We start from the raw sequence: 115,343 nt of genomic DNA, 5'->3' as shown, positions 1-115,343 counted from the left end.
CTGAAGAATTCTCAGGAAGAAACTCTCAAAGTATTACTGTCGTTTTCCCAAAAGAAGATTACAAAATTGGTGATTTTGTAAATGTAAAAATTACAAGTTGTACCAGCGGAACATTAAAAGGTGAGGCTGTAGGATATTCTAATATGAACTAAAATTGTTTAAAGTTTAAGGATTTGAATTATCGTAAGAACATCAAACCTTAAACAAGAAAAAACTTTAAACTAAAAATAATGGAGTCTATTCAAAATATAAAGCAGCGATTTGAGATTATTGGGAATGACCCAAAGCTAAATCGTGCCATCGAAAAAGCAATTCAGGTTGCTCCTACTGATATTTCTGTATTAGTTGTAGGAGAAAGTGGTGTAGGTAAAGAAAGTATTCCTAAAATTATACATTCTTTATCGCATAGAAAACACGGGAAATACATTGCCGTGAACTGTGGTGCGATTCCTGAAGGAACAATTGATAGTGAGCTATTTGGACACGAAAAAGGAGCTTTTACAGGAGCTACTAGTACACGTGAAGGCTATTTTGAAGTAGCTGATGGCGGAACTATATTTCTTGATGAAGTAGGTGAATTGCCATTGACAACTCAGGTTCGTTTACTACGTGTTCTAGAAAATGGTGAATTTATTAAAGTGGGTTCGTCGCAAGTTCAAAAAACAGATGTTCGTATTGTTGCCGCTACAAATGTGAATTTGTTTGATGCCATCGAAAAAGGAAAATTTCGTGAGGATTTATACTATCGCTTAAGCACTGTAGATATTTTGTTACCGCCCTTAAGAGATAGAAAAGAAGATATTCATTTGCTGTTTAGAAAATTTGCTGCCGATTTTGCTCATAAATACAAAATGCCACCTTTAAAACTAGATGATAACGCAGTTCAGGTTTTGCAAAAATTTCGCTGGAGCGGAAACATCCGTCAATTACGAAATGTAGCCGAACAATTATCTGTTTTAGAAACAAGCAGAGATATAACCGCAGCAGCTTTACAATCGTATTTACCAGCTGAAGGAAGCAATTTACCATCAGTTATAAAAAACAAAAAAGAAGAAAGCGACTTTAGCACAGAGCGTGATATTTTGTACAAAGTACTTTTTGACATGAAAAGCGATTTGAATGATCTAAAGAAATTAACACTAGAGTTAATGAAAAATGGATCCAGCAAAGCACAAGATATAAATCCGAATTTGATTCAGAAAATTTACGGTTCGAAAGACGAGGACACGGAATTTGATTTTGAAGATGAGCCACGAACACCTTTATTGTCTTCTGCTCAAAAAGAAGAAAATTACAATGAGAATGAGGAAAACTACCTCTTTGCTGAAACCATTGAAGAGGAAGAAGTGTTGCGCTTAGAGCAAAAAGAAATCGAAATGATTAAAAAATCATTAGAAAAAAATAAAGGAAAACGCAAAGCCGCAGCTGACGAATTGGGAATTTCTGAACGTACCCTTTACAGAAAGATTAAGCAATTTGATCTGTAAAATATGATCACCTCTTAACTATTTATTTTTTAAAAATATTCGAACATTACAACAAGATGAAAAAAATCTATTTATTAGTAACACTCGCATTAACCTTCACTTTTAGTAGCTGCAGTGTTTACAATTTTACTGGAACCGGTAAAATTGATGCTGACACTTTCCAAGTTAGTTTTTTCCAAAACAATGCACCGTTAGTCGAGCCAGGTATTGATCGTACATTCACACTAGCACTTCAAGATCTTATCCAGAATCAAACAAACCTGAATCTAGTAAAAAATGAAGGAGACTTAAGTTATGAAGGAGAAATTGTAGATTACAGGATAAGTCCTATGACAGCAACCGCTGATCAACAAGCATCTCAAAACAGACTAACTATTCGAATTAATGTTCGTTTTGCTAATCGAAAAAAAGAAGCTGATAATTTCGAAAAAACATTCGAATTCTTTTATGACTATCCCGCAGAAACGCAACTTACAGGATCAGTGTTAACAACAGCACTAGATGAGATTTTTGATAGAATCACACAAGATATTTTCAACGAGTCACTAGCTAAGTGGTAACATCTTAAAAAGAAGCAGCTTTATGAACGTTAACGATTATACTAGTTTATTAAACAAACCTGATACCATTACAGAGCAAGAAACCCTTGATTTGTCATTGCTATTGGATCGATTTCCTTATTTGCAAAGTGCACGCGCTTTGCAATTGAAAGGACTTTATAATCACAACAGTTTTAAGTATAATTTTGCGCTTAAAGTTACTGCAGCCCATACAACTGATAGAGCAGCATTATTCGAATTCATAACTGCTACTAGTTTCAACTCTTTTCAAAAAGTAGTGCTAACTAAAAGTGAGTTAGACATTATGAATATCAATGTTGTTGATAGTGAAGTTATCGAAGGAGAAAAACAATTACAGCTTAAAGAACAAAGTATTGAACAATCAATTTTGACCTCAATAGCTGTTGCCACAAGTAGTAATGTTGAGCCTGAAGAAGTTATAGAAAAACTACAAATAGGCGAACCATTAGATTTCACACCTAATGAAAAGCATTCGTTTCAAGAATGGTTGCAATTATCTAAAATCAACCCTATTGATAGAGACGACGAACCGGTTGTAGATAATGTCCCAGAGGAATATTCAGAAGAAGAACTAGAAGAAAAAAAGAAAAAAGCTTCCTTAATTGATCGCTTTATTAAAACGAGTCCAAAAATTTCGCCTGTTAAAAATGGAGCTGCTCCTGTTATTCAAATTGATATAAACAAGGACGAGCATTCATACCTAATGACAGAGACTTTAGCCAAAGTATATTTAGAACAAAAAAAATATCAGAAAGCGATTCAAGCATATGACATATTAATTTTGAAATATCCAGAAAAAAGTAGTTTCTTTGCAGACCGTATCTCGGATATTAAGATTTTACAACAAAATAATAATTAAACAATGAGCACATTTTCAATTTTTTTAGTTTTGATTACAATAGTTTGTTTTCTATTAATAGTAGTCATTATGGTTCAAAATCCTAAAGGTGGTGGATTATCATCTTCATTAGGTGGTTCAACTCAAATGGGAGGTGTACAAAAGACTTCTGATTTCTTAGACAAGAGTACTTGGACACTAGCTACTGTTTTAATAGCATTAATCTTATTATCTAGCTTAAGCTTTACGGGAAGTTTAAGTGATACAGATTCAAAAATTATCGAGAACACATCTACTGCAGCCCCTGCTACTCCAGCAGCAGCTCCAGTTCAAGCTGAGCAAGCTCCGGCTGCTCCTGCAGAATAACAATATATCACATTTATTTAAAAATGCCAGCTTGTCAAAGCTGGCATTTTTTTTAAGTAAATATGGCAGATTAACTAGCATGGCATAGTTTCTGAACCCTATAAACATCGTTACAATAAAACAATTAAAAATATATAATTATGGCTTTAAACATCAAACCACTTTCAGACAGAGTTCTTATTGAACCCGTTGCTGTAGAAACTAAAACTGCTTCAGGGATTTTTATTCCAGATACAGCCAAAGAGAAACCGCAAAAAGGAACTGTAGTTGCTGTAGGAAATGGATCAAAAGATCACACTATGACAGTAAAAATTGGTGATACTGTACTTTACGGTAAATATGCGGGTACTGAATTAAAATTAGAAGGTACTGACTACTTAATTATGCGTGAAGACGATATTCTTGCAATAATTTAAGCTTCGAGATAACTTGAAACTTTAAACATAATAAATTTTAAAAATACTACAGAAATGGCAAAAGATATAAAATTTGATATTGAAGCACGTGACGGATTAAAACGTGGTGTTGATGCATTAGCAAATGCAGTTAAAGTAACTCTAGGACCAAAAGGTCGTAATGTAATCATTGGAAAATCATTTGGTGGTCCAAACGTAACCAAAGATGGAGTTACTGTTGCTAAAGAAATTGAATTAAAAGACCCATTAGAAAACATGGGAGCTCAAATGGTTAAGGAAGTAGCTTCAAAAACTAATGACTTAGCTGGAGATGGAACAACAACTGCAACAGTTTTAGCTCAAGCTATCGTAAAAGAAGGTTTGAAAAACGTCGCCGCAGGTGCTAACCCAATGGACTTGAAACGCGGAATTGACAAAGCGGTAGAAGCAATTGTTGCTGACTTAGCAATCCAATCTAAAGTAGTAGGTTCTGACTCTGATAAAATCAAACAAATCGCATCTATCTCTGCTAATAATGACGAAGTTATTGGTGAGTTGATTGCTACGGCTTTCGCCAAAGTTGGAAAAGAAGGAGTAATCACAGTTGAAGAAGCAAAAGGTACAGATACTTATGTAGACGTAGTTGAAGGAATGCAATTTGACAGAGGATACCTTTCTCCATACTTTGTTACAAATTCAGAAAAAATGGAAGTAGAACTAGAGTCTCCTTACATTTTATTATATGACAAAAAAGTATCTTCTTTAAAAGAATTACTTCCAGTATTAGAGCCAGTTGCTCAATCAGGAAAACCATTATTGATTATTGCTGAAGATGTTGATGGTGAAGCACTATCTACATTAGTAGTAAACAAATTGCGTGGTGCCTTGAAAATCGCTGCTGTTAAAGCACCAGGTTTTGGAGACAGAAGAAAAGCGATGCTTGAAGATATCGCGATTTTAACTGGCGGAACTGTAATCTCTGAAGAAAGAGGATACACTCTTGAGAACACGACTTTAGAAATGTTAGGTACTGCTAAAAAAGTAACCATCGATAAAGACAACTCTACAATTGTAAGTGGTGCTGGTGAGGCTGACATGATTAAAAATCGTGTAAACCAAATTAAAGGTCAAATGGAAGCTACAACTTCTGATTATGACAAAGAAAAATTACAAGAGCGTTTAGCTAAATTAGCTGGTGGTGTTGCTGTACTTTATGTAGGAGCTGCATCTGAGGTTGAGATGAAAGAAAAGAAAGACCGTGTAGACGATGCACTTCACGCAACTCGTGCAGCTGTAGAAGAAGGTATTGTTGCTGGTGGTGGTGTTGCTTTATTAAGAGCAAAAGCTGCATTAGCAAACTTAGTCGCTGAAAATGCTGATGAGGCTACCGGAATCCAAATTATCTCTCGTGCTATAGAAGCTCCATTAAGAACTATTGTTGAAAATGCAGGTCTTGAAGGTTCTGTAGTAGTTTCAAAAGTTGCTGAAGGAACTGGAGATTTTGGTTACAATGCTAAAACTAACGAGTATGTAGACATGTTATCAGCAGGTATTATCGATCCTAAAAAAGTGACTCGTGTTGCATTAGAAAATGCAGCATCAGTATCAGGAATGATCTTAACTACTGAATGTGCTTTGATTGACATTAAAGAAGAAGGAGCTGCAGGCGGAATGCCAATGGGCGGTGGTATGCCAGGAATGATGTAATACCTAATTTCTTAAACATAAAAAAGGCGCTTCTTAATTGAAGCGCCTTTTTCTATATATACTGAGTTTAAATCTTATAATTAATTTGAAGTTTTGTTAGTGAAAATAACCCCAAATTCATCAAGCTATTATTGCTCTATTTTAGGTGATTTTTTAGCAAATTTAAAGATTACAGGAAGTAGTGTAATTGCAACAAGAGCTAAAACAATTAATTCGATATGCTCTTTTAAATTGATATTGTAATTGTCTAGTAAAAATCCGTACAAGTAATGTCCAGCAAAAATCAATGTAAAAGACCATAGAAACGAACTCACAATATTGTAAAACATGAATTTTTTCTTGTCCATAGTAACAATTCCAGCTACAATAGGCGCAAATGTTCTAAATATAGGTAGGAACCTTGCAAAAATAATAGCTCTACCTCCATGCTTCTCAAAGAAGTCTTTAGATTGAACTAGGTATTTCTTTTTGAACCAGAAAGAATCTTCTTTATTATAAAGATAATATCCGCTTTTTGAACCAAACCAGTATCCTACAATATTTCCTAGTATTCCTGATAAAGCAACTAGAGTTGAAAGAAGAACAACATTAACAAAATCGCTTTCGATAAAAAAGATATTTTCTATCAATTCGCGGCTATAAATACCCGCAAGGAAAAGCAAACTATCTCCTGGAAGGAAAAAGCCAGCAAAAAGTCCTGTCTCTGCAAATACTATAAAAAGTACGATATAAATACCCATCTTAACTCCATTCACATCAAAGTGAATATAGAATAAGGGGTCTATTAAATTCTTCCAATCAAAGCTGTTCATTCTTAGGTGTTTTTGTGCTAAAATATTTTGAGCGTGAAAGTAAGTATTATTTATCTCAAGTACAATTTATTGATTCACTTTAAATATAAATTAACGATTAAAAATAAGCTTTTTTCTACCTATTTGATTTATCATTTAGAACCATAGCTATTAGCAACACTAATTATAAATTTCTAAAAGAAGATATTAGATTGAATGCCCATAATATTTATTCGATAAGACAAAAGTAACTGCAGTTTCTCGATTCAATAGTATCATTGAAAAAGCGAACTTAACAAACTATCTATTTAACCCTTGCCAACCAGAGTTACAACCACTTTGTAAAAAATAATAAGACATTATATTTAACAAAAATATGCACCATATAAGTTACATATTAAATACTTTTGTATAAAAATACTATTATGACATTTCAGGAATTACAACCTAAAGTAACAGAGATTACTACGGCAAGTGCTCTTTCGAGAGATGAAAAGCTTTTAGCAATTTGCCAACTATTAAACGAGAATATCGAATACTATAATTGGGTTGGCTTTTATTTTGCCAATCACGAGACTCAAACATTACACCTAGGACCATATATAGGAGCAGAAACAGATCATACGGTAATTCCGTTTGGAAAAGGAATTTGCGGACAAGTTGCAGTATCGAATGATAATTTTGTTGTGCCTGATGTCGCTGCTCAAGACAATTACATCGCATGCAGCTTTACAGTAAAATCAGAAATAGTAGTTCCTTTATTTGTAGATGGAAAAAATATAGGACAAATTGATATTGACAGTCATGTAATCGATCCATTCACAGTAGAAGACGAGCGTTTTTTAGAGTTTGTTAATGCAGAGGTTGCGAAGTTATATTAAGTATAAAATAAATGATGATTAATAATTCAAATTTGAAATTTATTAATTACTTTTGCACCGTCTAACAATAGATGCTAGACATACATAAAAATCATTAAACAAATATTGGAATGTATTTAACTAAAGAGATTAAAGAAGACATCTTCGCACAACACGGAGAAAAAACAAACACTGGAAAAGCTGAAGCACAAATCGCTTTATTCACATTCAGAATTAGCCATTTGACTGAGCACTTGAAAAAAAATCGTCATGATTACAATACAGAGCGTTCACTAGTATTACTAGTAGGTAAAAGAAGATCTTTGTTAGACTACTTGAAAAAGAAAGAAATTAACAGATATCGTGAGATTATCAAAGTATTGAATATCAGAAAATAATCAATATAAAAAAGAGGTGCGCAAGTGCCTCTTTTTGTTTTTATAGTTCATAATCTTTACTAGATAAGTAAGTCCTTTATAAAAAAGGCATTACAGAGAGTAAATTAAGATAGAGTCATTATACGATATAATGACAAATAAAAAAAGTTTGGTTTTTCATTGGGTTTTAGGCATTAACTACGCAAACAACAACTACAACACAACTAGAACCCATGTTTAACTAATAAATTAAATTTATGATTCCACAATTATTTGTAGAAAGTATCGATTTAGGTGATGGAAGAAACATCACAATCGAGACAGGTCGCTTAGCTAAACAAGCTGATGGATCTGTAGTAATAAGAATTGGTAAAACTGTAATCTTAGGAACAGTTGTATCATCAAGAAAAGCAAGTCCTGGTATTGACTTTTTACCATTAACGGTAGATTACCGTGAGAAATTTGCTGCAGCAGGACGTTTCCCTGGAGGTTTCTTCAAGAGAGAAGCTAGACCAAGTGATAGCGAAGTATTAACAATGCGTTTAGTAGACCGTGTTTTACGTCCGCTTTTCCCGGATGATTACCATGCTGAAGTTCAGGTAATGATTCAATTAATGTCTCATGATGATGATGTTATGCCAGATGCACTTGCAGGTCTTGCAGCATCAGCAGCACTAGCTTTGTCTGACATTCCTTTTGAAACATTAATCTCTGAGGCTAGAGTTGGTAGAGTTGATGGAAAATTCATTATTAACCCAAGCCGTGCTCAATTAGAATTATCTGACATCGATATGATGATTGGAGCTTCTATGGATTCTATCGCAATGGTAGAGGGTGAAATGAAAGAAATTTCAGAAGCAGAAATGCTTGAAGCTATTAAATTTGCTCACGAACATATCAAAAACCAAATTTCGGCTCAACTACGTTTGCAAGCTGCTTTTGGTAAAAAAGAAGTTCGTACATATGAAGGAGAAAGAGAAGACGAAGCTATTTACGCTAAAGTAAAGGCAGCATCTTACGATAAAATTTATGCTATTGCTAGCAAAGGTTCTTCTAAACAAGAACGTACAGCTGCATTTGAAGAAGTAAAAGACGAAGTAAAAGCGTTGTTCACTGAAGAAGAATTAGCAGAAAACGGAGATTTAGTTTCTAAATACTTCAAGAAAACAAATAAAGAAGCTGTTCGTAACGTAACCCTAGATTTAGGAACTCGTTTAGACGGAAGAAAAACTACAGAAATTAGAGATATCTGGTGTGAAGTAGATTACTTACCATCTGTGCACGGATCTGCATTGTTTACACGTGGAGAAACTCAAGCTTTGGCAACAGCAACTTTAGGAACATCTAGAGAAGCAAACCAAATCGATTCTCCATCACAACAAGGTGAAGAGAAATTCTACTTACACTACAACTTCCCTCCTTTCTCGACTGGTGAAGCACGTCCTTTAAGAGGAACTTCAAGAAGAGAAGTAGGTCACGGAAACTTAGCTCAAAGAGCTTTGAAAAACATGATTCCTGCAGATTGTCCTTACACAATTCGTGTAGTATCTGAAGTATTAGAATCTAACGGTTCATCTTCTATGGCAACAGTTTGCGCTGGAACATTATCATTAATGGATGCTGGTATTCAAATGATTCGTCCAGTTTCTGGAATTGCAATGGGATTGATTACTGATGGTGATCGTTACGCTGTATTGTCTGATATTCTTGGTGATGAAGATCACTTAGGAGATATGGACTTTAAAGTAACTGGAACTTCTGAAGGAATCACTGCTTGTCAAATGGACATCAAAATTGATGGATTGAAATACGAAATTATGGAAGCTGCACTTGCTCAAGCACGTGACGGTCGTTTGCATATCCTTGGTAAATTAATCGATACTTTAGCAGCTCCAAAAGAGGATGTTAAAGCATACGCTCCAAAAATTATTACAAGAAGAATTCCTAATGCTTTCATTGGTGCATTGATCGGACCTGGTGGAAAAGTAATTCAAGAATTACAAAAAACTACTGGAACTACAATTGTAATCAATGAAGATCCTACTACTGAAGAAGGAGTTATTGAAATTTTAGGAACTGATCCTGCTGGAATTGAAGCAGTATTGGCTAAGATCAAATCAATCACTTTCAAACCTCAAATGAACGAGGCTTATGAAGTAAAAGTAATTAAAATGTTAGATTTTGGTGCCGTTGTAGAATATACATCAGCTCCAGGAAACGAAGTTTTATTACACGTATCTGAGTTAGCATGGGAACGCACAGAAAATGTTTCTGATGTAGTGAACATGGGTGACGTTTTTGAAGTAAAATACTTAGGTATGGATCCAAAAACTAGAAAAGAAAAAGTGTCAAGAAAAGCACTTTTACCAAGACCTCCACGTGAGGAGAAAAAAGAGTAATCAGATCTTAAGTTTACTAAAGGTTTATTTATAAGAAGTCCCGTTTCATTTATTTGAAACGGGATTTTTGTTTTCATCTCGGGCATGCCGCCAGTAAAAATAAGGGCCTCACTTTTATGACCTGCTATAAGTCCCTTATCTTTGCTGCCGTCGGGCTTTACGCGCTACTTCGGTAGCATGCTTCTATCCCTCATGCAAATTAGTGGTTCATAAAACATATACTTCTCCAAATCTCATTTTCCTCAAAGTTTGTCTCGCTGAAAGCTTCTCACACAAACCAAGAACTTACGATTTACTACTACAAAAGAGTATAGCCAATCAACTTCCAATAATTATGATTTCTCTAAAGTCGTATTATTGACAGGTTACAATATCCTCAAAGTTTTCACGCTGAAAGCGTCTCACACAAACCAAGAACTTACTATTTACTACTCTAAGTGAGTGCCATTACTAGATATATTACAAATTGGAATTCCTCCGGGAATAACAATATGGGATTTGATTCCCAAAGCTCATCTAGAGACCTAATACCGCAAAGTTTGTCACTCTTATAGAGTCTAACTATCGCTGAGCAAGTTTAACGAGACGCTTTCAGCATGACAAACTGTTTAGAGTATGTGTCGCCAAAAAGCATGGATAGAAAAAATTACCATACACATCACAAAAAATGCAAAGTATGAAGCAATCGTGTTATCGTTCAAAACTGAAAATTAAATAGCATTATCTAAATCTTTTTTCGGCTCTTTAATCAATTACTAGGATTCATTTTTAAGAGCAGTAGCAATTTTTAACTTCAAAACCGCATTAGGGATAGCAGCGGCATCCTTTGATGTAATGCAATGGAATCAAAGATACAGCGTATAGCCCGCCCGGAGGGAATGCCCTGCTCCAACTCTACTGATAAATAAATTAAAATAAATTATTTTCAAATTTTTTGTAACATTATCTGCACTTCATACGTATAACTATTTGTACACTTAAAAGTAGGAGACAAACACATGAGACAACTAAAAATTACCAAGCAGGTAACGAATCGTGAAACTGCATCATTAGATAAATATTTACAAGAAATAGGTAAAGTTGACCTTATTACGGCCGATGAAGAAGTTGAATTAGCACAAAAGATTAAGGCTGGAGACCAAAGAGCCTTAGAGAAATTGACAAAAGCTAATTTACGTTTTGTGGTTTCGGTAGCAAAACAATATCAAAATCAAGGATTAACTCTTCCCGATTTAATTAACGAAGGTAACCTTGGACTTATAAAAGCAGCACAACGTTTCGATGAAACGCGTGGTTTTAAATTCATTTCGTATGCTGTATGGTGGATTCGTCAATCGATTCTTCAAGCACTTGCTGAACAATCTCGTATCGTACGTTTGCCATTAAACAAAATTGGTTCTATCAATAAAATCAACAAAATGTATGCCTTATTAGAGCAATCTAACGAGCGTCCGCCATCTGCTGAGGAAATTGCAAAAGAGCTAGACATGACGGTGAATGATGTAAAAGAGTCTATGAAAAACTCTGGACGTCACTTATCAATGGATGCCCCTCTAGTTGAAGGAGAAGATTCTAATCTATATGACGTATTGCGTTCAGGTGAGTCTCCAAATCCTGATAGAGAATTGATCCACGAATCATTGCGTACTGAAATCGAGCGTTCTCTTGAAACATTAACTCCCCGTGAGGCTGATGTGGTTCGTTTGTACTTTGGTCTTGGTGATCAACACCCAATGACTCTTGAGGAAATTGGTGAGACTTTTGACCTTACTCGTGAGCGTGTACGTCAAATCAAGGAAAAAGCAATTCGTAGATTGAAACATACTTCTAGAAGTAAAATTCTTAAAACATATTTGGGATAGTTTTTCCTAAAGTTTAAAAGTTTTGAAGTTTGTGAATTGCATATATAATTCAAAGATATTCGACTTTTAAATAAAAATAAACAACAGTTTGATTGACTGTTCGTTTTTTGATTGATGATTGAAACTCCGGCTGATTACCGGAGTTTTATTTTTTATTAATAAAACTCTCGGTCTGTTCGAGCACAGCTCTCGGGTTTCCGGAGTTTTATTTTTTATTAATAAAACTCTCGGTCTGTTTGAGCATAGCTCTCGGGTTTCCAGAGTTTTATTTTTTTAATCTGCACTCATTTCTAACTCTCATCACAGTTCCTCCACAGCAAATTACTGAACAGTATTAATTAGTCATTGATCATTATGTACTAATTACTTTTACCAATTATTACTTACTGTCATTGAGTATTACACACAAATTACAGCCCACCTTTTCCCACTCCCTAAATATTAATTACTATTTTCTTATCTTTAGTTTTTAAAACCAAAATCCTAGTTATGAAGAAATTAATTATTGCACTTTTACTATTTAGTGTAGTTGCTTGTAAAAATAAAGAAGTAGAGAAAGATAGTGAACCCGGTTTGATGGAATCTGTGCAAAAAGTAAACAAGCTTAACAAAGCAGCTGATTCATTGAAAGAATATGAGAAACAGATAGAAAAATTAAAAGCGATGAAGCCTGTTTCTAATGAAGTATTTAAAGAAATACTTATTGAGGAAATAGGAGGATTAAAAAGAAGCAGCTACAATGCAGGCACTGCCTCAATGGTAGGTTTAAGTTCTGCAGAAGCGAAGTATGATGGTCCAAATAGTGAGAATATTAAAATCAGCATTTTGGACGGGGCAGGAGAATCAGGAAGTGCTTTAATAGCACTAACTCACATGACTATAGCTATGGATATTGAGTCAATTGAAGGTACTAAGACTAAAAAAACAGAAATCTTTGACGGGATAAGATACTTAACTGAAAATGATTCTAGTCCTGATAGCCATACTAGTGCTACTATGACTTTTATCTACAATAATCGCTTCCAAATTTCATTAGAAGCTACTAAGATGTCATTAGAAGACTTAAAGGTTTTCGCAAAAAATTTAGATCTTTCAAAGCTGCATTAAAATGCTCTTTCCTTAATCAAAAAGAGTGTTCAAAACAGTAAGTTGTTATAAGTCTTCTTTTTAATTTAAAATATATTTTATCTCTAATTAATTTTATTTTAAAAAGTATCTTTGCAAAAACAACACTTACTTTAACTACTATGAAAAATACTTTAATCGCTCCATCTGTACTAGCAGCTGATTTTGCCAATCTACAACGCGATATCGAAATGATAAACAATAGTGAAGCCGACTGGTTCCATATTGATATTATGGACGGTGTTTTTGTACCTAATATTTCGTTTGGAATGCCAGTTCTTGAGGCTATAACTAGACATGCTACAAAAACAATTGATGTACACTTAATGATTGTTGATCCAGACCGCTACATTAAAACATTTGCTGATTTAGGAGCCAATATTTTATGTGTTCACTATGAAGCATGCACTCACCTACACAGAACATTGCAAGCGATTAAAAATGAAGGTATGAAAGCTGGAGTTGCTTTAAATCCGCATACTAGTGTTGATTTATTAGAAGATGTGATCAACGATATCGACTTGGTTTGCGTCATGAGTGTAAATCCAGGTTTTGGAGGACAGTCGTTTATCGAAAACACCTATGATAAAGTTAAGAAATTGAAAGCTTTGATTGACCGTAAAGGGGCTAGTACTATCATCGAAATCGACGGTGGGGTAACTAACAAAAATGCAAAACAACTTGTCGAAGCTGGTGCCGATGTACTAGTAGCTGGTAGTTACGTATTTAAGTCAGACAACCCAGCAAACACAATAGCTGATTTAAAAAAACTGACTAGTAATTAATTTTGCTTCATTTAAAAGAGAAGGGTTGGGTCATTACATAAAAGTAATTACCCAACCCTTCTTTTTTAACATTTTTCTATAACTTTTAGAATTGCATATTTAATTAAATTGTTAGACTTTTGCATATGTAATATTAAGATTACATCAATTAACTCTTATATAAGAAAATTCTAATTATTTACAATTAATACGCCCTACAATCAGAATGAAGAAAAGTCACATTATTATGTTGTTTTTAGGTTTAAGTTATTTTAATGCAACCGCACAAACTGCAGATGAGTATTACACTAAAGCCAAAAACTTAGAATTATTGCAAGAAGATAAGGCAGCAATAAAAGAGTATAGCAAAGCTATCCAGAAAGAGCCTAAATTCGAAAAAGCTTACATAGCTAGAGCTGCAGTCGAAAACAGACTTAAAAAATACAACGATGCACTTATTGATTTTAATAGCGCGATAGCTATAAACCCAAAATCATTTAAATCCTATTTTCTAAGAGCTAAAACCAAAACCATTGTCAAGGATTACGCCGGCGCAGTAAAAGATTTAGATCAAAGTATAGAACATAACGATAAATACAGTAGCGCTTATAATGAACGTGCTCAAGTTAAATTGTTATTATCTGACAGAGAAGGTGCTTGCGAAGACTTGAATAAAGCAGCTTCACTAGGTTTTCCTTATTCATTTGATTTTATCGAAAATAAGTGTGAATAATACACAACTACTTAGCATAATAATATAAACAAAGAAAGCCTCTAAAATTAATTTTAGAGGCTTTCTTTTTGTGGCCGCGACAGGGTTCGAACCTGCAACCCTCAGAGTCGAAATCTGATATTCTATCCAGTTGAACTACACAGCCAAAATAAGCTACATTAAGGCGTATTAATCATAGCCTTAATGCAAACTCATGTATTTTTAAACTAGTAACTTTTTAACTATAGCAGAAATAGTTTTACCCTCTGCTGCACCACCAAGTTGTGAAGATGCTATTCCCATTACCTTACCCATTGATGCGATACCAGATGCACCAGTTTCTGTGATGATTTTAGCAATCACCGCTTCAATTTCAGCTTCACTCAATTGTGCAGGTAAGAACTTCTCGATAACAGCTACTTGAGCTAATTCTGGCTCTGCTAAGTCAGGGCGGTTTTGTTCTGTATAGATCCTAGCACTTTCTTTACGTGTTTTTACCAAACGTTGTAATAATTTAACCTCTTCATCTTCTGAAATCTCTTCTTTAGATCCTGAAGCAGTTTGTGCTAAAAGTAACTCTGATTTAATCGCTCTTAATGCTTCTAAAGCTACAGTATCTTTTGCTCTCATGGCTGTTTTAATATCTTCCATGATATTTGATGATAAACTCATATGTATTGTTTTATTAAATAAATTAATCTGTTTCTATCCTCTAGTGATGGTTGCCCCGGATAGTAGTGGAAAGCATTTTAAAGATAAATGGATTTATTTCTTGGGCTTGAAAAGCGACCAGAGGAAGCTCTTGAAAGTCATTAGAAAAAACCATTTATTAAAAAAATCTTGCAGCAAATAGCCGGATTAAGGCACAGCAAAATTACAGCTATTTAGTGGTGCGAAGATAAAAAAAATAACCCGAAAATTACATTCAATTTTCGGGCTAATTTAAACTTATATAACAACTGATTAATCTACATTATCATGTAAATAAGAATTGTTTGAACGCAATTGTAAATCATTGTTACTATCTGTTCCCACTGATATTCTTGAGTTGGTATTATTAGGTTGATTGTTTGAGATATCGATACCTAAGCGCTTGTAAGCTGGCTCTTTCTCGTACTCATCAATTTTTGAAACATTGTTATGAAACTTATAGTTAAATTCTTTAAGTTTCTTTCTTCTCTCGTCAGCTCTTAACTTGAGTGTTTCTTCAATAGTCATTTCCATTGGAGAAATTTCTTCAAATTTAGTAGCGTCTTCTGTAGATTTATCTACCTGTTTCATTGTGATATTCAACTCAGCTGGAACTACTTCCTCAACTACTTTAGGAGTTGCTTTTGAACCTAAAAATTCATTTTCAATTTCCATGTATTCCTCTAACGAATACTTGATGATCCCTTTGTCAGATTGATCTGTAACAGGCACAAACTGCGTAGGTTGATTTACTTTTATATCACGCGTCTCTCTAGAAACTTCAAATACCTTCTCCTCTTCTATTTTTGCAATAGGCTCTGGTTTAGACAATGGTAAATCAAAAGAAAATGCCGTTTGCTCTTGTTGCTTTTCAGTAACTGTAGCCTGAGACTCCCTAGCTTGAGCTGCCGCTGAAGGAGTGATCGTAAAATCCATGTTATTGTTAGGCGATACGATTTCGAATGCTACATCTAAACTATTAATAAAAGCAGACATTGCCATTAACTCTTCGTTTCCTGCAACAGGAACGACAGGTTGTGGCGCTGCAACAGGAGCTACAACAGCTTCTGGAGTTTCTTCGTCTTCTAACAAATCAAAAACAATGCGTTGATCTGTAGTTTTTGGAGTTTCGCTTTCTAAATCAAATGCTGGAATTTCGTTTTTAGAAAGATTGTATACACTTTTTTGCCCTTCTTCAAGCGTGTGAATTATTTTTTGTGGCTCTGTATTTACAATGCCATTTTGTTGTTCAATATCAAAACCAGTTGCGATAATAGTTACTGCGATGGCATCACCTAAAGTCTCGTCTTCACCAACCCCCATAATAATATTGGCATTGTGACCCGCTTCATTTTGGATGTGATCATTGATCTCTCCAATTTCATCTAAGGTAATTTCATTTGAGCCAGAAACGATGAGCAACAATACGTTTTTAGCACCAGTAATTTTATTATCATTCAATAACGGAGAATCTAAAGCAGAAACAATCGCTTCTTTTGCTCTATTTTCACCTTCAGCATTAGCTGATCCCATTATCGCCGTTCCGCTGTTAGACAATACAGTCTTAGCGTCACGTAAATCGATATTTTGAGTATAGTGATGTGTAATTACTTCAGCAATACCTCTAGAGGCAGTAGCTAATACTTCATCAGCTTTAGAGAAACCAGCTTTAAAACCAAGATTCCCGTATACTTCTCTTAACTTGTTATTATTGATTACGATAAGTGAATCTACTTGCTTACGTAATTTTTCAATTCCGATTTTTGCTTGTTCTTGACGTACTTTCCCTTCGAATAAAAAAGGAAGTGTCACAATACCTACAGTAAGAATTTCTCTCTCTTTGGCCAATTGTGCAATTACTGGAGCAGCACCTGTACCAGTACCACCACCCATACCTGCAGTAATAAAAACCATTTTAGTATTGCGATCTAACATTTTTTCGATCTCAGAAATACTTTCAATCGCTGATTGCTGTCCTACATCAGGATTTGCACCTGCACCAAGACCTTCTGTTAAGTTTACCCCTAACTGAATTTTATTAGGAACTGAACTGCTTTGCAATGCCTGAGAATCAGTATTACATACAATAAAGTCTACTCCTTTAATTCCTTGTTTAAACATGTGGTTTATGGCGTTACTTCCACCTCCACCTACACCAATTACTTTTATGACATTTGATTGGTTTTTTGGTAAATCAAATGAAATACTTCCAAATTCTGAGTTGCTCATCTTTTATTTGGTTTTTAATATTAATTATTAATTGTTGTTTTATTTTTATGAGGCTTCAAAGCCCTATTCTGCATTGTCAAGAAAATCTTTGATCTTATCGACATAACGATCAAAAAATGAACGCTTGATCTTGTCTCCCGTAGACTCTTCTTTCTTTGCAAAATTATTATTTTCCTCTTCTTGTTCGCGCTCTTGAATTTCGCGTTCTTCAATAACCTCTTCTCTTCTCACTACTGGCGCTCTGTACACTGGTTTTGGTGGAGTAACTTCGTCCATCCTAACCGCACTTTGTGTTTTGTTTTCGATACTATTCATCACTAAACCAACAGCCGTTGCATACAACGGACTAGAAAATTCTTCATCAGAATCTCCAGCTAAATGCTCGTTAGGATAGCCAATTCTAGTATCCATTCCAGTAATATATTCTACCAATTGCTTGATATGCTTCAACTGTGCACCACCACCTGTAAGCACGATTCCTGCAATTAATTTCTTGCGTGGATCTTCATGACCATATGCTTTGATTTCAGTAAATACTTGCTCAACAATCTCTACTACACGAGCGTGGATTATTTTTGAAAGGTTTTTTAACGAAATCTCTTTTGGTTCTCTTCCTCTTAATCCTGGGATAGAAACAATCTCGTTGTCTTTATTTTCACCAGGCCAAGCAGAACCAAATTTCACTTTTAACAATTCAGCTTGCTTTTCTATAATTGAACAACCTTCCTTGATATCATCAGAAATTACATTTCCTCCAAAAGGAATTACCGCTGTATGACGGATAATACCATCTTTGAAAATGGCTAAATCTGTCGTTCCACCACCTATATCAATAAGCGCAACTCCAGCTTCTTTTTCTTCTTGACTTAAAACCGCATCAGACGAAGCCAATGGCTCTAGTGTTAAGCCTGACAATTCAATACCTGAACTTTGAATACAACGTCCTACATTGCGTATAGACGAGGCCTGACCTACAACAACATGAAAGCTAGATTCTAGCCTTCCACCGTACATTCCTATAGGTTCTTTTATTTCAGATTGTCCATCGATTTTAAATTCTTGTGGCAACACGTGAATGATTTCTTCACCTGGTAACATAGCCAGTTTGTTTACCTGATCGATTAACAATTGAATGTCTGCACCACCAATAACTTCTTCTGGATTATTTCTGCTAATGTAATCTGTATGTTGGATACTACGAATGTGCTGACCAGCAATTCCTACTACAACATCTTTTATTTTATAACCTGAATTATTCTCCGCTTCATGTATTGCTTGCTGGATAGACTGAATAGTTTGTGTAATATTATTTACAACACCTCTGGCAACACCTAAACTTTTAGATTTTCCAACACCTAAAATTTCAAGTTTCCCGTACTCATTCTTTTTACCTATCATGGCAACAATTTTTGTTGTCCCAATGTCTAGACCCACTGCAATGTTCTCTTTTTCCATTATCTATTATTTAGTGCAAACTACTTGTTTTGTAAATCTGAGATCTATTTTTTTATATTTATATAACGAACTATCAATAACTGCTTTCTGAAAAAAAGCTTTATAATCCTCAAATTTTCGTTCAACATTTCTTAAACTACCAAAATCAATGAAGTAATCAAAGTTTCTGTTGTACATTTTTAGACTTCCATTGGGCATAACTTCGATAGCAATGATGTTTTTTTTCAAAAAATCATCCTCATAAATAATGCGCAACAGCTGTGTTATCTCCTCGTTATTTTTTTTATTAATCACTCCTGAAACAAGCGGAACTCTTGCCGTAAAATTTGTAGACAATGGCATCACACCCCCTTCATAATCAATGTAAAAGGATTCATTTTCATTTAAAATCCTTGCTATTGGGGTCTTTTGTTTAACGACCGCCTTTAGCACTCCATCGATAGTCACATTTACATTCGACTGCTCAATTAAGTCGTTTGTATTTAAGAGATGCTCTAACTTATTCAAATCTAATTTAACTTTTTGAATAGTTGGGGCATTCTCGCTATTTTCTATCAACAATTTATTAACCGTTTCTTTCTTCATGAAAAGTGCATTATCACCTTCAAATTGAACCACAGTTTTATTAATTTTTCTACTCTCATTACGTGCCGATGTAAATGAAAATAGAAAAACCACTAACACGAACATTAGCACTAATCTAATATTTTGCCAGTTAATTTTTTTCATTCAAAGCTTCTTTTATCGTTCCTACCATCTCACCAATATCTCCTGCACCAATAGTTACAATTACTTCTGCATCGCTACTCAATATAGCTCCTATCAAATTTTCTTTGTTCGAAAGCTCTTTTTTATCATTCGTCATTTTTGATAATAACCATGTAGAATCTACACCCTCTATAGGCAATTCTCGAGCCGGATAGATATCTAGCAAAAGCACTTCATCAAACTTTGACAAACTACTTGCAAAATCCTCTATAAAGTCTCTTGTTCTACTGAACAAGTGTGGTTGAAAAACAGCCAACACCTTCTTACTTGGATACAATTCATTCACTGCCTGATATACAGCATCAATCTCTGTAGGATGGTGCGCATAATCATCTATGTATGTCAACGCTTCGCTTTTAATTTGGTACGAAAACCTTCTTCGTATTCCTTTAAAAGTTGCCAAACCATTTGCAATCGCAGTTGTTTCAAGACCATAAGTCTTTGCCATCGCGATTGCCATCATTGCGTTCATTAAATTATGTCTGCCCGGTAAAGCAAATTTTAAATCTTTAAGAATTTCTGTAGGAGTAATTACGTCAAAAACGTACACTCCATCTTCTATACGAACATTTACCGCCTGATAATCGGCTGCATCATTTACAGCTACAGTTAATCCCTCAAGAGGCAAATCTGTAGTTATAAACAGCTTCGATTTATCTTTAATTTTAGCTGCAAATTCAACAAACGACGCTTCAATTGCATCACTTGTACCATAAATATCTAGATGATCTGCATCCATCGATGTGACGCATGCAATATCGGGGTGCAAATGTAAGAAAGAGCGATCAAATTCATCGGCTTCAACGACAGTAATTTTAGCGCCAATACCAATTAAATTTGAATTATAGTTTTCAACGATACCACCAATGAACGCAGTTACGTCAGCACCAGATTCATACAAGATATGACCTAGTATTCCAGAGGTAGTAGTTTTGCCGTGAGTACCAGCTACAGCGAAGCAAAAAGAGTCTTTTGTGATCAAACCTAGGACTTCTGCACGCTTCTTTATTATGAAATTATTGGTTAAAAAATAATTCCACTCTTCATGTTTAGCGGGAACAGCTGGAGTTATGATTACTAAAGTGTTTTCGATCTTGAAATTTTCAGGTATTAAATCTACATTATCTTCAAAATGAATTTCGATTCCGCTCTTAATTAACTCAGTCGTCAAAGTAGTAGGTGTTTTATCGTAACCTGAAACCTGCTTGCCTATATTTTTAAAATAGCGCGCAAGATTGCTCATCCCAATACCACCTATACCTATTAAGTAAACGTTATCTATTTGATTTAAATTCATTTTTTTGCTATATATTCAAAAGTCATTCGATAGCAACTATCGTACTCCTTTTTTCTTTTCGATTAATTTTACAATTTCATTTACAATATCCTGAGTCGCTTTTGGTCTAGCTAATGCTTTACAGTTTGCGCTCAATTGTTTCTGTTTTTCGGTATCTAATAAAAGCTCTTTAAAAACAGTCTCAAATACGGTATCTAATTCATATTCCTTCAAAAGCAGTGCCCCACCTTGATCAACAATTGCTTTAGCATTTTTTGTTTGATGATCTTCGGCAACATTAGGAGATGGAATATAAATTACTGGCTTACCCACGATACATAATTCAGATACTGAAGACGCTCCTGCTCTAGAAATAATGATATCTGCAGCTGCATAAACTAAATCCATTTTTTCAATGAATGGCACGACTTGAATGTTGTGCGCTTCGTATTTTTTATATTCCTCGAAATATAGCTTACCACATTGCCAGATAATTTGCACTTCCTGAGAAATAATATTTGTTCTTGATTTCTCGATCAACTGATTGATACGTCGTGCACCTAAACTCCCTCCCAGAACTAATAAGGTTTTCTTATTTGGATCTAATTTGAAATATTCAATTGCCTGCTCTCGCTTACTATCAATATCAATTAAATCTTGTCTCACAGGGTTCCCTGTTAAGCACATTTTATTTTTCGAAAAAAAGCGTTCTAAATTTTCATAAGCAACACAAATTGAGTGTGCTTTTTTACCTAACAATTTATTAGTGATTCCGGGAAAAGAATTTTGCTCCTGAATCAGTGTTGGAATATTCATACTATTTGCCATTTGCAATAATGGGCCACTGGCAAAACCACCTGTACCTATTACAACATCAGGTTTAAATGCAGTAATTATTTTTCTAGATTTCCACAAACTATCCACTAATTTAAAGGGAAACATAGCATTCTGTAAATTTATTTTACGCTGTAATCCAGAAATCCAAAGTCCTTTTATAGCATATCCTGCCTGCGGTACTTTTTGCATTTCCATCTTATCTTGAGCGCCAACAAATAATATTTCAGCATCAGGAAAACGTAACATCAATTCATTTGCAATAGCAATTGCAGGATAGATATGTCCACCTGTTCCACCGCCACTTAATATGAATTTATACTTCGTCATTTTTACAATTTTAATTTTATCTACCAAATACTGCTTTCATTGGATTTTCGTTCTTTTCTTCGATCGAATAATCATCTTCTGAATTTTCTGCTTTTTCACCTGCTAGTTCGCGATCAATTATTTTTTGTAACGCTTCCTCCCTTTTAGCAGCATCTTGTTGTTCTTGTATTATTTCGTCTTCTTTTTTAGTCACACTTATAATGATTCCTAGGGCAAAACAAGTCATCCATATGGAACTACCTCCACTACTAATAAGGGGTAATGTTTGTCCCGTAACCGGAAGGAGCTCTACAGCAACAGCCATGTTAATCATCGCTTGAAAAATCATTGGAAAACCCAAACCAACTACTAGTAATTTACCAAATAGTGTTGTTGCTTTATGCGCAGCAATAACAAACCTAAATAGTAACAGCAAATACAATCCTAACACTAAAAACCCACCAACTAAACCATATTCTTCAACAATAATAGCAAAGATAAAATCAGAGGATGACTGTGGTAAAAAATTCTTTTGCACACTTTTACCTGGTCCAAGTCCGTATAATTTACCAGATGCGATTGCAATCTTGGCTTTCTCGATTTGGTAATCATCTTCATCAGGTTTATCTGTGGTATAGTTTTCAATACGACTGGACCATGTACCTACCCTACTAAAAAAGCGAGAATCAGGAAATGCCTTTCCAATTAGTACAAAAAGGGTTAGCGCCACAACTCCAGTTCCAATGATGACTCCAATATACTTCACAGGATACTTACCTATAAATACAAGCATAATTACCATAGCAAAAATCAAGGCCGTAGTCGAAAAATTGGCAGGTAAAATTAAAATCAGGGTCATAAAAACCGGAGCCCACAGTTCTTTCAACGATTCTTTAAAATCAACTGGCTCCTCACGTGTTTTAGAAAGATACCTTGCTACATAAATGAATAACATTAATGATGCCAATGTAGATGTTTGAAACGTGATTCCTACAAAAGGAATCTGGATCCATCTACTCGCATTAGCACCTGCAATTACAGTACCTTTTATCAATGTATACGCTAGTAGAACCCATACGACAGGCAATCCTATTTTTGATATAGCTCTAAAATAATGGTATGGAACACGATGCACTAAATAAATAATCAAAAATCCAATACAAATGTGTGCTAAATGCTTCAACAAATAACCCAATGTATTTCCAGTTCCATGTCCGAGATAAGCCAAATTGCTACTCGCACTAAAAACTGGCATAAAAGAAAACAGCGCTAATAAAGCCACAAATGACCATATTACCTTATCTCCTTTTAAATTTTTTATTAAGTCTTTCATCATTACTTTTATGCGCTACAACTATTATAAATTTTGTACTGCTTGCTTGAATTGGTTTCCTCTGTCTTCATAGTTCTCAAATAAATCAAAACTTGCACAAGCTGGCGATAGCAAAACAGTATCTCCTTTCTCTGTAAATCGTTGCGCCATTTTAACAGCGTCATTCATATTATTTACCTCAATCATATCATCAACTACATCTCCAAAGGCATCGATAATCTTTTTATTATCAACTCCAAGACAAACAATAGCCTTTACTTTTTCACGTACAAGTGACATTAACTCATTGTAATCATTTCCTTTGTCTACTCCACCTACAATCCAAACTGTGGGTGTATTCATACTATCTAAGGCAAAGAATGTAGCATTTACATTTGTAGCCTTTGAATCATTTATATACTGAACGTTTTGAATTTTTAATACACTCTCTAGACGATGTTCTACACCTTGAAAATTTGATAAGCTCTCACGAATAGTTGCTTTTCTAATTTGCATCAATTTTGCTACAGATGTTGCTGCCATTGCATTTTTCATATTATGTTTTCCTTCTAAGGCAATCGCTTCTGTTTCCATTTTAAAATCTTCTTGATTTATTGATACTTTCATTGTATTATCTTTTATAAAGGCCCCTTCTTCAAACATTTTCGTTAGAGAGAAAGGAATTAATTTTGCTCTTGTTTTGTTATTCTGTAACCAGTTTGTGATCGCTTCATCGTCTGCGTCATAAATCAAATAATCTTCTTCTGTTTGATTCATTGTTATTCTAAACTTCGAATCAATATAATTTTCATATTTATAATCGTAACGATCTAAATGATCCGGACTTATATTCGTAATTATGGCAATATGTGGTTTGTAATTTACAATGCCGTCAAGCTGAAAACTACTCAGTTCTAATACGTAGGAATCAAAACTATCTTCGACAACTTGCCATGCAAAACTCTTACCTATATTACCACCAAGTCCTACATTTAAACCAGCCGACTTAAGCAAATGATACGTAAGCATTGTTGTAGTCGTCTTACCATTACTACCCGTTATGCCTATCGTAATGGCTTTTGTGAAAGCTGCTGCAAATTCTATTTCAGATATGACTGGAATTCCTTTTTCAACCAACTTTTTTACAATGGCAACCTTTTCAGGAATACCAGGGCTTTTCATCACAACAGTCGCATTTAAAATTTTACTTTCGGTGTGCTGCTCTTCTTCGAATGCAATTTTGTTATCTGTAAGAACCTGTTTGTACTTGTCTTTTATTTTTCCAAAATCAGAAACAAAAACCTCGTATCCTTTTTCTTTACCTAAAATTGCTGTTCCTACACCACTTTCTCCTCCTCCTAATACAACTAATCTCATCTTATCTTAGTTTTAAAGTGATGATGGAAAGTATGGCTAACATGATAGCTACAATCCAAAAACGTGTTACAATTTTACTTTCGTGATATCCTTTCTTCTGATAATGGTGATGCAAAGGCGACATTAGAAAAATTCTTCGGCCTTCTCCAAAGCGTTTCTTGGTATATTTAAAATAGCTAACTTGAAGTACTACTGATAAATTTTCGACTAAGAAAACTCCACATAATAACGGAATCAACATCTCTTTACGAACAGCAATTGCAAGCACTGCGATGATTCCACCAATCGTTAGACTTCCTGTATCCCCCATAAATACTGATGCGGGATAAGAGTTGTACCATAGAAATCCTATGAGCGACCCAACAAAGGCTGCAATAAATACAGTCATCTCTCCTGAGTTAGGGATGTACATTATATTTAAGTAATTCGAAAATATAATATTACCGGAAACAAACGTAAATATCCCGAGCGCGAGCACTGAAATTGCCGATGTACCCGCAGCTAAGCCGTCGATCCCATCAGTTAGGTTGGCACCATTTGAAACTGCAGTGATAATGAAAATAACAATTGGAATGAAAACTATCCACGCCCATTTTTCATATCCTTCACCTGTCCAAGCTAGCAATTCAGCATAGTCAAACTCATTATTTTTAAAAAATGGAATTGTAGTTGCTGTAGATTTTTCCTCAACTGGCGGAGGAGTAACAACATAACCGGTAGTTTCTTTAAAAACATCTGTTTTACCAGTATCAGTTCTTACAGTTACTCCTTGATGAAAATACAAAACTACACCCACAATTAACCCTAAACCTACTTGCCCAAAAACTTTGAAAATACCTTTTAAGCCTTGCTTGTCTTTTTTAAAAATCTTTATGTAGTCATCAATAAACCCGATTGTCCCCATCCACAGCGTCGTTACAATTAACAAAACCACATAAATATTATGCAATTTTGCAAATAATATTACGGGAACTAATGTTGCAAAAATGATTATCAATCCACCCATAGTAGGCGTACCCGCTTTTTCATTTTGACCTGCTAATCCAAGCTCCCTAACTGTTTCTCCAACTTGCTGGTTGCGTAAAAAATTAATAATTCTTTTACCGTAAACAGTCGATAATAATAGTGACAGCAAAAATGCTAACGCCGATCTAAAAGTGATGTATTGAAAAACACCCGTTCCAGATATATTTAATACTTTGTCTAAATACTCAAATAAGTAATACAGCATATATTTACTATTTATCTAATTGTTCTAAAATTTCTTTCACGATTTTCATATCATCAAAATCGTTTCTTACTCCTTTTATTTCTTGATATGTTTCATGCCCTTTCCCCGCAATTAAAATAATATCATTAGGCAAGGCCAATTGACAGGCTGTTTTTATTGCTTGTTTGCGATCAGTGACAGCAACAATCTTCTTATAATTTTGCCCCGCTACACCCTTTTCCATCTCTTCTATTATTGTAGCCGGATCTTCATTTCTAGGATTATCAGATGTCAAAACTACTTTATCACTAAGTTCAGAAGCAATACTAGCCATGATAGGACGCTTGGTTTTATCTCTATTACCACCGCAACCTACTACTGTAAGTAATTGTTCATTTTTCGTTCGAATATCATTAATCGTTTTCAACACATTTTCAAGAGCATCCGGTGTATGAGCATAATCCACAATTGCTGTTACATTACTCTTTGAAACAATGTATTGAAACCTTCCTGAAACACTTTCTAGATTTGATAACAAACGTAGAACCTCCAGACTATCTAAGCCTAATGCTATTGAAGTACCATAAATTGCTAACACATTGTAGGCATTAAAAGTCCCAATTAGCTTTACCCATACTTCATTGCCATTTACTTTCAGTAATAAGCCTGACATTTGGTTCTCTAATATTTGAGCTCTATAATCAGCAAAAGATTTTAAAGCATACGTATATTTTGTAGCTACAGAGTTTTGTAACATAACAGCTCCATTCTTATCATCAATATTGGATAATGCAAAAGCCGTTCTTGGAAGATTGTCAAAAAACGATTTTTTCACATCTCTATATTCTGCAAACGTTGGGTGATAATCTAAATGGTCATGTGACAAATTAGTAAATACACCACCAGTAAAATGAAGTCCCTCTGTTCTTTTTTGATGAATTCCATGTGAACTTACCTCCATAAAACAATACTCCACCCCAGCAATAATCATTTCGTTCAAAAAATGATTAATTGTAAGCGAATCAGGTGTTGTATGCGTTGCTTTAAATTCAACCTGGTCTACCATTATTTTAACTGTCGACAGTAAACCTACTTTATAACCTGCGTTTATAAATAATTGATACAATAAGGAAGCAATAGTAGTTTTACCATTAGTTCCTGTAATTCCCACTAATTTTAACTTAGCTGAAGGATGTCCATAATAATTTGCTGCCATTAAGGCTAGCGCTTTATTAGTGTCCACAACCTTTATATAAGTAACATTGCTATTTAAAATTTCGGGCAGTTGGTCACATACAATCGCTTTCACACCAGCTTGGATAGCTGTATCTATAAAATCATGTCCATTAGAGACGGTGCCCCTAATAGCAACAAACACATCATTAGACTCTAATTTTCTAGAATCAAATTCGATTTTCTTGATCGCTACGTCATTTGCACCGTGAAGTGCATCAATAACAACATTATCTAGTATGTTTTTAAGTATAATCACAGTAATTGTAGCGTTATGGTTTCATTCTTTAATAATTCTTGACCTTCAAGAGTTGATTGACTTTTTACTTTTCCTATTCCTACCGTTTTCACATGGTAGCCCAAGTTTTCTAAGAGTGCAATGGCATCCATTCCTGGCATACCTTTTACATTAGGCACTCCTTTTTTAGTTTTTTGCAACTTAGCATAATAGCTGTCGTAATTCTTTTCTTGTTTAACAATCTTCTTATTTAGATTTTTGATTTCGTTTGTCGAAGGAACATCGGTAAATATTTTTTGAGCGATTCTTTTAAAAACAGGTCCTGCAACTCCAGCGCCATAAAAATCACCATTAGCCGTACTAGGTTTATGAACCACAACAATACAAGAATACTTAGGATGGTCTGCCGGAAAGTATCCTACAAAAGAAGAGGCATAGTACATTTTTGTACCGTCTCTTTTTCCATAATTTACCTGAGCTGTTCCTGTTTTACCAGCCATAGAAAAATCCTTTGAATACAACTTTGCTGCTGTTCCTTTTTTAACCACATTTTCAAGAACGGCTTTCAATTTTTTGATGGTTTCAGGTGAACAAACTCGAGGATTGATCACTTCTTTTTCGACTTTTAATATTGTTTTATTCCATTCTTTAATTTCCGAAATAAATTGTGGTTTGACCATTATTCCATTGTTAGCAACCGCATTGTAAAATGTCAAAGTTTGCATGGGAGTTACAGAGACTCCGTAACCAAAAGCCATCCATTGTAATGAGATATTACTCCAATGTTTGTCTGTAGGTTGCGGAATATGAGGTCTTCCTTCCCCTTCAAAATCCATATGTAACTTTTTATTAAAGCCCCACGAATTCACATGATTCACAAACTTAGAAGGTCGGTCTTTATAATTATCATATACAGACTGAACCATAACTGTGTTAGATGATAATTCAAATCCTCTTGCAAGAGATATTTTACCATACCCACCATGATGTGAATCTCTAACTGCCTTACCAGAATAGCGAATTTCACCGTTAAATGTGTTATAAACCGTACTAGTATCAGCAACTTTATCCTCTAGAATTGCCATCAAATCCACTAGCTTGAAAGTAGATCCGGGTTCGTGTGATTCAGCTACAGCATAGTTTGTCGTCTCATAATATGTACCGTCACTTGCTCTTCCCAAATTTGAAATCGCTTTTACTTGTCCTGTTTCTGTCTCCATTACAACGACACAGCCGTGATCTGCTTCGTAATCCTGCAACTGCTTCAATAAGGCATGGTGTGCAATATCTTGAATATATACATCAATCGTCGAAATCACATCGTATCCATCCTGTGGATCTATTTCATTAATATCTCGTATCGGCTTCCACTGCCCCTTTGCAATTTTTTGCTTAAGTATCTTACCGTCTTTACCGTTTAGGTATTTACGGTAAGCCCATTCGATACCCTTTCCGTCAGATTCACCATTTGCCGAAGTTCTCTCGTACCCTATTGTACGTTCTGCAATTTTTCCTATTGGATGCTCTCTAACCGTTTTCTGTTCGACGATTATCCCTCCTTTATAAGCACCAAGCTTAAACATTGGAAAATTCTTAATTTTGATATAATCAGTATAGCTCAAATTTCGAGAAATGAGATAGTATCTGTTATTATTTGCACGTGCTTTTCTTAATTCATTCTGATAAAAAGAACCAGATTTTCCTAAAACCGTCGAAAGAGAATCTGCTAGAGCACCTACATTTTGCTCAAAAACAGCAACAGTGGGAGCTTTAGCATCAAAACGAATTTCATAATTCGGAATCGAAGTAGCCAGTAAACTACCATCTGCTGAGTAGATATTCCCTTTGTTTGCAGGAATCACAAAATTTCTAACAGTACGCTCTTTTGCTAATTTGCGGTAATAGTCACCATCAACCCACTGTATATTAGTAAGTTTGACAGCGATTCCCACAGCCATTACAAAAATGAAAATAGCTACGACATAAATGCGATATGATATGTTTTTATCTTCTAATGCCATATTTTTTTCAGAAAAGATTTTTCTGCTTCTTTTTTAACTTTAATTTTTACTGGAGGAACGGTAGAGGGATAAATTTCTTTTGCAATCATTTTTTCCGAAACTGTTGACTCCATTCTTAGCTTCATTAACTGTGAGCGCCTATCTACAAACTCTGATCGCAATTCCTTTACCTCACTAGTAAGCTCAGCAATTTTAAATACTTTTTGCTCAAACCTTTGAGTGTTTGCAATCATTATAATCGCTAGTAGAATTACAAAAACTATAAAACGCCAATTTTTTATCGCATCATCATCGATTAAAAACCTTGCTTTTAATATACCATAGATACCCGTTTTCATAAATCAACTTTATATTTTTTGAGCAATTCTCAACTTAGCGCTACGCGCCCTATTATTCTCTTTAATTTCAACAGCATTTGGTATCACTAATTTTCCAACTGTTTTAAAAGGCACTGAGAAATTCCCAAAGAAATCTCTTTCAGGCTCCCCTTCAAACATTCCGTTTTTCATAAAACGCTTCACTAGTCTATCTTCAAGCGAATGATAAGAAATGACACTCAACCTACCTTCTGGTTTTAAGACTTCTAAAGACTGCTCTAGAAACTCCTTTAAAACATCCATTTCGTGATTTACTTCAATTCTTATTGCTTGATATATTTGAGCTAAGATCTTATTTCGAACCTTTTCGGGTAAAAATTTTGCCAAGATATCTTTTAATTCATCTGTTGTTTTAATAGGATGAACCTCTCTAGCTTCAACAATAGTTCTTGCTAATGCAGGTGCACTTTTTAATTCTCCATAATCTAAAAACACTCTTTTTAAATTAGCATCATCATATTCATTGACAACTTTATAAGCATTTAAATCATTTTTTTGACTCATTCTCATATCTAAATCAGCATCAAAACGAGTAGAGAAACCTCTTTCAGGAACATCAAATTGATGGGATGAAACACCCAAATCTCCTAATATTCCGTCAACACTTTTTACACCATTAAAACGAAGAAATCGCTTCAAGTGTCTGAAATTCTCATTGATTAAAACAAAACGGTCGTCCTGCAAAGCATTTGCTAAAGCATCTTCATCTTGATCAAATGCAAACAACCTTCCCTCTGGACCTAGTCTACTTAATATTTCTCTCGAGTGACCACCGCCACCAAAAGTCACGTCTACATATATACCGTCAGCTTTAATCGCTAAACCATCAACTGATTCCTTTAATAATACTGGATTATGATATTCCATTGTCATCTTCATTTAAATTTCCCATTACATCTTCTGCTAAGTCGGCAAAATCTACATCATCACCGCTTATTGATTTTTCATACAAATCTTTATCCCAAATCTCAACGATATTAACCGCTGAAGAAAAAACAACATCTTTAGCAATTGTTGCAAAAGAGACTAAATCCTTAGGAATCAATAAACGACCTAGCGAATCGATTTCAACCATTTTAACACCCGCGGTGAAGCGACGGATAAAATCATTGTTCTTTTTCACAAAGCGGTTTAGCTTATTGATTTTTTGCATCATTACATTCCACTCTTCCATTGGATACAATTCTAGACAAGGCTGAAAAACCGAGCGCTTCAAGACAAATCCGTCTTGAAGAGAAGCAGCCAATTGCTTTTTAAGGGGCGCAGGCATTAAGACCCTCCCTTTAGCATCGACTTTACACTCGTATGTACCTACAATTGAATTCAAATGAAATTGATAAAATGATTTAAGCAAAAATATAAAATATTTACCACTATTTACCACTATATCCCACTTTGTTAATAAGTTTACCCACTTCCCACTGTAACTAGCTAATTTTTAGTAAATCAAGCTATTAACTCCATAAAAGGATCACTGTAAGAATATTCACTGTGACTCGTTGATCGATAAATTAGCACTAATTTTTTAACAACATTTAAGGGTAAATTGGTAAAATTTTAAGTTGAAATTATTACTGTAAGTGCATTTTGAGCAATCATACTATTAAAATATTGCGGCACCTAAAATATTCTCTTCAAAAAGAGTTATCAAAAATTCATATTAATGTATTAAATCCTATATTTGTCAAAATTGAAAATTCGCATTTTAACACATGGACAAAAACTATAAAAAAGAAGGTAAATACAGCTATTATGAAGCTGGAGAAGGAACGCCTATTGTAATCTTGCATGGCCTAATGGGAGGGCTAAGTAATTTTGACGCTGTTGCTAGTTACTTTTCTGAAAAAGGATATAAAATAGTTATTCCAGACCTACCCATTTACACTCAAAATATCTTAAAAACTAACGTAAAGAGCTTTGCTAAATATGTAAAAGATTTTATCACTTTTAAAGGTTTTGAACGTGTGATTCTTTTAGGAAATTCTCTTGGTGGACATATCGCCTTATACCACACAAAAATGTATCCTGAAAAAGTTGCAGGTTTAGTAATTACTGGAAGTTCTGGTCTTTATGAAAGTGCAATGGGAGACAGTTACCCTAAGCGCGGGGACTATGAATATATAAAGAAAAAGGCTGAAGATGTATTTTATGACCCTAAAGTCGCTACACCAGAATTAATCGACGAAGTTTACGCATCTGTAAATGATCGGATAAAATTAATAAAAACATTGACTATTGCTAAGAGTGCTATTAGACACAATATGGCAAAAGATTTACCAAATATGAATGTAGAAACTTGCATCATCTGGGGAAAAAACGATAAAGTAACTCCACCTGATGTTGCAGAAGAATTCAATTCGCTATTACCTAAATCAAGTTTATATTGGATTGACAAATGCGGTCACGCTGCCATGATGGAGCAACCTGAAGAATTCAATCGCTTACTTGAAGAATGGTTAATCAAAACAAAATTATAAGCACTCTAAGTTAGAACTAGAGTGACTTTAAAAAAAAATAGTATGAAAATTAATACTGCCGAATTTATAATTAGCAATTCTGATGTGTCAAAATGTCCAAAAGACTTTTTACCAGAATACGCATTTATAGGTAGATCAAATGTTGGAAAGTCATCATTAATCAATATGATCACCAACCAAAAGAAATTAGCAAAAACTTCTGGCCGTCCTGGAAAAACCCAACTTATAAATCACTTTTTAATCAATAACAATTGGTTTTTAGTAGATTTACCCGGTTATGGCTATGCAAAAGTTTCGAAAAAAACAAAATCAGTTTTTCAGCAATTCATTACTGATTATTTTGAAACAAGACAACAACTTGTGTGTGCATTTGTATTAATTGACATTCGTCATGAAGCACAGGCCATCGATATCGAATTTATGTCATACATGGGAGAAAGCGAAATTCCATTTTGTATTATTTTCACAAAAGCCGACAAGATTAGTAAGGTCAAAATTGATTCGCACATTGCTGCATACAAGAAAAATATGTTTGCTAACAACTGGGCCGAGATGCCACATTACTTTGTAACATCTGCAACAGAATCTATAGGTAAAGAGGAATTACTAGGCTATATTGACGAAGTTAATCAGGAGGTTTTCAAGAACAATAATCAGTTCTAGCATAACATCAACAAATCAAAATTCATGAAGAAAACTATTATCACTACTATTAAACTATTAGTCATAATAGTTTTTTTTGTTTCATGCAAAAGCAGCAGTTACTTGCTAACTAATAATGACTATTCAACAGGGGTAGATTTCACCACTGGTAAATGGCTTTTAAACAACCTTGACTTTCCCGCAAACAATAATGAAAAACTTACTAATACGACCACTTCATTTTTTATCGAACAATTAAACGACCGTTACCATTATAGAGAGAATACTAGTGGATTATTAATTCCTCATCAAATAGCTTTTAATCCTAACAAACAAAAATTAAAAGAATTAAAAACAGGTACAGGATTCGACTACTTTATCAATATTACCAGTAAAAAAGTTAAAGATGATATAGGCAGTATTGGTTTATACGAGGATGATTATTCCGAAGGAAAAAACCAAAGCGAAGTAGCAATAGAGATATACGATTTAAACTTGTTAGAAATTATCTACAAGCAAAGAGTAATAGGTACTGTGCATGCCAACCAACAAAAATCAGTTTGGGAAGATCAAAAGTCAGATAAATTAATAGACAACATCACATTTCATAAAAGCGCTGATAAATTACTGCTTGGCTCATTAAAAAAAGTTCTCAAGGATTTAAAAAACAAATCTATTAAAAACTAAAAAAGACTGCCTCTTCAGACAGTCTCTTTACTCTTTCTTACTTCTTTGTAAGCTCTAATTTTTCAGCAAAATAATCACAAAAATCTTTCATGGTGTCTGCCATTTTCTCATCGCCTGTAGCTCTATGAAAAGTATCAGACATCGCAACTAACGTTTGATGAAAGAAAATCTTCATTTCATCAACAGGCATTTCTTTTGTCCATAAGTCAATACGCATGCTTTCTTTAGCTTTACTATCCCAAACAGATAACATAATTGCTTTTGCCTCTTCTAATTCTACTCCCCCATCTTTTGCTGACCACAACAACTTTTCTGGTACGCGGTTATCATCTAGTTCTACTAGAAACTTAATTTCTGATCTATTTTTATTTGACATTACTTCTTAGGTTTATATTTTGATTTTTCAAATAATTCTCTTGCATCCATATCTAAAAGCTGCTGCACTGGAATTTCATTATTATTCATATACGAGCGCACGATTTGCCACCCTATCCATGCTCCTACTTGACCAGGAGATTCGTTATCAATCTCGAGATAAAATTTTGAAAATGGTGCTGGATCAATAAATCGCGAACTCAATTTTGGTTCATCATTATATAGTAGCTCTTTTTCTATAAAATAACGCCACATATAACTTTCATTTTCTTGACACCACTTTAATTGCTCTTCTGTATATCCCATTTTATCTGCATCTGTATATTCTGGCAGCAGGATATCTTTTAAGTACAACTTTTTACCTTCGCGAACCATCTTATTTATGAAGTTCTTGCTGTTTTGAGGCTTTATTTTGCTATTTGCAAAACTATTTACCACATCAGGCATAATTTGTTTTGGTTCAAAATTAGCTTTTATATAATTTGGAAATTGATAAAAGCGATGGTCCTTCCCTAAATAGAGTTCAAGAGAAACAATTACTAAACTGTCTGCATAAATAGTTTTATTAGTATAATCCATCTCAGAGATAACCGTAATCAATTTTGGCGTTTTGGTCTCAGGAAAATAATATTTCATTCTTTTAACCAAGGCTGTTAAATCTGCAGTGACGGGGCTTAAGTCATTATATTTCTTTTGAACCTCACTATACAATTCTCTCCATTGAGGATCTGTCATTTTCTCAATCCAAACTTGATCATCATTTCCAGGAGGAAAAAAATAAGGGAACTGTTGCTTTACTTCCGGTAACTTTTCTGGGGCAGTTTCAAAAAATATTTTATCAAATCGCTCTACTTTAATAGTGACAGGAACCGCATTGATCTCTCTCTCAATCTTATCTTTCTTTCCACATGAGGCAAAAAAGACACACAGAACTAAACTATAAATATATATTTTCATTTTTTTTAATTAAATTTGCATCAGAAATACCACTCAAAAACAAAATCCTAATATTTGATCTTGCAAATATACATTGCTCGTAGTTAAAAGTTGAACTATTATGACTAAAAAAAGTACTATTCAAGTTGAAGAAGTAAATGATCATATCGTAAACTGGCTTAAAGATTATGCCAAAAATGCAAACGTAAACGGGTTTGTCATTGGCATATCAGGGGGAATTGATTCCGCAGTTACCTCCACTCTTTGTGCTCAAACGGGACTTAAAGTATTATGTGTAGAAATGCCAATACACCAACATGCTAGTCATGTGAGTAGAGGGAAAGAACATATCAAGCAATTGCAAGACAAATTCACGAATGTTTCAAGCGTAGAAGCAGACTTAACTGCTAGTTTTGAAACGTTTAAAAAAGCATTACCCACAGAACAGATTGAAGAGACCAAGCTTAATCTTACTCTAGCTAATACTAGAGCTAGACTACGCATGACCACTCTCTACTATTTTGCTGGGATACACGGGTTACTAGTTGCAGGTACAGGAAACAAAGTCGAAGATTTTGGCGTTGGTTTCTATACTAAGTACGGTGATGGCGGCGTAGATTTAAGTCCGATAGCAGATTTAATGAAATCAGAAGTTTTTGCTTTAGGCGCTTATTTAAAAGTACCACAATCTATATTAGTTGCACAGCCATCTGATGGTCTATTTGGAGACGACAAGTCTGACGAAGATCAATTAGGTGCAAGTTACGACGAATTAGAATGGGCTATGATAAGCGACGAAAAGGGAGTTAGTGTAGATGGTTTTTCTGAGAGAGAAAAAGTTGTGTTTTCGATCTATAAAAAATTGAATAAGGTAAATCAACATAAGATGAACCCTATTCCGGTATGTTTTATAAATAGAAATTAAAGCCTACAGGCTACATATTTTGGAATTATCCAATATTTTAACTATATTTAATAAAATATCCCACTAACAACTCTTAAAAAAAATTAAATTATGATAAAAGTTTGTTTAGCTGATAACTATCCCGTTGTACACTTTGGAGTTAAATCTTACTTTAAAGACCATTCAGACATCTCTATTACTGCCAATGTAGGTAGTTTTTTAATGATTCGCGACATCCTTCTAACAAAGGAGATAGACGTATTATTACTAGATTTAGAACTAGAAGGACTTGCAAGTATCTTTGAAGTAAAATCAATGTTAAAAAATTTCCCCAACACTAAGATTATAATTTATAGTGGTCTTTCTGAGCAAATTTATGCACCAAACGCTATTAAAGCAGGAGCTTCTGGGTATGTGCATAAAAAAGAAAAATTAGAAACATTAGGTCAATCGATTATCAAAGTCTACCAAGGTAAAATAATCATGAATGAAACCGTTAAGAAAAACTTAGCTCTTATCGCTAAGCAAAGTAAAAGCGAACGCCTATATCGTAAATTATCTAATCGTGAGGTTGAGGTATTGCGTTACTTAAGTGGTGGTAAAAAGAATCATGAAATTGCTGAAATTTTAGGTTTAAATGAAAAAACTATTAGTACGTACAAATTGCGTCTATTGACAAAATTGAATGTAACTAATCTAGTAGATTTAGTAAATAAAGCTAAAACATTAGAAATCGTCTAATTAAAATCGAGACATTACCCTCCCTAACTTTTTAGAAAACGCTAACGTTAGTCCATTATAATCTTGAATCATTGTCATTGACTCAATATTATCTGCACCTGGCGCAATAGTGGCTTTCAATTCTTCTATAATTCTACCTACAAGGTACCATCGCATAGTTAATATTGTTTCAGCAACATTCTGTGCAATGGTATCGTTTTTAGATTTCGGAAAAATATTTTGACCTTCCCAATTATGCATAATTAGTCGCTCGTCTTCCATGAGGATATCTGTGACTTCTTGTGCAAATTCTGGCTGCAAATGCATTAAATATTGTTCTAAACTAAAAGCTTCGTTTTGAAGATAATAGTTAATCAAATCATTAAAGATATCCTTGAACAAAGGATTTGCAAGTTCGACCTCATCTTCTTGTAAACTAAGATAGATCCTTTGAAAAACTTTATATTCTTTCTTTTCTGTAACCATTACGATTTCACCATCTTCATTGGTCCTCATAAAAGTATCTTCAAACTCTTCAGTTTTATCACCGTACAGCAGTAAAATTTCAATAATTTTTCGCTCTAAGCGATAGAGAATATCTACTTTCTGAGCCTCAACTTGCTCGTCATTTTTAACTACGTCAAAAGCTTTTTTTCCCTGATCTTGCTTGTGCTTTTTTTCAATCTCAGCAACATCTTTTTGAGATAATTGGGCTAGTGTGCTCACTAAAACCTGCTCAGAGATATCCATAATGCGTGAACACTCTTGAATATACACCTCACGTTGAATACGATCTGGAATTTTAGAAATACTTGTAACCATATCCCTAATCAAATCTGCTTTTTTGATAGGGTCATTCTTTGCTTCATCCATTAAAGTCGACGCCTTAAACTGTATAAAGTCTTTCGCATTTTCATCTAAATACGCTACTAGATCATCATGAGATCTTTTTTTAGCAAAACTATCTGGATCTTCACCATCAGGAAATGTACATACTTTTACATTCATCCCTTCTTCTAAAATCAAATCAATACCGCGAATGGCAGCACGCAGTCCAGCAGCATCCCCATCAAATAATACGGTGATATTTTTTGTCAATCTATTCACTAATCGAATTTGATCAGGAGTCAATGCAGTTCCTGACGATGACACAACATTTTCAATACCCGCTTGATTGAACTGGATGACATCTGTATATCCTTCGACCAAATAACAATTGTTTAATTTAGCAATCGATTGCTTGGCCTGAAAAATACCGTACAATACTTTACTTTTATGGTAAATATCACTTTCAGGTGAATTAAGGTATTTGGCCGCTTTTTTATCATTGGTTAAGATACGTCCTCCAAATCCTAAAATTCGTCCTGACATACTTTGAATAGGAAACATTACTCGTCCTTTAAAACGGTCAAAAGGCCTATCTTCTCTAGCAATTGTTAATCCTGTACTTTCTAGAAATTCTAATTTATATCCTTTGCCCAATGCTTCTTTTGTAAAAGCATCCCAAGCTTCTGGCGAATAACCCAAACTAAATTTTTCGATAGTTTCAGCAGTGAATCCCCTTTCTTTAAAGTACGAATAACCAATTGCTTTGCCTTCTTCTGACTTTAAAAGGGTTTTATGAAAATAATCTTTGGCAAATTCAGAAACTAAATACATGCTTTCGCGCACGTCAGTAATAGCTTTTTCTTCATCAGTTTGCTCTGTTTCTTCAATTTCGATATTGTATTTATTCGCTAAGTATCGAATGGCTTCTGGATATGTAAAATGGGAATGCTCCATCAAGAACGCAACCGAATTTCCGCCTTTTCCAGAACTAAAATCTTTCCAAATACCTTTTGCAGGTGACACCATAAAGGAAGGCGATCGCTCATCAGAGAACGGACTCAAACCTTTAAAATTACTACCGGCGCGCTTTAAATTAACAAAATCACCAATAACCTCCTCTACTCGAGCAGTTTCGAAAACAGTATCTATAGTTGCTTTTGCAATCAATTTATTTTGGGGTAAAAGTTATAAAAAGTCAAAGTTACAAAGTTTTTAAATAGCAAAACCCTTTCAAGATTTAATATCTGAAAGGGTTTATTAACTAACTCAAAAACGTTCTAATTAAAATCAAAACGAACACCAAGTGACGCGTTATTTTGCTTTATTGTATTATTTGTAAACAAAGGATTTAAATCATATTTAAGATACAAACTTGTGGCTTTATAACCTACGTAAGTACTTAAACCGTAAACAAAGCTGTTCACATTAAAATCTCCTTTTACTTTTTCGCGACTTTTATAGTTGTCATCATCGTAGGTGGTAATTTGTTTCGATTTAATATTGGTTCCAAAATACCCTCCTATACCTAAACGAAAACTATCGTGTGTTTTAAAATACTGCTTTCCATCTATCTCCTTTGCTTTAGAAAAATCGAACTCTAAATGCAAAGGAATAACCAATGAAACGGTTCTAAATCTAGAATCTTCATAATTAACGGGATTCACTTGCAAGTTAGTTTGATTTCCATTAACCACAAAGCTTCTATTATCTGTAGATCGAAGGTTATTGTACATTAAAGACAAACCACATTTAGCATGAAGAAAATTAGTCTCTTTAAAAATTCTTGAATTTAATGTCAATCCCCATTCATAAAAATGTGAACCTAAATACCTAAAATCAGAATTTTGAACGCGTTGATCTGTAACTAAGTTGTTCAATCCCGTTGCAAAAACTACTTGCGAAGTGGTCCTTTTATAATGTCGGTTAATTTTGTCTTCTTGCCCATTATACACTTTAAAGGAAGTTAGGTTAATTTCGGTCTTATTTTCACCAATAGCCTCGTTACTGCCTCCAATAATCAACATTGTGCCTCCTCTTTTTTTCCCTGTCTCTTCTTCTATTCTTCCATCAACTTGCTCTTTAACTAATTGATTTAATTTCCCTTCTTCAATTGCTACTCTCTTATCAATATTTCTAGCATGCTCCGTTGCTTTTTTGAGTTTTAAATCTTTACCCAATTCAGCTGTTAAAGCACCATTTTCAACTTGTGCATCTATAGAATCTACAGCCGTTTTTAGAGCGGTTTTTTCTTTATCGGTAATTTCTTTAATAGCACCTCCTATGGCCTTTGCTCTTTTTTCAAATGAAATTATTTTGTGATCTCTCCCTTTGATACTTCCCGTTTCTTGAACACTATCATCAACAATCTCCACTTTCACGTCTTTAAACCAAATTTGACCGGTACCACTCAATAATCCACCATAAGACATGGATGTAGCTTCTTGAGGTACAAACAAAACAACTTCATATTTGGCCCAATCAGTTGTCCTCTTAACCCCTCTATTTTGCATGTTATCGAATGCTAAAACATCAGCCCCATAATAATCTACGCGCATCCATAGTCCGGCCCATTTTTTTACATTATTACTTTTAATATAACCTGTCATTTTAACTGTTTTACCCTTATAATCGTTGGATTTAATAGTTTTCATTAGTGTCCCAAACTTATAAATCTTGCTTTGAACTGATTTTATACTGAAAACATTTTGATTGATTAATTCAGTATTAGTTTGAACAGTCATTTCATATTTAGCAGGTTCTGATTGCCAATAGGACCACTCTAAAAGGGATTTATAACTTCCTTTTTCCTGCGCGCTTAGTTTAGCAACTGCGACGACTAAAAACAATACGGTGATTAAGATAATTTTTTTCATGATTTTCGTTTTTTGATTGATGATTGATTATTTATTCTTGATAATTTCTATTCACAAAAGCCGTTTTAACAACATTTAACTTTTTATTGAACTTTTCTATTGCTGATTCTTTGTACGATTGATTTAATTCTTTCTCAACGCTTGACAATAAACTGTTTGGATCAACTGAACTACTTACTCTATTCACTGTCAAAGACTTTTCATTTGTATTTGCATTCCCATTTACATCACTTATAGCTGCTAACAGTTCTTCTGCACTCGTGTATTTGTTCTTACTAATTACTTCAGTAACTTTTGTTTCAGAAGAAACTGAAACTGCATTCACAATTTTGTCTTTAGTCGTAAAAACAACAACTTCTTTTTCTTTCAAATGATCAGGCTCTTTTTTACTTATTTCCTTTTCATTAAGAGGCTCACTGACTACAATAGCACTGTTTCCCTTTTGTGAAAGCGTTTGCTCTTCCTTATTTACTTTACTTTTCTCTAAATTAATATTTGTTTGAACCTGTTTTACCACAACTGGACTGTTTGTATCAATTTTGCTTGACGTAGTTTGATTAAAAAACAGAGAACTCATTAATAGTAAACCCACAAAACTAGCAGCGATATACAACCAAACATATTTGCGCTTTGGTCTATCGGCCATAGGCATCATAGCTTCTAATTTTCCCCAAGCATCAGCCGAAGGTTCAATAGTTCTTGCCTCCATTTTATCTTTTATACTTTTATCGAATTTATTTGGCTCCATAATCATACTTTTTTGTTGCATTAATTTGCTGTTGCAAAATCCTTCTGGCATGTGACAATTGCGATTTTGAAGTTCCTTCATTGATTCCTAGCATCACTGCTATTTCTTTGTGTTTGAATCCCTCAATTGCATAGAGATTGAAAACCATTTTATAGCCTTCTGACAAATTATCAATCATTAACTGAATCTCATCTGTTGCCAAATCACATTCGACGACATCAGTACTTTCTTCAATATAAAAGGTATCTTCAATAAAATTTACTTTTTTATGGACGCGCAAAAAAGAAATGCATTCATTAACTATAATCCGCCTAATCCATCCTTCGAAGCTTCCGTTGTGTTGAAAATTTTTCAAACTTATAAACGCTTTCATAAAAGAGGTAATCATAACATCCTCGGCTTGCTGAACATCTTTTACATACAAGCGGCAGATACTTAACATTTTTGGAGAAAATCGAGAATAGATTTGTTGCTGTGCTTGACGATTGTTATCGACAGCTAGCTGAATCATTTCTTTTTCCTGTTGATATAAATTGATTACTTTCAAAGTTGTTGTAAAGGGTTTCTATAACTATAGACGAATGTCAAGGCAAAAAGGTTGCATGAAATGTAATTAAATATAAAATTTATAAAGTCAAGACTTAGAAATCTCTCTATAATTGAATACTTTTAATTTTCTTTATATCGTTGCCATTTAGATAAAGAATCGTGCCAATACCTATACAGATTACAAGGGAGCATACACTTCCCCCTTCTGGACCAAATGCGCCACCCGTAATCCATTCCGGACCAATTTCTTTTAAATTCATGATCGTTGGACCAACATCCTGACCGCTTCCTTGAAAACCAAAAAAATTCCCTTGTAACCAATTCCACACACTATGTAATGCACATGCGCCCCACAAACTACCTTGACGTAAAGCAAAAAGAGAGAAGAACACACCCACTAGAATAATGTTTATAACGGCAAAAACAGTAACATTTTGATTGAATGCGTGCAACATACCAAAAAGTGAGGAGGATAAGAACACGCCAACCGAAAGATTATATCTCGCTGACAAAATTGGCATCAGCCAGCCTCTACATAGAATTTCTTCGGTTGCGCCTTGAATTACAAACCCACTCAATAACACAAGTGTTGGAAAAAGCACCTTTACACCTTGCAACATTGGATTACCATTTTCCCATGTAACTAATTGAAAGACTGCCATTACTGCTACTACTGTACTAAACATCAAAATTCCACAAAGGATTCCCTTCAAATATAGCTCAGCAAAATTCTTTTTTTTAAAACCGAGATAGGATAATGGTCTTTTTTCATATAGGTGTACCCATAAAAAAACACATCCTATTATAAAAATGTTAGCAAAAATAAGCCGTATAAACAGAGAAATAGTACTTTGCCACACTGGACTTATTACAGAATTAATAGCGCTTTCAAATGGCATTCTAGCAAAATAACCTATAATCTGACCAAGGATAAGAAAAGTATATGCAAGTAGTAGTGCTACTAACCAATGTGGTTTTTTATCATCAATCTTTGCAAATACTAATAATGGATTTTTTGATGAAATTAAGTAACTCATAACATACCGTCTTAAATAAGAGTATTTTTTGAAAACGCAATGTATGAATTAAAACTGTTACTTTTTTCTTTCAATAACGTAATTAACCATAAGGATCAGTGCATCTTTAAAATCAGATTCAGGGTAGTTGTTTAATAAAAGTAAAGCTTCTTGTTGGAATTCAGCCATCTTGTTTTCGGCGTAGAATAAACCGTTATTGTCTTTGACAAAAGCAATTACTTCTTTGACTCTTTTTTTGTCTTTGTTGTGGTTTTTAATCGAATTGATCAACCATGATTTTTCTTTTGAGGTACACGTATTTAATACATGAATTAAAGGAAGCGTCATTTTTTGCTCCTTAATATCGATTCCGGTTGGTTTCCCAATGGCTTCATCTGTGTAATCAAACAAGTCATCTTTGATTTGAAATGCCATCCCTATGAGTTCACCAAATTTTCGCATGTTCTCTACTTGTACAACATCTTCAATTACAGATTTAGCACCAAGAGCACAGCAAGCCGCAATAAGAGTCGCGGTCTTTTTTCGAATAATTTCGTAATAAATATCTTCGGTAATATCGAGTCTTCGAGCTTTTTCGATTTGAAGTAATTCTCCTTCACTCATTTCACGTACAGCGACAGAAATAATTTTAAGTAAGTCAAAGTCGTCGTTGTCTATTGATAACAACAGTCCTTTAGAGAGTAAATAATCCCCGACTAATACTGCAATTTTGTTTTTCCAAAGCGCATTGATTGAGAAAAAACCACGTCGTCGATTGCTATCATCCACTACATCATCATGTACTAAAGTAGCAGTGTGAATAAGTTCAATTACACAAGCACCACGATAAGTTCGCTCATTGATTGTTCCACCAGAAACCATCTTAGCAGTAAGAAAAACAAACATAGGACGCATTTGCTTCCCTTTGCGGTTTACTATATAATAGGTAATTCTATTAAGTAAAGCCACTTGTGAAGTCATCGATTCATAGAACTTTTTTTCGAAAAGTTCCATTTCTTTAAAGATGGGCTGTTTTATTTGTGAGGTAACATTCATTTCGTTTTCAAAGTTACAGCTTTTAGTAAAAATAAAGCCATTTTAGACAAATTTAAACATTGAATTCACAAAAACATCTAGTTAACATTGCTAACCTATTCTTAATTGCAACTGTTGTTTTGTTAAAGTTTTCTTAATCACATCCCATAAGTAGACCAATAGTTTTGCACGACAAACATAACTACTAAAAAATGAAAACTTTAAAACAGAATCTACTCTTATTCTTAATTGTACTTTGTGGGCAATTGCTGCATTCACAATCTATTATAATTCAAGGAAAAGTAACAGATTCAGCTGGCTTCCCGCTAACAGGTGCAACCATTCTCGTACAAGGGACCCAAAACAGTACAATCGCTGATGCAAATGGAAGCTACTCCATTGCAACTGAAAAAGGAAAAACCTTAATTTTTAGCTATGTGGGTTTTACAGCTAAAGAAGCAATAGCAACCAATCAAGAGAAATTAAATATCATTCTGCAAGACGATTCAGTAGCACTAGGTGAAGTAGTTGTCACTGCCCTAGGTATTAAAAGAGACAAACGTGCCCTAGGTTATGCATCCCAAGAATTAAAATCAGACGATATCAATAAGGTTAACTCGACCAATTTTGTTTCTAATCTTTCTGGAAAAATATCGGGAGTTCAAATTTCTGGCTCAGGAAACGGAATCACAAGTTCTTCTAGAATTACTATTAGAGGCGACAAATCATTGAACATTAACAATAACGGACCATTATTTATTGTGGATGGAATTCCGATTAACAATAACGTTTACGGTGTAGGAGGAGGTCCTACTACGCAAACTGATCTACCTACAGATTATGGTAATGGTGCAGCCGAAATCAATCAAGAAAATATAGAAAGTGTTAATGTATTGAAAGGTGCTGCAGCATCTGCGCTTTATGGGTCTAGAGCAGCAAATGGTGTGATTGTAATTACCACAAAATCTGGTCGCAAAGGCAAAGGTTTGGGTGTTTCTATCTCTTCTTCTTTTATGACAAGCGAGGCTTTGCGTTTGCCAGAGATTCAGGGTGTTTATGGTGCAGGCTCTAAACAAGTTTACGATCCGGGTACTGATACCAACTTAGGACCTCGTTTTGATTCAGGACTTTCAATCCTTCAAAATGGTAGTCCAGGGTATTCTGTAGGTGAAGGTCAAGTTCTACCTTTCGAATTTAGATACAACTTAAAAGACTTTTTCAGGAAGGGAAATTCGATTTCGAATACTGTTTCGATTTCTGGATCAGATGAAAAAACAAATTTCAGATTGAGCTACGGGAAAACCACTAGTGAAGATATTGTACCTAATTCTAATTTAAAAAGAGACAATATAAGTTTAAACCTTAACTACAACATTTCAGACAAATGGAAATTTGCCACGGTAGCTACTTACACAAAAAGCGCTAGTGACAACACGCCAGTTTCAGGTTACGGAAGTCAAGGAATCATGTACAATTTATTGTGGAATCATACTAATGTTGACCTTGACTGGCTAAAGGATTATTGGATAGTGAAAGATGTGAGACAAAACAGCATGTTTGGATGGGGAGATAATCCTTTTAAAATTGCGTACGAAAATATCAATGCCTTCAAGAAAGTAAGGATTTTTGGAAACATATCTTCAACTTACCAAATTAGTGATGATTTCTCTTTTATGGCTAGGATAGGAATGGATAATTCAAATGATTTTAGATGGTCACGCAGACCTATAGGTTCGTCTCGCTACACCAACGGAATGTACCGCGAACAAACAATAGGTTTTACAGAGTATAATGCTGATATGTTATTGAGTTACGATCACACTTTTGGTGACTTTAGTGTTAAAGTTTCTTACGGTGCCAATAGCATGAATCAGTATACCTCTGAAAGTAAAATTGAAGGACAAGGAATCAGTATTCCCGGAATTTACAATTTGCAAAACATCAATGTGATGCCAATTCAATCTAAAAATATTTATAAAAAACGTATCAATAGTATGTACAGTCTAGCCAATATAGGATACAAAGATTATTTGTATCTAGATGTTACAGCTAGAAACGATTGGTCTTCTACCCTACCGGCAAACAACAATTCGTACTTCTATCCTTCGGCTTCTTTGAGTTTTATACCTACTTCTTTTTTCGAAATGAATAAGAACATAGATTTCTTAAAAGTAAGAGTCAACGCCGCTTCTGTAGGAAATGATACTGATCCTTATCGATTAGTAAAAACCTATGACAATGGTTCATTACCTGGAACATTGACCAACCCCTCTTCAATTTTAAATAGCAATCTAAAACCTGAAATTGCCACTTCATATGAAGCCGGGATTGAAGCTCAATTTTTCAAGAAGAGAATCACACTAGATGCAAGTTATTATGTAACCAACTCTAAAAACCAAATTGTAGGTCTTGATATTTCGCAAGCAGCTGGATTTAATTCGAATGTAATCAATGCAGGTAAAATTCAAAATAAGGGAATCGAAATTGGATTAGGATTAACCCCTGTTCGCACAACTGATTTTGAATGGACGCTTAACGCGAATTTCACTCGTAACCGCGGAACAGTAAAAGAATTAACAGCCGGAATTGACAATTACATCATTGCTCAAGGTCCTAACGGTGGTACAATTGAAGCTCGTGTAGGAGAGCGAATGGGTGACATGTATGGACGCGGATACCTAAGAAGCCCAGACAACCAAATCGTTTATGACAATGCTGGTTCGCCAATATTAGATACAAAAATCAAGAAAATAGGAAACTACAATCCAGACTGGATGTTGGGACTTTCAACAAACATTAGATACAGAAACCTGAGTTTAAATGCGCTTGTTGATGTGCGTCGTGGTGGTAAAATTTATTCGATGACCAATGCAATTGGAATGGAAAGCGGTATCCTAGCCGTTTCCTTACCAGGAAGAGAGACAGGAATTATAGGTCAAGGAGTGGTTCAAAACACCGATGGTTCCTACAGCCCAAACACAACTTCGGTGACTGCTGAAAACTGGTATTATTCAAACGCTTTTAGAAGAGATAACATCGAAGTCAACTCATTTGATGCTTCTTATGTAAAATTAAGAGAAGTGAGTTTGAATTACAGGTTATCTTCAAAATATACTAAAGCTGTGCACATGCAAAACTTAAGCATAGGATTAGTGGGAAACAACTTGGCACTTTGGACGAAAGTTCCAAACATTGATCCCGAAACTCAAGCCATTAGCGGCGGTACTCTTTTACCTGGTTTTGAAGTATTGCAATTGCCATCTTCAAGAAATTACGGAATCAAATTAAATGCTTCATTCTAAAAAAAACATCATGAAAAAATTTATAACCTTATTATTCTTCTGCGGTCTAAGCATCTCCTGTACCGATGGATTTGAAGAAATCAACACCAACAAAAACCAACCTACAGTTTCTCAACCCAAACAGTTATTACCTAATGTGATTTTTAACCTAGCCAATAACAATGTAAACAACTCATTCAATTTTGGGGATATTGTGGCTCAATATGGTGGTAATTACGAGTACAATGAATTAGATGTTTACAATTGGGGCGCTGATGGTCGTTTTTGGGGAATGTACAAATGGCTCAATGATATTTATGACATTAAAAAACAAGCCTTGTTGCTACAAGATAAGAATTACGAAGCCATCAGTTTGATTCTAGAAACATATACCATGCAAGTGATCACAGATGCTTATGGAGATGCACCTTACTCTGAAGCGTCAAAAGGCGAAGAAGGAAATTTGAAACCAAAATACGATACACAAGAAGAAATATACACGCAATTACTTTTAAACCTTGATAATGCAAATGCGATCATCGATACCAAGCTAAAAGTAGAAGGTGATAATTTATTCAACGGTGACATGTTGAAATGGAAAAAATTTGCCAATTCGCTGCACATAAGGTTATTGATGCGTATTTCGAATAAAATAAATGTGAGTGCAAAATTGAACGAAATTATCTCTAAGCCTGCACAATACCCTTTATTTGCATCGAACGCTGATAATGCTGCTTATTTTTATTCGGGAAGTTTTCCTAATATTTCACCTATGAGTGATGGAATTAATAGACTATATGGTTATAATATTGTTATCCCAACAACAAATTTGGTAAACACTTTGATCGCTAACAATGACCCAAGACTTGCCGAGTGGATTGATCCTATTGCGGGATCTACCAACCAATTGGGATTGCAGCCAGGATTGACTTTAGACCAAATTGGCGAGCCAACAAACTACTCAAGAAGAGCCGAAGATTATTTTTATACCAAAACAAAAATCGCAGCACTTTTTATGACTTATAGTGAGTTAAACTTTTTACTAGCCGAAGCAAGTCAACGCAATTTAATTACTGCAGGATCAGCGCAAACCTATTACAACGCAGCAGTTGAAGGATCATTCAAACAGTGGAATATGGTTATGCCAGCTGATTACTTGACGACAACCGCACCATATAGCGCGACAACTGAAGTTTTGTACACTCAAAAATGGTTGGCATTGTATCATACTGGAACCGAATCTTGGTTTGATTGGAAAAGAACAGGCAAACCTAGTTTTATTCAAGCAGGTCCAGGGTCAAAAAACGGTAATAAAGTTCCAAGACGTATCATGTACCCTAGTTTAGAGCAATCTGTAAATGCACAAAACAACAGTGCTGCACTGCAAAAATTAGGAGGAACAGATGATATTAATGCTAAAGTATGGTGGGATAAATTTTAAATAAAATAAGAAAATGAAAAGAATAATTATAATACTATTACTTGCTTGCGGTACAATAGCTCAAGCTCAAAAAGCAGAAAACATCATTATAATTACCACTGACGGTTTTAGATGGCAAGAAGCTTTTAATGGGATGGATGAAACGCTCGCCAGAGACAAAAAATTCAATCAAAACGACAGCAGCTATATTTATAAAAAATATTGGGCCGAGACCCCAAAGGAACGCAGAGAAAAACTAATGCCTTTTATGTGGTCCGTTTTGGCAAAAAAAGGACAAATTTATGGCAACAGAAACTTAGGAAACAAAGTTAATAACGCCAATCCGTACTGGTTTAGCTATCCTGGGTATAACGAAATCATGACGGGTTATGCAGACACATTGATCAATTCAAATAAGTATCCTGTTAATCCCAATATTACTGTTTTAGAATTCCTGAACAAACAACCAAAGATAAAAGGAAAAGTTGCAGCTTATGGTGCTTGGGATGCTTTTGATAACATTTTGAATGAAAAAAGAGCTGGTTTCCCAGTGGTATCTGCCTTTGATAATGTGGGAGGTAAAACGCCAAATGAAAGACAAAAACTAATCAATTCCATGCGCACCGATTCTTTCAAACCTTTTCATGAAGAAGAATGTTTGGATGTGTTTACGCATTATGGCGCATTAGAAGAATTGAAAACCAACAAACCTCGCGTCCTATATATTTCCTACGGTGAAACAGATGAGTGGGCACATTATGGTTTTTACCGTTCGTACTTAGATGCTGCGCATCAAGTAGATGCTTGGATTAAGGAAATTTGGGATTTTGTAGAAAGTGATCCACAATACAAAGGAAAAACGGCATTAGTATTCACCACAGATCACGGACGTGGAGATATCATAAAAGCAGAATGGACAAGTCATGGTCCGCATATAAAAGATGCTAGCGAAATTTGGTTTGCTACTATGGGACCACAAATTGAAGCTAAGGGTGAAATGAAAAATGAAAATCAATTGTACCAAAATCAATTTGCGCAAACTATGTCCAAAATAATGGGGTACACTTTTGAAGCAAATCATCCTATTGCTAATGAAATACCGGGAGTGGCAAAATAGAACTATACTATACCAAAATCAAAAGGGTTTGACATTATTGTCAAACCCTTTTTCACAAAAAACAAAACCATAATTATTCTAAGCTAAACGCCTTATTGTAATAAAAAATCAACTTTTTGATCTCCTATTTGAATAGTATATGTTCCTTTTTCAGAAATCCATTTTAAATCATTATTTACAAATTTCAAATCTTGTGGAGTTAAAGTAAACGTAATTGTTTTAGTTTCGCTTGGCGCTAAATTCACTTTTTCAAAACGTTTTAGTGACTTAAACTCTGGTGTTATAGAAGCTACATTATCTGATAGATACAATAAAACACTTTCTTTTCCTTCTTTAGAACCAGAATTAGTTATATCAACAGAAACTGTAATTTCATCTGAACTGCTAATCTCTTTTTTATCAATTTTTATATTGCTGTATTTGAAAGTGGTATAGGATAATCCTGTACCAAATTCATATTGTGGCAAATAACTTTTTTCATATTTGGCATCGTCATTTTGCTCACCTTCTGATATACTTTCGGTATATTTTCTATTGTATTTTTCTAATGAATTTGGATATCTTGGGTAATTATAAGGCAATCTTCCGCTTGGATTTACATCTCCGTAAACTATATCTACTAAAGCCCTTGCTCCTTCGTTTCCGGGAAGGTAACATTGAATGACCGCATTCATTTTTGATTCAAAATCACTAATCAATCTTGGACGGCCTTCATTCAAAATTAAGATAATTGGCTTGTCTAATTTGGCTAAAGCCAAAGCTAATTTTATTTGCGAATCACTCATGTATATATTACTAATATCCCCGGGTGTTTCGGTATAATTTTTTTCCCCTAAACACAAAACAATTTTAGAGGCTTGTTTTGCAAGCACTACCGCCTTCGCAATTTCTTCATTGTTCTCGATTTCTAAGTCGGCGCCAGCTGTATAAAGTACATTCTCTTTGCCTATTTTGTTTTGAAAAGCTTCTAATATCGTAAATTTATCTGCTGCGTAAGTATCTGAATTCTCTCCTTGCCAAGTGTACGACCACCCACCATTTAAATACTTCATACTATTTGCAGTAGCGCCTGTAACTAAGATTTTCTCATTTTTGTTAAGTGGCAAAACTGATTCTTTATTTTTCAACAAAGTAATTGACTCTGCTGCTGTTTCATAGGCTTTTTGGATGTGTTTGTCACTACCAAAATCAGGATAATCTTTAGGGTTAGCTACAGTATTTTCGAATAAATTTAGCTCAAACTTCATTTTTAAAATTCGGGAAACTGCATCGTCTATGCGAGACATAGGCACTTCACCTTTATTTACTAAATCTAACAAATCAGTATAAAATGTAAAGTCCTCAGGGACCATACTCATATCAATACCTGCCATTACTGCAATTTTAACTGCATCTCTATTAGACTCCGCCACTTTGTGACGAGTGTACAAATAAATAATATCCTTCCAGTCAGTTACCACCACTCCTGCAAAACCTAGTTCGTTTTTTAAAACATCAGTGATTAAATACTTACTTGCGTGGACTGGAGTACCATTTATTTCACCCGAACTTACCATAACACTTTTTGCCCCTGCTTTGATTGCAGCTTCATAAATTGTTAAATCGTACTGACGCAAGATTCTCTCAGGAATTATACTAGGTGTGCGGTCTTTTCCTGTAGTGGTGCTTCCGTAACCGATATAATGCTTCATGCACGAGGCTACTTGATATTTAGATCCCACTCCATCACCTTCAAAACCTTGCACTAATGCTACAGCCATTTTTGAAGATAAATAAACATCCTCTCCAAAAGTCTCCCACATTCTTGACCATGCTGGATTTCTTGGAAAATCTAAATCAGGTGAAAAAACCCAAGGAAGTGAAGAAGCACGAGTTTCATAAGCTGAAATTTGAGCTCCTTCTTTGACCAACTCAGTATTAAAAGTTGCTGCCAACCCTATTTGTTGTGGAAACAAAGTTGCCCCTTGAGTATAACTTGCTCCATGAATAGCATCGATTCCATAAAGAACAGGAATTTTCAAGCGCGTTTTATTAGCTTCATCGCTAATCGTTGCAATCACCTCTCTCCATCTCTTTACAGTGGGAGCACCGGGATTTGGCACATTTAAAATGGACCCAATGTGGTATTTTTGAATTCCTTCTTTTAATTTAGCAGCATCAATAACTCCTTTCCTTCCCGTCACTTCAAAATTAGTGACTGTAATTTGAGTCATCTGCCCTACTTTCTCTTCATTACTCATTTTAGACAATAAAGCCTTTACCTTATTGTCTATTGTGGAGTTGCTCATTTTTATATCTTGGCTATTCACTGCCGCCGACAATGAAAAAAGAGCCATAATCATTACTATTTTTTTCATATTCAATTTTAAATATTATGCTTTCGCAAAAGCTAATCTTTCTTAATAAATGAGCGTTTGTATTGCATGGGCCGGAATAATAACCTCGGCTTTATCAGTTGCCACCATTAAACTATATGCCACATCTTGATCAGAATCATTCATTACAACAGTTACCAATGATCCATCTGTATTTAAAAACGAAGTACTTACTATATTACTTCTACTCACTGCAGAACTAATTCTCTTGGCATCAGCATGAATAAACTTTGAAAAATGACCTATGTAAAAATACGATGGCGTATAAATTAGTTTTCCTGAATTAGTGTCAGCGTGAATTGGTGCAAAACAAAAATTCCCTACGTGGTTAGGACCTCCGTTTTGATCAAGCAAAATATTCCAATCCGTCCAGCCTACAGTTCCGTTATTAAAATCATTAATCATTGCTTTTCCATATCTTTCAGCGTTAGGCCAAAACTGGTATTTATTTGCATCAAATTTTTCGACGCAACCTTCAGTAAATAATAATTTTTTATCAGGATAAGCTTCATAAACCTTGCGCACATTATCAAACATTTGCTCTCCCCCTGACCAATTTTCATACCAATGAAATCCTGTTCCCCATACATATTGTGCTGCATCTGGATCAGATAATATCGTGTTTGCCCTCTCATACATCAAATCTCTATTGTGATCCCAAATAACAATATTTTTATCTGCTAGCCCTTCCTTTTTCAACGTTGGTCCTAAATAATTTTTTAAAAAATCTCTTTCTTGACCGGCTGTATAAATATTAGATTCCCATGTTTGCTTTGCCATAGGTTCGTTTTGTATTGTCAAGCCCCAGATTGGCATGCCTTCCTTCTCGTAAGCTTTAATGAATTTTGCATAATAATTTGCCCAAGCTTGGTAAAACTCTGGTAAAAGACTGCCGCCTTGAAGCATATTATTTGTGTTTTTCATAAATGCTGGTGGACTCCATGGAGAAGCATAAGTTGTAAGCTTTCCTCCGGCCGTTTTTATGGCTTGCTTAATCAACGGAATTTTATATTTTTGATCGTGTGCAATTGAAAAACTTTTTAAATCTTTATCACCTTCTTTAATGTACGTATAGCTTTCTGAACTAAAATCAGAACTATGAATCGTCGTTCTTAATAATGAATATCCTATTCCGTTTTCTTTGCTATAGTAAGCGTTTAAAAATTCTTTCTGTTTGTCCTTAGGTAATTTTGCAAATACCTCAGCACTGGCATCTGTTATCGCACCTCCTATACCAAGAAAAGTCTGAAAAGTCTTTTTTGGCTCAACTACAATTGATGTTTCTATTTCAAGCGGTTGCTTTCCTTTCGAAAAAAACACATCGTCAGTTTGTGTCAATTTTAAGGTAGTATTCTCTGCAGTAGTGTATATCTTAATTTTTGCGGGTTTCTTTTCATTCTGAGATTGTGCAAAAGCGGTAACAGAAAATAGAAGTACGCCCAGAGTATATTTAATAATTTTCATCTATTTGTGTTTAAAATATTATCGTTTTCCTAATAGTTTGCTTTTTAAAATTTAGACATACTATATCGTACTCGATTGTAAAACAGCCCATATTATAGTCAATATGAACTGTTTTCAATCAATTGAATTATGCTGTTCTATCACCATTCAAATTAATAGCCAGGATTTTGAACCATTTTAGTGTTATTGAATTCACTATATGGTATGGGCATGATTTCATTTTTATTTGCAGTAAAACCTTTGAAAGCTAATTTAGCAGCAGCTTGACCTGTTCTCACTAAATCGTACCAGCGGTGCCCTTCTCCTGCTAACTCTAATCTTCTTTCATTCATTATCGCCGTCATAGAAACCGGTACTGATGGCAAGCCAACTCTAGCTCTTACAGCGTCAAGAAGTGCTTGAGCTCTAGCTCCGCTTCCATTTAATGCTTCTGCTTCCATCAAATAGGTATCTGCAAGACGGATAATGTAGGTATTAATAGAAAAATTCAAGAATGGATTTGCTGCTTTGATATCTTCATTAACTGCCGCGTACTTTATAAAGTGATAGCCCGTTTCATTATAACTATCTGTATAAGTAATTCGGCCAGCTGCTCTTTCTGCTTTTGCATCGAAAATTGTAGATGCAAAACGAGGATCTGTTTTTAGAACATTAGCTAAGTCAGTTGTAGCTGTAATAAATCCCCACCCATTAATATAATCAGGTAAACCCGCAGCGAGTCCAGTGCTTGTTCTAGAGTAATCTCTAATCCCCATTAATTGTGCTGCGACGTTTCCTTCATCATTTCCTAGTTCGAAATTTCCCCAGTCAGCATTAGACTTATCAGAATATGCAATTTCAAAAATTGATTCTGTATTGAACTTGTTTGCATGATTCCACAAATCAGCATATGCCGGCATCAATTTATAACCGTAGCTACTTGTAGATCCAGGTGTACCATTAATCTTAGCAAATTCTGTAGCAGCTTCTGCTTTTTTATTATTATACAAATATACTTTTCCTAAAAGTGCTATCGCAGCACCTTTAGAAAATCTACCAGATTCAGTTGTAGCAAGTGTAACAGGCAAGTCATTTATCGCTTCATTTAAATCCTTTTCCATTTGAACATATATTTCTTCTGGTTTAGCTTGCATAACATTAGGAACTTCTGCTTTACTCAATGGCACTACTATTAGGGGTACATTTTTGAACATTCGAACCAAATCAAAATAGTAATATGCTCTTAACGTTTTTACTTCTGCCATGAATCTAGCTTTTTTAGTTGTATCCATATCAACTTCAGGCAATTTTTGAATCATTACATTACATCTAAAAACACCTTGGTAATAATTTGCCCAAATCGCTGGCGGTATATTGAATTGGCTTACGGTATAATTTGAAGCTACTTGCAAACCTGGCTGATCTCCAGAGTTACCACCTCCTGCATAAAAATCATCTGAAGCAGAATTCAAAAATAATAAAGGCGCTGTTTCCATTGAACCTGCAAACTTCCCAACCTTATCATAGGCTGCAACTAAACCTGAGTAAGCTTCAGTCTCGTTTCTATAAAATGCTGTTTCTAGTACGACTCCGTCACCTTGTACTTCTAATTTCTCGTCAGTATCACACGACCCAAAAGTCAGTACCACTCCTAAAGCAACTATTGATTGTTTAAAACTTATCAGTTTCATAATATCTTATTTTTAAAATTAAAATTGCAGATTAACTCCCAGCATATACGATTTTGCTTGAGGGTAATATCCTCTGTCTACACCTTGCACATTGTCCATTCCAGCTGCTGATGGACCTCCTACTTCTGGGTCAAAACCAGTATACTTTGTAATTGTAAATAAGTTTTCACCCGTTACATAAAATCTAACTTTTTGCAAAGAAATACGATTGATAAAGTCAGATGGTAATGAATATCCTAATTGGATTGTCTTAAATCTAAAGAAATCTCCTTTTTGTAAATTAAAATCAGAAGGATTGCTAAAGTTTTTATTTGTATCATCAGTGGTGACTCTTGGGTAACTATTTGTTGATCCCTCACCCGTCCAACGTCCTAAAACTTCTGTTTGATAATTGGCATTGATAATATCTAATCTTCTTAAACCTTGATAGATTTTGTTTCCACCTGCTCCTTGACCAAAAACTAGTAAATCAATACCTTTATAATCTAAGTTTAAAGTAAGTCCGTATGTATATTTTGGTAAAGATGTCCCTAAGAACGTACGATCTTCTCCACCAATAAGTCCGTCTCCATTTAAATCTTGCCAGCGGAAATCACCTGGCTTCGCATTTGGTTGGATAACAACTCCAGCTGCACTTTTATACGAATCAATTTCGGCTTGATTTTGGAAGACACCATTCGTTTTAAAACCGTAAAATGAGTTGTAAGCTTGACCAACTTGTGTTCTATTAATTTCATAAGAACTCGACTGCACTGTTTCATCTCCCGAAATAAAGTTTACCCCTTTATCTAGGTAAGTGATTTCGTTTTTAATATAGGAAAAATTACCATTTAAAGATAAGTTCAAATCTCCAATTCTTTTTCTATATCCTAATTCTACGTCAATTCCTTTATTTTCCATACTAGCTAGATTAGCGTATGAATCCCCTGTCGCTCCTACAAATCCAGGGTTAGGAATAGGCATGATAATTCCTTCTGTTTTCTTATTGAACAGATCTACTGTTAAGTTAAAGTCACGAAGTAAATTCATTTCAAATCCAATATTTGCTTGTTTCGTTTCTTCCCATTTTAAATCAGGATTTGGAATTGCATTCGGACTTTGTCCTGGGATAGGAATTCCACCAATCGTATAATTTCTCTTAATACCAATTGTAGATATATATAGAAAATCGGGAGAAGAATCATTACCTGTAACCCCATAACCTCCTCTAATTTTTAAAGAACTTACAGCTCCATCAACATTCCAGAATCCTTCTTTTGAAGGAACCCACCCTAAAGAAACTGATGGAAATGTTCCGTACTTGTTGTTGGGTCCGAAACGAGTTGAACCATCGCGACGTATAATCCCTGTGAAAATGTATTTTTCTTTGTAATCATAGTTTAATCTTGCAAATACAGATTCAACTCTGTGTTCATAAGCTTGTGACGAATAAGCATTAGCAAATTTATCTGCTATAGGAATTTCAACATTGAAAGATGCTTCATCATGAGAAGTTGCCGGAACACCTTGATAGGTAACATCATTACCTGAAGAAATATTATCTACGTAAGTCCCTTTACCTAATAAGACGCTAAAATTGTGGTCATCGAACTTCTTAGTATAGTTCAATGTGTTTTCCCAATTCCAGCTAAATGATTTTTTATACGATCTAAAAAGCTCATTTTTATCTCTTTTTGTAGCACCATTCAAGAAGAATACGGGCGTAAAATTATCTGATCCAAAATAAGCCAATTTACCTCCAGCTGTAGATTTAAATTTCAATCCAGGAATAATTTCTGCTTCAATAAAAATGTTTCCTACAAAGTTATCTGAGAAATCATTATTACCTAATCTTGTTTGAGTATACGCTAGAGGGTTAGTGTTTTCTTGCGTTACAATTGTCGAAATACCATAGTAATTACCATTTGCATCCCTAATTGCATTAGGATTACTAGTATAAATTGGTTGATTAGGATTTGTTTCAATTATTGGAGTTAATGGATCCAAATTTATTGCTGATGACAAAGGTCCTCCAAATTCGTCATTAGTATTACCTATACCAATTGTTTTCTCATTAGAATATCCTAATGTTTGTCCAATTTTGATAAATTTCCCTAATTTATGATTCGAATTCAAACGGATGTTTTTTCTATTATAATTGGAAATATCTGTTGTAACAATACCTTCTTGATCTGTTAATCCAAAAGACATGTAGAAAGTAGATGCTTCGTTTCCTCCACTGAAACTTAATTCATGTGAGATACGTTGTGCACTATTATTAAAGATAGCATCTTGCCAATTGGTCCCTTTTCCATAATTAATATTACTGTCATATGGTGCAGCTTTGCCTCCATTGGTATAGGCTTCATTCATTATTGTAGTGTATTGCGAAGCATCTAATAAATTGATTTTCTTAGCGGCTTGAGACACACCTGAGAACCCCGTATAATTAACATTTATTTTTCCTGACTTCCCTTTTTTGGTTGTAACCAAAATAACTCCCGCTGCAGCTCTAGATCCATAAATTGCACCAGAGGCTCCATCTTTCAAGACTTCGATTGACTCGATATCAGATTGGTTCAAATAACCAATACCGCCATTGTCAATAATAACCCCATCAACGACCCATAATGGATCATTATTGTTCAAAGTTGTAAAACCACGAATACGAATTGTAGATGCTGAACCCGGCTGCCCTGCATTTGCAGCGATAGAGACTCCAGATACACGACCTTGTAAAGCTTGCTCTACTCTTGTAATAGGCAAACTTTCTAAATCTTTTGCTTTGACACTAGATATAGATCCGGTTACTACACTTTTCTTTTGCGTTCCATAACCTACTACAACTACCTCATCTAAATTTTGAGATTCTGATACTAATTTTACAGTAAGTGAACTACGTTTGTTTATGGGTTCTTGTAATGAACTATAACCAATAAAGCTTATAATAAGTGTTCCGTCTGCAGGGGCTACTATTTTAAACTTTCCGTCAAAATCAGATATAGTAGATGTACTACTTCCCTTTAATAATACGGATGCTCCAGGAATTGGCATCCCGTTTTCATCATTTACAACTCCAGTCACTGTCGCATCTTGCGCATGTGTTAATACTGAGAATAATAACGATGAAAAACAAAAAATAAGAGTTTTTATTAATTTCATTTTTCTAAAAATTATGGTTAATTATTTATTAATTCCTTGCTAAAGTATCTATATTTTTTCGTAATTTTTATTTAATTTTACTTACAAAAACACATCAAAATACATTTACACACCAAACAAAAACACATCAAATTATTATTAAAATACTTAATATCAGTAATTTAATTAACACAAAGGGTTGTTATAGAAAAGTTAATACAACTGAATAAACACTACATTTAACTTTTTAATTAAAACGACCTATATTTAGACTTTTTTATTACAGTAATCATAATAACACTACCAATAAGTACACTTAATGAATTTTATTAAAATCTATATAAAAATAACACTTCTACTCTTACTTACTACAAACATAGAGTTAGGGTATTCACAAGTGAAAAATATTGGATTACCTAATGCAATCAATTATAAGAGACTTGCTTATAAAGGGGGTACACAAAATTGGGATATAGATCAAGATAAAAATGGCAATATTTACTTTGCTAATAATGAAGGATTACTACAGTTTAATGGGACAACATGGAAAAAATATAGACTACCAAATATATCCACCATACGAAGCTTAAAGGTGGGTAACGACGGATGTATTTATGTAGGAGGAAATAATGAATTTGGATATTTTAAGGCAGATAATAAAGGCAAGCTCATTTATAACTCGCTTTATAAAAACTTAAAAGAACAAGACAAATCAAACATCAATCTTATTTGGCGCATCCATCTTTTTAATAACCAAGTAGTATTTCAGTCCTTTACCAAAACTTTTATTTTCGATCAAAATAAATACAAAATAATCACAGCGCCTTCTAAATTTCAGTTTTCTTTCCTTGTTAATGGCAGGTTGTTTATACAAGATGAAGAAAAAGGTATTTTAGAATACAAAAACAAAAATTTGCAAACTATTTCAGAGACAACATTCTTTAACGGTACTGAAATATGGGAAATGATCCCACTAAATAAAAATCGCACCTTGATAATGACTTTAGAAAAGGGATTGTTTTTAATGGAGAATGGAAAGATAAATACCTGGAAAACGGAGGCGAACGATTTTGTTATCAAAAACACCTCCCTGGGTGGTACACTAATTGACAACAAGTTTATTGTTTTAAATTCTGTATTGAATGGAATTGCCATATGTGATTTGAATGGAAAAATTGTTCAACGGCTTAATAATAGTAAAGGCGTACAAAACAACACAGTCTTAAGCTCATTTGTAGACAACCGAAAAAATTTGTGGTTAGGCCTTGACAATGGTATCAGTTTTATCAATATTAATTCCCCTTTTACATTCTTTGATTATAGCTACAATTTAAGCACAGTATACTCTTCTGTGACTTTCGAAAATAATCTATACGTAGCTACAAATCAAGGTTTATTCTACCACCCTTATAATAGCGATTTTAAAGACGAATCATTTCAACTGATTGTAGGAACAAATGCTCAAGCTTGGAGTATTGAAGTTTTTGGGAATACATTGTTATGTGCCAGCAACAGAGGAGCCTTAATGATTAAAAACAAGATAGTAACAAAGTTAGATGACATTGGGTATTTTGGTTTTAGGACTTTGCCGAGTAAACCGGATTATGTCTTAGGGCTCAACTACACCGGATTTAGCATATTTAAGAAAACAGCTGACGGCATTGTTTTAGTCAATCGTGTTAAGGGCTTTTATGAAATCATCAATACTTTTGAAATGGAGGTGGATGATGATTTTATTTGGCTTCGAATGGCTCCCTATGTGTATCAACTAAAATTAAGCGCTGATTTAACATCAGTTGCCGTAATAAAAAAACATGCTGCATTAAATACCTCTCTACCTACTATTAATAGTATTCAAAAAATTGACAATAAAGTGTACTTTCAAACCAATAATAAGTTTTACCGATTTTCAAGGGAACAGAACATATTTTTTAAAGATAATAATTACACTAAACTCTTTAAAAATATCCCACATATAGATGCTGTAAGAGAAGATTCGCAAGGTAACTTATGGTATAGCTTTAATGAGTCACTTGGCCTTTTGAAAAAGAATACTAGTTCTATATACATTAATATAATTGCCCCATTCTCCAACTTAAAAGGAAGCTTAGTCAAAAATTTTATTTCTGTAAATGTAGTAGATCCAGACAACATTTTTATTGGACTCATTGATGGATTAGCACACTACGATAGTAAAATCTCGGATGAATACATCCACAAACCAAAAGTATTCATAACAAATTTCTCCTACTTGGGTGAGAATATCAACATTAATCAATCGAGTAACACTGCGACTCCACACTACGAAATCCCATACCGATCAAATAATGTAAAGTTTGCTTTTTCTTCACCAACATACGAAAATCAGGAAAATGTGAGATATAGCTATCGATTAGTCCCTTTTGAAAACGATTGGCATCCTTGGAGCACGCTAACTATAAAAGAATATACTAATTTAAGAGAAGGTGATTACGCTATGCAAATCAGAGCTAAAAACGGATATGGAATTATTTCAGATGTAGCTACTTTGAATTTTGAGATTTTGCCACCGTGGTATCGTCACGTATTAGCATATTTAGTCTATTTACTATTAATAGCTGCCCTTTTTATAGCTATTTCGAAACAAATAAAATCAAAAATTAGAAAGAATAAATACTACGAGACTATAGAACAGCGTCGTCTTTACCTAGAAAAAGAAGCCAAAATCAAACACGAACAACATGAGCTTGAAAAAGAAATAGAAAAGCTAAAAAACGATAAGTTGCAAATTCAGATTTTATCTAAAGATAAAGAGCTTGTAAATAACTCCTTACAAGTGGCTAAAAAAAATAAAGTTTTAAATGGAATCATTCAGAAACTAAAAGAGATTGACAATAATCAATTGGATGAGGCTACAAAATTTCAAATCAGCAAACTTAATAAAAGTATCTCAAAGGAAGTAAATAATGATAAAAGTTGGAAAGATTTAGAGAAACACATTAAGAATGTACACTTCGATTTCTTAAAAAGATTAAAAGAAAAACACCCTACAATTTCACCGCGTGAATTAGATTTATCGACATATTTACTAATGAATATGTCAACTAAAGAACTAGTTGAGATAATGAATATTTCGTCTGGTGGGGTGGAACTAGCACGGTACAGGTTAAGGAAGAAACTAGATTTGAATAAAAAAGAAAATCTAACCGGATATTTAATGAGTATCTAAAGCTCAGTATATATAACAAAAAAGGATTTGGTAAATCATACCAAATCCTTTTCTCTATATTCTATATAAATTACGCTTCTTTATTAGCTAATTGTCCGCAGGCGGCATCAATATCTTTACCTCTACTTCTACGCACTTTAACAACAATTCCGCTTGCTTCTAGGGCTTTTATGTAAGCATTTGTAGCTTCTTCAGAGGCTTGTTGGAACTCACCATCATCAATTGGATTGTATTCGATCAAGTTTACTTTACAAGGAACATATTTACAAAATTTGACCAAGGCATCAACTGCTTCTTTATTATCATTGATTCCTTTCCAAACAACGTACTCATAGGATATTTTTGATTTGGTTTTTCGATACCAATATTCTAATGACTCTCTTAAATCGGCTAATGGGAAATTAGCACTAAAAGGCATAATTCTCGCTCTAACCTCATCAATTGCTGAGTGTAACGATACAGCAAGCTTGAATTTAACATCATCGTCTGCTAGTTTTTTAATCATTTTGGGCACTCCAGATGTAGAAACCATAATACGTTTAGGCGACATTCCCAATCCTTCCTCAGAAGTAATCATTTCAATCGCTTTTAAAACATTGTTATAATTCATTAATGGTTCTCCCATTCCCATGAAAACAATATTAGAAAGCGGATGGTTGTGATACAAACGACTTTCCTTATCAATTGCTATAACCTGATCGTAAATCTCCGCTGGTTCTAAGTTTCGCATTCTTTTTAATCGTGCTGTAGCACAAAAATTACAATCAAGACTACATCCTACTTGGCTAGACACGCAAGCTGTCGTTCTAGTATTGGTAGGAATTAAAACCGACTCTACCACTAAACCATCATGTAAGCGGACGGCGTTTTTTACGGTACCATCTTCTGAGCGCTGCATCGTATCTACTTTAATATGATTAATCACAAAATTTTGTTCCAACATTGCGCGTGTTTCCTTAGATATGTTGGTCATATCTTCAAAACTATGTGCTCCCTTACTCCATAGCCACTCATAAACTTGATTACCACGAAAGGCTTTGTCACCACTGGTTACAAAAAATTCGCGTAAATCTTCTTTTGATACTGCTCGTATGTCTTTTTTCTCCATTTGCATGCTGCAAATTTAATGACTATTTGTTGATTTGTTGTTTTGATAATTTAATAACTTTGGAAAAAATTAAAAAATGCATTTTATTTCACCTGAATTAGAAGACTACATTGAGCAACACTGTGAAAAAGAACCTGCTTTACTAGCTGCTTTAAATAAAGAAACCTACCAGAAAATATTATTACCACGCATGCTAAGTGGCCATTTTCAAGGTAGAGTTTTAAGTATGTTGGCAAAATTAATTCGTCCCATTAATATTCTAGAGATAGGTACTTATACCGGATATTCTGCTCTGTGCTTGTGCGAGGGAATGCAAGACAACGGCGTATTACACACGATTGATATCAAAGAGGAATTAATTGATTTTCAGCGTAAACATTTTGACAAATCGCCATGGGGAAAACAAATCGTACAGCATTTAGGTGAAGCAACGACTATTATTCCAACACTTGATATAAAATTTGATTTGGTTTTTATTGATGCTGATAAAGAGAATTACATCAATTATTTTGAACTTATCGTTCCAAGGATGAACAAGGGTGGAATTATTCTATCAGATAATGTATTGTGGAGTGGTAAAGTTCTCGAACCTTTGAATCCAAAAGATCTAAGCACTAAAATTCTTCTCGAATACAATGCCCTCTTAAAAAATGACCCTAGAGTCGAAACCGTTTTGTTACCTATACGAGATGGATTGACTGTAAGCAGAGTGTTGTAAAAACGCTCTTATGATAAACTGGCATTTTAGCCCTGATCGAAATGAAAACCCTTATACTTGAAAATGGATTTTTTCTAAACAAAAATGAGCGACCAACGGAAGCTCCTTTATTGTTATTGAAAAACTATTTTCAAGTATAAGATTGTAATGTAGTGCAGGAATAGCTTCTAAGCCTCAACTTCGACTGCCTCTACTGCTATAATGGGGAAATATTTATGTTGGTAAACTCTAAATATCCTATACGCCGCGTAGCCTGAAATCGCACCAAATGTGTATCCTGTTAAGATATCAATAGGATAGTGTAATCCTAAATAAATGCGACTATAAGCAAATATCAATGGCCACAAAAACAATAAGTAAACGTTTTTAAAATAGCGCTTTATATTGTGATAGATAAACATTGTTGAAGCCATACTAGTCGCGGCATGTCCCGAGAAAAAGCTATAAGAACTTCTAATTTGAACTAATCGAATGATTTCTTTAATCTCTGGATTATTACATGGTCTAAGACGCTGAAAATTATTTTTAAACAAATTTGTCACTTGGTCTGAAAACGCAATCAAAAGTCCTAATCCCAATAGAAAAAACAAGGTTTGTTTCGTTCCTATTTTTTTCATTATTACATACAATAGTAATAAAAAAAGTGGTGTCCAGTTCAATTGATTGGTAATCAACAACCACATTCCGTCGTATGTTTTTGAACCAAGTCCGTTTAAATAAATAAGTAAGTCAGTATCTAATGACAGTAGTTTATCTATCATTACATGCTACGTTTTATAGGGCCGGTTGCTTCTTCTATATCTTCTTTTACCTTATTTGCTTGTACAATAGAATCCCCTAGAAGATCTTGTTTTACCTTACTAACTTCGCTGTTAAAATTCCCAGTCATATCAGATAGTGACTTGGCATCTAAACCATTTGCTTCAACTCCTTTTTGAATTTCGCTTTTAATATCGTTTGTTGCATGCTTTAATTGCGCCATAGCTTTACCCATTGTACGCGCCATTTCTGGAACTTTATCTGCTCCAAAAAGCATGAGAATAATAAACATGATAAAAACTAACTCTCCTCCTCCTATGCCAAACATATTTATAGATTTTTTGTTATTGCAAATATATTAAATTTAGATTCCTTGGGATTTAAATTATTCATAAAAAAAAAGACTCAATTAAGAGTCTTTTTTTTTATGAAGTTAAGTTTATTAGTCAAACTTAGATTTTGTCGCTTCTTTAGGCCAAGTATTATTAGTCACATCAATATCAGCTGTTTCTAATTTTGGATCTATTTGAATTTTCGTAATAGCTTTTTCAGTTGCATAAACTTTCTTAGCAGTCTCATTAGCTTTTCTCCAGATTTGCGCTGGGTACTTGAAGTTCTCTACAGAACCATCTTCATAAGTAAGCTCAACTAATATAGGCATGATCATTCCACCTGGCTTGTTGAACTCTACTTCGTAGAAATATTTAGGAGACTTCAAACTTCCTTTTTCCTCAGTGGTAAGGGTATTTACATAATCAGATAGTAATTTTACTTCTTCGATCTTTAATGCTTTTTTGTCTTTCGAACTCAACTCTGTATTGTCTCCTTCAACTAAGTATACAAATGGTCCTGTTTCTACTCCAAAACGACCTCTTCTTACCTTAGCATTTTTTAATGCTGTTGTAGGAGTTTCTGTAACGTAGTATTGCTTTACATTGCTAATTCCGATATCTACAAAATCAGTTGAATAAAACCAACCTCTAAAGAACCAGTCCAAATCTACTCCAGAAGCATCTTCCATTGTTCTAAAGAAATCTTCAGGTGTTGGATGCTTGAATTTCCAACGATTTGCGTACGTTTTAAATGCGTAGTCAAACAATTCTCTTCCCATAATAGTCTCTCTTAAAATATTAAGACCTGTTGCTGGTTTTCCGTAAGCATTGTTTCCAAATTGGATAATTCCTTCAGAATTTGACATGATAGGCTCTAAGTACTTTTGATCTCCACTCATGTAAGGAACGATATTTTTTGCTGGCCCTCTTCTAGATGGGAAATTTGTTCCCAATTCATCTTCAGCCATGAATTCCATAAATGAGTTTAAACCTTCATCCATCCATGTCCATTGGCGCTCATCAGAATTTACAATCATAGGGAAAAAGTTATGCCCTACTTCATGGATTACTACACCAATCATTCCGTTTTTAATTTGCTCACTAGTCACTCCGTTTTCGTCAGGACGACCAAAGTTCCAACAAATCATAGGATACTCCATTCCTTGATCAGCCGCAGATACTGAAACTGCTTTTGGATAAGGATAATCAAATGTATGTGCCGAATAACTTCTTAAAGTGTGCGCCACCATCATTGTAGATGTTTCACCCCATAAAGGGTTTGCTTCTTTAGGATATACAGAAGCTGCCATAACAACTTTGTCATTCAATTTTACAGCCATCGCATCGTAGATAAATTTTCTAGAAGTTGCGATACCAAAATCTCTCACATTTTTTGCACTAAATTTCCACGTTTTCTTTTTAGTAGAAAAACCTTTTTCTGCTGCTTCCGCCTCTTCTTGAGTTACAATTACTACTGGCTTGTCAAATGTTTTTTGAGCCAACTCGTATCTTTTAACTTGTGCCGATGTGAAAACGTCTGCTCTATTTGTCAATTCTCCAGTCGCTTCCATAACGTGGTCAGCAGGAACTGTAATATTTACATCAAAATTTCCAAAAGGCAAAGCAAATTCTCCACCTCCCCAAAATTGCATATTTTGCCATCCTTCTACATCATTGTACACTGCCATACGAGGATAGAATTGCGCAATAACATATAATTTATTTCCTTCTTTTTCAAATAACTCATATCCAGAACGACCACCTTCTAATTGGTAATTGTTAATATTATACCACCATTTTATTGAGAAAGTCATGCTTGATCCTGGCTTCATAGGAGTAGCCAAATTAATACGCATCATGGTATGATTGATTGTATAAGATAAGGGAGCTCCCTTTGCATCTTTTACATGCTCAATATTAAAACCACGTTCTAAATCTTGTTTTAAAAATTTGTTTGTGAAGTTGCTAGCTGGAAAAGTTTGTTCGATTCTATCGCTTTCCGCTAAAGGTGTTTCTGAATCTTTTGCCGCTTGATTTTGGTCTAATTGAACCCATAAATATTCTAATACATCCGGAGAGTTATTAGTATATGTAATTGTTTCAGAACCCATCAATTTTGAATTCTTATCATCAAGCTCAATATCCATTTTGTAATCAGCTTGTTGCTGGTAATAAGCTGGTCCTGGCGCTCCAGATGCCGTACGAAACATATTTGGAGTTGCAAGCAAGTCATACATTTGACTGAACTTGTTAGTGTCGTATCTCCCTGCTTGTTTTGTAGTTACAGTTGTTGCTTTTTCCTGAGCAAGTACAAGTACAGGAAAAAGAAATAAGAGTGTAATTTTTCTCATGGTTAGGTTTGAAGTTATTTAAGAATGTGAAAATAATATATTTTAATAAATACCCCACAACCAATTACAACTTTAACACATGATTTGTTGCAGATTCTGTAAATAAGAAGCTCTCTTTATCGCCAAAGCCCGTAAAATGTGTAATGTTTTGCTGCTCTGAGTCCCAATCCAACAAAACTGCATTGTAGGTCTCTAACGATTTAATTTTTGAAATTCCTCGTACATTTAGATAACAAATAACAACATCACTTTCCAGTTCTTTACTCAAGTAATTCATAGTAACTGCTGTTCCATTTACCTTTATTCTAAATTTCTCAGCCAGATATTTTTGCATTAAAACAACATCTTCATTTGTTTCTTTCACTGTACCTAAATGAGTCGCTTTTTTATATTTTTTTTCTAATGCTTTATTCAAATCGTCTACAAATATTCTAGTTGTGATTTGGAGCATCTTTTTCTCGGGAGCATAGTTTACTTGGTATATTCCCATGTAGAATTTATGCGCGTTGAATGAAGTCAATGCAAGTAAAAATAAAGCCGTTAAAAAGTAAAGTGTTATTTTTTTCATTTCCCAAAAGTAGTAATTCTTTTAAATTCTGCATTTTTAGATACTAGAAAATCTAGCAATAAGAATTTATCTTCTGGTTTTAAATATTCTCTAGAAGCAGTATCGTTGCTTACAAATAGTAAAAACAAATCAATTTCATCCTCCTTAAGATCTAAATCTCTTTCGAAAAAAATTGGATCAAAATTAGCCTTTACATAAGCCGAGAAAGCAACATCGTTCATAACTTTATCATCAACGTTTGACTGTTTTTTCAAGATTTTTTTTACCTCTTTAAAAACACGTACAAAATCGAAACCATCTGTGATGCGGCCATCCCTAGTCATTACTTGATTCTTAAGAGCTGACTGTGCGTCGTCAAAATATTTTTTATCTACATAACCTTGAGTATTACTGTTTATAGATTGCACTTTCATTCCATTTGAAATAACAACCTCACTCAGTTCGTTATTAAAAACTTCTAATTTTATTTCAAATAATCGCTCTTGTAAATTAGCATTAGTAAGAGCTACTTTTTTAGGTTGAAAACTCATACTCGAAACGATCAGTACATCATCAGGCTGCGCCATGATATCAAAAAATCCTTTAGCATCTATTAATGATCGTGTAGCTGCGGTTACATTAATAACATATCCCCCATCAATATTTACGATGTCATTTTTAACTTGCCCATGCAATGCTATACGTCCGCTCACTTGTGCAAGACCCATTTGACAACTGAACACTAAAACCATAATTTTAATTAACGCTTTCATCTGTATTTACTTTTTTATATTTTTCTGCTAGAATAACTATCAGAAATTTTATTAATGTCTTATTTTTTGATTCAATTGCTGCTACAAACTCATTATCTTCTACACAATAGTACTGAAAACCACTAATGTATTCAGCAGAAATCTTTAATTTATCAGTGTAATAGTCGTCTTCAAAAATATAGATTAAGCGATCGTAGGCTGCTTGCTTTTTCTCTATAACCACCACTTTTTTAAGCATGGCTTTCCTGCCAGAAATACTATTTAACAATCCATCTATTCCTCCTCCAGAAGTAGCGGTATACAATTTCCTTTCGGCTTGTGTATATTTTTTTTGACCTACCGGAATGATACCCAAACTCTCCGCTGTAATGCTTGATTCTTTAATAACCACTTCGTCCAGTGCAATACTATTGTACTTTGCTTCAACAAGTATTGAACCTGATAAAAAATCCTCTTTATTAATGTATTTACGTAAAGTTACAAGATTTACAGCAGTAAACACTAGCAAATCTCCTTCTTTTACCGCAATATTAAATTGCCCCGCCTCATTTGAAGTAGTACTTAAATTCAATGTTTGATTAACCACATTAACTTGTGCTACATAATCACCATCGACCATTATGCGTCCGCGTAAAGTTTTAACAAGATCTCCTTGACTATACATCGAATGACACAATAATAATATGAATAGTAGTAAAGTATTATTTATCCTCACAAGAAATGTTTTGTTTGTATTTATTTGCTAAGTCTATAATCATAAATCTTAACATCGCTGTTTTCCCTTTCTCTAGTTCTTGGACAAATATATTGTTTTCAATAATATAAATCTTAAAACCCGAAACATACTGCCTGCAAATTCCTAATTCTTTTACATAAAAATTCTCATTGTAATACCCACTTAACTTCTCGATATTACTAATTCTTTTCTCAACTACAATTTGCTTTTTCACCCGCTTCGTACGACCGTTTATTTTATTTATTAAAGGGTCTAAAGGCATCGAACCTGCTAGCAAGCCAAGGAGCATTATTGGTTTAAAATCCCCTGTGGTTTGCAACCTTCTTTCTGCTTGTGTATATTTTTTTTGGTCTTTCGAAACAATACCTAGCGATACTTCATTTATCGCATTATGCCTAGTCACCACAACTTCGTTTAGCAAAGTGGCTTTTGCAGTCATTTTTATCGAAATAAAGTCAGTCGCATCAAATTTTTCTGGAACGTTATAATCATAATCTCGGGCACCATCACTGCTAAAAACAATTAAATCTCCTGACTGAGCAGCTATAGTAAAAATCCCTTGATTATCACAATACGTATTTTGCTTCTTTGTAACATTTACAATTTTGACGATTTGTCTATATTCATTATCGATCAGCACAACACCTTTAAGCATTTTTTGCTGCTGTAATTGAGAAATGCTAATTTGAGAAAATAGCAAAGCAATAATGGCGATATTATTTGGTTTGACTCGCAATAATAACTTTATATTTAGTTGCTAATTCGCTTAGTAAAAACTCAATCGTTATTCTGTTCTTTGTTTCTAGAATCTTTGTAAATTTATCATTATCTACAGCATAATACTCAAATCCCTTAATATAATCAGCGGGAATTTCAAGCTTATTTTCGATATAACTTTCAGTGAACATTCTTCCAAGTTGCCTCCTAAAGCCTTCTTTTTTCTCGTTAACCAACTCTTTTTTTAGCATCGCTGTACGTCCAGAGAACATATTAAATATAGGATCTGCAGAAACTGAACCTCCTGCCATTCCACTTCCATCTGCAGTTGCACTTGGGTTCAAGGCAGATGCTCCTTCTAACCTACGCTCTGCTGCTGAATACTTTCTTTGACCAGCCGGGACAAGACCTAAATCGACTGCATTTATATGGTCATATCTTTTAATCACCACTTCATTAAGTTCGTTCATAATAGGATACAAGCGCTGTTCTAATACTCCGTTTCTAAAAAGCTGATCTGTAAGCAATACACGCACAGACTTATATTGCATTCCAGCAAAGAGAAGTGTTTCACCTAATTTTGCTGCAACTGTAAAACTACCATCATTTGCTGTTATTGCAGCTGCTTCAGTCTCTACATTAATAACATAGATACCCGAAACTCCTGAATATCCATCAACTACAGTCCCCTTCACCAAACCATTATTCACACTCTGTCCAAATGAAGCTACAGTTAACAAAAGTAAAAACACAACACTCAATTTAACCATCCTTCTTATTGAAATTATTTAACATTTGCAGTAAAAGTATCTTATTGTGTTCCAAATTAATTACTAAAGGCTTGGTAAAATAATGTTAATAAAAAAATATTGGTTTTTCATTTTATGCTTTGATTCCCTACCTTTAGACATAATAAATTACAAAACAAATGAAAAATATCATTATTGCCAGTACTTCAACCATTCATGGAGGTAGTTACTTAGAATACTTATTAGATGAATTGAAAGTGCATTTTAAAAATTGCAAGACAATCCTATTCATACCTTACGCTAGACCTAGCGGTATTACCCACGATGAGTACACTGCTAAAGCCGCTCAGGCTTTCGCCAAAATCAATATAGCGGTAAAAGGGATTCATGAGTTTGAAGACGCTGAAGCAGCCATTAAGGATGCCGAAGGAATTTTCACAGGAGGAGGAAACACATTTCTACTCGTGACACAGCTGTATCAAAATAAAATAATGAGCACACTATCTACCACAATAAAAAACGGAACACCTTATTTAGGAACGAGTGCTGGAAGTGTTATTTGTGGATTAAGCATGCAAAATACAAATGACATGCCTATCATCTATCCTCCAAGTTTTCAAACATTGGCTGTCATTCCTTTTAATATCAACGCCCATTATTTAGACCCTGACACTAATTCTAAACACATGGGTGAAACAAGAGAAACAAGATTGAAAGAATTTCATTCTTTTAATAATATTCCAGTATTGGGATTAAGAGAAGGTAGCTGGCTCGAAGTGAGAGACAACACCATTACAATAAAAGGAGGATTACAAGCAAGACTTTTTATTGCCAATGAAACAGCTCTTGAAATAGAAGACAACACAGATATAAGTGACTTAAAGTAAAAACAAAAAGCCGAAACAAATAAATGTTTCGGCTTTTTTATAAAGAGCGAAAGACGAGGCTCGAACTCGCGACAACCAGCTTGGAAGGCTGGAGCTCTACCAACTGAGCTACTTTCGCATTAACTGGGTGCAAATATAAATAATATTTTTATTTTAAAGCAAATATTTTTGACAAAAAAATAAACTAAAAATTACACAACACCTTCTATAAATAAGGAATCCGAAATATTTCTATTTCGGATTCTAGAGCGAAAGACGAGGCTCGAACTCGCGACAACCAGCTTGGAAGGCTGGAGCTCTACCAACTGAGCTACTTTCGCATTACTGTGGTGCAAATATAGAGAATAAAAACAGTTCAAAACAAATTTTATTCGAAAAAAAATGACTTAAAATTGACATTAATTTCTAATCATTTTAAAACTAAATCATTACGAATAAACTTTTTTCTCGTTTTTTTATCTCCTCACTATTTTAAACCTACTATAGCCATATTCCCTATGCCTACCTCATATATTTTCTACTTACAAGAAGTCCGATTGTAACTGCACTACTGTTTTACAGATACAAATAGAGCCAATCACTTTTAAAAAGTGACTGGCTCTATGCTATACTTAGTTTGTAAGATTACCTATGATATTAATTTTGAACTTACTTTATAACCATTAGATGGATAATAAATAAACAAACATGATTTATCTTTTATCGTTTGAATGATATCATTTGTCAGTGCAACTGGAATTGCTGGACAACCTAAACTTCTACCTAATCTACTATTGTTTTTAATAAAACTTTGAGAAACATAATCAGCACCGTGAATAACTACAGCACGCTCTCTTGCATTGCTGTTAATTCCGCTCTCTAAGCCATCTAATCGTAATGATTTACCATGTTTACCTACATAGATCTCACCTGTAGCATAAAATCCTAAACTACTTCTGAATGATGAAGAAACATTTGAAAAACTTGTAGCAAACTCATCACCGGTATTTTTACCGTGTGCAACTAGCGTATTAAACAAAACGCTATTGGTATTTAAATCAATTACCCAAAGGCGGTTTAAATTAGAAGACATGCTAAAATCTATAACAGTAAGGATATTTTTACTAACCAATCCTTTTTCTTTTAAATGCTGAAACCCCTTTAATGCTTCACTAAAAACATCTAGTGCAGGTAGGGATAAATTATTAGAATCTAATTTTTCATAAATTGCTTCTTCGCTGGTTACAGCTTTCTTTTCAATTACGGCAGCAACAACTTTAGGTTTAGAATCAACAGTAGAGTTTGTATCAAAAGAACTAAAATTGAAAGCTAGTATAGCCGTCAAAATCACGGGAGTCAAAAACTTATAATTCATTGATGTTAAAATATTTAAATGTTAGATTGGGGATTGCAAAATTATAAAACATATACATAATAGTATAACATATAATGTTAAATAAAATTGTGCAGAGACCTAAAACCCATTAAAATTAACATTTGCTAGCTAAGATTTCTCTTGCACATGACGTTAATTAACCTATTTTTGTTCAAGCCAAATCAAAATTTCATGTACAAATATTACCGAATCCTTGTTTTTATTGCATTATTTACCACAATTAACAGTTTTTCACAAAAAAAGACCTTAAAAGCAAACTTTAACGCAAAAGGAATCGTAATCGACGGGAAACCAGATGATATAGGTTGGACAGAGAACAAAAATATCGCTTCAAATTTCATCATGTTTGATCCAGACAACGGAAAACCGATTAGCGAGAACAAGAAAACAGAAGTAAAAGTATCTTATGATAATGACGCTATATACATTCTAGCAACGCTATATGATGATGAGCCCAATAAGATCCAGAGAGAGATTACAAATCGTGATGTTTTTGGCGTTTCTGATCATTTTTCAGTTAATATTAATGGATATAATGACGGTCAGCAGGATTTTCGTTTCTATGTTAGTGCTGCCGGAGTACAAATGGATTGTATTGCAACCGAAGCCGAAGAGGATTTTTCTTGGGATGCTATTTGGGATAGTAAAGTAGCAATTACAAACTACGGCTGGGTTGTCGAAATGAAAATTCCGTATGCTGCATTGCGCTTTTCTAGAGCCGATAAACAAATATGGGGTATAAACTTTAAAAGAGAGATTAAGCGCGACATACAAACCTATACATGGAACCACGTAGACACTAAAATAGGTGCTGTGCTTACACAAGCCGGAATTCTTGAAGGTATCGAAAACATCAAACCTCCTACTCGATTATTCTTTATCCCCTATACCTCTACTTATTACCAGCAGGACGACATTACTTCTGATCGAACTTTTAAAGCGGGTCTTGATATTAAATACGGCATCAACGACTCCTTTACTTTAGACGCCATTTTAATTCCTGATTTTGGACAAACAAAATTTGATAACGCGATTTTATATTTGGATCCATTCGAGCAAAAATTAGAGGAAAACCGTCCGTTTTTTACTGAAGGAACCAACTTATTCAATATAGGAAATTTATTTTATTCAAGGCGTATTGGTGGGTTTCCTAGTAGAGAACCCACAGTTTCAGAAAGCGAGCAAATTACGGAATACCCAAGCACTGTCAATTTATTAAATGCAGTAAAGGTTTCTGGGCGAACAGAGAACGGACTTGGTATAGGGTTTTTAAATGCCGTTACAAAAAAGACTTACGCTACAATCGAAGGCACAACAGTTGACAGCTTTAATAACGAACAACAAACAAGCCGTAAAGAGGTTATTGAGCCGCTAGCTAATTATAACTTAATTGTTCTTGACCAACGATTTAACGGGAACTCATCTGTTTCATTTGTAAATGCAAATACCACTCGTAACGGTGATTTTAGAGATGCTAATGCTTCTGCCTTAGTTTTTGATTTAAGCACAAAAGCAAATACGTACAATTTATATGGTGACTTTAAATACAGTACCGTGAATGACATCGAGAACTACGATGGTTTTAAAACAGCACTGAACTTTGCAAAGACAAGCGGACAGTATCGCTACACTGTTTCTGGAAAATACATTTCGAGCAATTACGATATAAACGATTTGGGATTGGTTTTTTACACTAATTATCACAACGCATTAGTAAATGGTAGTTACCGCATTTTGAATCCTACAAAATATTTTAATACTTTTAAAATAGAGCAAGAACTCAACCTAGAATTGCAAAATACAACAGGAAAAATGCAAGAAGGATGGTATAAAACTTTAATTAAAGCACGTACTAAAAAAAATCACTACATGGAATTTGCACTTGTGCTTAATCCTTTTGAAACATATGATTTCTATGAGCCTCGTGTTGCTGGTAGGTACTTACAAATCCCGAAGCGTCTTTCATCTTATTTTGGTATGGAGTTTAACCGCAACAACGCCTTTACATTCGATTTTACACCTAGTATTGCAGTTTATGATCAAGATGACCGCATTACTTATGGTCTTGCTGTAGGTCCAAAATACCGTTTTAATGACAAATTTTCTCTTTATTTTGTTATGGATTATTCGAAAAGGAAAAACGACCGAGGCTGGGTTGGCTTTGACGATACCGGAATTGTAATTGGCCAAAGAGACCGAGAAATATTGCAAAATGACCTTACTGGAAAATACGCTATCAACAAGAAAATGACCATTAATTTAACCGCACGTTATTACTGGTCTTATTCTGACAATAAACGCTTCTGGAGCCTGCAAGACGACGGAACTGTAGTTGCAGATCCTACATTTAATTTAAATAAAAATAGAAATTTCAATTCATTCAATGCTGATTTATCTTATTCATGGTGGTTTGCTCCCGGTAGTGAATTATCAATTTTGTACCGTAATTATTCGCAGGAAAGCGCTAATGTAGTTGAGAGAAATATAAGTCAAAATCTTAAAAATCTTTTCGGCACAAATCAAACGAATATCTTATCAATAAGTGTGCGTTATTTTATCGATTATAATCGATTGAAAAATTAATACTAATTTAATTGCATTAACTGTAACAAAATTAACCATAGCGAGTCTACTATTGTATGATTATCAAAAAGCACATATTTATATATGTGCTTTTTTATTAAACCAATGTGTACTATAACCAACCCTATTCATGAAGAAGCTTGCTATTCTAACACTATTACTTGTTTTTAAATTTGGCTACAGCCAAAAGAAAGTCTTGCAAACCAAAAAGCTGACTACTGAAACCATAACTATAGATGGAAAGTTTGACGAGGCCGCTTGGCAAAGTGCAGAAGAAGCAAAAGATTTTGTCATGTTTACACCAGATAATGGCAAGAAAATCCCAGAAAATCAACGCACGATTGTAAAAGTTATTTATGACAATGAAGCAATTTATGTTTCGGCGACATTGTATGATGACCAACCTGATAAAATATTAAGAGAGATTTCGCAACGTGATGATTTCGGAATTTCTGATTTATTTGGCGCTTTCATTAATGGTTACAATGATGGCCAACAAGAATTTCAATTTTATGTAAACGCCGCAGACGGTCAAGCAGATTGTATCAATACAGATGCTAATGGCGAAGATTACTCTTGGGATGCTGTGTGGAAAAGTAAAGCATTAATTACTAGTTTTGGCTGGACAGTAGAGATGCGCATTCCTTATGCTGCGCTACGATTTTCAAGCGAAGACAAGCAAACTTGGGGAATCAATTTTTTTAGAGAAATACGCAGAGATCGTCAAAAATATACTTGGAATTTTATTGATTCTAATTTAGGAACTTTCACGCAACAAGCTGGAGTCTTAGAAGGAATTGAAAATATTAAACCTCCTACTCGACTTTTTTTAATGCCCTACTCTTCTTTTTATGTAAATGCAAGTGCTGCCCAAAAAACGATAGGAACTTTAAAAGGCGGACTTGATATTAAATACGGTATAAACGATGCATTTACCCTAGATGCGATATTAATTCCAGATTTTGGACAAACAAAATATGATGACCAAATATTGAACTTGGGGCCCTTTGAACAGCAATTCAATGAGAATAGATCTTTCTTTACTGAAGGAACTGATTTGTTTGCAAAGGGAGACCTCCTTTACTCTAGAAGAATTGGTGGTAGACCAGGTCGACTCGCCAATATTTCAGAGGAGGAAGTTTTTCTAGAAAACCCAGCTACAATTAATCTGGTAAATGCCTTAAAAATATCTGGTAGAACAAAATCAGGTTTGGGTGTTGGGATTCTAAATGCCGTTACTGAAAAAACATATGCCACTATTTTAAACACTACAACTCAGGAGGTAAGAAGAGAAGAACTAGAGCCACTTACAAATTACAATGTTTTAGTACTTGATCAACGCTTTAGAAAAAATTCATCAGTGAGCTTGACCAATACCAATGTTACTCGTAATGGTTCTTTTAGGGACGCCAATGTGTCTGCGATTGCTTGGGATCTTAACACTAAGAAAAATACCTATAATTTAAACGGAAGTTTTAAATACAGCATAATCAACAGTATCGAAGATAAGAAAGGAATTTATTCTACTTTGAATTTCGCAGAGACTAGCGGGAATTACCGCTACAGTTTTGGAGGCGATTTGGTCACTAAAGATTTCGATAATAACGATCTTGGAATTAATTTTGAAACCAATTATTTCAGCTTATACGGAAACACCAATTACCGTATTTTAAACCCCACAGATCTTTTCAATACATTTAAATTAAGTTTTAACGCCTACACTCAATTTCATAAAGAAACGAGTAAGATTCAATCAAACGAATTTAATGCTCAGCTAAACTTCAATACTAAGAATAACCATTATTTTAGTTTTGGTGTAGAAGCCAGTCCTATCGAATCTTATGATTATTACGAAGCTCGAACAGAGAACACTTATGTAATTCTACCAGAGCGATACAATTCTTGGTTTTACCTTTCGACCAATTACAACAATCGGTTTGCGATAGACTTTAATCCATCATATACTATATTTAGTGAGAACAAGCGAGAAACCTATGAGTTTTCTATAGGGCCACGTTATCGTTTTAGTGATCGATTATCATTAGTTTATAGTTTCGATTTTCAGAGGCGAAATAACAATAAAGGTTATGTTGATCGCTTTGATGATGACCTTAATTCTTTTACAAAAGACCAAATCATATTTGCAAATCGAAATGTAGTTACTTACTCTAATTCGCTTTCGGCAAAGTATTCTGTAAACAGCCGCATGAATTTTAATATGGCCGTACGCCAATATTGGTCTTATGCAGAAAACAAGGAATATTTAAGCTTACAAGAGACCGGAAGATTGAGTGCAAACACGCTTTATAATGAAGATAAAGATTCGAGTTTTTACTCTTGGAATCTTGATTTATCGTACTCTTGGTGGTTTGCTCCCGGTAGCGAACTATCGATATTATATCGCAATAACGCAGCAAATTTTGAAAGTCAAATCAATAAAAATTTCAATACTAACTTTACTTCACTACTTAACAACGAATCGCTAAATCATAGCTTTTCAATTAGTATAAAATATTTTATAGACTACAATAGCTTAAAAAGTAAATCATAAGGTGCATTTATTTTAAAATTATAAAGCTTCTATACATAATTTGTTAGAAAATTAATCTGATTCTTTAGTAATATGTAATACTTATTTTGATCCATAGATAGCATTTTTAAAACCATTATCTTTGTTTAAAATCACAACGACATGAACAAGAAAGTAATATTAATGATTTTAGACGGCTGGGGAAAATCTCCTGATCCTAAAGTTTCTGCTATAGACAATGCAAACGTTCCATACATAAATAATCTTTACAAGAATTACCCTAGCGCACAATTAAGGACTGATGGTTTACATGTAGGTCTGCCTGAAGGCCAAATGGGAAACAGCGAAGTAGGTCACATGAATCTAGGTGCTGGCCGAATTGTTTATCAAGATCTAGCCAAAATTAATTTGGCTGTAGCCAATAAAACCTTGGCAGAAGAACAGGTTTTAATCGATGCCTTTAAATTTGCGAAAACTAATAATAAGAAAGTGCACTTTTTAGGTTTAGTTTCTGATGGTGGAGTACACTCGCATACTTCACATTTGCGCGGATTAATTGACGCAACTCAAGACCACGGTTTACAAAACGTTTTTATACATGCCTTTACTGATGGTCGTGATGTCGATCCTAAATCAGGTAAAAAATACATTCAAGATTTAGAGAATTATATTGCGCCTACAACTGTAAAATTAGCATCTGTAATTGGGCGTTACTACGCAATGGATAGAGACAGACGCTGGGAACGCATCAAACTAGCTTATGATTTAATTGTAAACGGTCATGGAGAAGCTTCAAAAAATGCTATTGTAAGTATTGAAAAAAGCTATCAAGAGGAAATTACAGATGAATTCATCAATCCTATTGTTATGGTTGATGCTAATGATAATCCAGTAGCTACTATTGAGGAAGATGATGTCGTAATATTCTTCAACTTTAGAACAGACAGAGGTCGCGAATTGACTGAAGCACTTTCACAACAGGATTTCCACGAGGAAAACATGCACAAGTTAAACTTGTATTATGTAACATTGACTAATTATGACGAGACCTATAAAGATGTAAAAGTTGTTTATAACAAAGATAATATTACTGAAACGCTAGGTGAAGTTTTAGAAAGAAATAATAAAACTCAAATTAGAATCGCAGAGACAGAAAAGTATCCTCACGTTACTTTCTTTTTCTCTGGAGGTAGAGAAATCCCGTTTAGAGGAGAAAAAAGAATATTACGCAATTCTCCAAAAGTGGCGACCTATGATTTACAACCAGAAATGAGTGCCTATGAACTAACAGATGCTTTAATTCCTGAATTAGAAAAAGAAGATGTTGATTTTGTATGTCTAAATTTTGCAAATGGTGACATGGTAGGACATACTGGAATGATGGATGCAGCGATCCTTGCCTGTGAAGCTGTTGATAAATGTGTCGAAAGAGTAATCACAACGGCAATTGCCCACGACTACACCGTACTTGTAATTGCAGATCACGGAAATTGCGAAACCATGATCAATCCTGACGGAAGCCCGAATACTGCTCATACCACAAATCCAGTTCCGTTTATACTAATAGACAAAGACATTAAAAAAGTTAATGACGGAGTATTAGGTGATATTGCTCCAACAATTCTTGCTCTTATGGGCGTGGAGAAACCAGCAGTCATGACACAACATTCTTTATTATAAACAACTTTTTTATACAAAGTAATTAAGAGGCTATTCCTATCGAATAGCCTTTTTTTTGTAAAAATTATGCTAAAAATATTGTTTTTAATAGTATCGCTATTATATTTGCATAAAACAATATCAAAAATGAAAGATATCATCGCTTCTTTAAAAATTCAGGTGAATGAAAAAATCTTCGTAAAAGATCCTGAGACTAGTAAACTCGGTAAAAAAATCATTCAAGAGAGCATTTTATTAATTGATGCCATAGGTTTTGACAATTTCACTTTTAAAAAATTAGGAGAAAAAATTGGATCAAATGAAAGTTCGATTTACCGTTATTTTGAAAACAAACATAAATTATTAGTATACCTCTCCTCTTGGTACTGGAGTTGGATGGAATATAAATTGTTTTTTGCCACGACCAACATTGATAACTCCTTCGAAAAATTGAAGAAAGCGATTTTAGTGGTTACCGAAAAAGTAGAAGACGATGCTGCCACAGCACACATTAACGAATCTATTTTAAACAAAATTATCATTTCTGAATTTACTAAAACATTACACACTAAAGAAGTAGACGAAGAAAATAAGGAAGGTTTTTTCTTGATTTATAAGAGAGTAATCAATAGAATTGTACTTTTAATAAATGAAGTTGATCCTGAATATCCGTTTGCAAAAAGTTTAGCCTCAAATATTATTGAAGGTGCATTGCATCAACAGTTTTTAAGGGAGCATCTCACTACTATTACCAACTGTAATACTGAGATAAGTCCAGCTGATTTTTATATTCATTTGATCACAACCGTTCTAAAAAAATAGATTTAATATGACACCATTAAAAAGATTTTACAATTTACTCGCATTAGATAAAAAAGACATTACTCAGCTGTTTTTATATGCAATTTTTGCTGGTTTAATTAGTTTATCGCTTCCATTAGGGATTCAAGCCATTATTAACTTCATCCAATCGGGACGTGTAAGTGTTTCATGGATTGTCTTGATTTTCTTAGTTGTTATGGGAGTTGCGTTAGTAGGGTTCCTATCGCTAATGCAGCTACGAATTACAGAGAACTTGCAACAAAAAATCTTTGTGCGCTCGTCATTTGAATTTGCAGTGCGATTACCTAAAATAAAGTTTGATCAATTGTACAATACTTATCCACCAGAATTAGCTAATCGATTTTTTGATACGATGACCATTCAAAAAGGAACGTCAAAATTATTGATTGATTTTTCTGCAGCTCTACTCCAAATTATCTTCGGAATTATTTTATTGTCATTGTACCACCCATACTTCATCTTGTTTGGAATCACCCTACTAATTCTACTTTATTTCATTTTCAAATTGTCTTACATTCCTGGGCTAGAAACTAGTTTGAAAGAATCTAAAAACAAATATAAAGTAGCCCATTGGTTGCAAGAAATGGCACGAAACAATTATAGTTTTAGAAACCAATTAAATTTTGATTACGGTTTACAAAAAAATGATTCCTTAGTTAGTGAATACTTGAACTACCGTGAAAAACACTTTAATATTATAAAGAGGCAGTTTACCCAATTAATCATTTTCAAAATAATCATTACAGCTAGTTTACTATCAATTGGTGGTTACTTAGTAGTTTCGCAACAAATGAACATTGGTCAATTCGTAGCTGCAGAGATTATTATTTTACTAGTAATTAACTCGGTAGAAAAAATCATCATTGGTCTTGACACTTTCTATGATGTATTAACCTCTGTCGAAAAAATAGGTCAAGTAACCGATTTAACTTTGGAGGACGAGTATGATAATGATAGTGTTGATTACTGCTATTCTGATATTTCTTTAGAAACAGAAAGTCTACAATTTAAATTTCCAGATGCTAAGAATGCTACATTAAAAGCCATTTCGTTAAAAATAGAACAAGGAGAACGCATTATAATAAACGGAGAAAATGGCTCAGGTAAAACAACTTTAATGCGCGTCTTATCTGGTTTATTAAAACCAACAACAGGTAGTTTATTTATCAATGATGCGACGTTTAAAAAAATTGATCTAAGACAATACCGTTCACAAATAGGTAGTGTGATTCACGGCGAATCACCATTTGAAGGAACTTATTTAGAAAACATCACTTTTAATGATCCAGCAATCACTCAAGAAGATTTAAAATGGGCTATTGAGGGTGTGCAACTTAGTGCCTTTATTAAATCCTTACCGGATAGTTTAGAAAGCCCAATCTTTCCTGAAGGTCGCCAGCTATCCTCTTCTAATGCGCAAAAAATATTACTTGCTAGAAGCATTATACACAAACCAAAAATTTTATTTTATGAAGACCCTACAGATACGATGGACGCAAATATTGCAAATGCAATAATCGACTTCATTACCGATGACGCTCATAAATGGACAATAATCGTATCGTCAAAAAATCCATACTGGAAAACCAAGTGCAGTAGAGAAATCACTATGGAAAAAGGACGTATTGTACTAGACCAACAAAACTAATAAACGATGCTAAATATATCTGATAACAATAAAATGGGGGTTTCAAATTGGGATAAATTCCAAACCATTAGAAACCTCAACTTAAAATCTAACTCCCGCACTTTAAACAAGATTATTGTCTTCTTTTTCATCCTGGGATTGCTAATTTTATTCTTGCCCTGGACACAAAACATATCTGGGTCAGGAGCTGTAACAACTTTAAAACCCAATCAAAGACCACAATCAATTCAAAGTGTTATTTCTGGTCGAATAGAAAACTGGTACGTGCAAGAAGGAGACTTTGTAAACAAGGGCGATACTATCTTATTTATCTCCGAAATAAAAGAAGATTATATGGATCCCAACTTGGTCGAAAATACTCAAAGACAAGTTCAAGCCAAGAAAATGTCCTTGGAGTCTTATGGATCTAAAGTATCTACATTGTCAAATCAAATACAATCCATCGAATCAGAACGAGGATTGAAATTTGAACAGGCACAAAATAAAATCAAACAGTCGCTGCTTAAAATAAAGAGTGACAGTATGGATCTTGTAGCGGTAAAAACCCAACTTAAAATTGCCAACACGCAATTTGACCGTGCCATGCAATTGAATAAAGAAGGCCTAAAACCACTGACAGACGTCGAAGAAAAAAGATTGAAATTACAGGAGGTTGAAGCTAAAATCATCACGCAAGAAAATAAATTTTTATCAAGCAAAAATGAATACATCAATGCTAAAGTAGAAACTAATAGAATCAATGCGGAGTATGCTGAGAAAATGTCAAAAGCACAAAGTGATCAATACACTGCTTTAAGCAACCAGTTTGATACCGAAGCTCAAGTAAATAAACTAGAGAATCAATATGCTAACTACAGCATAAGAAACGGTATGTACTATATTAAAGCACCACAAAGCGGTTATGTAAATAGAGTTTTGCAGGCGGGAATAGGACAAACTGTAAAAGAAGGTACTCCTATTGTGAGTATTATGCCTGCCGTTTTTGATATTGCAGTTGAAACATATATCGACCCAATAGATCTTCCCCTTGTACATCGTGGTGAAAAAATTAGAGTTTGGTTTGATGGTTGGCCTACAATTGTATTTTCGGGATGGCCTGATGTTTCTTATGGAACTTTTGGTGGAAAAATCGTTGCTATAGAAAATTTCATTAGCGATAATGGTAAGTACCGTATGTTGATAGCTCCAGACAAAGAAGCTGAGCCATGGCCCAAAGAGATTAGCATAGGTTCTGGTGCAGAGACAATCGCACTATTAGATACAGTGCCAATTTGGTTCGAAATTTGGCGTATCCTAAATGGATTTCCACCTAATTACTATAAATCAGATGTTAAAACGACTAAAGAGAAAAAATAATGAAAAAACTATTGCTACTTTTTTTCCTTGTTGGAAACATCATTTATGGACAAGACCTTCCTACAAACGAATTCAGTTACAATGAGTTTTTAGGCTATGTCGAGAAGTACCATCCACTGGTTAAAAGCGCCAATTTAGAAATCGACAAGGCACAAGCAAACTTGATGCAAGCAAGAGGTGGATTTGATCCAAAAATCGAGGTGGATTTTAAAGAAAAGCAGTTTAAGGATAAAGAATATTATTCAATACTTAATAGCAGCTTTAAAATACCAACCTGGTACGGAATCGAAATAAAAGCAGGTTTTGAAAACAATGACGGAATTTATTTAAATCCAGAAAATACCGTTCCAAATAAGGGATTAGCAGCTCTAGGGATTACCGTCCCTTTAGCTCAAGGTTTGCTAATCAATCAACGCATGGCAGATGTACGAAAAGCAAAAATTCAGTTACAGTTGTCACAAGCAGAACAAAAGCTACAGGCAATTGAAGTGCTTTATGATGCCTCAGTGGCTTATTTTTCATGGAGAAAAACATTCAACGAAGTGAAACTTTACGAGACCTATAACAAAAATGCAATTATTCGTTTTGAGGGTATCAAATCACTTATCAAACAAGGCGATAAGCGCGCTATTGATAGTATAGAAGCAGGAATTAGTCTAAAAAACCGACAATTAAGTCTTGAAAATGCACGATTAAAACTGCGAAAAGCACAATTATCACTCGAGACCTATTTATGGCTCGACAATGTAATTCCTTTTGAACTTGCTGATGCAATGATTCCTGAGACAAATTTAGACCTTACTATTCAAGAAACCTTGCGTACTAATGACTTGACTCAGGTAGATTTTTCAATAGACACTCACCCTAAGATTAATGCGCTAAGGAATAAAATTGACATGTTAACGGTCGATAAAAAACTTAAAGCCAATATGTTGCTACCAAAAATAGATGTAGGGTATTCTTATATTTCAGAGCCGAGTTATATTGACGATTACCAATTTGAAAACTATAAGCTCAGCGTAAATTTTTACTTTCCACTGTTTCTAAGAAAAGAACGCGGAAGTTTAAAACTAGCACAATACAAAATTCAAGAAAGCGAGTTTGCTTTAAGTTTAGAGCAGTTCCAACTTTCGAATAAAATTAGTGCTCAAAAATTTGAAATTGAAAGTTTGTCTAAGCAAAACGAAATTGTTAAAACCTTAGCTAGCGATTATAAAATCATGCTTCAGTCAGAGGAGCGCTTGTTTTCTTTTGGTGAAAGTTCGCTATTTTTAATCAATAGTAGAGAGAATAGTTTGATTAGTGCGCAGCTAGCCGCTATTGATTTAGAGAACAATTATTTTGTTTCGAATGCAAGTCTTTTTAAAATCCTAGCCAATCCTAATTAGATAATTTTAAAATCGTACTTTTGCAAACTGAAAATTAGAAAATATGATTATAGTAAAATCCCGTGAAGAAATAGAATTAATGCGTGAAAGTGCTTTAATTGTATCCAAAACATTAGGAATGATTGCTTCTGAAATAAAAGAAGGAGTAACTACATTACATTTAGATAAATTAGCAGAGGAATTCATTCGCGACCATGGAGCGGTGCCTAGCTTTTTAGGTTTATATGGTTTCCCAAACTCATTATGTATGAGTCCGAACTCTCAAGTAGTACACGGAATCCCAAACAATACACCGTTACAAAGCGGTGATGTGATTTCAGTAGATTGCGGGGCGTTCAAAAACGGATATCACGGTGATCACGCTTACTCATTTGAGATAGGAGAAGTGGCACCTGAAACTAAAAAATTATTACAAGTTACTAAAGAGTCTTTATATGTAGGTATCCGTGAATTCAAAGCTGGAAATCGCGTTGAAGATGTAGGTAATGCTATTCAAAAATATACAGAATCACACGGTTATGGTGTTGTTCGTGAATTAGTAGGACACGGTTTAGGGCAAAAAATGCACGAAGATCCTGAAATGCCTAATTACGGAAAACGCGGTCGTGGAAAACTTTTTGTAGAAGGTATGGTCGTTGCAATCGAACCTATGATTAATCAAGGAACTCGTAACATCAAACAACATAAAGACGGATGGACTATTACCACCGCTGATAATAAACCAAGCGCACACTTTGAACACGATGTAGCATTAATCGACGGAAAACCTGAGTTACTTTCTACTTTTGCTTATGTATATCAAGCGCTAGGAATTGTAAGTAATGAAGAGGATGAATTCAGAAAAGTTCCCTTGGTTCTTTAGAATTTAGTAGAGAGATTTTCTATTCAACGAATTCTATTATAAACTCAAATTAGTGAAATTCATACTACGCATATAATTTGTGCTAATTCGTGAAATTCGTATCAAAATACAATCCAATGAAATCCGTGTTTAAACTTATACTTAATACAATCCCTCGTCCGCTACTTATTCGTTTGAGTTATGTGGCACGTCCCGTGATTGCTTTTACATTAAAGGGCGATAAATTTACTGATCCTATTGATGGTAAAAGCTTCAAGTCGATGTTGCCTTACGGGTACGAGACACAACGCAATAACGTATTATCACCAAGTACGCTTTCGCTTGAGAGACACCGTTTACTTTGGTTGTATTTAAATGACAAAACAGATTTTTTTAGCGCACCAAAAAAGGTGTTGCATTTTGCGCCAGAGCAAGCATTTTATAAGCTTTTTCGAAGTCAAAAAAATCTTGATTACACCACGACCGATTTGTTTTCACCACTTGCCGATGTCAAAGCGGATATTTGTGACTTGCCTTTTGAAGATAATCAATACGACATTATTTTGTGTAACCACGTTCTAGAACATATTCCAGACGATACTAAGGCGATGCAAGAATTATATCGAGTTTTAAAACCTGGCGGAATGGCTATATTACAAATTCCGCAAGATTTAAATCGCGCAGTTACCTATGCAGATGACACCATAACAGACCAGAAAAAACGTGCTGAAATTTTCGGACAGTACGATCACGTTCGTATTTATGGTCGTGATTATTTTGACAAACTTAGAAGCATTGGTTTCACAGTTATTGAGGAAGATTACACCAATAAAATTGCTCCTGAATTAGTAGAAAAATACTGCTTAGCCAAAGGTGAAATTATTCCTGTTTGCTTTAAATAAAAGAACTATTACAATAAATAAAGCCTCTAGAAGTTATTACTTTTTAGAGGCTTTGTTATTTACAAAATATGCCGTCACCTAAAATTATTGAGTAAAAAGTATTGGCCTGAGATTTGCTATAAATAGTCTGAAAGAGGTTTATTCGAATAAAAAACAGTATAAATTAGTATATTTAGCCTTTTAAAAGCTACCGTATCACATGAAAAAAAGTATCACTTTTATATTGATTTGTCTCGTTCAATTTTGCTTCGCACAAATAGATGAGACTTTGACCACACCAGTAAATATCAAGACAGTATCTTTTACACAAAACAATGTTAATGCAGTACCTATATTTGTATTGGGAAGTGGTTTCCAACTTCAGTTTGACGATCTTTTTGGTAATGAAGCTGATTACTATTACGAAATTATCCATTGTGATTACAACTGGCACCCAACACAAATACCTAAAGCAGAATATCTAGAAGGTTTTGACAATCAACGCATTCAAACCTATAGCAACTCGTTTAACACATTACAACTTTATTCCCATTACACTTTATCCCTACCTAATCAAAATACGTTAGGTCTAAAATTAAGCGGCAATTATATCATCACTATTCTTAATGACGCTAAAGAGGCTATTTTTTCTCGTAAATTTATTCTTTATGAAGAAGCAGTAAAGATCCCAATGCAAATAAAACGAGCAAGAACCACAGCTAATTTGCCCTTAAAACACAACGTTGAATTCTCTGTAAATTCGACCGAACTTACTTTCCAGAATCCTTTGAAAAATGTAAAAGTGATGTTACTGCAAAATGGAAAATTTGATACTGCTATTAAAAATATTGTTCCCCAATACACCTTAGGCAACGACTTAGTTTACAAATATGACACTGAAACGCAGTTCTGGGCAGGTAATGAATTTTTATTTTTCGAAAATAAAGACATACGCGCCTCTGGAAACAATGTAGCTATAATTGACGCAAATACTGCCGTCTATGGTAGCCATCTTTTTACACACAATGCTAGAGCTAGTTTCCCCTACTCCTTTACACAGGATGTTAATGGAAATTTTCTTGTAAATAACATTAATGGGAGCGACAATACCGTAGAAGCAGATTATGCATGGGTCTACTTTACACTTTCAGCGCCATCTTTTAGATTAGACAAAGATATTTACATCACTGGAATGTTTAATAACTACGCCCTATCAGAAGAGTACAAAATGGAATATAATGAGAAGAAAGGATTGTATGAAAAAGCGTTATTGATTAAGCAAGGATTCACAAATTATGAATATACAATAGCTGATAAAAAAGGATTTATTGATTTTGAAAACGCCATCGATGGGAACTTTTATCAAACAGAAAACAACTATACAGTACTAGTTTATTACAAAGAAAATACCGGACGATATGATCGTGTCATAGGTAAAGCTGATCTAAACTCTATAAATATCGTCAATTAAAATATTAGTTAAAATCAATAATACAGTAACTAAATTTTGTATTTTTGTTATCATAACTCACACAAACAGCACAATTTAAATGGTTTCTCAAATAACAAGAGGCATAAAGATATCAGTATTAACTAGTTTTGAAGGTACATACTTTAAGAACTACAAGGTTCACTTTGCTTTTAGTTATGAGGTTACAATTGAGAACCACAGTAAAGATTCGGTACAACTTACCTCACGTCATTGGGAAATTCACGATGCGTTGAACGATATTGAAACAGTAGACGGCGACGGAGTTATTGGAAAAAAACCTGTCTTAAAACCAGGAGAATTACACACCTACAGTTCTGGTTGCTTACTTGCTTCTCCTTATGGAGCAATGAAAGGTTATTTTAATATGATCAATTTCACCACTGCAAAAACATTTAAGGTTTTAATACCCAGCTTTAAATTGTCGGCTCCATTTGCTTTGAATTAATACCTTTTAATTTAACATTTTTCACTTTCTTAAGTGGTATTTATCACTTTTTTGAATTATCCTTCGTACTTTTGTTATGCAATAATTTTTTCGCAAATTCCTGCTAAAATTATTACTAATACGAATGTCTAATCTTGTCTGCTTTTTTTGCAGATGAACAAATCAAAATATCATGCTAAAAGGATTTTTTAACGTACCAAAAGCGGTAAATGAACCAGTAAAAGGGTACGCGCCAAATTCACCTGAAAGAGCAGCTGTGCAAGCAGCTTACACTAAAATGTGGAATGCTAAAATTGACGTGCCATTATATATTGGTAGCGAAGAAATTAGAACTGGAAACACAAAAAACATGACAGCTCCTCACGATCACAAGCATGTCGTAGGTACCTATCACCTTGCTGAAAAATCACATGTTGAGAAAGCTATCGCAAATGCATTAGAATCTAGAGATGCATGGGCAAACATGGCATGGGAACAACGTGCAGCTATCTTCTTGAAAGCAGCTGAATTAATAGCAGGACCTTACAGAGCAAGAATCAATGCTGCAACAATGATTGCACAATCTAAAAATATTCACCAAGCAGAAATTGATGCTTCATGTGAGCTAATTGACTTTTTACGTTTTAACGTAGAGTTCATGACTCAAATTTATGGTGACCAACCTTCTTCGACATCTGATATGTGGAATCGCTTAGAGTACCGCCCTCTTGAAGGATTTGTATATGCGATTACACCATTTAACTTTACAGCAATTGCTGCTAATCTTCCAGCAAGTGCTGCTATGATGGGTAACGTTGTCGTATGGAAACCAAGTGATAGCCAAGTATTCTCTGCTCAAATTATTATCGAAGTATTTAAAGAAGCTGGAGTTCCTGATGGAGTAATCAATGTGGTTTTTGGAGATGCTTTAATGGTAACGGATACCGTATTAGCGAGCCGTGACTTTGCTGGATTGCACTTTACAGGTTCTACTCATGTATTTAAAGACATTTGGGCAAAAATAGGAACAAACATTCACCACTATAAAACATACCCGAGAATCGTAGGAGAAACTGGAGGAAAAGATTTTATCATCGCTCACTCTAGCGCTAACCCAAAACAAGTTTCTACTGGAATTGTGCGTGGTGCTTTTGAATTTCAAGGTCAAAAATGTTCAGCAGCTTCTAGGGCTTACGTACCACAAAGTATGTGGCCAGCTGTTAAAGAACAAATTATCACTGATGTAAAATCAATGAAAATGGGTTCTCCAGAAGACTTTAGCAATTTTATTACTGCTGTAATTCACGAAGGTTCATTTGACAAATTAGCTAGTTTTATTGATCAAGCTAAAAAAGATACTGACGCCGAAATCATTGTTGGTGGAAACTACGACAAATCAGTAGGGTACTTTATTGAGCCTACAGTAATTGTTACTACAAACCCACATTACTCTACAATGGAGACGGAATTATTCGGACCTGTAATGACCATCTACGTATACGAAGATGCAAAATGGGAAGAAACACTTGAATTAGTTGATTCAACTTCAGAATATGCATTAACAGGAGCTGTTTTCAGCACAGATCGTTATGCAATTGAAGTAGCAACAATAAAATTACAAAACGCTGCCGGTAACTTCTACATTAACGACAAACCAACAGGTGCTGTTGTAGGACAACAACCATTTGGTGGAGCAAGAGCTTCAGGAACAAACGACAAAGCAGGTTCTCCATTGAACTTGTTGCGTTGGGCTTCTCCTAGAACAATCAAAGAAACTTTTGTAACTCCAACAGATTACAGATATCCATTCTTAGGAGAATAATCCTCCTAACCCCCGAAGGGGGTACAATAAAAAGCCCACAAGATTCCAGTTTTGAAATCCTGTGGGCTTTTAAATTTTAAACCAAATGACATCGCCAAGCTATCTTAGTTTCTCATTTATTATAAGATTTCTATTAGCTCGCAACTATCTTACACAACAAACTTCAGCGGCAAGTGTACTACTTTTTTTGTTTCGAAAAATTCATCTTCAAAAAAGTCGGCTAAATTATATTCTGTTGCTTTAGGGAAATCTTTTAACTCTTCGGTTAAATCACCACCTTTTAAATATAGGATTCCGTTTTTTAAAGCGTGTTTTTGTTGCTTCTTGATTTTGGTTTTAACCCAAGAAACAAAATCCGGCATATTTGTTACTGCTCTACTAACAATAAAATCAAAATCTCCTTTTACATTTTCTGCACGCAGTTGCTCCGCTTTTACATTTTTAAGTTCTAAAGCGTCTACGACACCTTGTACTACTTTTATTTTTTTGGCGATAATATCTATTAAATAAAAACGTGTTTCAGGATAAAGAATAGCTAACGGGATTCCAGGAAAACCGCCACCAGTTCCCACATCAAGCACGTAAGTTCCTGGTTCGAATTTCATCACCTTCGCAATTCCTAATGAGTGTAAAATGTGTTTAGTATACAACGCATCGATATCTTTTCTAGAAATCACATTTATTTTTTCGTTCCAATCGTGGTATATAAAGTCCAATTTGGCGAACTGCTCTTTTTGCAAGTCGGTTAAATTGGGAAAATATTTCAAAATCTCGTCCATCGTTCAATTTTTTTAACAAAAGTACTGATTTTAACTCTTAAATATTTAACTCAATTTTGCAGAGTTGAAAATTTTAATAATTATCTTTGGAACTTATTACAATTTACATATGATTACATCAGCACCTACATTTGCTAAGCAAGATAAAATGAAGTTTTTCAGAACTCTTAACTCACGGGTTAACAACTACTTCAAAGAAAACAATATAAAAAAAACAGGTAACTGGAGGTTGTACTTAAAGACCATCATTTTATTTGCTGTTTTTTTAGCACCTTATTTTTTAATACTCACCCTTGACATGCCATTTTGGGCACATTTACTATTGACCATTGTAATGGGAATAGGAATGGCCGGAGTGGGAATGAACGTGATGCATGATGGAAATCATGGATCGTATTCGAATAAAAGTTGGGTAAACAAATTCATGGGAGGAACTATTTATGTTCTGGCTGGAAACGTGTACAACTGGCAAGTGCAACACAATGTGTTACACCATACCTATACTAATATCCCTGGTCATGATGAAGATCTAGATGCAGGTAGAATTATTCGTTTTACTAAAGAAGCAAAATGGCATAGTTTTCACCGTTTTCAACAATATTATTCGGTATTTTTATACGGATTATTAACTTTTAACTGGGCGATTACTACCGATTTTAAACAGATGAGAAGTTACCTAAAAAGAAAATTATCTTATGGTGAAGCCAAGAGCCCAAAAATTCTTTGGACAACTTTGATCATTACAAAAATTATATACGTCTCTATTTGGATTGTATTACCTATTGTAATTGGAATCACTTGGTGGAAAGTTTTAATTGGCTTTTTCATCATGCATTACACTGCTGGATTAATTTTGAGTGTAGTATTTCAACTCGCACATGTTGTAGAGGAAACTACAAATCCATCACCTAATGAATTAGGAGAAATGGACAATACTTGGGCAATTCATCAATTATTCACTACCACCAATTTTGCTCCTAGAAATGCCATTGTCAATTGGTATACAGGCGGATTAAACCACCAGATTGAACACCATATTTTCCCTAATATTAGTCATGTTCATTACGGTAAAATAGCAAAGATTGTTAAGGAAACAGCGCAAGAATGCAACCTTCCTTATTATGAATATAAAACAATGCGTTCTGCGGTGGTTGCTCATTTCAAGCATTTAAAGGAACTAGGAATGAAACCTGAAATGGTCTAAACACGACTCTAGTATATGTTTATATACATTTCATTTTAAGGATAAAACTAAAAACTAATCTATAACTACTCCCCTAAAAACTATTATTTAGGGCATCAATTCAACTAATAATGAATCCACTTTCTGACAGAATCAACAACTTAGCGACTTCACAAACATTAGCAATGGCTGCCTTGGCTAGAGAATTAAAAGCACAAGGAAAAGACATTATCAGTTTGAGTTTAGGAGAGCCTGATTTTAATACACCTGACTTTATTAAAGAGGCAGCAAAACAAGCAGTCGATGACAATTACAGTACCTATTCTCCAGTAGATGGTTATGGAGAATTGAAAGATGCTATTTGCAGAAAATTTAAAAGAGATAACAATTTAGAATACAAACCTGCAAACATTGTTGTTTCAACAGGAGCAAAACAATCTTTATACAACATTGCTCAAGTAATGTTGAATGATGGAGATGAGGTTATTTTACCTGCACCTTACTGGGTTTCTTATTTCGAAATAGTAAAATTATCGGGAGGTGTTCCAGTTGAAGTGCCTACTTCAATCGACACTGATTTTAAAATTACACCTGCACAGTTAGAAGCTGCAATCACACCAAAAACAAAAATGATGTGGTTCTCTACTCCATGTAATCCTTCAGGATCTGTATACAGTCGTGAGGAACTTACTGCTCTTGCTGCAGTTTTAGAAAAGCATCCAAATGTATATGTCGTTGCTGACGAAATATATGAGCATATTAATTTTTCGGGAACTTTTTGCAGTATCGGTTCTATCCCAGGAATGTTTGACAAAACAATAACAGTAAACGGAGTCGCAAAAGCATTTGCAATGACAGGATACCGTATTGGTTACATAGGAGCACCAGAATTTATTGCAAAAGCGTGTACAAAAATACAAGGCCAAGTTACTTCAGGGGCTAATTCTCCAGCGCAACGTGCTACTATCACAGCTGTAGATGCTGATCCATCTGTATTAAAACATATGGTTGACGCTTTTCACTCTCGTAGAGATTTAGTGGTAGGTTTATTGAAAGAGATTCCAGGAGTAAAAATAAACGTTCCAGAAGGTGCATTTTATGTGTTCCCTGATGTTTCTTCTTTCTTTGGAAAAACATTAAAAGGAACTGAAATTAAAAACGCCATGGATTTATCTATGTATCTATTAGCTGAAGCAAATGTTGCTACAGTGACAGGTGATGCTTTTGGTAATCCTGACTGTATTCGTTTTTCATATGCGACAAGCGATGATATATTAAAAGAAGCTTTAAAAAGAATTAAAGAGGCATTAGCACTTTAATTTTTCAATTATAAAGTTGGTGTACGCCAACGTTACTTACACAATGCCTTGAGAAGTAATTCTTAAGGCATTTTTTTTTAGACTCTATTTTTATTGTTTTTTCGAAAAAATATCCGACGTTGATAATCTTGTAATAAACTGCGAAAATTTTGTAAGATAAAACACTTCTTATTATCCCATCTTTGTATCAAACAAATATTTAAAAACAAACATTATGATGAATTCAGACGACAAAAGAGAAAAAGTAGTAAGTACACTAGATGGTTTAATCGCAATTCTAGAGGATGGAAAATTAGGTTATAAAAATGCAGCAGAACATGCAGAAAACAGCATGATCAAATCAGAATTTGCAGAATATGCTCGTGAGCGTGCATTATTTATTGTAGAATTACAAGACGAAATCAACAAATTAGGAAAATCTACTGACACATCAGGTGGAGGAGCTTTAGGAGCAATACACCGTGCATGGATTGACATTAAATCAACTTTTACAAGCGGAGATACTGAAGCGATCATTAACGCATGTATTACTGGTGAAGAGTCAGCTGTTGAAAAATACGAAGATGCTTTAAAAGTAGAAGAAATGGAGCAAAACCAAATTGCAATTGTTTCAAAGCAATTAAATAGCATCAAAGCTATCTTAATGAAACTTAAAGCTAAAACAGTAAACTAAGATGTTAGCTTATAAATTTTGAAAACTACCAAGTGATATTGATCTTGGTAGTTTTTTTTATGCAAAATTGTCACTAAAAGTGAGTGCGTTTTTAATCCTTGAAATCTCCATATCAAGTATTATAGTCTGCTAGAAGTTAAAATTAAAGCAGTGGTTGCAAATAATGGACTAATTACAATACAGTCAATTTATCCCATCTATTGAAAGCTGTATGAAACTTCTAACCACCATTCAAATTCGAAAGAAGGTTATTAATTACGGAGCTAAATTATTTCGCAGAATTATTGGATTATCAATGTGGTAAACCAATTGTTTTTTATATTTTTAAAAGAAAAAAATATAGCAATGTCGCAATTAAAATCAATATTATTTACTGGTCTTCTACTGACTTCTCTTTCGCTATTCGCGCAAGACCTCCCAAGTACATCAGTCATTAAAACTACTGACCTTCACAATCACCTGAAAGCTGAAATCAAGAAGCAAATTCCGAACACTGAAGCAGCCCTAGCCGCTTATTACAGAAAAGCTTTTTCCGAACGCTTTTATTATGATTGGCACACCGTACCAGAACGATTTGAATTATATGCAAATTCGTATCCCGAAGCAAAAGCAAGTCATTTAGAGCGAGCAAATGATCACATGACAAAATTTAAAGCAGCGAGTCCGTGGGTACTTCCTTTTAATTATCAAAATGGTGAGAAGGTAAACGCATATGCCCTACGCCACTTAGCGAGACAGCATAAAATGATTGATATTGCTTTCAATTATTTCTATGATAATAAAAATCCAAAGTACATCTCGTATTTCACAAACCAGATGCAGTCATTAAATACTGCTTTAGAAAACAATGCTTACGAGACAATCAAAGATGGGAATGGCGTTTATGAAGCATTTCGATCTGGTTACCGCATTCTAAATTGGTTAGAAATACATAATTTATTTTTAGGAGAGAAAGCGTATACTGACAAAGATCAGCTGTACACTATTGCTACTTTACTGCAACACGGTGAGAATTTGTACGAGACAAATGCCAGCTTCAGTGATGGAAATCATCAAACTAGAGGAATGTCGGCATTAGCGATGTTGGCCATTTTATTGAGGGATTTTGAAGGAACAGATAAATGGTACGACAGAGCGATGACTAGATTGAACGAACATCTATCAAAGGAAATTAATCCTGATGGCTTTCAGTTTGAACGCTCAGTTCATTATCACATGAGTGATATCGAAACCTATTATTTTGTTTATCAACTTGCAAAGATTAGCAACATTACTATAGACAAATCTGTTGAAGACAAACTGAAATCACTTTTCACAAGCTTAGCAAAAATTTCATATCCAGACAAATCAGCCCCTGTTTTACAGGACGACACAAACGAACCTTGGGCCGAAAAGAATACTATTTCAGGAACGATGACTTTAGGTTATATTTTATATGAAGATCCTAGCGTAGGCTACTTTGCACAGGATTTTATCGATTCAGGAATGTATTGGTTTTTAAGTAAGCAGCAAATTGAATTATTAAAAAATATAGAGAAAAAGAAACCCACTTTTGGCTCTGTTACTTTACCGGAAACCGCTTATTATGTAATGCGCGAGGGCTGGGAAAAGAATGACAAGATGATGATTATAAGTAATGGTGTTGACGACATGAAGCCAGACCATCAACATGGTGACATCTTGGGAATTCAAGCTGTAGCAAATGGTCAAGTAATTTTACCCAATTATCAAGTACGCTATTCATTGACCGACTTTGCTTTTTTTAAAAACTCAATGGTTAAAAATGTAGCTTTAGTTGATAACGAATTGCAAGGAAAAGATTGGACATCAAATGAAGGCGGCAGCGGATTTGGTAAGTTTAAAAATCTACCCTTACCAACAACTATCGCTTGGGAAAGCAACCCTCAATTTGATTTATTTGTAGGTAGTCACAATGGATTTGAAAATATTGGCGTAAGATATAGCCGTCAAGTAATTTATCTAAAAGATGATTTATGGGTTGTAAAAGACAATTTTTATTCGAAAGAAGCACATACTTACAAGCAAGTTTGGCAAGGTCATTACACGGAGGATTTGAAACCAAATCTTATACGTTCTAATTTTCCAGATGCAACAGGACTGGATATTTACCAACTTAACGCAGTTGATAAAAATGACAAATCAGGCACACGAGGAAAAGAGTGGACTGTGGTAAGTAAAGAAAATCAATCAGAATTTAGTTTTATAACTGTTTTACACCCCTATTCAAATTTTGACAAACGAATAAATGAAGAAGCAAAAACACCAGAGTTAGCAGGTTGGAAACAAAATAGTTTATCGTTTGAAGCCACGGGAGAACAACTTAAAAGTCTTTCTAAAGATGACAAATCGTTTTTATTCAATGTAAAAATGATTACCGTGGCCAACAGTATGATTACATTTAACAAAGCTACAGACGTTTCCATTGAAATAAATGGAAAACAAATTACGTTATACAATCTCGCTGACAGTCCCTTAACAGCTACTTTTAAGAGCAAGGCTACAATAATGCAAGATGGTAGAACTATTAACAAAAACACCATTTTACAACCAGGACATAAGATTGTAATCACAACAAAATAATGGCAAATGTAAGAACCGATACTCAAATGGTATCGGTTTTTTTATGCTTTAAAATTACTTAGATCTAATCGCTTTTCAAATTATAGTGATATAATTACATTTTAGCAGTCCTAAATGCTACCGGTGTCATCAAAGCATTTTTTTTAAACAGCCTAACAAAGTAAGAATAGTCATCGTACCCTAGCCTACTTGCGACTTCGCTTACCGTTAAATTCTTATTCATTAGCATTCTTTTGGCTTCTAACATGACGCGCTCAGTGACCACTTGAGTAGTAGTTTTTTTCAAGCTTTCATTACAAATGCGATTTAAATGTTTCAAACTTATATTGAGTGCAGCGGCATAAAAAGAAGCTGCTTTTTGTTCGATAAAATTCATTTCAATTAACTGTGACAGCTGTTTTATTTTATTCGAATAAGGCACTAGTACATTAGCGGAACTACTGCTGTATTTTCGAGCCAACTCAATATGAATAGTATCCAGTAAATTCATTATTTTGTCATGGCTCCAATCTTTTTTAGATCTTGCTTCTTGTAAGATCATTTCGAAATATGGTTGAAGGGCAACCGTTTCATCGGTAGATAAGATAATTTCTGATTTAGCGTGTACATTAAAATAAAAAGGGAAGTTGTCAATGTCTTTTTGTCCAAAATATAAATTATACATTTCTTTAGAGTAAAAAACCACGTAACCAGTAACATCATGTGATAAACTCCAATGGTGCATTTGGCCAGGTTGTAAAACAAATGCACTCCCCGCTTGCACTTTATATTTATCAAAATCAATCTCATGTATGCCTGTACCCGCTGTAAAAAGCACCAACACATAAAAATCATGTCGGTGTGGTTCTTCTATAAAGCTATGCGTAGTCAGGTGATTTTCGAAAGTATTGATGTAAAAATCGCTAGCTACCGCATTGCAATTAAAGCTTTGAATGGTATAAATAGGATATTTTTTCATTTTACAAAATGTCTTTTTTGTGCTATAAGTAGCGAAGATAGAAAATAGCTGCAATAGAATAGTCAATTACCTTTGTTAAAAAAATAGCCATGGCAAATGCACTCACACATATTTTGAATAATGAATGTCCTCATTGTCAAAAGGGAAAAGTTTTTAACGAAAAAAATATCTTTTTAAACATTGGTTTTCCCAAGATGAATAAAAGCTGTTCCTATTGCAAAACCCAATTTGAAAAAGAGCCAGGTTACTTTTTTGGTGCGATGTATGTTAATTATGGACTGACCGTAGCCGAAGGAATAGCTACCTATGTTATTGCGCAATCTTTTTTCACAACCGCATTTGATTTAAGAATTATCCCTATTATTGCATTTGTAATTATCGCTTTAGCTTCAATCAACATTAGATTGTCACGATTGTTATGGTTATACATGTTTAAAGATTACTCCATGTAATATCTCATTTCTAAATAAGGTGATGAATGTAAAGAGATATAATTTGAAGGCAATGAGGTACCGTCTTATAATAAATACTTATTTTTGTTATCGCTAATTTATCCCAATATGAAAAATATCTTTTTAAGCAGCCTACTTTTTGCAGCGGTAACACTTTCAGCACAAAAAAAAGCGGATAGTAAAAAAATACAAATTGTTGAAGCCTCTTGCGGGCAATGCCAATTTGGACTTACAGGAAAAGGATGTGATTTGGCTGTGAAAATTGGCAATCAAGCCTACTATGTTGACGGCACCTCTATCGATGAACACGGTGATGCACACGCTTCAGATGGCTTTTGTGAAGCTATTAGAACAGCTCAGGTAACTGGTAAAGTTGTAGATAATCGTTTTGTAGCTACCTCTTTTAAATTAGTAGATAGTACTAAAAAATAGTCTTTTAAATAATATTAAATTTCAGTTTTAGATTAAATAAAAAAACGCTGTATGTTTAAACATACAGCGTTTTCTATTACTTTACTATTTTTATTTAGTACCCAGGATTCTGAGTAATTGGATTAGTTGTATTGGTTACAATTTCAACATTTGGAATAGGTAACAAATCAAATTTTGGATCTGCCACTTTAGCTTGCAACTGTGCAGTTGTGTAAGCTCCATCGTATTGAGAATAGAAAGGTTGCATTTCTGCAAAGTGATTGCTCATAATTGCTTTAGCATTAACTGTTGTTAATGTTTTCTTGAAACGTAGTAGGTCAAACCAACGTTGGTTTTCAAGTGCAAACTCCCATCTTCTTTCATTTGCAACGGCACTTTCATATGCAGCCTGCGTAGCAACATTTGACGTTGTTAATGCTGTTAATCCAGCTCTAACGTGAACTTGGTTTAAATAAGCTAAAGTCGTTGCATTGTTTACTCCAACAGCCTCACAATACATTAATAAAACATCACTGTAACGCAATACTGGCCAGTCTAATTCAGAATCATTTTGAACCGTTGTAGAAATGTTATGTTTTGCAGCCCAATAAGTCCATGTTTCAGGTAACGAAGATGTCGTTGGCTTGTATACTTTAATATTGTAATCTCTTCTAATATCAGTAGCACCAAAAGACTTGTAAAACTCTTCAGTAGGATTGTTATAACTTCCTCTAGTTCCGGCTGGTTGTGCTAATTTTGTTTGACTTGCAATACTTGATGTATTTGTTGCAAATAAGTTAGATAAAGAACTACCATAACCTAAACCTCCTGCTTTAAAACGTACGGCAAAAATCATTTCGGCATTCATTTCATTTGTACTTGCAAAAACATTTGCATAGGCACTAGTTCCTGTCAAAAGAGAATATCCACTATTAGCAATAACATCTGTTAAAAGCGGTAGTGCATCTGATTTTTGACCTAAAGTTAGATATACTTTTGCTAAAAGCGATTTAGCAGCCCAAGTGGTAACTTTTCCACGATCTGTAGCTGCGGTTGCGCTATAAGTTGAAGAAATACAATTTGCTACAGCATTTTTTAAGTCGGCAATAATAAACTTGTAAATATCATCTTCGCTAGCTCTGTTTACTTTCAAAGCTTCTTCTGATGTTAAAACTCTATCTACTAAAAATACGCCTCCGTATAATCTTACTAGATTAAAGTAATGATACGCTCTCATGAAAGAAGCTTCTCCTGCGATTCTTTTCTTAGCTGCATCGGTAATAGTGTAATCTAACATACCGTAGTCAATTGTTCCTGCAGCAGCATTGTACGAAACATTCATACCAGTCATTAAACCGTTGACACTTCTAATACTTTGATACGTGCTTCCCCAGTAATTCTCGATAAATGAATCGTAAGAAGGAGCTTCGAAGATATCGTTACTGTAAATTTGCAAGTTTTGAGCTTGAGTAGTACCTACTAAGTTCATAAATGTGTTATCACTACGAATTTCTGATAACATCCACTCATAAGCAATAGGATTCCTCAACGTACTGTAAGCACCAGTCAATCCCAAATTTAATGAAGCCTCATCTCTATAAAATCCATCTTGAGCGATTTGATTTTGATTTTCAAGCTCAATGTATTCACTACAGCTTGCTAAAGTCAAAAACGAGAATATAATTAGTAACTTATTTTTATATATTTTATTTTTCATGCTTTCAATTTTTTATAATTTTTTAAAGATTACAAAGCTCCTAATAAGGTTCAGAAGCTTTGTAAAACTATTTTATTAAAGACCCACTTCTAAACTAAACAAGATTGTTTTTTGAATTGGAAAAGCTCCTCTTTGGTAACCATCTACTAAAGGACTTGTTTGAGAAGTTCTTGCTTCAATATTAATTCCTCTGTAGTCTTTATTATTGATGAAAAGTAAATTTTGACCTGATACTGAAAATCTCAAATCAGTTAAACCAATTTTTTTAACCAAATCTTTCCCTAAACTGTACCCAAGAGTTATCTCTCTTAAAGACATGTATGAGGCATCTTCGATTGCATTATCAGTAAATACCCAGTTGTATCCATTTGTTGTATAAGGTGTTTTACCATCTCCAGGATTACTTGGACTTACCCATCTATTTGCCATATAATTCAAGTTTCTTTCTTTAACCTCGTTGTAGTTAATATCTCCATTAATTAATTCTCCACCTTGAACTCCTTGTAAAGTGAAACTTAAATCAAGATTTTTGAAAGTGAACTTATTTGTAATTCCCCAAGTGTAATCTGGGTAAGGATTTCCTAAATTAGTTCTATCATCATTATCAATATTACCATCACCGTTGATGTCTAAAATTTTCAATCCACCTTCTTTTAATCCGTTTGTTATTGATGTAGTTAAACCTGAATCAGCAATATCTGCTTTGCTGTTCCATACCCCATCAGTTTTAAATCCAAAATATGTAATTAATGGCTCCCCTACGATAGCGTAGTTATTCAAACCATTTCTTCCATCGATTGTTGGCGAAATAATTGTAGTTTTTTCTCCAAGATTTGTCAACTCATTTTTAACATGCGAAATATTAAAGTCTGTGTTCCATGAGAAATTTTTAGTTTTTATGTTTACTGTTGAAAGCTCAACTTCAAAACCTCTATTTCTTAAACTTCCTACGTTTGCAATACCTGCTGTAGAACCTGAAATTAATAAGTTAGATTGTTCTAACAATAATTTATCTGTGTTAGACTGATAAGCATCAATACTTAAGTTAAATCTGTTTTTAAACATCGCTAAATCCAAACCAAAATTAGAAGAGAATGTTCTTTCCCATGTGATATCAGGATTATTATTTAAGTTACTTGTATTAGATAATCCATTAGACACACTACCTGTTCCAATACCACTTAAGTAATTAGCAGAATTTAAATAATTTTGATATTGAAATTCTCCAATTCCGTTGTTTCCTGTTGCACCGTAACTTGCTCTTAAAGCTAACCTACTAATAGCAGATACTTCAGACATGAAATTTTCTTTTGAAATAACCCATCCTAATGAAACAGCTGGGAAACCTCCCCATTTATTACCATCAGCAAAACGGCTACTTCCATCTGTTCTATAACTTGCCATGAACAAGTATTTATCTTTGTATGAGTAGTTGAATCTCCCTAAGAACGATACTAATCCTACGCTTTCATCAGATTGTTGCGGTTGTAAAACTACTGATGCAAAATTTAAATTTTTAATAAAATCTGTTGGAAACGTAGTACCTGCAGTTACAAGCGACTTTGTTCTAGTAGACTGAAAAGTGAAACCTCCCAAGGCACCAAAATCATGATCACCAACGCTTTTCTTGTAATTTAAAGTGTTTTCAGTTAAGAAATCGAAATAATTTGTATTTGTATAAGTAGCGTAATTTGGATTACCAAAACGCGCAGCATTTGCAGCTCCTGTTTCTACTCTTTTTGAATCTTTATAGTAGATATTTTGAGCAGTGCGAAAATCAAGTCCATCAGCAATATTATAATCTAAAGCAACACTACCTTGAAAACGGAATTGGTTGTTATTATCATTTTGCTCTAACAAAGAGCGTATTGGATTTGTATTTGAAGTTGTAAACGGAACTGCATTCGCAGCTGTTGTATAAGCCACCCCATTAGGATCAAGACCACTGTAAACTAAGTTGGCAAAATCATCATCTTCTGCATATGCACCTACTTGAATACTTCTACCTGGCTGTTGCCCATTGATAAAATTAGCAGTAGTTGCTGTATGATATACAGGAAGAAAACTTGGAAACCTCGTGAAATCGATATAATTAACTGCCGGTCTTTCTGTTTTTGTATTCGAAGGATTTAAATTGATATTTAATCTTAACTTGTCAGTCAATTTTAAATCAAATTTAGCTCTAAAGTTTAATTTTTCAAATTCACTTTTTAGCATTAATCCTTGATCATTTTGATATCCAGTAGAAATGTAGAATTTGTTTTTCTCTCCACCACCAGAAACATTAAATTGCATGTCTTGGTAATAAGCAGTTCTCAGTGCTTCATCTTGGTAATTTGTACCTTTGCCACCCAATAGATCATTTTCGATATTATATTGTGCACGCCATTTATCAGCAGATGGTAAACTAGAACCATAATCAGATGTCCATAATGGATCTGCATCTCTTAATTTTTGTTCAGAATATAATCTTTCAACATAGTCTTTAGAAGACATGATATCGTACGTTTCATAAGCTTCTTTTACACCTGAAGTAGTTTTAAAGTAATATTTTGTTTCTCCAGATTTTCCACTTTTAGTTGTTACTAAGATAACTCCGTTAGCCCCTCTTGAACCATAGATTGCCGCAGATGCAGCATCTTTTAACACCTCAACAGATTCTACATCGGCACTATTCAATGCAGAGAAACCATCAGGCATTGGCTGACCATCTACAACTAATAAAGGTCCTGATCCTGCACTTACAGAACTAATACCTCTAATATTAATTTTTGTATCGGCACCTGCTTCCGAAGAAATACTTTGAACACGTACACCGGCGATCTTACCTTGTATAGCATTATCCAAACGTGATACTGGTGCGTTTTCAAATTTATCACTTTTTAATTTTGCTACAGATCCTGTTACACTTGAACGTTTTTGCGTTCCGTAACCAATCACTACTACATCGTCAAGCATGTTTGTAGCTTCCTCTAGCATCACCTTCATTGTTGTGCTTTTTCCTACTGTAATAGATTTTGTCGTAAATCCTAAGTAAGAGAATGAAACTACCGATTTAGTATTTGCTACCATGATAGTGAAGCCTCCATCAAAATCAGTTACCGTACTTTTAGCGTCAGACGTAACTGTTACTCCCGGAATAGGTTGTCCCGTATTGTCGACTACTGTTCCTGCAAATTTTATTCCTGCAGTTTGAGCATTTACAATACACGAGAAAACTAAGAGAAACATTAAAACAGTTTTTTTCATAATTGATTCGTTTTATATTAGTTGTTTTTTAGTTTTTAGTCTCCCAATTGGACTACTACAACGATTAAGTAAATTTTGAAAGTGATTATTAAAAATTACTTAAAATTGGTGCGTCAAATTGGTTTACCAGTTTAGATTCCAAACATACTTAATTTATTGACATGAAAATATTGTAGTGATAAATTTACATTAAATACATTTTTTTGTATCATTTAACCACACTAAACGCAAAAATTCAATCATTATACTGAAATTTATTAAAGAGAATTATAACATTTTAACAATTTCTAATCCTTAAAAAATTCTAAATTATTGCTTTTAGTATCTTACAAATTGCTACCATAATGAAAAAATAAGATTTTGGTTTGTCAAATTGGTAAACCAATTTATTTTTAAAGAAAATCGTTAATACAAAATGGCTAGCACATTTTTACTTTAAACATGCTTATAACTGCCAATTTCCAACCCAAAAAACAATTGAATTTTAATTTTTACCGATTAATTATTTAAATAACTAGATAAAGAGATAATGCAATTTTACACCATCTTCTATAAGTGTTTTTGAGGCTAATTTTGTAGTTTTATTTAATCACAAACTATAAATTGTTTGCACCATATCGCTACTTAATAATGAATACGAATCTCCTACTTAAAAATATCGCAAAACACATTGATCTAACGACTGAGGAACAAGAATTATTTATAAGCATGATAACTGTTCAAAGCTGTAAGTCAAGAACAATACTGCTTCATGCCACCGAAATTTGCAAACATTCCTACTTTGTCAATAGTGGTATTTTACGAAGCTTTACAATAAATGACAACATTGTCGAACATGTTTTGAATTTTGCTTGTGAAGGCTATTGGATTGGTGATATGTATAGTTTGCTTTCTCAAAAACCTGGCAATCTATTTATCGAAGTCATAGAAGAAGCTGAGTTGCTGCTATTATCGAAAGAAAATCAAGAGATACTTTACGAGAAGATCCCGAAATTTGAACGATTCTTTAGGATTTTAACCGAAAATTCTCTAGTTGCCAATCAAGAAAGGTTACTGGACAATTTGAGTCTTTCTGCTGAAGAACGTTTTGAAAAGTTTTGTTCAAAGCATCCGCAGCTCGTTAATAAAGTGCCTCAAAAACAAATTGCTTCCTATATAGGAGTTACTCCTGAATTTTTTAGCAAAATGAAAAGCAAAATGTTGCACCGCTGATGATACATTTATTCTGGATTATAATCCCTAGTGATTCTATTGCGTAAGGGATAGTAGTGGAGCTCTTTTATGTTTGGCTTTTTTGCCAGACATAAAAAGCGGGAACGAATAGCCCGACCCGCAGGGACACGCCCAAAAAAGTAATTTTTACCTATTGAAACCTGACATTATTATTTCTTAATCTAGGTTAAGTAGCTTTTGCTAGCTTTGAATATAAATTTGTAAAACAAAAATCACTAAATTTATACCATATGGAAAATACAATTTTACACAAGGCAGATACGAGAGGACACGCAGATCATGGATGGTTAAATGCTTACCATAGTTTTAGTTTTGGTAGTTGGTACAATCCAGAGAGAGTACAATTTGGTGCACTTCGTGTTTTGAATGATGATACAATTGCTGCAGGAATGGGTTTTGGAACACATCCTCATGATAATATGGAAATTTTAACCATTCCGCTTGAAGGTGATTTAGCGCACAAAGATAGCATGGGAAATACTGAGACTATTAAAAATGGTGATGTACAGGTTATGAGTGCTGGGACTGGTGTACAACACAGTGAGTTTAACCCTAATGCTGACCAAAGAACCAAGTTGTTGCAGATTTGGGTTTTTCCAAATAAAAAAAATGTAGATCCTCGTTACCAACAAATAACATTAAATAGTGCAGATCGACATAATAAATTACAGCAAATTCTTTCTCCTAATCCAGATGATGAGGGAGTATGGATTCATCAAGACGCTTGGTTTCATTTAGGAAAGTTAGCAAAAGACAGCACCACAAATTACCAAATTAAGAAAGAAGGTAATGGTGTTTATGTTTTTGTGCTTTCGGGACAGTTAACTATTAATGGTCAAGAATTAGATACACGTGACGGTTTTGGAATTTGGGATGTAACAGACTTAGAATTAAAAATGAATTCTGATGTTGAAATACTTTTAATGGAGGTTCCAATGCAATATTAATTAAAAAAATATACAAATATGAGTAAAAAGGTGCAACTAGAAAATAACGAAAAAGAAGGTGTTTTTTATATCGAAGAAAACGATGATGTATTAGGAAAAATGATTTTTAGACATACTGCTGCTAACCAAATTACAATAGATCACACAGAGGTTACAGATGATGAAACTGGGAAAGGTTTAGGTGAAGAAATGGTTACTGAAGCAGTAAATTTTGCTAGAAAAGAAGGAATTACTATTGTTCCATCATGTCCTTTTGTAGCTCATGTTTTTGACAAAACGCCAGATTTTAAGGACGTTTTATAACTGCATTTTCAAAATCGATTATAGAAACTTAAGTTATAAACGAAAATTACCGTAAAGAAATAATAAAAAAGGCTGACTCCTAATATTAATTAGTGTCAGCCTTTTTTATAATTGAAAGATGTATTATTAATTGTCTTTTAAGTTTAGATTTTTAAACGAAGAGACGTCGATAACTGCTTCCATATCTACATCAAAAGAGATACTCACACTATCGCCTATCATTGTTACTGGCAACTGATTAGATATTTGAGAGGATCCTACAAAAATATTGGGATAGTCCTTTACCTTAAAATAGTAAAAACTATTACCATTTTTCACGTCATTTTGAATCCTAGTGATTATAGTTTTTAAAACTTTCCTGTTACTAACACTATTTGGGTTTACTTTATTATCAGACATGTTGTAAACATTTTTATACGACGTTAAAGCTTCACGCATGGTGTTTCCTACACCTACAATCGTATAATCTGAAATGGCTACCATAGCAAACATTTTCACCAAGCCACCCTTATCTTTCAATGTCATTACATACGTTGGAATGTTATTAATATTATACGGTACAGGTAGCGAAGCCTGATACCCTTTTTCTTGTACTTTACCTTGCGCCGAACTTTGAGCAGCATATTCGGTAGCGCCACCTTGTTTATAAAAGGTAGCTTCCTTAGTTCTAGTATCAACTAAAACAAAACCTACCGCAGATTCATCCTTCCCTACAGAGGTTAACCCTGTATACCAGTATGACCTATTGTCATTACCATACACTAATGTCAGGCCTTCAGTAATTTGAAGTTTATTTTCGTTAGAAAAATTCCAATAACCTTGCACATATTCTCCCCAATCGTTTAATTGTTCTTCAATAAAATTAATAGGCTGAATGCGATCTACCCATTTAGGTGTGGTTGCAATCGAATACTCTTTCATTTGGCCCGTTTGTGCATTGATTAATACAATGCCTGTTGCCTCATTTCCGCTAAAACCAATTTCTTTTTTAAAGGTAGTTACGACCCAAAAAGGCATTCCAGCGTCGTCAATTTCAAAACTAAAATCTTCTAATCCTTCTGTAGCATATCCATTTAAGTACAACAGTCGTTTTATATTTGATTGAAAATACGCCTTGGGTTGGTACTTGATCTTAACTGGGCTTCCGCCAATGTTTTGCACTAACTTTACATCTCTTTCATTTGTAGCCGAAACCATCACATAACCAGCAGACCCTGACCTATTATTCATCCACTTAAAAAAACCAGAATGCAATAACGGTGCTACCCAGTACAAATCGTTATTCACCTTTTGGATACAAAATTCACCTAATTCAACTTGGCTTCCTAAAGCGGGCTGTGTACCCAATACTTTCTCACCTAATAAGTGCGCTAAATCCTCATCTACAACCCTAATTTCGTCAATAGAAATGGGAGCGATGTGATTAGAGATTTTATTTCCATCAGCCACTTTCCCTATCATGGTTTGATAAGCCGCTGTTCTAAAAATGGGGAGACTTGTCAAAATTGGGGTAACGACAAGATATGCTAGGACCGCTAGCATAAAATAAACCACAAATTTACTAGGCCTTTTAGCAATTTTCACTTGTTTGTTATCTGGAGAAATTTGCAAACCGGTCGAAATCACAATCCAAAATATGCTCAAGAATAATAGAACAATGGGAAAACCTACAAACCCATAATTAATTGTGGGCATTCCTATATAAAAAACTAAAATTGTAAGAATAATAAAAAGCGATATAGAAACTATATTTTTCATAATTAAATAGCATTTGACAATTAGTATAAAAATACTGAAATTGTTACATCTAATCGACAACTAAACGTATTAAACTAACCCGAATTCGTTCAAAATAATTGTTTAAAAAACAGTAAATTAGCCCTACAATCACAGACATATTATAAAATAGAGCCAAATGGAAAACGCACTTGAAAACGACATTGTAGGACACATAGGAATGCAAAAATATTTATGTACTATTAATTGGCGTAATGGTCAATTTATAATGGATGAGCCTGAAAAAATTGAAGGTAAGGATTTAGGCCCAGATCCATACACCGCCCTGCTAGCATCGTTAGCAAGTTGTACGCTTTCTACCTTAAGAATGTATATTGATCGAAAAGGATGGGACATACCTGAAATAACTATCGCATTAAATTTTTATCAAGAAAGCAATCCAGACCTAACTACAACGATTAAAAGAATAATTACTTTTCCGGTGACAGTCGATGAAGATATAAAGAAACGCCTCCTAATAATTGCCGAAAAATGCCCTGTATCTAAACTATTGAAGAATAATATTGTAATCAACACACTACTATAATTTTAGATTTAAAAAGTAGCATTAAAACAACTGAGTAATCGTTTGTACAAGTAGCACTCATGATTTGACCCCTACACTGCCTTAATTAGCCCCGATTGCACCGGCATCCTCCTAGTACTGACCTTTAAGGACTAGGAGATATAGGTAAAAGCGGGACGACTGTTTATTGATTACTGAAACTTGCTGCTTTAAAATTGAAAAATGTTCTTTCTAAAAAAAAATACTATTTTTGCAGTTGGTTTAATTTCGAAAATTTTAAATCATTCAATCTTTAAAATTAAAATATGAAAGCATACGTATTTCCAGGACAAGGCGCACAATTCACAGGAATGGGAAAAGATTTATACGAAAACTCTCCTTTGGCTAAAGAGCTTTTTGAGCAAGCGAACGAAATTTTAGGTTTCCGTATCACAGACATTATGTTTGAAGGAACGGCCGAAGAATTAAAAGAAACTAAGGTTACACAGCCAGCAGTTTTTTTACATTCAGTGATATTAGCTAAAACTTTGGGCGCTGATTTTAAGCCAGAAATGGTTGCAGGACATTCATTAGGAGAATTCTCTGCCTTAGTTGCAAACGGTACTTTGTCATTTGAAGACGGGTTAAAATTAGTTTCACAAAGAGCTTTAGCAATGCAAAAAGCATGCGAAATCAAGCCTTCTACAATGGCTGCCGTTTTAGGACTTGCAGATAATGTAGTTGAAGAAGTTTGTGCTGCTATTGATGGTGTCGTAGTAGCTGCAAATTACAACTGCCCTGGACAATTAGTAATTTCGGGTGAAACAACGGCTGTTGAAGCGGCCTGTGTTGCTATGAAAGAAGCTGGAGCAAAAAGAGCGTTACTATTACCGGTAGGTGGAGCTTTTCATTCACCAATGATGGAACCAGCAAGAGAGGAATTAGCTGCTGCTATTGAAGCAACTACATTCTCTACTCCTATTTGCCCTGTTTATCAAAATGTAACAGCAAGCGCAGTTTCAGACGCAAATGAAATCAAGAAAAACCTAATCATACAATTGACAGCTCCAGTTAAATGGACGCAATCAGTACAACAAATGATCGCTGATGGCGCTACTTTATTCACTGAAGTAGGACCAGGAAAAGTACTAGCTGGTTTAATTGGAAAAATTGATAAAGAAGCTGCTACTGCAAATGCATAAGTAATTTTCTTCAAAGTCTACAACAGGCTATAAATTAGAAAATCCCAAAGTATCGTCTTGATAGTTTGGGATTTTTTTATAAATATAATGTATCTTAAATAGCAACTAGCTTCTCACTTTTTGTTCCCATTTCCAAGCACTTGCCATCGCTTCCTCTAAAGTTGATTGTGCCTTCCAACCTAAAACTGTATTGGCTTTATCGGTATTCGCATAAGCTTCTGTAATATCACCTTCACGACGTCCTACTAATTTATACGGTAATTTTTTGCCACTTACTTTTTCGAATGCTTGAATAACCTCTAGCACTGAGCTTCCCGTTCCTGTTCCAAGATTAAAAGTTTCTACTTTTTCAAGGTTCTTTTTATCTAATAATCTTTTTAAAGCAATAACATGGGCTTTGGCCAAATCAACTACGTGAATATAATCACGTACTGCAGTTCCATCAGCTGTAGGATAATCATCCCCATAAACCGAAAGTTCGTTTCTCAATCCCATTCCAGTTTGTGTGATAAATGGCACTAAATTTTGAGGAACTCCTAGCGGTAACTCCCCTATTTCAGCTGAAGGGTGTGATCCTATCGGGTTAAAATATCGCAATAAAATAGCATTAATGTCTGTCACCTTTGCTGTATCTGTGATGATTTCCTCTCCTATTTGCTTTGTATTTCCATAAGGAGACATTGCTGTTTGTATTGGAGCATTTTCAGTAATTGGCATCTTTTCGGCCTGACCATAAACAGTACATGACGAGCTAAAGATGAAACTAGCAGCCTCTTTTTTCTGTAATTCTTGCAAAAGATATACCAGCGCACTGATATTGTTTTCATAATACAATAAAGGATTCTCAACACTTTCGCCTACAGCTTTTGAGGCGGCAAAATGTATCACTCCAGCAATTTCTTGATTCCTTTTAAAAAAATCTTGAACGCTATTTTTTTCTCTTAAATCTAATTTTTCAAAAGCAGGAACTTTACCCGTGATGTTTTTAATTCCGTCTAAAACGCTCAGCGAGGTATTTGACAAGTCGTCTACGATAACTACTTCAAAACCTTGATTTTGGAGTTCTACCACAGTGTGCGAACCTATAAATCCTAATCCTCCTGTTACAAGTATTTTCATTTTTTATTTTTAAATTGTAAAAGCTATCTTTTCAATGCATAAAAAAGACGCGATTAATCGCGTCTTTAATTTTTATTTTAAAAATTCTAAAACACTATCGGTGATGAATTTTATTTGTTCGTCATCAAGTTCAGTATGCATTGGCAATGACAATACTTCTTGAACTAATTGATTGGTTACAGGAAAATCTTCCTCTTTGTACCTCTCATCTTTATACGCTTTTTGAGAATGTAGCGGAATTGGATAATAAATTGCACAAGGAATTCCTTTGTCTAATAAATGCTGCATCAAACCATTTCTATCTGCATTAATAATTCGCAACGTATATTGATGAAATACGTGACAATCACAAATATCGCAAATTTGGGGCGCAATAATATTTTGATGCCCTTCAAAAGCTGCAGAGTATTTTCTGGCTGCATCTTGTCTCGCTGCATTGTATTGATCAAGCAATGGTAATTTAGCATTTAAAACTGCTGCTTGTATACTATCTAAACGAGAATTTACTCCTACAACATCGTGGTGATAACGTTCGTACATTCCGTGATTTACGATTCCTCGTAAAGTATGTGCTAGTGCATCATCATTTGTAAAAATAGCTCCACCATCACCATAACAACCTAGATTTTTAGATGGAAAAAACGAAGTAGCTCCCACATGCCCTATGGTTCCTGCTTTTTTCTTAACGCCATCCGATGATTTACAGTTGGCCCCAATAGCTTGTGCATTGTCTTCGATTACAAATAAGTTATGCTCTTTGGCTATTGCCATAATAGCTTCCATATTTGCTGCACGTCCAAATAAATGTACGGGAACAATTGCTTTAGTCTTAGGAGTGATTGCTTTTTTAATCGCTTCAATAGAGATATTCATATTATACATATCAACATCTACTAAAACGGGTGTTAGTTGCAACAATGCAATAACTTCAACAGTAGCGGCAAACGTAAAATCGGCAGTAATTACCTCATCTCCGGGCTGTAAACCAAGTCCCATCATTGCAATCTGCAAAGCATCAGTACCATTTGCACAAGGAATTACGTGTTTAACACCCAAGTAATCCTCTAAATTCTTTTGGAATTTATGAACTTCTGGTCCATTGATATATGCATTTGTATCTAAAACTTCTTGAATAGAAACATTGACTGTCTCTTTTATTTTTTCGTATTGACTTTTTAGGTCAACCATTTGTATTTTTTTCATTCGATAAAATTATAAATACAAAATTAAGAATTTATAATCACACTAAATTCAGAATAGCTTATTATTTATATCCCTCGCTCAACACCAAAACATTCGGCTTTTGCTTAACGTAGCCGAAATAAGATTCGAAATAAAATATGTATTTTAGCATCCAAAAAAATACAACTCATGTTTTTCCTATACAATTGTTTTGCAATCATAGTTTCGAAATTGCTTGCTCTAATCGCACTTTTTAATCCAAAAATGAAACTCTTTGTTGAAGGAAGAAAAGACGTATTTACAATTTTATCTCAAAAAATATCGCCTACAGATAAAACGATTTGGTTTCATGCCGCCTCTTTAGGAGAATACGAACAAGGTTTGCCCGTTATCGAAAAAGTAAAGGCCACGTACCCCACTCATAAAATCATCGTCACGTTTTTCTCTCCATCAGGTTATGAAGTAAGAAAAAACAATACAGCAGCAGATGTTACAGTTTATCTCCCATTAGACACTAAAAAAAATGCGCAGAAGTTCATTGCGTTAGCACACCCTGATTTAGTTTTCTTTATTAAGTACGAGTTTTGGCCAAATTATTTAAAAGAATTAAAAGCTAATAACATAAAGACTTTTTTAATTTCGGGTATTTTAAGAGAGAATCAAGCCTTCTTTAAATGGTATGGTGGTTTTTATCGAAAAGCTCTCGATACCTTTACCTACTTTTTCGTTCAAAATGAGCAGTCAAAAAAATTGTTAGCAAGTATAGGTAAAAACAATGTAGCAATTTCAGGAGACACCCGATTTGATCGAGTAGCTGCGATAGTCGAAAAAGACAATCGATTAGAATTTGTTTCGAATTTTAAAAATGATCAACTCACAGTGGTTATAGGAAGTTCTTGGCCTAAAGACGAGTTGCTTTTAACACAGTACATTAATACTAATAAGCATGCTGCCAAATTTATAATTGCTCCCCATAATATAAAGCCGGAACAAATTAAAGAACTCAAAACTGGAATCATACGTAAAACTATCTTATTCTCAGAGCATGAAGGTAAAGACCTTAGTGATTATGATGTATTGATAATAGACACCATTGGCATCTTAACAAAAATATATAGCTATGCTGATATCGCTTATGTGGGAGGAGGTTTTGGCAATCCTGGCATACACAATATACTAGAACCTGCCACTTTTGGTGTCCCTATACTTATTGGACCTAATTATTCACACTTTGCCGAAGCTACCGCATTAATCAATTTAGATGGCGCTACAGCGATTTCAAATCTAGCAGAATTGACCATAAAGATGGATGAATTACTGCGTGACGAACTACTGCGTTTTGAAAAAGGACATATCTGTAGCACATTTATTGGCATGAATAAAGGCGCAACGCAAATCATAATGAATTACGTTAGACAATCAGCTACAATTTAAGGGGTAAAACAACCATCGTTACAGTGTTACTTTTTTACACACTGACAAAGATATAGTCATGTATGATTCTGAAAAGAAATAAAACTTTTCATAAACAGTACTAGCTAATAGTTCACTATACAACACACAAATTAAAAAGCTGATAACCAAGCTACAATACGTCTCAAACAAGTTTTTACAACATGTTTCAGAATTTCTCTCAACATTGTAACACACCTATAACCCCTCCTTTAAAGTTACCATTTCAGTTACTGTAAATAGCATTTTAAAGTCTCCCTACATTAGGCATAGATATTGCTCTATATCACTAAGACAAAAAAGATTAATTATTTTTAAAAAAAAATTCAAAAAATAATTTACATATCAAAAAATTTATATCTTTGCGTCGAATTAATAATTAACCTTTATATTAAATTAAGATGAAAAAAGTATTTTTAAGTTTAGCTGCTGTTGCTGTATTAACTGTTGTTTCTTGTAAAAAAGCTGATGCTAACGCTGAAGACACTATGGCTGTAGATTCTACAGTTGTTGTTGAAGATTCTGCTGCTCAAGTAATGGATTCTGCTGCACAAGTAATGGATTCTGCTGCTACTGTAGCAACTGACGCTGCTGAAACTGCAACTGAAGCTGCACACTAATCAGAATTAAATTCTAAAATCAAAGCCATCCGCGCAAGCGTGATGGCTTTTTTATTTTAGTTTTTTAGTACTTTTAAGCAAATAAAAAGGCGCTCTTTATATAAAGAGCGCCTTTGCTATTTACGATAAACTCTGCTTAATCAGTAAAGGTAAAATCATTATTAGAGAAATCTAAAATCTCAGCTTTGGAGCCATATTTTACAATTTCAGCAATTCCCTTTTGCACCATTAATTCTGTACTGTATTTTCTACTAGTTGCCATAACCACTCCATCGACGACAACCCTAAAAAAGAACTTCCCCTTTGTTGTTTTAAACTTAACATAAGAACAACTCTCAAAGAGCATTTTCAGTCGCTCAGCGTCAGCCTCACAATCCATTCGCAGTTCATAAGGATTACTAGTAAATATCGTCTTTCCTTTTCTTGAGGTAAGTTCGAATTTGTAATCACCGCTAAAACGTTTTGTTATTACTAAGGAAGCCATATCTAAATTATAATTGTGTTTTTAAAGCCATAAAAGAAAATTGCACTAAAAAGAGGTATTTAAAAAAAAGAGCAAAAAAAAAGCCTCTTCAAAAGAAGAGGCTTTAGTACTCAGAGCGGGACTTGAACCCGCACGAACATTGCTGTTCACTGGATTTTAAGTCCAGCGTGTCTACCAATTTCACCATCCGAGCATTATGTGACGTGGAGCGAAAAACGGGGCTCGAACCCGCGACCTCGACCTTGGCAAGGTCGCGCTCTACCAACTGAGCTATTTTCGCATTTCAATTCTTGATAAGAACAACAATACTTGTTGTGTATTGCGGTGGCAAATTTAAGACATTTATCCAATTAAACAAGCACTTTAGAAATAATATTTTTAATTATTTCATAAAACTCTGATAACCTAAACTTTGTAAAATAAATTATTTTCTGGTGATCATTCTTTTTATTTCATTTAGCTTCATTAATGCTTCCACTGGTGTAATTGTATTAACATCTAAATTTAATATCTCTTCCTTGATTTCCTCTAATAAGGGATCATCTAAATTGAAAAAACTCATTTGCATCTCGTCTTGCTCGGCCTTGATTCCGTTTAGAACTTCTCCAGAATGATTTTTCTCAAGCTTTTTCAATATCTTCTGTGCTTTTAATAAAACAATTTGAGGCATTCCAGCCATTTTAGCCACGTGAATTCCAAAGCTATGCGCACTACCGCCTTTTATTAATTTTCGAATAAAAAGCACATTGTCTTTTAATTCCTTTACAGCTACATTGTAATTTTGAATTCTCGAAAGCGACTCTGTCATTTCATTTAACTCATGATAATGAGTTGCAAAAAGCGTTTTAGGTCTCGATGGGTGCTCGTGTAAAAATTCGGCAATAGCCCACGCAATTGATATTCCGTCATAGGTACTCGTTCCACGACCTATTTCATCTAGAAGCACCAAACTTCGATCAGAAATATTATTCAAAATAGAAGCCGTTTCATTCATCTCTACCATAAAAGTAGATTCTCCCATCGAGATATTATCACTCGCCCCCACTCTAGTGAATATCTTGTCTACTACTCCCATACGCACACTATCTGCAGGGACAAAACTTCCCATTTGAGCAAGTAATACAATCAATGCAGTTTGACGCAATATAGCCGACTTACCAGACATATTAGGACCTGTAATCATTATTAATTGTTGCGTTTCACGGTCTAAATAAACATCATTAGCAATGTAAGGAGTTCCTACTGGCAGTTGTTTCTCGATAACAGGATGCCTACCATTTTTTATATCTAGTTCGAACGTTTCATCTAATTCAGGGCAATTGTATTGATTTTCGATCGCCAATTGTGTAAACGAGCACAAACAGTCTAGCTGCGCTACTAAATTTGCGTTTAACTGCACTGGCTTAATATAGGTAGCAATCCAAGCAACTAATTGCTCAAACAACTCTGCCTCTATTTTATGAATCTTCTCTTCGGCACCAAGGATTTTTGCTTCGTATTCTTTTAACTCTTCCGTTATATAGCGCTCTGCATTAACTAGAGTTTGTTTTCTAATCCACTCTGTAGGGACTTTATCTTTGTGCGTATTTCTCACTTCGATATAATAACCAAAAACATTATT

General features: G+C 34.3%; 96 protein-coding genes and 5 tRNA genes (2 of these 101 cut by a window edge). 50 read left to right on the top strand and 51 right to left on the bottom strand.

All coding sequences use genetic code 11. The annotated features are described in order from the left end of the window. The 7 genes from miaB to groL all read left to right on the top strand — a co-directional run. Nucleotides 1–152: the 3' end of a tRNA (N6-isopentenyl adenosine(37)-C2)-methylthiotransferase MiaB gene (gene miaB / locus H603_RS0106060; protein WP_026707734.1), read on the top strand. It extends 1,294 nt beyond the left edge of the window; only the last 152 of its 1,446 coding nucleotides appear in the window; the start codon falls outside the window, past its left edge; its stop codon occupies nt 150–152. A 78-nt stretch (nt 153–230) separates the two neighbouring features. Then, the gene (locus H603_RS0106055; RefSeq protein ID WP_026707733.1) at nt 231–1,487 is read left to right on the top strand and encodes a sigma-54 interaction domain-containing protein; all 1,257 of its coding nucleotides are present in this window, start codon (nt 231–233) and stop codon (nt 1,485–1,487) included. 56 nt (nt 1,488–1,543) lie between these two features. Next, on the top strand, nt 1,544–2,047 hold the full coding sequence (locus H603_RS0106050) for an LptE family protein (RefSeq protein ID WP_026707732.1): 504 nt from the start codon (nt 1,544–1,546) through the stop codon (nt 2,045–2,047). Nucleotides 2,048–2,069: 22 nt separating this feature from the next. Beyond that, entirely contained in the window at nt 2,070–2,927 is an 858-nt protein-coding gene (locus H603_RS0106045) for a tetratricopeptide repeat protein (protein WP_026707731.1), read from the top strand. A gap of 3 nt (nt 2,928–2,930) precedes the next feature. Next, nucleotides 2,931–3,272 carry a preprotein translocase subunit SecG gene (gene secG / locus H603_RS0106040; protein WP_026707730.1) on the top strand — a complete coding sequence of 114 codons (342 nt, stop codon included), beginning with the start codon at nt 2,931–2,933 and terminating at the stop codon, nt 3,270–3,272. Between the two features lie 140 nt (nt 3,273–3,412). Next, nucleotides 3,413–3,688, top strand: coding sequence for a co-chaperone GroES (locus H603_RS0106035; RefSeq protein ID WP_026707729.1), 276 nt, complete (start codon nt 3,413–3,415; stop codon nt 3,686–3,688). 54 nt (nt 3,689–3,742) lie between these two features. Further along, nucleotides 3,743–5,374 carry a chaperonin GroEL gene (groL, locus tag H603_RS0106030; RefSeq protein WP_026707728.1) on the top strand — a complete coding sequence of 544 codons (1,632 nt, stop codon included), beginning with the start codon at nt 3,743–3,745 and terminating at the stop codon, nt 5,372–5,374. Nucleotides 5,375–5,502: 128 nt separating this feature from the next. On the opposite strand, the gene H603_RS0106025 is transcribed toward groL, so the two are convergent. Further along, nucleotides 5,503–6,186 carry a DedA family protein gene (locus tag H603_RS0106025; RefSeq protein WP_026707727.1) on the bottom strand — a complete coding sequence of 228 codons (684 nt, stop codon included), beginning with the start codon at nt 6,184–6,186 and terminating at the stop codon, nt 5,503–5,505. Nucleotides 6,187–6,590: 404 nt separating this feature from the next. Here H603_RS0106025 and H603_RS0106020 point away from each other — a divergent pair, with 404 nt between their 5' ends. The 7 genes from H603_RS0106020 (at nt 6,591) to H603_RS16565 (ending at nt 14,285) form a co-directional block, all read left to right on the top strand. After that, nucleotides 6,591–7,046 carry a GAF domain-containing protein gene (locus H603_RS0106020; protein ID WP_026707726.1) on the top strand — a complete coding sequence of 152 codons (456 nt, stop codon included), beginning with the start codon at nt 6,591–6,593 and terminating at the stop codon, nt 7,044–7,046. 110 nt (nt 7,047–7,156) lie between these two features. Continuing rightward, complete coding sequence (gene rpsO / locus H603_RS0106015) at nt 7,157–7,423, top strand: 30S ribosomal protein S15 (protein WP_026707725.1); 267 nt, start codon at nt 7,157–7,159, stop codon at nt 7,421–7,423. A 236-nt stretch (nt 7,424–7,659) separates the two neighbouring features. Then, a complete protein-coding gene (locus H603_RS0106010; protein WP_026707724.1) occupies nt 7,660–9,801 on the top strand; it encodes a polyribonucleotide nucleotidyltransferase in 2,142 nt (713 codons plus the stop codon). 998 nt (nt 9,802–10,799) lie between these two features. Then, nucleotides 10,800–11,663, top strand: a complete 864-nt coding sequence (locus H603_RS0106005; protein WP_026707723.1) for a sigma-70 family RNA polymerase sigma factor — start codon at nt 10,800–10,802, stop codon at nt 11,661–11,663. Nucleotides 11,664–12,152: 489 nt separating this feature from the next. Further along, nucleotides 12,153–12,770 carry a hypothetical protein gene (locus H603_RS0106000; RefSeq protein ID WP_026707722.1) on the top strand — a complete coding sequence of 206 codons (618 nt, stop codon included), beginning with the start codon at nt 12,153–12,155 and terminating at the stop codon, nt 12,768–12,770. 140 nt (nt 12,771–12,910) lie between these two features. Then, on the top strand, nt 12,911–13,573 hold the full coding sequence (gene rpe, locus H603_RS0105995; RefSeq protein ID WP_026707721.1) for a ribulose-phosphate 3-epimerase: 663 nt from the start codon (nt 12,911–12,913) through the stop codon (nt 13,571–13,573). Nucleotides 13,574–13,778: 205 nt separating this feature from the next. Then, nucleotides 13,779–14,285, top strand: a complete 507-nt coding sequence (locus H603_RS16565; RefSeq protein WP_026707720.1) for a tetratricopeptide repeat protein — start codon at nt 13,779–13,781, stop codon at nt 14,283–14,285. Between the two features lie 71 nt (nt 14,286–14,356). Here the strand turns inward: H603_RS16565 and H603_RS0105985 are convergent. The 15 genes from H603_RS0105985 to mraZ form a co-directional block, all read right to left on the bottom strand. Beyond that, nucleotides 14,357–14,430: transfer RNA gene (locus tag H603_RS0105985), tRNA-Arg, on the bottom strand. A gap of 56 nt (nt 14,431–14,486) precedes the next feature. Next, nucleotides 14,487–14,936, bottom strand: a complete 450-nt coding sequence (locus tag H603_RS0105980) for a GatB/YqeY domain-containing protein (protein ID WP_026707719.1) — start codon at nt 14,934–14,936, stop codon at nt 14,487–14,489. 291 nt (nt 14,937–15,227) lie between these two features. Continuing rightward, nucleotides 15,228–17,183 (bottom strand): cell division protein FtsZ, encoded by a 1,956-nt coding sequence (ftsZ, locus tag H603_RS0105970; protein WP_026707717.1) that lies wholly within the window; start codon nt 17,181–17,183, stop codon nt 15,228–15,230. A gap of 63 nt (nt 17,184–17,246) precedes the next feature. Beyond that, nucleotides 17,247–18,638: a cell division protein FtsA gene (gene ftsA / locus H603_RS0105965; RefSeq protein ID WP_026707716.1), complete on the bottom strand. Its 1,392-nt coding sequence runs from the start codon at nt 18,636–18,638 to the stop codon at nt 17,247–17,249. A gap of 6 nt (nt 18,639–18,644) precedes the next feature. Next, nucleotides 18,645–19,367, bottom strand: a complete 723-nt coding sequence (locus H603_RS0105960; protein ID WP_026707715.1) for a cell division protein FtsQ/DivIB — start codon at nt 19,365–19,367, stop codon at nt 18,645–18,647. After that, on the bottom strand, nt 19,354–20,703 hold the full coding sequence (gene murC / locus H603_RS0105955; protein WP_026707714.1) for a UDP-N-acetylmuramate--L-alanine ligase: 1,350 nt from the start codon (nt 20,701–20,703) through the stop codon (nt 19,354–19,356). The genes H603_RS0105960 and murC overlap by 14 nt, the downstream gene beginning before the upstream one ends. Nucleotides 20,704–20,739: 36 nt before the next feature. After that, entirely contained in the window at nt 20,740–21,846 is a 1,107-nt protein-coding gene (murG, locus tag H603_RS0105950; protein ID WP_026707713.1) for an undecaprenyldiphospho-muramoylpentapeptide beta-N-acetylglucosaminyltransferase, read from the bottom strand. 16 nt (nt 21,847–21,862) lie between these two features. After that, the gene (locus H603_RS0105945; RefSeq protein ID WP_026707712.1) at nt 21,863–23,158 is read right to left on the bottom strand and encodes an FtsW/RodA/SpoVE family cell cycle protein; all 1,296 of its coding nucleotides are present in this window, start codon (nt 23,156–23,158) and stop codon (nt 21,863–21,865) included. A 24-nt stretch (nt 23,159–23,182) separates the two neighbouring features. Then, on the bottom strand, nt 23,183–24,514 hold the full coding sequence (gene murD, locus H603_RS0105940; RefSeq protein WP_026707711.1) for a UDP-N-acetylmuramoyl-L-alanine--D-glutamate ligase: 1,332 nt from the start codon (nt 24,512–24,514) through the stop codon (nt 23,183–23,185). 1 nt (nt 24,515) lies between these two features. Next, nucleotides 24,516–25,745 carry a phospho-N-acetylmuramoyl-pentapeptide-transferase gene (mraY, locus tag H603_RS0105935; protein ID WP_026707710.1) on the bottom strand — a complete coding sequence of 410 codons (1,230 nt, stop codon included), beginning with the start codon at nt 25,743–25,745 and terminating at the stop codon, nt 24,516–24,518. 7 nt (nt 25,746–25,752) lie between these two features. Further along, nucleotides 25,753–27,216: a UDP-N-acetylmuramoyl-L-alanyl-D-glutamate--2,6-diaminopimelate ligase gene (locus tag H603_RS0105930; RefSeq protein WP_026707709.1), complete on the bottom strand. Its 1,464-nt coding sequence runs from the start codon at nt 27,214–27,216 to the stop codon at nt 25,753–25,755. Continuing rightward, nucleotides 27,213–29,216, bottom strand: coding sequence for a penicillin-binding protein (locus H603_RS0105925; RefSeq protein WP_026707708.1), 2,004 nt, complete (start codon nt 29,214–29,216; stop codon nt 27,213–27,215). Before H603_RS0105925 ends, H603_RS0105930 begins: the two co-directional genes overlap by 4 nt. Beyond that, nucleotides 29,207–29,554, bottom strand: coding sequence for an FtsL-like putative cell division protein (locus tag H603_RS0105920; protein WP_026707707.1), 348 nt, complete (start codon nt 29,552–29,554; stop codon nt 29,207–29,209). The genes H603_RS0105925 and H603_RS0105920 overlap by 10 nt, the downstream gene beginning before the upstream one ends. Before the next feature lie 9 nt (nt 29,555–29,563). Continuing rightward, entirely contained in the window at nt 29,564–30,472 is a 909-nt protein-coding gene (gene rsmH / locus H603_RS0105915; protein WP_211223771.1) for a 16S rRNA (cytosine(1402)-N(4))-methyltransferase RsmH, read from the bottom strand. Next, entirely contained in the window at nt 30,447–30,920 is a 474-nt protein-coding gene (gene mraZ / locus H603_RS0105910; protein WP_026707705.1) for a division/cell wall cluster transcriptional repressor MraZ, read from the bottom strand. Before mraZ ends, rsmH begins: the two co-directional genes overlap by 26 nt. Nucleotides 30,921–31,305: 385 nt before the next feature. Here mraZ and H603_RS0105905 point away from each other — a divergent pair, with 385 nt between their 5' ends. The 3 genes from H603_RS0105905 to H603_RS0105895 are packed head-to-tail and all read left to right on the top strand — an operon-like array spanning nt 31,306 to nt 33,399. Further along, entirely contained in the window at nt 31,306–32,070 is a 765-nt protein-coding gene (locus H603_RS0105905; protein ID WP_026707704.1) for an alpha/beta fold hydrolase, read from the top strand. A gap of 42 nt (nt 32,071–32,112) precedes the next feature. Continuing rightward, the gene (gene yihA, locus H603_RS0105900) at nt 32,113–32,733 is read left to right on the top strand and encodes a ribosome biogenesis GTP-binding protein YihA/YsxC (RefSeq protein WP_026707703.1); all 621 of its coding nucleotides are present in this window, start codon (nt 32,113–32,115) and stop codon (nt 32,731–32,733) included. A gap of 24 nt (nt 32,734–32,757) precedes the next feature. Continuing rightward, nucleotides 32,758–33,399, top strand: coding sequence for a hypothetical protein (locus H603_RS0105895; protein WP_157510408.1), 642 nt, complete (start codon nt 32,758–32,760; stop codon nt 33,397–33,399). A gap of 37 nt (nt 33,400–33,436) precedes the next feature. On the opposite strand, the gene gldC is transcribed toward H603_RS0105895, so the two are convergent. Then, nucleotides 33,437–33,775: a gliding motility protein GldC gene (gldC, locus tag H603_RS0105890; protein WP_026707701.1), complete on the bottom strand. Its 339-nt coding sequence runs from the start codon at nt 33,773–33,775 to the stop codon at nt 33,437–33,439. After that, nucleotides 33,775–34,731: a gliding motility lipoprotein GldB gene (gldB, locus tag H603_RS0105885; RefSeq protein WP_026707700.1), complete on the bottom strand. Its 957-nt coding sequence runs from the start codon at nt 34,729–34,731 to the stop codon at nt 33,775–33,777. The genes gldC and gldB overlap by 1 nt, the downstream gene beginning before the upstream one ends. A 100-nt stretch (nt 34,732–34,831) precedes the next feature. On the opposite strand from gldB, the gene nadE reads away from it, so the two are divergent. Together nadE and H603_RS0105870 are read left to right on the top strand one after the other, a co-directional pair. Beyond that, complete coding sequence (gene nadE, locus H603_RS0105875; protein ID WP_026707699.1) at nt 34,832–35,635, top strand: NAD(+) synthase; 804 nt, start codon at nt 34,832–34,834, stop codon at nt 35,633–35,635. Between the two features lie 90 nt (nt 35,636–35,725). Further along, a complete protein-coding gene (locus H603_RS0105870; protein ID WP_026707698.1) occupies nt 35,726–36,355 on the top strand; it encodes a response regulator transcription factor in 630 nt (209 codons plus the stop codon). Here the strand turns inward: H603_RS0105870 and dnaG are convergent, their stop codons facing one another. The 6 genes from dnaG to H603_RS0105840 all read right to left on the bottom strand — a co-directional run bounded on the left by dnaG (nt 36,356) and on the right by H603_RS0105840 (nt 43,404). Next, nucleotides 36,356–38,329, bottom strand: coding sequence for a DNA primase (dnaG, locus tag H603_RS0105865; RefSeq protein WP_026707697.1), 1,974 nt, complete (start codon nt 38,327–38,329; stop codon nt 36,356–36,358). A gap of 110 nt (nt 38,330–38,439) precedes the next feature. Next, on the bottom strand, nt 38,440–40,035 hold the full coding sequence (locus tag H603_RS0105860) for a porin family protein (protein ID WP_245576091.1): 1,596 nt from the start codon (nt 40,033–40,035) through the stop codon (nt 38,440–38,442). 31 nt (nt 40,036–40,066) lie between these two features. Continuing rightward, nucleotides 40,067–40,783, bottom strand: a complete 717-nt coding sequence (locus H603_RS0105855; protein WP_157510407.1) for a hypothetical protein — start codon at nt 40,781–40,783, stop codon at nt 40,067–40,069. Next, nucleotides 40,770–41,330, bottom strand: coding sequence for an RNA polymerase sigma factor (locus H603_RS0105850; protein WP_026707694.1), 561 nt, complete (start codon nt 41,328–41,330; stop codon nt 40,770–40,772). The genes H603_RS0105855 and H603_RS0105850 overlap by 14 nt, the downstream gene beginning before the upstream one ends. A gap of 106 nt (nt 41,331–41,436) precedes the next feature. After that, on the bottom strand, nt 41,437–42,369 hold the full coding sequence (locus tag H603_RS16560) for a CPBP family intramembrane glutamic endopeptidase (RefSeq protein WP_051219203.1): 933 nt from the start codon (nt 42,367–42,369) through the stop codon (nt 41,437–41,439). 57 nt (nt 42,370–42,426) lie between these two features. Beyond that, a complete protein-coding gene (locus tag H603_RS0105840; protein WP_026707693.1) occupies nt 42,427–43,404 on the bottom strand; it encodes a polyprenyl synthetase family protein in 978 nt (325 codons plus the stop codon). A gap of 191 nt (nt 43,405–43,595) precedes the next feature. Here H603_RS0105840 and H603_RS0105835 point away from each other — a divergent pair, with 191 nt between their 5' ends. Genes H603_RS0105835 through H603_RS0105825 form a run of 3 tightly spaced genes read left to right on the top strand, consistent with a single transcriptional unit; the run spans nt 43,596 to nt 49,201 of the window. Next, on the top strand, nt 43,596–46,685 hold the full coding sequence (locus tag H603_RS0105835) for a SusC/RagA family TonB-linked outer membrane protein (protein WP_026707692.1): 3,090 nt from the start codon (nt 43,596–43,598) through the stop codon (nt 46,683–46,685). 10 nt (nt 46,686–46,695) lie between these two features. Continuing rightward, nucleotides 46,696–48,105: a SusD/RagB family nutrient-binding outer membrane lipoprotein gene (locus H603_RS0105830; protein WP_169628285.1), complete on the top strand. Its 1,410-nt coding sequence runs from the start codon at nt 46,696–46,698 to the stop codon at nt 48,103–48,105. A gap of 13 nt (nt 48,106–48,118) precedes the next feature. Then, nucleotides 48,119–49,201, top strand: coding sequence for an alkaline phosphatase family protein (locus H603_RS0105825; RefSeq protein ID WP_026707690.1), 1,083 nt, complete (start codon nt 48,119–48,121; stop codon nt 49,199–49,201). A 92-nt stretch (nt 49,202–49,293) separates the two neighbouring features. Here H603_RS0105825 and H603_RS0105820 read toward each other — a convergent pair whose 3' ends face one another. The 4 genes from H603_RS0105820 to H603_RS0105805 all read right to left on the bottom strand — a co-directional run bounded on the left by H603_RS0105820 (nt 49,294) and on the right by H603_RS0105805 (nt 57,851). Continuing rightward, nucleotides 49,294–51,558: a glycoside hydrolase family 3 N-terminal domain-containing protein gene (locus H603_RS0105820; protein ID WP_035675534.1), complete on the bottom strand. Its 2,265-nt coding sequence runs from the start codon at nt 51,556–51,558 to the stop codon at nt 49,294–49,296. A 42-nt stretch (nt 51,559–51,600) separates the two neighbouring features. After that, complete coding sequence (locus tag H603_RS0105815; protein WP_026707688.1) at nt 51,601–53,040, bottom strand: glycoside hydrolase family 30 protein; 1,440 nt, start codon at nt 53,038–53,040, stop codon at nt 51,601–51,603. 152 nt (nt 53,041–53,192) lie between these two features. Next, nucleotides 53,193–54,710, bottom strand: coding sequence for a RagB/SusD family nutrient uptake outer membrane protein (locus H603_RS0105810; RefSeq protein WP_026707687.1), 1,518 nt, complete (start codon nt 54,708–54,710; stop codon nt 53,193–53,195). An 18-nt stretch (nt 54,711–54,728) separates the two neighbouring features. Next, nucleotides 54,729–57,851, bottom strand: a complete 3,123-nt coding sequence (locus H603_RS0105805) for a SusC/RagA family TonB-linked outer membrane protein (RefSeq protein WP_026707686.1) — start codon at nt 57,849–57,851, stop codon at nt 54,729–54,731. Nucleotides 57,852–58,149: 298 nt separating this feature from the next. On the opposite strand from H603_RS0105805, the gene H603_RS0105800 reads away from it, so the two are divergent. After that, nucleotides 58,150–61,038, top strand: a complete 2,889-nt coding sequence (locus H603_RS0105800) for a triple tyrosine motif-containing protein (protein WP_026707685.1) — start codon at nt 58,150–58,152, stop codon at nt 61,036–61,038. Between the two features lie 70 nt (nt 61,039–61,108). On the opposite strand, the gene rlmN is transcribed toward H603_RS0105800, so the two are convergent. Next, entirely contained in the window at nt 61,109–62,152 is a 1,044-nt protein-coding gene (gene rlmN / locus H603_RS0105795) for a 23S rRNA (adenine(2503)-C(2))-methyltransferase RlmN (RefSeq protein ID WP_026707684.1), read from the bottom strand. A 70-nt stretch (nt 62,153–62,222) separates the two neighbouring features. On the opposite strand from rlmN, the gene H603_RS0105790 reads away from it, so the two are divergent. Continuing rightward, the gene (locus H603_RS0105790) at nt 62,223–62,864 is read left to right on the top strand and encodes an O-methyltransferase (protein ID WP_026707683.1); all 642 of its coding nucleotides are present in this window, start codon (nt 62,223–62,225) and stop codon (nt 62,862–62,864) included. Between the two features lie 167 nt (nt 62,865–63,031). Here the strand turns inward: H603_RS0105790 and H603_RS0105785 are convergent, their stop codons facing one another. The 8 genes from H603_RS0105785 to H603_RS0105750 all read right to left on the bottom strand — a co-directional run bounded on the left by H603_RS0105785 (nt 63,032) and on the right by H603_RS0105750 (nt 69,831). Continuing rightward, nucleotides 63,032–63,625, bottom strand: a complete 594-nt coding sequence (locus tag H603_RS0105785) for a phosphatase PAP2 family protein (RefSeq protein ID WP_026707682.1) — start codon at nt 63,623–63,625, stop codon at nt 63,032–63,034. Further along, entirely contained in the window at nt 63,625–63,951 is a 327-nt protein-coding gene (locus tag H603_RS0105780; RefSeq protein WP_026707681.1) for a Sec-independent protein translocase subunit TatA/TatB, read from the bottom strand. Before H603_RS0105780 ends, H603_RS0105785 begins: the two co-directional genes overlap by 1 nt. Nucleotides 63,952–64,065: 114 nt before the next feature. Next, nucleotides 64,066–66,306 carry a M1 family metallopeptidase gene (locus H603_RS0105775; protein ID WP_026707680.1) on the bottom strand — a complete coding sequence of 747 codons (2,241 nt, stop codon included), beginning with the start codon at nt 66,304–66,306 and terminating at the stop codon, nt 64,066–64,068. A gap of 64 nt (nt 66,307–66,370) precedes the next feature. Continuing rightward, nucleotides 66,371–66,874 carry a DUF6702 family protein gene (locus H603_RS0105770; protein ID WP_026707679.1) on the bottom strand — a complete coding sequence of 168 codons (504 nt, stop codon included), beginning with the start codon at nt 66,872–66,874 and terminating at the stop codon, nt 66,371–66,373. Next, on the bottom strand, nt 66,871–67,626 hold the full coding sequence (locus H603_RS0105765) for a peptidase associated/transthyretin-like domain-containing protein (protein WP_026707678.1): 756 nt from the start codon (nt 67,624–67,626) through the stop codon (nt 66,871–66,873). The genes H603_RS0105770 and H603_RS0105765 overlap by 4 nt, the downstream gene beginning before the upstream one ends. Then, a complete protein-coding gene (locus H603_RS0105760) occupies nt 67,610–68,341 on the bottom strand; it encodes a peptidase associated/transthyretin-like domain-containing protein (protein ID WP_026707677.1) in 732 nt (243 codons plus the stop codon). Before H603_RS0105760 ends, H603_RS0105765 begins: the two co-directional genes overlap by 17 nt. Further along, nucleotides 68,328–69,017: a hypothetical protein gene (locus H603_RS0105755; protein WP_157510406.1), complete on the bottom strand. Its 690-nt coding sequence runs from the start codon at nt 69,015–69,017 to the stop codon at nt 68,328–68,330. The genes H603_RS0105760 and H603_RS0105755 overlap by 14 nt, the downstream gene beginning before the upstream one ends. 61 nt (nt 69,018–69,078) lie before the next feature. After that, nucleotides 69,079–69,831, bottom strand: a complete 753-nt coding sequence (locus H603_RS0105750; protein WP_157510405.1) for a hypothetical protein — start codon at nt 69,829–69,831, stop codon at nt 69,079–69,081. 176 nt (nt 69,832–70,007) lie between these two features. Here H603_RS0105750 and pepE point away from each other — a divergent pair, with 176 nt between their 5' ends. Next, a complete protein-coding gene (gene pepE, locus H603_RS0105745) occupies nt 70,008–70,715 on the top strand; it encodes a dipeptidase PepE (protein ID WP_026707674.1) in 708 nt (235 codons plus the stop codon). Between the two features lie 45 nt (nt 70,716–70,760). Here pepE and H603_RS0105740 read toward each other — a convergent pair. The 3 genes from H603_RS0105740 to H603_RS0105730 form a co-directional block, all read right to left on the bottom strand. Next, nucleotides 70,761–70,833, bottom strand: a tRNA-Gly gene (locus H603_RS0105740). Nucleotides 70,834–70,962: 129 nt separating this feature from the next. Then, nucleotides 70,963–71,035 (bottom strand) — tRNA-Gly (locus tag H603_RS0105735). 308 nt (nt 71,036–71,343) lie between these two features. Continuing rightward, a complete protein-coding gene (locus H603_RS0105730; RefSeq protein WP_026707673.1) occupies nt 71,344–72,069 on the bottom strand; it encodes a murein L,D-transpeptidase catalytic domain family protein in 726 nt (241 codons plus the stop codon). Between the two features lie 192 nt (nt 72,070–72,261). Here H603_RS0105730 and H603_RS0105725 point away from each other — a divergent pair, with 192 nt between their 5' ends. The 12 genes from H603_RS0105725 (at nt 72,262) to pruA (ending at nt 89,557) form a co-directional block, all read left to right on the top strand. Beyond that, nucleotides 72,262–74,673, top strand: a complete 2,412-nt coding sequence (locus H603_RS0105725) for a DUF5916 domain-containing protein (RefSeq protein WP_026707672.1) — start codon at nt 72,262–72,264, stop codon at nt 74,671–74,673. Between the two features lie 130 nt (nt 74,674–74,803). Continuing rightward, nucleotides 74,804–77,224 (top strand): DUF5916 domain-containing protein, encoded by a 2,421-nt coding sequence (locus tag H603_RS0105720; RefSeq protein WP_026707671.1) that lies wholly within the window; start codon nt 74,804–74,806, stop codon nt 77,222–77,224. A gap of 141 nt (nt 77,225–77,365) precedes the next feature. Next, the gene (gene gpmI, locus H603_RS0105715; RefSeq protein WP_026707670.1) at nt 77,366–78,883 is read left to right on the top strand and encodes a 2,3-bisphosphoglycerate-independent phosphoglycerate mutase; all 1,518 of its coding nucleotides are present in this window, start codon (nt 77,366–77,368) and stop codon (nt 78,881–78,883) included. A 126-nt stretch (nt 78,884–79,009) separates the two neighbouring features. Then, nucleotides 79,010–79,684, top strand: coding sequence for a TetR/AcrR family transcriptional regulator (locus tag H603_RS0105710; RefSeq protein WP_026707669.1), 675 nt, complete (start codon nt 79,010–79,012; stop codon nt 79,682–79,684). A gap of 7 nt (nt 79,685–79,691) precedes the next feature. Beyond that, nucleotides 79,692–81,353, top strand: a complete 1,662-nt coding sequence (locus tag H603_RS0105705; RefSeq protein ID WP_026707668.1) for a peptidase domain-containing ABC transporter — start codon at nt 79,692–79,694, stop codon at nt 81,351–81,353. Nucleotides 81,354–81,359: 6 nt separating this feature from the next. Next, the gene (locus H603_RS0105700) at nt 81,360–82,709 is read left to right on the top strand and encodes an HlyD family secretion protein (protein WP_026707667.1); all 1,350 of its coding nucleotides are present in this window, start codon (nt 81,360–81,362) and stop codon (nt 82,707–82,709) included. After that, nucleotides 82,709–84,097: a TolC family protein gene (locus tag H603_RS0105695; protein WP_026707666.1), complete on the top strand. Its 1,389-nt coding sequence runs from the start codon at nt 82,709–82,711 to the stop codon at nt 84,095–84,097. Before H603_RS0105700 ends, H603_RS0105695 begins: the two co-directional genes overlap by 1 nt. 43 nt (nt 84,098–84,140) lie before the next feature. Next, on the top strand, nt 84,141–84,959 hold the full coding sequence (gene map / locus H603_RS0105690; RefSeq protein ID WP_026707665.1) for a type I methionyl aminopeptidase: 819 nt from the start codon (nt 84,141–84,143) through the stop codon (nt 84,957–84,959). A gap of 116 nt (nt 84,960–85,075) precedes the next feature. Further along, nucleotides 85,076–85,840, top strand: coding sequence for a class I SAM-dependent methyltransferase (locus H603_RS0105685; protein WP_026707664.1), 765 nt, complete (start codon nt 85,076–85,078; stop codon nt 85,838–85,840). A gap of 199 nt (nt 85,841–86,039) precedes the next feature. Continuing rightward, nucleotides 86,040–87,290: a type IX secretion system plug protein gene (locus H603_RS0105680; protein ID WP_026707663.1), complete on the top strand. Its 1,251-nt coding sequence runs from the start codon at nt 86,040–86,042 to the stop codon at nt 87,288–87,290. Nucleotides 87,291–87,369: 79 nt separating this feature from the next. After that, on the top strand, nt 87,370–87,756 hold the full coding sequence (gene apaG, locus H603_RS0105675) for a Co2+/Mg2+ efflux protein ApaG (protein WP_026707662.1): 387 nt from the start codon (nt 87,370–87,372) through the stop codon (nt 87,754–87,756). 172 nt (nt 87,757–87,928) lie between these two features. After that, on the top strand, nt 87,929–89,557 hold the full coding sequence (gene pruA / locus H603_RS0105670) for an L-glutamate gamma-semialdehyde dehydrogenase (protein WP_026707661.1): 1,629 nt from the start codon (nt 87,929–87,931) through the stop codon (nt 89,555–89,557). Nucleotides 89,558–89,706: 149 nt separating this feature from the next. Here pruA and rsmG read toward each other — a convergent pair whose 3' ends face one another. Continuing rightward, nucleotides 89,707–90,336: a 16S rRNA (guanine(527)-N(7))-methyltransferase RsmG gene (gene rsmG, locus H603_RS0105665; protein WP_026707660.1), complete on the bottom strand. Its 630-nt coding sequence runs from the start codon at nt 90,334–90,336 to the stop codon at nt 89,707–89,709. 109 nt (nt 90,337–90,445) lie between these two features. Here rsmG and H603_RS0105660 point away from each other — a divergent pair, with 109 nt between their 5' ends. From H603_RS0105660 to H603_RS0105645, 4 genes are all read left to right on the top strand, one after another. Beyond that, the gene (locus H603_RS0105660) at nt 90,446–91,540 is read left to right on the top strand and encodes a fatty acid desaturase family protein (protein ID WP_026707659.1); all 1,095 of its coding nucleotides are present in this window, start codon (nt 90,446–90,448) and stop codon (nt 91,538–91,540) included. A gap of 110 nt (nt 91,541–91,650) precedes the next feature. Further along, on the top strand, nt 91,651–92,838 hold the full coding sequence (locus H603_RS0105655) for a pyridoxal phosphate-dependent aminotransferase (RefSeq protein ID WP_026707658.1): 1,188 nt from the start codon (nt 91,651–91,653) through the stop codon (nt 92,836–92,838). 214 nt (nt 92,839–93,052) lie between these two features. Next, nucleotides 93,053–93,511, top strand: coding sequence for a ferritin-like domain-containing protein (locus tag H603_RS0105650; protein WP_026707657.1), 459 nt, complete (start codon nt 93,053–93,055; stop codon nt 93,509–93,511). Nucleotides 93,512–93,856: 345 nt separating this feature from the next. After that, nucleotides 93,857–96,112, top strand: a complete 2,256-nt coding sequence (locus H603_RS0105645; protein WP_026707656.1) for a heparinase II/III family protein — start codon at nt 93,857–93,859, stop codon at nt 96,110–96,112. Nucleotides 96,113–96,206: 94 nt separating this feature from the next. Here the strand turns inward: H603_RS0105645 and H603_RS0105640 are convergent, their stop codons facing one another. Then, nucleotides 96,207–97,070, bottom strand: coding sequence for an AraC family transcriptional regulator (locus H603_RS0105640; RefSeq protein WP_026707655.1), 864 nt, complete (start codon nt 97,068–97,070; stop codon nt 96,207–96,209). A gap of 89 nt (nt 97,071–97,159) precedes the next feature. Between H603_RS0105640 and H603_RS0105635 the strand changes: the two genes are divergently transcribed. Together H603_RS0105635 and H603_RS0105630 are read left to right on the top strand one after the other, a co-directional pair. Then, a complete protein-coding gene (locus tag H603_RS0105635; protein ID WP_026707654.1) occupies nt 97,160–97,522 on the top strand; it encodes a hypothetical protein in 363 nt (120 codons plus the stop codon). 108 nt (nt 97,523–97,630) lie between these two features. After that, nucleotides 97,631–97,954 (top strand): DUF6370 family protein, encoded by a 324-nt coding sequence (locus H603_RS0105630; RefSeq protein WP_026707653.1) that lies wholly within the window; start codon nt 97,631–97,633, stop codon nt 97,952–97,954. Nucleotides 97,955–98,048: 94 nt separating this feature from the next. Here H603_RS0105630 and H603_RS16555 read toward each other — a convergent pair whose 3' ends face one another. Further along, nucleotides 98,049–99,650 (bottom strand): RagB/SusD family nutrient uptake outer membrane protein, encoded by a 1,602-nt coding sequence (locus H603_RS16555; RefSeq protein WP_026707652.1) that lies wholly within the window; start codon nt 99,648–99,650, stop codon nt 98,049–98,051. 75 nt (nt 99,651–99,725) lie between these two features. Further along, nucleotides 99,726–102,899 carry a SusC/RagA family TonB-linked outer membrane protein gene (locus H603_RS0105620; RefSeq protein WP_026707651.1) on the bottom strand — a complete coding sequence of 1,058 codons (3,174 nt, stop codon included), beginning with the start codon at nt 102,897–102,899 and terminating at the stop codon, nt 99,726–99,728. 630 nt (nt 102,900–103,529) lie between these two features. On the opposite strand from H603_RS0105620, the gene H603_RS0105615 reads away from it, so the two are divergent. From H603_RS0105615 to H603_RS0105605, 3 genes are all read left to right on the top strand, one after another. Further along, the gene (locus tag H603_RS0105615) at nt 103,530–104,111 is read left to right on the top strand and encodes a Crp/Fnr family transcriptional regulator (protein WP_026707650.1); all 582 of its coding nucleotides are present in this window, start codon (nt 103,530–103,532) and stop codon (nt 104,109–104,111) included. A 251-nt stretch (nt 104,112–104,362) separates the two neighbouring features. Next, nucleotides 104,363–105,079, top strand: coding sequence for a pirin family protein (locus tag H603_RS0105610; RefSeq protein ID WP_026707649.1), 717 nt, complete (start codon nt 104,363–104,365; stop codon nt 105,077–105,079). An 18-nt stretch (nt 105,080–105,097) separates the two neighbouring features. Then, a complete protein-coding gene (locus H603_RS0105605; protein WP_026707648.1) occupies nt 105,098–105,382 on the top strand; it encodes a GNAT family N-acetyltransferase in 285 nt (94 codons plus the stop codon). 126 nt (nt 105,383–105,508) lie between these two features. Here the strand turns inward: H603_RS0105605 and H603_RS0105600 are convergent, their stop codons facing one another. Next, the gene (locus tag H603_RS0105600) at nt 105,509–107,140 is read right to left on the bottom strand and encodes a hypothetical protein (protein WP_035675526.1); all 1,632 of its coding nucleotides are present in this window, start codon (nt 107,138–107,140) and stop codon (nt 105,509–105,511) included. A gap of 157 nt (nt 107,141–107,297) precedes the next feature. Between H603_RS0105600 and H603_RS0105595 the strand changes: the two genes are divergently transcribed. Further along, nucleotides 107,298–107,705 (top strand): OsmC family protein, encoded by a 408-nt coding sequence (locus H603_RS0105595; RefSeq protein ID WP_035675523.1) that lies wholly within the window; start codon nt 107,298–107,300, stop codon nt 107,703–107,705. A gap of 284 nt (nt 107,706–107,989) precedes the next feature. Continuing rightward, nucleotides 107,990–108,865 (top strand): ACP S-malonyltransferase, encoded by an 876-nt coding sequence (gene fabD / locus H603_RS0105585; protein ID WP_026707645.1) that lies wholly within the window; start codon nt 107,990–107,992, stop codon nt 108,863–108,865. 105 nt (nt 108,866–108,970) lie between these two features. On the opposite strand, the gene galE is transcribed toward fabD, so the two are convergent. Then, a complete protein-coding gene (gene galE / locus H603_RS0105580) occupies nt 108,971–109,984 on the bottom strand; it encodes a UDP-glucose 4-epimerase GalE (protein WP_026707644.1) in 1,014 nt (337 codons plus the stop codon). A gap of 72 nt (nt 109,985–110,056) precedes the next feature. Continuing rightward, nucleotides 110,057–111,187: a DegT/DnrJ/EryC1/StrS family aminotransferase gene (locus H603_RS0105575; protein WP_026707643.1), complete on the bottom strand. Its 1,131-nt coding sequence runs from the start codon at nt 111,185–111,187 to the stop codon at nt 110,057–110,059. 168 nt (nt 111,188–111,355) lie between these two features. Between H603_RS0105575 and H603_RS0105570 the strand changes: the two genes are divergently transcribed. Next, nucleotides 111,356–112,600: a 3-deoxy-D-manno-octulosonic acid transferase gene (locus tag H603_RS0105570; RefSeq protein ID WP_026707642.1), complete on the top strand. Its 1,245-nt coding sequence runs from the start codon at nt 111,356–111,358 to the stop codon at nt 112,598–112,600. A 419-nt stretch (nt 112,601–113,019) separates the two neighbouring features. Then, nucleotides 113,020–113,238, top strand: coding sequence for a hypothetical protein (locus H603_RS16550; RefSeq protein WP_035675520.1), 219 nt, complete (start codon nt 113,020–113,022; stop codon nt 113,236–113,238). A gap of 136 nt (nt 113,239–113,374) precedes the next feature. Here H603_RS16550 and H603_RS0105560 read toward each other — a convergent pair whose 3' ends face one another. From H603_RS0105560 to mutS, 4 genes are all read right to left on the bottom strand, one after another. Then, the gene (locus H603_RS0105560; protein ID WP_026707641.1) at nt 113,375–113,722 is read right to left on the bottom strand and encodes a DUF1508 domain-containing protein; all 348 of its coding nucleotides are present in this window, start codon (nt 113,720–113,722) and stop codon (nt 113,375–113,377) included. A gap of 107 nt (nt 113,723–113,829) precedes the next feature. Then, nucleotides 113,830–113,915 (bottom strand) — tRNA-Leu (locus tag H603_RS0105555). 11 nt (nt 113,916–113,926) lie between these two features. Next, nucleotides 113,927–114,002, bottom strand: a tRNA-Gly gene (locus H603_RS0105550). Between the two features lie 144 nt (nt 114,003–114,146). Beyond that, nucleotides 114,147–115,343, bottom strand: the final stretch of a protein-coding gene (gene mutS, locus H603_RS0105545; protein WP_026707640.1) for a DNA mismatch repair protein MutS. It continues 1,410 nt past the right edge of the window; only the last 1,197 of its 2,607 coding nucleotides appear in the window; its start codon lies off the right edge, out of view; it ends in the stop codon at nt 114,147–114,149.

The sequence above is a fragment of the Flavobacterium frigidarium DSM 17623 genome, from assembly GCF_000425505.1.
Lineage (GTDB): Bacteria > Bacteroidota > Bacteroidia > Flavobacteriales > Flavobacteriaceae > Flavobacterium > Flavobacterium frigidarium.
Note: the sequence above shows the minus strand (reverse complement) of the source record. Positions and strands in the feature narration are given on the sequence as shown.

What these genes read in the sequence shown, in the direction of transcription:
- H603_RS0106055 (WP_026707733.1), top strand. Translation starts at nt 231, where the DNA reads ATGGAGTCTATTCAAAATATAAAGCAGCGATTTGAGATTATTGGGAAT.
- H603_RS0106050 (WP_026707732.1), top strand. Translation starts at nt 1,544, where the DNA reads ATGAAAAAAATCTATTTATTAGTAACACTCGCATTAACCTTCACTTTT.
- H603_RS0106045 (WP_026707731.1), top strand. Translation starts at nt 2,070, where the DNA reads ATGAACGTTAACGATTATACTAGTTTATTAAACAAACCTGATACCATT.
- secG (WP_026707730.1), top strand. Translation starts at nt 2,931, where the DNA reads ATGAGCACATTTTCAATTTTTTTAGTTTTGATTACAATAGTTTGTTTT.
- H603_RS0106035 (WP_026707729.1), top strand. Translation starts at nt 3,413, where the DNA reads ATGGCTTTAAACATCAAACCACTTTCAGACAGAGTTCTTATTGAACCC.
- groL (WP_026707728.1), top strand. Translation starts at nt 3,743, where the DNA reads ATGGCAAAAGATATAAAATTTGATATTGAAGCACGTGACGGATTAAAA.
- H603_RS0106025 (WP_026707727.1), bottom strand. Translation starts at nt 6,186, where the DNA reads ATGAACAGCTTTGATTGGAAGAATTTAATAGACCCCTTATTCTATATT.
- H603_RS0106020 (WP_026707726.1), top strand. Translation starts at nt 6,591, where the DNA reads ATGACATTTCAGGAATTACAACCTAAAGTAACAGAGATTACTACGGCA.
- rpsO (WP_026707725.1), top strand. Translation starts at nt 7,157, where the DNA reads ATGTATTTAACTAAAGAGATTAAAGAAGACATCTTCGCACAACACGGA.
- H603_RS0106010 (WP_026707724.1), top strand. Translation starts at nt 7,660, where the DNA reads ATGATTCCACAATTATTTGTAGAAAGTATCGATTTAGGTGATGGAAGA.
- H603_RS0106005 (WP_026707723.1), top strand. Translation starts at nt 10,800, where the DNA reads ATGAGACAACTAAAAATTACCAAGCAGGTAACGAATCGTGAAACTGCA.
- H603_RS0106000 (WP_026707722.1), top strand. Translation starts at nt 12,153, where the DNA reads ATGAAGAAATTAATTATTGCACTTTTACTATTTAGTGTAGTTGCTTGT.
- rpe (WP_026707721.1), top strand. Translation starts at nt 12,911, where the DNA reads ATGAAAAATACTTTAATCGCTCCATCTGTACTAGCAGCTGATTTTGCC.
- H603_RS16565 (WP_026707720.1), top strand. Translation starts at nt 13,779, where the DNA reads ATGAAGAAAAGTCACATTATTATGTTGTTTTTAGGTTTAAGTTATTTT.
- H603_RS0105980 (WP_026707719.1), bottom strand. Translation starts at nt 14,936, where the DNA reads ATGAGTTTATCATCAAATATCATGGAAGATATTAAAACAGCCATGAGA.
- ftsZ (WP_026707717.1), bottom strand. Translation starts at nt 17,183, where the DNA reads ATGAGCAACTCAGAATTTGGAAGTATTTCATTTGATTTACCAAAAAAC.
- ftsA (WP_026707716.1), bottom strand. Translation starts at nt 18,638, where the DNA reads ATGGAAAAAGAGAACATTGCAGTGGGTCTAGACATTGGGACAACAAAA.
- H603_RS0105960 (WP_026707715.1), bottom strand. Translation starts at nt 19,367, where the DNA reads ATGAAAAAAATTAACTGGCAAAATATTAGATTAGTGCTAATGTTCGTG.
- murC (WP_026707714.1), bottom strand. Translation starts at nt 20,703, where the DNA reads ATGAATTTAAATCAAATAGATAACGTTTACTTAATAGGTATAGGTGGT.
- murG (WP_026707713.1), bottom strand. Translation starts at nt 21,846, where the DNA reads ATGACGAAGTATAAATTCATATTAAGTGGCGGTGGAACAGGTGGACAT.
- H603_RS0105945 (WP_026707712.1), bottom strand. Translation starts at nt 23,158, where the DNA reads ATGAAAGACTTAATAAAAAATTTAAAAGGAGATAAGGTAATATGGTCA.
- murD (WP_026707711.1), bottom strand. Translation starts at nt 24,514, where the DNA reads ATGAGATTAGTTGTATTAGGAGGAGGAGAAAGTGGTGTAGGAACAGCA.
- mraY (WP_026707710.1), bottom strand. Translation starts at nt 25,745, where the DNA reads ATGCTGTATTACTTATTTGAGTATTTAGACAAAGTATTAAATATATCT.
- H603_RS0105925 (WP_026707708.1), bottom strand. Translation starts at nt 29,216, where the DNA reads ATGGCATTAGAAGATAAAAACATATCATATCGCATTTATGTCGTAGCT.
- H603_RS0105920 (WP_026707707.1), bottom strand. Translation starts at nt 29,554, where the DNA reads ATGAAAACGGGTATCTATGGTATATTAAAAGCAAGGTTTTTAATCGAT.
- rsmH (WP_211223771.1), bottom strand. Translation starts at nt 30,472, where the DNA reads ATGAAGATGACAATGGAATATCATAATCCAGTATTATTAAAGGAATCA.
- H603_RS0105905 (WP_026707704.1), top strand. Translation starts at nt 31,306, where the DNA reads ATGGACAAAAACTATAAAAAAGAAGGTAAATACAGCTATTATGAAGCT.
- yihA (WP_026707703.1), top strand. Translation starts at nt 32,113, where the DNA reads ATGAAAATTAATACTGCCGAATTTATAATTAGCAATTCTGATGTGTCA.
- H603_RS0105895 (WP_157510408.1), top strand. Translation starts at nt 32,758, where the DNA reads ATGAAGAAAACTATTATCACTACTATTAAACTATTAGTCATAATAGTT.
- gldC (WP_026707701.1), bottom strand. Translation starts at nt 33,775, where the DNA reads ATGTCAAATAAAAATAGATCAGAAATTAAGTTTCTAGTAGAACTAGAT.
- gldB (WP_026707700.1), bottom strand. Translation starts at nt 34,731, where the DNA reads ATGAAAATATATATTTATAGTTTAGTTCTGTGTGTCTTTTTTGCCTCA.
- nadE (WP_026707699.1), top strand. Translation starts at nt 34,832, where the DNA reads ATGACTAAAAAAAGTACTATTCAAGTTGAAGAAGTAAATGATCATATC.
- H603_RS0105870 (WP_026707698.1), top strand. Translation starts at nt 35,726, where the DNA reads ATGATAAAAGTTTGTTTAGCTGATAACTATCCCGTTGTACACTTTGGA.
- H603_RS0105860 (WP_245576091.1), bottom strand. Translation starts at nt 40,035, where the DNA reads ATGAAAAAAATTATCTTAATCACCGTATTGTTTTTAGTCGTCGCAGTT.
- H603_RS0105855 (WP_157510407.1), bottom strand. Translation starts at nt 40,783, where the DNA reads ATGGAGCCAAATAAATTCGATAAAAGTATAAAAGATAAAATGGAGGCA.
- H603_RS16560 (WP_051219203.1), bottom strand. Translation starts at nt 42,369, where the DNA reads ATGAGTTACTTAATTTCATCAAAAAATCCATTATTAGTATTTGCAAAG.
- H603_RS0105840 (WP_026707693.1), bottom strand. Translation starts at nt 43,404, where the DNA reads ATGAATGTTACCTCACAAATAAAACAGCCCATCTTTAAAGAAATGGAA.
- H603_RS0105835 (WP_026707692.1), top strand. Translation starts at nt 43,596, where the DNA reads ATGAAAACTTTAAAACAGAATCTACTCTTATTCTTAATTGTACTTTGT.
- H603_RS0105830 (WP_169628285.1), top strand. Translation starts at nt 46,696, where the DNA reads ATGAAAAAATTTATAACCTTATTATTCTTCTGCGGTCTAAGCATCTCC.
- H603_RS0105825 (WP_026707690.1), top strand. Translation starts at nt 48,119, where the DNA reads ATGAAAAGAATAATTATAATACTATTACTTGCTTGCGGTACAATAGCT.
- H603_RS0105820 (WP_035675534.1), bottom strand. Translation starts at nt 51,558, where the DNA reads ATGAAAAAAATAGTAATGATTATGGCTCTTTTTTCATTGTCGGCGGCA.
- H603_RS0105815 (WP_026707688.1), bottom strand. Translation starts at nt 53,040, where the DNA reads ATGAAAATTATTAAATATACTCTGGGCGTACTTCTATTTTCTGTTACC.
- H603_RS0105810 (WP_026707687.1), bottom strand. Translation starts at nt 54,710, where the DNA reads ATGAAACTGATAAGTTTTAAACAATCAATAGTTGCTTTAGGAGTGGTA.
- H603_RS0105805 (WP_026707686.1), bottom strand. Translation starts at nt 57,851, where the DNA reads ATGAAATTAATAAAAACTCTTATTTTTTGTTTTTCATCGTTATTATTC.
- H603_RS0105800 (WP_026707685.1), top strand. Translation starts at nt 58,150, where the DNA reads ATGAATTTTATTAAAATCTATATAAAAATAACACTTCTACTCTTACTT.
- rlmN (WP_026707684.1), bottom strand. Translation starts at nt 62,152, where the DNA reads ATGCAAATGGAGAAAAAAGACATACGAGCAGTATCAAAAGAAGATTTA.
- H603_RS0105790 (WP_026707683.1), top strand. Translation starts at nt 62,223, where the DNA reads ATGCATTTTATTTCACCTGAATTAGAAGACTACATTGAGCAACACTGT.
- H603_RS0105785 (WP_026707682.1), bottom strand. Translation starts at nt 63,625, where the DNA reads ATGATAGATAAACTACTGTCATTAGATACTGACTTACTTATTTATTTA.
- H603_RS0105780 (WP_026707681.1), bottom strand. Translation starts at nt 63,951, where the DNA reads ATGTTTGGCATAGGAGGAGGAGAGTTAGTTTTTATCATGTTTATTATT.
- H603_RS0105775 (WP_026707680.1), bottom strand. Translation starts at nt 66,306, where the DNA reads ATGAGAAAAATTACACTCTTATTTCTTTTTCCTGTACTTGTACTTGCT.
- H603_RS0105770 (WP_026707679.1), bottom strand. Translation starts at nt 66,874, where the DNA reads ATGAAAAAAATAACACTTTACTTTTTAACGGCTTTATTTTTACTTGCA.
- H603_RS0105765 (WP_026707678.1), bottom strand. Translation starts at nt 67,626, where the DNA reads ATGAAAGCGTTAATTAAAATTATGGTTTTAGTGTTCAGTTGTCAAATG.
- H603_RS0105755 (WP_157510406.1), bottom strand. Translation starts at nt 69,017, where the DNA reads ATGCTTAAAGGTGTTGTGCTGATCGATAATGAATATAGACAAATCGTC.
- pepE (WP_026707674.1), top strand. Translation starts at nt 70,008, where the DNA reads ATGAAAAATATCATTATTGCCAGTACTTCAACCATTCATGGAGGTAGT.
- H603_RS0105730 (WP_026707673.1), bottom strand. Translation starts at nt 72,069, where the DNA reads ATGAATTATAAGTTTTTGACTCCCGTGATTTTGACGGCTATACTAGCT.
- H603_RS0105725 (WP_026707672.1), top strand. Translation starts at nt 72,262, where the DNA reads ATGTACAAATATTACCGAATCCTTGTTTTTATTGCATTATTTACCACA.
- H603_RS0105720 (WP_026707671.1), top strand. Translation starts at nt 74,804, where the DNA reads ATGAAGAAGCTTGCTATTCTAACACTATTACTTGTTTTTAAATTTGGC.
- gpmI (WP_026707670.1), top strand. Translation starts at nt 77,366, where the DNA reads ATGAACAAGAAAGTAATATTAATGATTTTAGACGGCTGGGGAAAATCT.
- H603_RS0105710 (WP_026707669.1), top strand. Translation starts at nt 79,010, where the DNA reads ATGAAAGATATCATCGCTTCTTTAAAAATTCAGGTGAATGAAAAAATC.
- H603_RS0105705 (WP_026707668.1), top strand. Translation starts at nt 79,692, where the DNA reads ATGACACCATTAAAAAGATTTTACAATTTACTCGCATTAGATAAAAAA.
- H603_RS0105700 (WP_026707667.1), top strand. Translation starts at nt 81,360, where the DNA reads ATGCTAAATATATCTGATAACAATAAAATGGGGGTTTCAAATTGGGAT.
- H603_RS0105695 (WP_026707666.1), top strand. Translation starts at nt 82,709, where the DNA reads ATGAAAAAACTATTGCTACTTTTTTTCCTTGTTGGAAACATCATTTAT.
- map (WP_026707665.1), top strand. Translation starts at nt 84,141, where the DNA reads ATGATTATAGTAAAATCCCGTGAAGAAATAGAATTAATGCGTGAAAGT.
- H603_RS0105685 (WP_026707664.1), top strand. Translation starts at nt 85,076, where the DNA reads ATGAAATCCGTGTTTAAACTTATACTTAATACAATCCCTCGTCCGCTA.
- H603_RS0105680 (WP_026707663.1), top strand. Translation starts at nt 86,040, where the DNA reads ATGAAAAAAAGTATCACTTTTATATTGATTTGTCTCGTTCAATTTTGC.
- apaG (WP_026707662.1), top strand. Translation starts at nt 87,370, where the DNA reads ATGGTTTCTCAAATAACAAGAGGCATAAAGATATCAGTATTAACTAGT.
- pruA (WP_026707661.1), top strand. Translation starts at nt 87,929, where the DNA reads ATGCTAAAAGGATTTTTTAACGTACCAAAAGCGGTAAATGAACCAGTA.
- rsmG (WP_026707660.1), bottom strand. Translation starts at nt 90,336, where the DNA reads ATGGACGAGATTTTGAAATATTTTCCCAATTTAACCGACTTGCAAAAA.
- H603_RS0105660 (WP_026707659.1), top strand. Translation starts at nt 90,446, where the DNA reads ATGATTACATCAGCACCTACATTTGCTAAGCAAGATAAAATGAAGTTT.
- H603_RS0105655 (WP_026707658.1), top strand. Translation starts at nt 91,651, where the DNA reads ATGAATCCACTTTCTGACAGAATCAACAACTTAGCGACTTCACAAACA.
- H603_RS0105650 (WP_026707657.1), top strand. Translation starts at nt 93,053, where the DNA reads ATGATGAATTCAGACGACAAAAGAGAAAAAGTAGTAAGTACACTAGAT.
- H603_RS0105645 (WP_026707656.1), top strand. Translation starts at nt 93,857, where the DNA reads ATGTCGCAATTAAAATCAATATTATTTACTGGTCTTCTACTGACTTCT.
- H603_RS0105640 (WP_026707655.1), bottom strand. Translation starts at nt 97,070, where the DNA reads ATGAAAAAATATCCTATTTATACCATTCAAAGCTTTAATTGCAATGCG.
- H603_RS0105635 (WP_026707654.1), top strand. Translation starts at nt 97,160, where the DNA reads ATGGCAAATGCACTCACACATATTTTGAATAATGAATGTCCTCATTGT.
- H603_RS0105630 (WP_026707653.1), top strand. Translation starts at nt 97,631, where the DNA reads ATGAAAAATATCTTTTTAAGCAGCCTACTTTTTGCAGCGGTAACACTT.
- H603_RS16555 (WP_026707652.1), bottom strand. Translation starts at nt 99,650, where the DNA reads ATGAAAAATAAAATATATAAAAATAAGTTACTAATTATATTCTCGTTT.
- H603_RS0105620 (WP_026707651.1), bottom strand. Translation starts at nt 102,899, where the DNA reads ATGAAAAAAACTGTTTTAATGTTTCTCTTAGTTTTCTCGTGTATTGTA.
- H603_RS0105615 (WP_026707650.1), top strand. Translation starts at nt 103,530, where the DNA reads ATGAATACGAATCTCCTACTTAAAAATATCGCAAAACACATTGATCTA.
- H603_RS0105610 (WP_026707649.1), top strand. Translation starts at nt 104,363, where the DNA reads ATGGAAAATACAATTTTACACAAGGCAGATACGAGAGGACACGCAGAT.
- H603_RS0105605 (WP_026707648.1), top strand. Translation starts at nt 105,098, where the DNA reads ATGAGTAAAAAGGTGCAACTAGAAAATAACGAAAAAGAAGGTGTTTTT.
- H603_RS0105600 (WP_035675526.1), bottom strand. Translation starts at nt 107,140, where the DNA reads ATGAAAAATATAGTTTCTATATCGCTTTTTATTATTCTTACAATTTTA.
- H603_RS0105595 (WP_035675523.1), top strand. Translation starts at nt 107,298, where the DNA reads ATGGAAAACGCACTTGAAAACGACATTGTAGGACACATAGGAATGCAA.
- fabD (WP_026707645.1), top strand. Translation starts at nt 107,990, where the DNA reads ATGAAAGCATACGTATTTCCAGGACAAGGCGCACAATTCACAGGAATG.
- galE (WP_026707644.1), bottom strand. Translation starts at nt 109,984, where the DNA reads ATGAAAATACTTGTAACAGGAGGATTAGGATTTATAGGTTCGCACACT.
- H603_RS0105575 (WP_026707643.1), bottom strand. Translation starts at nt 111,187, where the DNA reads ATGAAAAAAATACAAATGGTTGACCTAAAAAGTCAATACGAAAAAATA.
- H603_RS0105570 (WP_026707642.1), top strand. Translation starts at nt 111,356, where the DNA reads ATGTTTTTCCTATACAATTGTTTTGCAATCATAGTTTCGAAATTGCTT.
- H603_RS16550 (WP_035675520.1), top strand. Translation starts at nt 113,020, where the DNA reads ATGAAAAAAGTATTTTTAAGTTTAGCTGCTGTTGCTGTATTAACTGTT.
- H603_RS0105560 (WP_026707641.1), bottom strand. Translation starts at nt 113,722, where the DNA reads ATGGCTTCCTTAGTAATAACAAAACGTTTTAGCGGTGATTACAAATTC.